We start from the raw sequence: 115343 nt of genomic DNA on the forward strand, positions 1-115343 counted from the left end.
TGATTTATAACGATGTAAAAGCAGTAAATAACGGTTTTTTATCACAATATTACGAGCCTTCAATGTAGCAAACCGATATGGCTAACACAAGCGTTAGATGTAGGCTTGGTCATTAGCCTTTGATAGATTGGTTCTACACTTTTGCTATGATTTTGCGGCGCTTGCGCGTATTTGGTATAAATGCTTTAATGGAAAAATGGCCCAGATTTGTGTGGCGGCTGCTTTTTCTATACCTATGATTTTATATCTATGTCGTACCTGATTTTGTTAAACTACACACTCTCTCTAACACGGTGACAACTTGCCTTATGCCTACTGACTATCTTACGAACCCGCCGCTCGGCGATGATGAAATGATGGCAGCCATTGATATTGGTTCCAACAGTTTTCACTTAGCCATTGCCCGTCTTGACCACGGGGAAGTGCGCAAAGTAGTCTCTATGTCTGAAAAGGTACAGCTCGCTGCTGGACTGGATGAGCATAAAATCTTGAGCGAGACAGCTGAACAGCGTGGTCTGGAGTGTTTAAGTCGGTTTGTGGCGCGTTTGGATTCTGTACCGCCAGAGCGTATTCGTGTGGTTGCAACCAACGCCTTGCGCCAAGCCAAAAATGCCAATGATTTTATTTCTCGCGCCAATAAGATTTTGCCCAAACCCATTGAAATTATTGCTGGTCGCGAAGAGGCACGATTGATTTATTTGGGCGTCTCGCATACCAATGAGAGTAGCGACAAGCGCTTGGTCATTGATATCGGTGGTGGTTCGACGGAATTTATCATCGGTCAAGAGTTTGATCCGCTATTGACTGAAAGCTTACAAATGGGCTGCGTTGCGTTTACACAGAAGTACTTTGCGGACGGCCTCATTACCAAAGAGGCTTTTAACAATGCGATTTCAGGCGCACGCAAAGAAGTACTGGCAATCAATGGTCGTTACCAAAAGACCGGTTGGAGCAGTGTGGTCGGCTCAAGTGGCACAATCAAAGCGGTGCGCAACGTCCTTGTGTCCAAAGGCTGGGCCGATGAGCAAGAACGCATTACTTATAAAGGTGTCAAAAAACTAGAGCGATTGCTGCTTAAGATTGGCAATATTGATGACATCGAGCTAGAAGGCGTCAAAGACCACCGTAAAGCCGTATTTCCGGCAGGTGTGGCAGTGTTGCGTGCGGTGATGAAGGTACTAGGCGTTGAAACTATTACCTACTCAGATGGGGCATTACGTGAAGGCGTGATGTATGACATGCTCGGGCGTTTTGCGAGCGAAGATGTGCGTGACCGCAGTGTGCTTGCGCTCATCAAGCGTTATTCAGGCGACAAAAAGCAAGCCAAACAAGTGGTAAAAACTAGTCGTAACCTGTTTGAGCAAGTAAAAGATAAGCTTGCCTTAACAAGCGATGACTGTGATTTACTCAGACGTGCGGCGTTTTTGCATGAGATTGGCCTTGCAATCAGTCATAGCAGTTATCATAAGCACAGCGCTTATTTGCTTGAGTATTCTGATATTCCAGGGTTCTCGCAAGTGGATCAAAAGCGTATGGCGCAGTTGATGCTCAACCATCGCCGTAAGCTCAAAGCCGATATGTTCGAGCAGACCTGTCAGATTGGCGGCAACCAGCTCGTCTATCTGTGCTTGCTATTGCGTCTCGCTGTACTCGCGCATCATAGCCGTAGTGACTATAAACTACCAGAGCTGGAATTAAAGGTCATCAGTGATAGCGACTGGCAAATTACGGTTGCTGATAGCAGTGAGCATTATGCGTTTTTAGTTGCTGATTTACGCACAGAGATTGAGCAGTTTGCCAAATGGGGCGTACAGCTTAGCGTGATGGAGACGCAGGAGGCTGAGCCGTTACCATTGTCAGTATCGAGTTAAAGATTAACGTAACAAAAGCAGTGTTGTCGATAATGTCATGCCATATAAGATGTGCTACTATAGCTTCTATTGAGTTTACAACTGTACTTTCATTATCTGAACACCGATAACGATATTATTCTTAAACATAAATACATTAAGTATAATGATTAAAGGGAAGCGTCTATGAGCACTGTCTGGGATAGTGTGCAGCTTGCACGACATGCCAAGCGTCCATTATTTATGGACTATGTTAATCAGCTTTTTACTGAATTTGATGAGTTGCACGGCGATCGTGCTTTTGCCGATGACAAAGCCATTTTGGGCGGTCTGGCGCGGTTCAACGATCAGCCTGTAATGGTCATCGGTCAGCATCGTGGTCGCAGTACTCGTGAGCGTATCGAGCATAATTTTGGTATGGCCAACCCTGAAGGCTATCGCAAGGTGATTCGCTTGGTCAAAATGGCCGAGCGCTTCAATATTCCTGTGATGACCTTTGTTGATACTCAAGGTGCCTATCCTGGTGTTGGCGCAGAAGAGCGCGGACAAGCGCAAGCGATTGCAGAAAGCATCGCGGTATTCTCTAGTCTAAAAGTACCTATCATCGTGACCATTATCGGTGAAGGTGGTTCAGGTGGTGCATTGGCAATTGGCGTTGGTGACAAAGTCAACATGCTACAAAACAGCATCTATTCGGTCATTTCTCCTGAAGGCTGTGCTTCTATCTTATGGAAAACGGCTGAAAAAGCACCAGATGCCAGTGAAGCATTGAAGTTAAATGCCATTAATCTATATCAAATGGGTTTGATCGATGCTGTTATTGATGAGGGTGAGGGCGCACATTTGCAGCCACAACCCGTCATGGAAGCTCTAAAATCACTGATTACTGAGCAGCTTGATGAAATTAAAGATTTGGATGCTCAAGCGCGTTGTGAGCTCCGCTACGAAAAACTAAAGACGTTTAACTCAGAAGTGATGCTGCCTGCTTAATGCTAAGCTTTTCATATTAGAGACTGAGTCTTAATGCTAAAATAAAACGTGTCATTCAATGGCGCGTTTTTTTATGTCCATTAGTTTGCTCATGAATTTATCTATCTAAAACTAAGGCTGATTATGACTAGCAGTGCTATCCTCACGCATCCTATTAGACCAGTCAACGATTTGCCGATTGATGAGACATTGGCAGATGCATTATTGGATAGCATGTCGGACTATAGTGAGCAGCTGCATGGTCGTCGTCTGTGGCTGGCTTGCAGTGGTGGGCGTGATTCATTGGCGCTTGCAGCGTTATGTGTGCAGCTCTATCGGCAAGGCAGATTGCCCTGCTTACCGCAGCTTTTACATGTTGATCATGGTTTGCAAGCCGACAGTCAGCATTGGGCAACGCATGTCGCTGATTGGGCTAAGATACAGCAGATACCTTGTCGTATCCTAAGAGCACAAGTGACAGGTCATGACGAGCAAGCAGCGCGTCAAGCCCGCTATAACGTCATGCGTGCGCATATCAATCAAGACGATGTATTGCTATTAGGGCATCACGCCGATGACCAAGCCGAAACGGTGTTAATGCGCTTGATCCAAGGCGCTGGGGTTAATGGTCTGTCAGGCATGCAGCCATGGCGAATACAAACGCAGGGCAGGCGACGCAATGTATTATGGCGGCCTTGGCTTACGGTAAGGCGCGCCACGATTAGTACTTATGCCAAGCGCTTAGCATTGCCTTATATCGATGATCCGACTAATGATAGCGGCGACAACGTACGTAGCGGACTGCGCCGCGATATCATGCCAGTACTGGCGGCTTATAATCCCAATGTCATCGATAATATTGCTCGCAGTGCGCAGCTATTAGGCGATGCGCAAGCCACTGTCAATGCTCAAGCTGAGCAAGATATGCAGCAGACAGCTGATGAAAATCTACAGCTACCAGCAGCACAGCGCGTGCTCAATATCGATGCATTGCAAGCATTACCTCTGTATCGCCAGCGGCAACTACTTCATCATTGGCTGGGACAAGATGAGCCATTACCGCCTGCTAAGCAGCTCGTCGATGACGTATGCAACCTCACTCAGCGTAGCGACCATGATCACCAAACTGAGCTGTTTTGGCAAGGTCGCACGTACTCTTATACCGTTCGCCGCTATCGTCAGCAGATTTATCGTTTTAGCAGCGAATGGTTGTCTTGGTTAGATAGACCAATGATAGAGCAGAAGCAGCCATTATCGCGTTTGGATTTGACAACAAGTGACTCAGCAGACGGTGATTTTGTATTACTGACTGTTCGTCGTAGTGAAGGCCATATCTGGCAGCTGCAATTTGAGCCAGAAAGGCTGGTACAACTGCTAGAAAGTCATATAGGCGTACTCAATGCAGTATTAAAAATAAAGCCATTAGATCGCAAACAGCGTGTGCAGACGGCACTGGCGACGCGTGCACAATCAGGCAAAAAACTGTATCAAACGCTTGGTATTCCATTATGGCTGCGAGAAAGCTTGGTTGTGGTCAGCGTCGTATACACAGATAAAGAGCACGCTGAAAGTGAGATTTCTGTTTTATTATTATCGCCTTTTGATACTTGGATATTGGAAAGTCATTTATCGACTATTATAAAAAGTCTTGGTAGTGATATCGATGATGTATTTCACAATAGGCTGAGCGCAGTTGAGTAGGGGCATCAAAACTATTTAGGTAGTTAGAGGATCGGTATTTTTTATCATTTTAATATCTATTATTTTGGTGTTTTCATATATCTTCTCGTGACGCTCTGCACTCTGCTCAAAGTCATGTTTTTTATGAAAATTAATGGCGTTGGTATTGGTGTCCAAAACCCATAGATGAAAACGAGCTGCGGCATTAGCGGCTGTTATATCTTGCAATGATGCTTTCATAAGCGCGCTGCCTATACCTTAATATTGATAAGTAGGTAAAATATATAGCGTGGTGATTTCATAGCGCTCATTTTGAGCATGGTAACTGATGAAACCTACGATGGTATTACCGTCTTGTGCTATCCAAACCTCTACTTCGGGTTGACGCAATATCTGTTCCCACATGGCTGTTTTTTTAGCCAGATTATTCATCTCATCGATATAAGGCATCGGTAAAAGGTCTAGGTAAGTATCATGCCAACTGTGGACGTGTACCTTTGCAATATTTGAGAAGTCTTTTTGAACGGCTTTGTGAATAAAAAACATAGTTAACACCTCAAAATATTTTATAAGCATGCATTGGTAATCTAACAGCTAAACGATGTCTCAGAGTCGACGTCAGTTACGTGTTTTAACTAGGTTTACTACCGTTGTAGACGGCAGGAATTTATCAAACGATACTAGGAGCAGTATGATAAACTGAGTGTCGTTTTATATATCAGTATGTTACGTTGAATACTTTTAAATTTTGTGACTAGGAGACAAGTATGTCGGTATTAGATAATAAGAAAATCAGTTTTATTGGTGGCGGAAACATGGCACAAGCGCTTATTAGCGGGCTTGTGGGCTGCGGCATCGAACCAAACCTTATCACGGTCGCCGATCCTAGCAGCGATATTCGTGAGCAACTGGCGGCTCAAGAGCTAAACACCGTTGACCCAATGGCGGATGCCAAATCTGCTGTGGTCGGTGCTGATATCGTGGTACTGGCAGTAAAACCACAAATGATGAAAGTGGTGGTTGGTGCTTTTGCTGATGCATTGGACAATCAGTTGGTCATCTCGGTTGCCGCAGGTCTGTCAACTGACCTATTGTCTAACATGTTGGGCGGCTATAGTAATATCGTGCGCGCCATGCCAAACACGCCTTCGATGATTCAGATGGGTGCAACTGGCCTCTACGGTACAGATAATATCTCAGCTGAACAAAAAGAGTTGGCAACTGCGGTGATGGAAGCGTCAGGATTGGTCATGTGGGTCGATGATGAAGAGCATATGCATGCCGTCACTGCCGTGTCAGGCTCAGCGCCAGCCTATATGTTTTATTTTATCGAATCGATGGTCGATAAAGGCATTGCGCTAGGACTAGATACCGAGCAGGCGTCGGCACTGGCATTACAAACTATGATAGGTGCGGCAAAAATGGCGATGAATAGTGAAGATGCGCCTGCTGAATTGCGCCGCAAAGTGACGTCTCCAAACGGTACCACCCAAGCAGCCGTTGAATCCATGCAAGCCAATGAGATTGGTCGCCAAATCGGTGAAGCCATGCAAGCTTGCTATGATCGTAGCCAAGCGCTTAGTGAAGAGATGAGTAAGTAAACACTGACAAGGTGTGCTGTGAGTCACCACTGACGTCACACCTCATGTAATCATCAGCATCTGATAATGACAGTTGTCATCCTAAAATCTGTCAATAATGTCCCATTGAGTAGCCCTTCATGAACAACATGTTATTTCAAGTTTTTGATCTGGTCACCACATTCGCTATGATGCTGGTGTTTATTCGTTTTATGCTGCAATTTGCAGGGATGGATGCGCGCAATCCGATGATTGCACCTGCCTATAAAGCGACCCATATCGTCGATGTGTTTGGGCGTATCTTCCCAACGGTCGGACAGGGACGTATTAGCATTGCGGCTATCGTCCTGATGTTTTTGATTCGTCTGATTGACATCTCTGGAAAAGCAGCATTGACGCATCAAGGGATTGCCCCTGTGCCGCTATTTTTCACGGGTACGATCAGCTTGGTATTAGACTTTTTACGCATGTGTCGCTACTTGGTGATTGGGTCTATTATCGTCAGCTGGATCGTGGTGTTTACCCAATCACAGCATCCCATTATTGGTATTATTATGAGCTTAGCGGAGCCGATACTAGAACCGTTTCGTCGTATTACGCCAAACTTAGGGATGCTTGATTTGTCACCGATGGTTGCTTTCTTTGTGTTTTATTTACTTGAGATATTCATCGGTGGGTTGGCCGCGAATTTCATGCCTATGTTGGGTTAAGCGATACTTTGCAACAGTGAATAAACCATGCACATTGTCAGATCTTTGACTAAAAAGGCGCACTATAAAATATAGAGCGCCTTTTTACTGTCTACTATTTAAACGTTAGGATTTTATATTATTGCTTGATAAAGGTATTAATGACGCACAAAGCGATTGGGTATCAATTGAGCTTGAGCATCTTCAGGGTGCGGCACGTCAGCTGCGCGCAGTGTCTGGGTAATCCAACTATCTGCAGATTTTACCGCATCAATCAAATCATCACCCATTGCCAAACGCCCAGCGATAAAGCTGGCAAGTGAACATCCTGAGCCGTGAAATTCACCCTCTAGGCGCGGTAAGGTGCTCTTGTGTACCATCTCTCCTTCTATATATAAATACTGCTCGATATCACCGCTGTCAAAATCATGAGAGGTTTTTACCAACACCGCATAAGCGCCTTGCGCGCATAGTTTTTTTGCACCAACATGCAAGTCTTGCTCACCGCTCAGCGCGCGCAATTCATGCGTATTGGGTGTAATCAAGGTGGCATAGGGTAGCAGCTGCCTAAACGCGCGCACCAGCGTCTTCTCATCGCCCAAGCTGCCACCGCTATTGGCGACCAATACAGGGTCCAATACAAACGGGGTATCAGTGCTTATTATTTGCTCAGCAAACAACTGGGTCAGCATTGTAATATTGTCCGTGGTACCGAGCATACCGGATTTAATGGCTTTGACAGGTAAGTCATCCAGTACGGCAGTGGCTTGAGCTTTCACTAGCGCTGCCGTACATGATTCAAAACCGAATACTTGCTGTGAGCTTTGGATCGTGACTGCTGTACAAGCAATGGCAGCATGCGCCTCAGATTGACCGATGGCTTCGATATCCGCTTGTAATCCAGCGCCGCCTGAAGGATCCAATCCTGAAAAACACAGTACGACAGGTCGCATAACCACTCCTTTGAGGTATTTTATAATAAGTGATAAATACTATAGCCACCTACTACCAAAAAATCTATCTCAGTCTAGTACCTATAGATTAAGTATAAAATATCAAAACACATGAGACTGTTCTGAGTCATCAATTTAGCAGAGGCATTTTTCTGCAATATGGTGTAATTTTAAGTATTAAAAGGCGAGAAAAGCATTTATATCGATAATTATGAGAAAAGCTGGATTAAATCGGTAGACAAGGCTTGCAATTCGTTTTGGCTTTGCTATAATACTCGCCCACGGCATAAGACGTATTGTTAGCATCAATACTATGTTTATAGATTTTTTATAGATGTCTTAAATCGTTAGGTGAAGTGGGTGAGTGGCTGAAACCAGTTCCCTGCTAAGGAACCATACGTGTAAGCGTATCGAGGGTTCGAATCCCTCCTTCACCGCCATTTATTCAGTTATTATTAGAGTAGTAACGCAGTATATTGCGTTAAACATTCTTAATAATTAAATCAAAAAATATTTTGTTTTTAATTAAAAAAGATGTTGACACAAGCGATATTATCTATATAATAGCCAACCTAATTTACTGAAATTGTTTTTAACAACTCGGTAAATGATTTGCAAAGTACGCGCTTGTAGCTCAGTTGGATAGAGCACTTGGCTACGAACTAAGGGGTCGGGAGTTCGAATCTCTCCAAGCGCACCATTTGCATAATCAACTAAATCAATCGCCTGTCTTATGACAATCGGCGATTTTTTTATGTCTGCAGTTTTTGTGTTTTAGCATTGTCTTTTACTTAGTGACTTTAAGTCTTTTGGTTCCGTGATTTTATATTGACCGCATCATAGCTATCCTATGTGATTAGGATAATTAGACAGTCATCTAGGATAATGTACGATAGGTCAGTCATTTACGGTACAATAGCGTTACTATTCACTGCTTGCTACGAGCTTGTACCATGTCAAAAAGTTTACCTAAACGCCCGTCAAAATCTACTGGCAAATCAAAGCCGCAACCCAGCGCTTTTGCGCAGCAAGATCCTAATGAAGAACCCACCATTGCCAAACCTATGGTTCGTGTCGTGGCCATTCTTTATGATGGTATGTTGATTCTGGCTTTGTTATTTTTGGTCGGTACAATATTGACCGTGGTGGGTACGCTGCTGACGATGCAGACGGGTACGGAGTCGTCACAGGCCCAGTCACTGCCAGTTTGGTATCAAAACGCCATTATGACGCCGTCGTTTGTTCTGACACTGGTGGCATTCTATGGGATATTTTGGCGCCGTGGTGGTCAGACATTGGGGATGCAAACGTGGCGATTGAAAACCATCAATGATGCTGGTCAGTGGCTCACGTGGGGACAGTCGTTCAAACGCATCTTGGCGGCTTGTCTGATGCCGTTACTCTTTGGCATTATCGGTAGTCTTATTGATGGATCACGCGCCGCCTTGTTGGCCAGCGCGTTTCTTGGATTGGTATTCAACTATGTTTTTTGTCTGTTTAACCCTCGCGGTCTCGCAGTACAGGATATGCTATCCAACACCATCACCCTAAAAATGCCAAAAGTAGCACATGAAGGGTTATGGCGTGGTTTTAAAAATCGTAAGAAAAAGTCTTAGGATTATAAAATAGCCAGTAATGCTCAAAACATACAAAGGTGAAAATTATATACTAACGCTTTGAATCAGCCATGCAGTATAACCGACAAAGAAAAGTACCAACGTAGCGCCCGACGTACGACCGAACTGGCGCTTTGTTGTAAAGGCAAACACACATAGAGCCACGAGTAATATCGTCAGTAGCCCCATTGCCATCACATCGCGCGATAAAATCACCGGATCAGCAGAAATAGGGGCAATGACCGTTGCTAGGCCTACGACCGCTAAAGTATTAAAAACATTCGAACCAATGATATTACCCAGTGCCATATCGTGTTCGCCTTTACGTGCTGCTGACAAGCTCGATACCAGCTCAGGCAGTGATGTACCAACCGCCACAATCGTAAGACCAATGATAAGCTCGCTGAGCCCCCATAGCGTTGCCAATTCAACAGCGCCCCAGACGATCGCACGCGAGCTGATGACCAGCATCAGCATACCAAGTAGCAAGCTACCAAGTCCACGCGCTATGCTTAGCTCTGTCTCATCAGAATCCGCACCATCAGCAATATCATCTTCGTGCTCATGATAGCCTTCACGGATGCTTAGTACGATCTGTAGCCCCAATACGGCAAACAATAACACCAGTAATACGAGGCCATCCGCTTGGCTCAACATGCCATCACGTAGCTGCCATGCGGCGATGGCGGTGATTAGCAGTAGTAGCGGCAGGTCACGCTTTACGATGCCCTTACGGATGATAATAGGGCTGATCAATACGGTTGCGCCGAGTACTAAAGCAATATTAATAATATTAGAGCCATAAGCATTGCCCAAAGCTAGCTCAGGGCTACCTTCTAGCGCTGCTAATACTGACACGACCATTTCAGGCGCTGATGTGCCGATACCTAATATCAAAACACCGATTAAGAAACTCGGTACACTAAACTTTTTTGCCAGTGCTGTCGCCCCATCAATAAAGACATCGGCACTCCAAACCAAAATTGCTAACCCAATCAGTATTGCAATCACTGCCAACCACATCGGTATGTTTCCTTGTATATGATGAAAAATATGAGTTTAATAGAGAAAAATCGCATAAAAAAAGCCGAATCTTGATTTAGATTCAGCTTTCCCTTTAGCATCGAGATTTTTAGTAATAATAGCAGTTAATTCAAAGATGTAACTTTGTGTTTATCTTAAATTTACCAAAACCTCACCATCCTGTCATATTAAGCAACTTGTACAGGAATTATATTTGCTGTGTCTTTAACCGTGTTGTCTTCGTTGCAATAGACCAGTTTTGGCTGATACGTCGATGCTTCAACTTCATCAAAATGCGCGTAAGCACAAATAATGACGATATCGCCCAAATCTGCCATATGAGCCGCAGCACCATTCAATGAGATAATACCAGAGCCCGCCTCAGCACGGATAGCATAGGTGCGAAAGCGCTTGCCATTGGTCACATTATAGATATCGATAGATTCGTTTTCACGTAGACCAGCTAGGTCCAGTAGATCACCATCAATACCGCATGAGCCTTCATAGTGAAGCTCAGCATGGGTAACGCGAGCACGGTGTAATTTGCATTTAAGCATATTAAGTAGCATAGGTTGCTTCCTTAGCGTAACTGATATTAAATAACTAAATCAAAAGGTTAATGGGGACAAACCTGCCAAAATAAAAGGCTATTACCATAGAGGCAATATTTTATTCAGGTAATTTAAAGCCATTGATTTGTGAACGTGCTTTTTCGATATCACCATCTAGCAATAGTGGGAGCGCGTCAAAAGCCGCACTCAACGCGCTATCAATGGCGATTTGCTCATCGGGAGACGCTTTTGAGAGGACATGTCCACTGACTTTAGATTTGTGACCAGGATGGCCAATACCCACACGCAGACGATGAAAGTCATTACCGATATGCGGCGTAATATCACGCAGGCCATTGTGACCACCGTGACCGCCGTCGGTTTTGAGCTTAATGCTACCGGCGGGAATATCGAGCTCATCATGAGCAATCAATAATTCGTCGTTTTTGATGCCATAAAAATTTACCATAGGCACGACTGACTGACCAGATTTATTCATAAACGTCAGAGGCATAAGTAAACGCACATCAGAGCCATGAATGTGCCCACGTCCTGTCACCCCATGAAATTTTTTGTCAGGGGAGAGCGTAATGTTGAACTGCTGAGCCAAATGATGGACAAACCAAAATCCGGCATTATGACGCGTAAACATATACTGCTGACCAGGATTACCAAGACCGACAATAAGCTTTATGGCCATAAAAACACCCTGCTTAAATTTGATAAATAAGGATAAGGTTTGAAATATTGATAGACAGTATATTCTCAAACCTTACTTACAAAAACAGCAGGAGATTTCAAATCACCTGCTGTCTTCTTAACTAAACGAGTCTGTTACTAAGTAGCACAAAATAAAGTGCTACCTAGACATAGTATATTACTCGTCGTCTTTGCTTTCTTCAGCATCAGCGTCGTCGTTTTGCTCAGTTGCTGGTACTTCATCAGCATCAACGTCGTCAGCATCTTCGTCAACTTCTTCAACCGTTGGTGGCTGCATGTTAACGATAGTACGGTCATGGCCGTCTTCTAGCTCAAGCTCATGAATCACAACGCCTTCAGGAAGTTTGATGTCTGATAGACGGAACAAATCACCGATTTCCATACCAGATACATCTACTTCTAGATATTCAGGTAACTGTGATGGTAAGCAGATAACTTCGATATCAGATACTAGGGTAGATAGTACACCAGCAGCAGCAGTACCTGGCGCTTCTTCACGACCAACAAAATGCACAGGAACGTTCATGTGGATTTTTTGACCTTTTACAACGCGCTGGAAGTCAGCATGCATTGGGAAGCCTTTAGCAGGATGACGCTGCAAGTCTTTGATAACGGCTTGATGCTCAGTACCGTCAACATTGATGGTCAAGATGTGTGAGAAAAATGCTTCAAACTCAAGTGCTTTTACTAGCTCGTTGATTTTGATAGAGATCGCTGTTGGCTCTTCATTACCACCATAGATGATAGCAGGAACTAGGTTCTGCTTACGTAGGCGGCGGCTCGCACCTTTACCTTGGGTTTCAGCAGAACGATCAGTTGCGTTTAGTTCAAAATGATTATTGCTCATGGATGTAATCCTATAAAAAGAATGATGAAGTGTCTGGTCATAAAAAAGTGGATTTGCGACCAATCCACTAATACGTGATGAGAGCTAATATCTATCGTTGCGTATAAATGACACAACTATCGATGTTAGCCATTTGCTTATAACAATGATTTTTATAGTAAAAATTACCACAACAGCCATTATTATTCAGCATGATCAGCACTTTTGATAATGCCAACCTGATTGAATAAAACAAAAGGTCAGCACAGGCGCGCATTATACGGGATTTTGTAGTAATAATAAAGACCTACGCAAAGTACCTACATAAAAATAGCGCCAAGTACTGATACTTGACGCTATTATTTTTATTACTAAATTTTTATTGTCACCACAATGCTATTAAAATTTATAGCAATGACTGTCTCATATTAGGCATCAAACATGGCGCTAATAGATTCTTCATTATTAATACGGCGTAAGCTTTCAGCAAGCATTGGCGCGATACTGACCTGACGGATTTTGCTACAGGCTTTTGCTTCAGCTGATAATGGAATCGTATCGGTCACGACAACTTCGTCTAACGCAGATTCGCTGATGTTTTTGAGTGCATTACCCGATAGGACAGGGTGAGTGATGTAAGCTAAGACGCGGCGTGCACCATTTTCTTTCAATGCTTCGGCTGCTTTACACAAGGTACCTGCCGTATCGACCATATCATCAACGATAACGCAATCACGGTCACGAACATCACCGATGATGTGCATGACTTGTGACTCATTGGCACGAGCACGGCGCTTGTCGATAATCGCCATGTCGGTATCACCCAACTGCTTAGCCATTGCACGGGCACGAACCACACCGCCAACATCAGGTGAAACCACCATGATATTGTCATAATCTTGTTTTTGTAGGTCGTTTAGAAGTACTGGCGTACCGTAGATATTGTCTACAGGGATGTCAAAGAACCCCTGAATCTGATCTGAGTGCAAATCAACCGTCATCACGCGATCGATACTAACGATGTTAAGCATATCAGCGACGACTTTAGCTGAGATAGGCACACGAGCTGAACGCGGGCGACGATCCTGACGAGCATAACCAAAATATGGCATGACAGCCGTGATACGGCCAGCACTAGAGCGACGCAAAGCGTCAGCCATCATCATGATTTCCATCAAATTGTCGTTGGTCGGTGCACAAGTAGGCTGCATGATAAACACATCTTTACCACGTACGTGTTCTTTGATTTCCACGGCAATTTCGCCATCAGAAAAACGCGTGATGTCAGCTTTACCAAGAGGTATATGAAGGTGATCGGCTACGGTTTTTGCTAATTCTGGGTGGGCATTGCCCGTAAAAATCGCCAAATAAGGCATGACAGAAGTCCTATTGATTGACTCAAGCAGCGACCGCTAAGCAGTGACAAACTGCTCAAATTAAGAAAAGAGTGGTGAAAAAGATTGAAGACTACTATTACAGTAAAAAATGGCAGGGGTAGCTGGACTCGAACCAACGGATGTCAGGATCAAAACCTGATGCCTTACCAACTTGGCTATACCCCTGTAATGTCTAGGCTATGAACAACCGAAAGCTAATAGCGACTAATAGTCATTCTTAGAATGGTGTCATGACCTGTCAGTTATCTTATAAACGATTGAGCCATCTAAAACATAACTTTTCCCTAGCGGTGTTCATTGCGAACTATACCGAAACTGGGATAACGTTGTCAATGATAATAGCATAAGAGGTTGTCTATAAACCGCTTATACTAAATATATCTCTAACGCTTCGTACTAAAAAATGGCAGGGGTAGCTGGACTCGAACCAACGGATGTCAGGATCAAAACCTGATGCCTTACCAACTTGGCTATACCCCTATTGTGGCGACCTATTATAAGTAAATTTTCAGATTTTGCAAGTCATTTGCGCCTTTTTCTGCTATTTATTCTTAATTCATCAAGGGTGGTATGATTTCGAAAGGTATATGGTGAAACTCGGTAACAAGGATTGATGCCTTACTTGTATTCTCTTGTAGGGCTATATGAGTGAGCTTGAGACTAGTGTATCTGGTACAGGATTTCCAAAGTAGTCTTATATGTTCCGAGGAGCAGTGTAAGATTCAACTGTATGCAGCAGATTTATCAATGTAGCTAAGAACTCACTTTTCTTTATTCTTGAAGTGATAGTATTATTGCTATCAAAAAATTTCCCAAAAAATATCAGACATTCATCTTCTTGGTAAATGTAAAATAGAGATTTGTTAGTAGATAAGTCATAGAACAAAAAGTTATCTCTCTCACTACTGCTATCGTAAACTTCAGTCTCAGTTTCATAAAAAATATCGTGTAGCTTGCTTAGTGGTGTATTGATCAAGCTTTTGTTTAGGTGAAATTCGCCATCAGTAATAAGTTCTATTTCTTTCTTAATATTGTTAACAAGTGGAAACGCATAATAACTATTATCGTGATAACTGATGTTTACTGAGTTCACAATAATATCCATCACTATGAATGGCTTTTCCATTTTGTGTATTTTAAAAGCAATAGTTTCTGTATTTCCGAGAGTGATCATATTTTGCTCTTAAATGTTTTAGGCTTGATAGTATTTGCGGCGCTTACCTTTTCACCTATCTATAAAAACTTACGCAGTTATAAACTCCTCACCAAATATCCTTTACAAGGCGCACCTTCAACCCACTCCGCCAATAGCTTTTTATCAGTGGCAATACTCGCATCCAATGGCAAAAATACTGCACTACCTGAGCCAGTCATGCGTGCTGTGTTCAGTGCTTGCGATTCTAACCCTTGCAAATAATCTAAAGCCTCTGCAACAGCAGGAGCGAGGCTTGTCACTACTGGCGTAAAGACATTGTGATAAGGCGTATTCAAATTTTGAACATAATCATTGGATTGATTTTTAATCGTATCAGTTGACAGGGGAGCGATATCTCGCTGTAGTTTGGGGTGGGCGAATAGTTTGGCAGTATTGACATGAGCCTCAGGCGTTAAGACTAAATACTGCTGGTCAGGTAAATTGATGGCAGTTAGTTCTTCACCAATTCCCATAGCAATAGCATCTTGACCGAAGATAAAGATTGGCACATCTGCACCGACCTTTGCACCAATTTTTATAAGCGCATCGCGAGTAAAGTTGAGCTGCCAAAGCTCATTGAGCGCCAGCATAGTCGTTGCGGCATTGGACGAACCACCACCCAATCCTGCGCCCATTGGCAAATGCTTGTCTAACGTGACATGAACTGGCACTAATTGACTTGGCAATTTATTTGACTCTATGGCAAACGCTAGCAATGCGCGCGCTGCTTTAAAGATTAAGTTGTCTTCTATATCGGTAGTTATCGCCTCGGCACCAGCTAATACCAATAGCTGATGGCAGAGGGTGTTGGCATCTGCTTTATTAGCAGCCGTTTGTATCACAGCATTATCCATGAGTGAAAAATGCAAATAATCGCCCCAATCGAGCAAGCGAAATACCGTTTGCAAATTATGATAGCCGTCAGCACGCTTGCCAGTAATATGCAAAAATAGATTAATTTTTGCAGGGGACAAACGCGTGATAGTAGAGTCAGATGCTTCGGCTATGTTTTTAATCATGTTTTTTCATCATAAGGTACGGTCATAAACGGCTATGGTAATGAGCAATACTGGCTGATTTTGCAGTGGTGATACACTAGTAATGACGGACTAATGATTGATCGTCATCACAACTTTATTGCCCTGTGGCTGCACCGCACTGATTTTACTAGGGAGCTTGTCATTCCCTTTATAAGTAAAGCTGGCGCTCCAGTCGCCATTGACTGAGCTGATCAATCGGTTTTGAGCATCAAGCTGCGGGGCACTATCTGAAGGCGCTGGGCGACCAGAGATCCAATAAGGCATTTGCGAGATAGGCGCTTGCCAGCCAGTGGCTTTTTTGAGCAAGGTTTCAGGGTCATTAGCAGTCAACGTGCCCGTTTTTTCGCTGACTAGCGTCGCCGTTTGACCGTTGTACTCGATGTTGGTTTTGCCAATGCCGAGCGCGCCGATGAGTTCAATAGCAAAGCGATCGTTTTCTTGTCCCCATGCATAAAACGCACTACCGCCTTGGGTGCCTGAGGTGTCATTAGCAGGTGTGGTCACCCCAATTTTACCCGTGATGTTAAAGCTCTCTAACTTTTTGGGCTGATCAGCGTTTTGACCTTGCATCGTGGTTGGTTGATTGGTCGCATTGGCTGTTTTTAGTGACTGACAGCCAGAGGTAATCACCATTGTAGTCGCTATCGCAGTAAGCAAAGCCAGTTTGTTTGGTTTATAAGACATCGTTGATGCTGACATAATGTGCTCTCAAAATGGGAAAACGGACAGGTTAACAAAGATATTAGCTTAAGGGCTATTTGTTGCTCGGTTATGCACGGCTGTTAGCTTCTTATACGTCCCTTGTAATTGATAAGTGCTTTGTAACGTATCAAGCCTAATGGCATCACGCCGCAACAGTTATTTTGAAAAACCAATATCAATATAGCTGTATGCTGTCATTGATATTATGTTGTCCAAAGGAGAATCGCTGTTGCAAGTCTGCGAGTAGTGCTTCAACTTTTTCGTTATTGCCGAGACCCTGATAAGCACGCAGTAATAGAGTGCCTGAGCGCAGGGTTGGGAGCACATCGTAAGGCGTTTGTAGATAGTCAATGACTTGCTTATAGTTTTCTTTGGCCAGTGCATTACCCGCTAGTACATTGAGAGCTTGCAGATGAAGGTCATTATCATAGCGCGGATCGTCATAGCGAATCTGGATAATTGCTGTGGCAAGCGCCAGACCTTGCTCAGAGCTACGCTCGTTGGCCAATAGCAACTGTGCATAACTGAGCTGATAGGATAAATTGGTAGGATCGAGCGCCTGCAAATGATTAAGGAGTGTACGTTTGACGACATAGTCGCTTTTGTCATCTAACAGTTGGACACGGGCAAAGAGTAACATCTCATTATCAGGATATTTACGAGCGGCTCGCGTCAATAGACGTAAGGCTTCTTCTGATTCATTTTGCTGCCACAAAATATCGGCTTGCATCACAAAGGTGTCAGGGGCGAATACCGTAAAGTCTTTGCGTAGCTTTTCTAAAGTAGCAATGGCGGCGTCGACGTCGTCGTTGAGCAATTCAAATGCGACCACTTTTCGACGTGCTTCTAATACTAAGTCTTCTTGCATCACGCCATTGAGATAGTATTTGGCTTTATCAAACTGCTGCTGACGCTCAGCACTGATACCAAGATAGTAATAAGCTTGGTCAAGGTAAGCGGGGTTTTTGGCAAGCATATTGAGTAGATCATCCGCGCTCGCATATTCTTCGATATCCAAGCTCACTAGTGCTGCTAGCAAGGTAATCTCAGCATCGTCGTTAAAGCGGCTGTGGGCCTCAAGCAATAGTTTCCAAGCTTGCTCGCTCTGTTTTAAGTCTAACAAGTAGCGAATCTCGTACAGGTACAAACTTTTGCTATCAGGATTGCGCAAGCGTGCTTGGCTTATATAGTTGACCACGGTTTCTGCTGTAACGATTTTGCGCAAGATGTCAGCCTTTAGGGTGATAAAAGGCACATAATCAGGCTGACGCTCTAGCGCACGGTTAATATGCACGATAGCGATTTCGGGCTCATTAAATTGGTAAAGTAAACCGGCTTTTAAGACAGATAATGAGGCGTTTTGCTCACTATCTAGTGGCTGCAAAGCGGCGAGCAGCTCGCGTTTGTCATCGTCATTATTGGGATAAATACCGATAAGGATTTCGCTCAAATCTGCACGCGGATCGTAACGCAAGATGCGGTTTAAGGTCTCGCCAGCTAAGATATAGTCGTGTGCCCGTAGTGCCAAGTGTGCTACATAAAACCAAGCAGGTACATGATCCGGATTCTGGTCTTGCCATGATTTCGCAAATGCTAATGAATCCTCAACCTTTTCATTACGCAATGATAGAGTCAGTGCCCTCTCAAATACCGCTGTGGCGTCTTCTTTAAAAGATTGTTGCTTATAGATCGTAATCGCACGTTGTTTGTCATCACGATCCGCAGCAAACTCTGCATCTAATAGAGCATATAAACTGGGTTCGTTGAGTTCAGGCTGCCATAGGCTGGCTGGCGCTAGACCATCGATGTTGGCCACGCTATCTGTTATTTGGCTGTTTTTATGAACAGTCGTGCTGATAGAGGTGCTAGAAATAGCGTTGTTATTTGCCTCGTTATCGCTAGTAATGACTGCTGATCGTGGCGTTTTTGCGGCCAATTCTGTATCAGCATGGCTGGCATGCGCAGGTACGGCAAGGCATAAACAGACGGCCAATGACAACGCTAGCTTATAACGCTGGCACAAACGATCGATAACGACCTGCAATAAAGCGCGGAGGCTAGATTGCTCGTTATAAAGAGGTTGTGATCTAGATAATGATCCAAAAAACATCATAGATAGCCGTGTTCGCCCATGGTTTACCTACATAGCTGAGGCAATTTCATTTTAATCATTTCAAATCAAATAGTGGTAATGAGTACCCATGACAAACATTATAAGAGCAGATGAACAGTATAAACAATAGCATCCGTGTTACTCATATCTGAGCAACCATTATTCTATTGATACGCTATGACTGATACTTGTTTTAAGCATGAGTTATTTTGCTAGGACTTTTATACAAATAGGTATATTGACCAGAATACTGTGGAAATATAACAAGTTAGGAGAGACTAAGCGAATGATTTATGGTGGTCTTAGCGACCATTTGCCAAAACACATCCATTGATTTTATCAATCATATCGGTAGTTGATTTGTTACATTTGCGACCAGATACAGAGATATAGCTATCATAGATGGGTGAGTGTTAATTAACGCCAGCAATAATGATATAATAAGCGGTTTTTAGGGTCTTCCTTTCAGCGCTGTCGTCAAAAACTGTCTTTTAAAAATAATGAGATAGCGTGAGTGAGCAGCTGAGCGGCATGTTTATGGTCTATCAATAATGAGATTAGTGGTCATTGGGGTCAATCACAAAACTGCACCAGTCGCTCTGCGAGAGCGCTTGGCGCTGGTGGGTGACGATGTGAATGTTGCGCTTGAGCAAATAGAATCCTTCACTGATGGCAGCGTGATTGTCTCTACTTGCAACCGTACTGAGATTTATGCGCTTGTACCGCATACGTTGACCCCGCACCATTCCCACTCGTCTAGCTTGCCAGTCAATGAGCAGACAGACCACGCCATCTCTCATAATGATTTTAGTAGCAGTGCGCATGTCACATCAAGCATGATCAGCGCTCATATTCTCAAGATTAAGACGTGGCTTGCTGAATTCAAACAGCTCCCACTCGCAGATATCGATCCTTATCTCTATGTGCACCGCGACACACACGCATTGACCCACTGGCTAAGAGTCGCAGCGGGGCTGGATTCTATGATACTAGGTGAGCCGCAGATACTTGGTCAGATCAAGCGCTCTGTGCATTTGGCACAAGAGCAAAAAGTATTGAGCAATCAGCTCGGTTGGATCGTTGATCAAGTGTTCGCCGCTGCCAAACGAGTACGTAATGAGACGCAAGTGGGTGCACAAGCGGTATCGCTGAGTTTTGCAGCGGCCAAATTGGTCACGCAGATATTTGATGACTTGCCCAGTCGTACGCTATTGGTCGTCGCAGCAGGTGAGATGAATCGCTTGGTTGCCACCCATATCGCCGGTCTTGGCGTCGGGCGAGTAATTATTTGCAATCGTAATCCTGAGCGTGCTGAGGCATTGGCGGCTGAGTTACGCAGTCCCAATCGCCGTATAGACGTAAGACCATTGCAGGAATTGCCACAAGTATTGGCAGAAGCCGATATTGTCAGCAGCTGTAGTGGCAGTATGGATTTATTGATTGATAAAACCATGACCATGCAAGCGCTCAAGCGTCGTCGTTATCAGCCGATGCTTATGATAGATTTGGCCGTGCCGCGCGATATCGATTCGACCATTAGCCGCATTGATGATGTTTATCTGTATTCTGTTGATGATCTGCAGCATGTGATTGCCGGTAATATCGAGCAGCGTCGGCAAGCTGCTGTCGATGCTGAGCTACTGGTGAGTCAGTTGGTCGTTGAGATCGATCGTCGCTTTCAAGTTCGTCAAGTGGGTAAAGACATCCAGCAGTATCGTACCTGTACTCAAAATCAAGTAGATAAGCTACTGCATGAGTCCATTGCCAAGCTGCAACAAGACGATGTCAGTCCAGAAGACATTCTTATTGAACTGTCACGGCGCCTGACCCAAACACTGACACATGCACCATCCAAGCTCATGCGTAAAGCGGCCCGTGAAGGCGACAGTGATTTGCTAGATTTTGTGGTCTCTGGACTACAGGATGCCCATCGCGGGCGTTAAGATTCTCACAGTGTCGTTCAAAGAATACTTACCAATAAAACTCTAATCGCGCAAGCCATATCAGTGCCTGAGCGTATCGTTGTCAACCTCTAGTATCAGTGCTACTATCAAATCTTATGGATGATTTGGGTCAAGACAGTTTGGCTTAACATAGGGTGCTGAAACTCGCTCATATTGTGACTATAAATGCATTACACCGATGCTTATAGCCCTCATCATCAAAGACAATAGTAGTGCTCTAACCTGCTATCTCGTCAAACTTATATTATCTTCATCATTTTTCGCTATCAGTACTCGTTGATACCAATCATCTATGGTACTTAACGATATTAGTATCTATATTATTTCTTATCCCAATATTGCGGTACGAAGAATTAAGAGATAGTCATCATCTAATCATATACTAGGAGTGTTCAATGCCTGCATTACGTCAAGATATCGATCCAAACGGCTTATTAGAGTATTCAGTGGTTTACACCGATCGCGCGCTGAACCATATGTCAAAGGCCTTTCAGCAAGTAATGAATGACTTATCTAGTGATCTAAAATCTGTCTACAACGCGGATGCCGTGGCGATTGTACCGGGTTCTGGTACTTATGGTATGGAAGCGGTCGCTCGCCAACTGGCAAATGACGAAGATTGCCTGATTATTCGTAATGGTTGGTTCAGCTATCGTTGGACGCAAATCTTAGAAAAAGGCAAAATCGCTAAATCCTCAACCGTGCTTACGGCCAATCGTGCGGATGATAGCGAGTCACCAAAGCCGTTTGCACCAGTCGATATCGACACGGCGGTCGCTAAAATCAAAGAAGAGCAGCCAGCAGTGGTATTCGCGCCGCACGTTGAGACCTCATCAGGTATGATTTTGTCAGATGACTATATCAAAGCGTTGAGCGCGGCTGTGCATAGTGTTGGTGGATTACTGGTTATCGACTGTATCGCCTCAGGCTGTGTCTGGTTAGACATGAAAGACTTGGGTATCGATGTGCTTATCAGCGCCCCGCAAAAAGGTTGGAGCAGTACCCCAGGCGCTGGTCTGGTCATGCTAAGCGATGCCGCTGTCAAAAAGGTAGACAGTACAGAGTCTGATAGCTTCAGTATTGATCTAAAGCAATGGCTAAACATCATGCGTGCCTACGAAAATGGTGGTCATGCCTACCATGCGACGATGCCGACAGATAGCTTACGCCAGTTCCGTGATGCGGTTAATGAAGCCAAAGCCATTGGTTTTGATAAACTATGTGAGGCGCAGTGGACACTCGGCAAACGTATCCGTGACGTACTAGAAGCTAAAGGTATCGAGAGCGTTGCGGCTGAAGGCTTTCAAGCGCCTGGCGTTGTCGTATCTTATACCGATCGTGATGATATGCATAAAGGCAGCGCTTTTGCGGCAGCGGGTGTACAAATCGCTGCTGGCGTACCCTTAAAAGTAGGTGAGCCTGACAGCTTCAAGACGTTCCGTTTAGGTCTGTTTGGTTTGGATAAACTAACCGATATCGATGGTACCGTAGCGCGTTTTGAGTCCGCACTGGATGAAGTACTAAGCCAGTAGAAATAGTAATTAAGAAACCTTACAAACTTGTACTTCTATCCCTATAAGCGTTTCCCAAAACGTTTTTATAGTGATAAAAATACTGAGCCGTTATTATAATCATACGTGCTCAGTATTTTTTTACCCTTTTATTATATTTTATAATATAATGTATTTATATAAATCGAAATTAAGCAAATACTTAATAAACCTAAATGGGTAGTCCGTTATGAGTATACAAATAGACTGGCAAGCATTTACGCCAATATCTCTAGTAGGTGGTCTGATGCTAGGGGTGGCGACAGTTATCTTACTGCTCGGCATTGGGCGTATAGCTGGTATCAGTGGTATTTTTTCAAGCTTACTAAAACCCAAGCGTGTAGAGATGTGGCAGGTACTGTTTATACTGGGTTTGGTCATATCGCCCGTGCTGTACGGGCTAGCAAGACCACTACCTGATGTACAGATCAGTACTTCTTTGCCGCTATTGATTGTCGCAGGGCTATTGGTTGGCTTTGGCACGCGTCTTGGCTCAGGTTGTACCAGTGGGCATGGTATCTGCGGTAATGCACGCCTGTCTCCACGCTCATTGGCAGCGACCGTCACCTTTATGCTGTTTGGTATTGTGACCGTGTATATCGGTCGTCATGTACTAGGGCTACTATAAATGCTCAATGGCAGATTGTTATGAGGTTGCTAGTAGTAGCACTAAAGCGCGCACGACATATGATAGTTAATAGAAGATAATAATAGCGAGATACGACGATGCTAAAAAATATAATCGGATTGCTGGCAGGGTTACTTTTTGGATTCGGGTTACTGGTGTCAGGTATGACCGATCCTGTGAAAGTACAAGGGTTTTTAGATGTGTTTGGCGCATGGGATATTTCCCTTGCGCTGGTGATGGGTGGTGGGTTGTTCGTTGCATTTTTTGGTGTGCTGTTGGCCAAGCGTCAAGAAAATAGCTGGATTGGCACGCCCATTGACATGCCAAGCAAAACCGTCATCACCAAACAACTGATTATCGGTGCTATATTGTTTGGTATCGGCTGGGGACTGGTGGGTATTTGCCCGGGGCCAGGCATTGTCTTACTCGGTACGGGGCAGTGGCAAGCGTATGTGTTTATCCCTGCGATGATTATAGGGATGCTGGTCTATCAGTGGCTTGAGCCAAAAATTGGCTAATTAAATAATGTGAGCATTAAAAAAGGTCAGCCACGTATATGTGATTGACCTTTTTTATGAGTGTTAGTTGATGACATGACTTAATATATTTTTAGATCACTTAACTCTGGCAGTGACTTTGGGCGTTTCATGTGCCAATGATTTGGCCGCTTGGCGTAGCTCAAACTTTTGAACCTTACCCGTACTGGTTTTTGGGATTTCAGCAAAGACAATATATTTCGGTACTTTAAAACCTGCTAAGTGCTGACTACAGTGCGCCATTACCGTATCACGTTGTAAAGTACTGCCTTCATGAATTTCGATAAAGGCAACAGGTACTTCGCCCCATTTATCATGTGGCGCAGCGACGACAGCACAACTCTCAATCGCAGGGAGTTTGTATAAGACGTTTTCTACCTCAATGCTAGAGATATTCTCACCGCCTGAGATGATGATGTCTTTGAGCCTGTCCATAATTTTGATATAGCCATCAGGGTACTTGACGCCCAAGTCCCCCGTGCGGAACCAGCCATCAGCGAACGCCTCTTCAGTGGCTTTGCGGCTTTTTAGATAGCCTTTCATCACCATATTGCCACGTAGTGCCAGCTCACCCATCTCTTCGCTATCAGCGGCAACTGGCTCAGTCGTGCCTTGTTTAAATACCTCAAACCCTGCCATCAAGTGAGAAGTCATGCCTTGGCGTGATTTCTTTTGGGCGCGTGTGGCGACATCAAGATCATTCCATTCTTCCTGCTCTGCGCAAACGGTCACTGGCCCATAGACTTCAGTGAGACCGTAGACGTGAGAGATATCAAAGCCCATCGCTTCCATTGCTGCTAGCATGGTTTCAGAGGGTGGTGCACCAGCGACCCAGCCTTTGACCGTATGCGTAATGGCTTCTTTGTATTCAGGTTTGCCACCTGCAATCATATTGTGCACGACGGGCGCAGAGCAATAATGGGTCACTTGATGCTTGGCAATCAGCTGCAATATCAAATCCGCATCAATTTTACGCAAGCACACGTTGACCCCAGCGCGCTCGGCGATGGTCCACGGAAAGCACCAACCGTTACAATGAAAGAGTGGCAGTGTCCATAAGTACATGGGGTGCTTGGGCATGTCCCAATCCAAAATATTCGACACTGCATTGAGCGTAGCACCGCGGTGATGATAAACGACGCCTTTTGGTTTGCCTGTTGTGCCAGAGGTGTAGTTCAGGGCAATGGCATCCCATTCGTCTGCTGGCATTTCCCAATTATCCAGACTGTCTGAGCTGGCGACTAGCGCCTCATAATCCATCTGCCCAAACGGCTCGACATCGATAGCATTATCGGTCGCGTGAATGACAATTAAGTTTGGGAAAGTCTCATCGATGATTTCGGCGTGCTCAGCAAACTCACTGTCCAAGATCAGCACCTTTGCCTCTGAATGCTGTAAACAAAAGGTAAGTGCATTGATATCGAGGCGCGTGTTCAGGGTGCAGAGTACGCCGCCTGACATGGGCACGCCAAAGGCACATTCGACCATCGCTGGCGTGTTCGGTAGCATGACGGCGACCGTGTCATTTTTATCGATACCCAATTTACGTAAGCCATCTGCTAGTTGGCGGCAGCGCGTATAAGTCTGTTGCCATGTCTGAGTGAGGTTGTTGTGCGCAAGGTCATCATAAATGATCGCAGTCTTATCAGGATAAACCTGAGCGCTACGAATGATAAAATCAATAGGGGTGAGCGGCTGATAATTGGCGGCGTTTTTGCCAAGACCAGTATGAAAATCTGTCATGATGATAATCCTTTATCGTATTTTTATATTGCGTCAATATAGTAACGCAGCACAGTAATTTAACACAGAAAGTATTGAGAATAGTCGATGTTTATCGATTAATCTATTATTCTGTGAGAAGTAATTTATAAAATATCCGTCTGATTATAAAAAGCCATTATAGACAGTCGTTTTAGAAATTTAGAGCGGTTTAATGATACTCACCTAACCATACGCCACAAGTCAACGTTATAGCCAGCGCCTTTCATTATAATTATTCATATAGTGCTCACTCATCAGTCGTTTGTCTGCATAGCTGGCGATAATAGCGGTGTGTTACGATACCAGTAACGCTAAATCCCGTAGCACCACTATTTCTACAAAGCCATTTTTAAGAAGCCGTCTCAAAAACCATTCATAAGGAAAATGATATGACCGCCAGCCGTTCTGCCAATACGATCGAAACCGCCAGCACTAACGAATATTATCCGCATTTATTTGAGCCATTAGATTTGGGGTTTACGACGTTAAAAAACCGCATGGTCATGGGCTCTATGCACACAGGACTTGAAGACCGTTTTTACAATTACGGTAAGCTGGCGGCTTATTTTGCAGAGCGTGCCCGTGGCGGTGTGGCAATGATGATCACTGGCGGCATCTCACCGAACCGCGAAGGTTGGTTGTTGCCTGCTGGCGGCACGATGAATACCAAAGCTGACGTCATTAATCACCAGCGCGTCACTCGTGCTGTGCATAAGCACGACAGCAAAATCATCATGCAGATATTGCACAGTGGTCGTTATGGCTATCACCCTTTTGCGGTATCCTCCAGCCCGATCAAATCACCAATCTCACCGTTTAAGCCGCGCAAGATGAGCATCAAAAATATCGAGCAGACGGTCAAAGACTATGCTCGCTCAGCGCGTCTTGCCAAGCAAGCGGGCTATGATGGCGTTGAGATCATGGGCTCTGAGGGTTATCTACTCAATCAGTTCTTATCCAGCCATGTGAACAAGCGTAAAGACAGTTACGGTGGTGATATTCAAGGTCGTATGAAGTTTGCCGTTGATGTGGTCAAAGCCGTTCGCGAAGCCGTTGGTGAAGACTTTATTATCCTATTCCGCCTGTCAGTGATTGACTTGGTCAAAGATGGCAACGTTATGGATGAAGTCATCACCGTGGCAAAAGCGCTAGAAGCAGCGGGCGTGACTATCATGAATACGGGCATCGGCTGGCATGAGGCGCGTGTCCCGACGATCGTGACCAGCGTACCACGCGCGGCTTTCGTTGATTTCACCGCTGAGATCAAAAAACATATTAGCATTCCGATGATGGCGGCTAACCGTATTAATATGCCAGACACGGCAGAAGAAATCATCGCTGCGGGTCAAGCTGACATGATTCAAATGGCGCGTCCATTCTTGGCTGATGCACACTGGGTCAACAAAGCTAAAAACGGTCAGACAGATCGCATTAATACCTGTATCGCCTGTAACCAAGCCTGCCTCGACCATACCTTTGAAAACAAACGCTCGACTTGTTTGGTCAATCCGCAAGCGTGCTATGAGACAGAATTGGTCTACAAAAAAGCGAAAAAACCGAAAAAAGTCGCCGTCATCGGTGGCGGGGTCGCTGGTATGTCAGCCGCTCATGTCGCCGCCTTGCGCGGTCATGATGTGACTTTGTTTGAAGCCAAAGACGTATTGGGCGGGCAGTTTAACTACGCCAAAGTCATCCCTGGCAAAGAAGAATTCTTTGAGACCGTTCGCTACTATATCAATGAGCTTGAGCATTTAGGCGTTGAGATCAAACTCAATACCTTTGTGGATAAAGACATGCTGGAAAAAGCCAAGTTCCATCATGTTATCGTCGCCACTGGCGTCGTACCTAGAAGCCTAGCAGGTAAGCTTGAAGGGGCTGATCTGCCACAAGTGATCAGCTATGCAGAATTGCTCTCTGGCGAAAAAGCTGTGGGCAACACCGTGGCTGTCATCGGTGCTGGCGGTATTGGATTTGATGTCAGTGAATATCTGACCGCTAATCACGGTAAATCGCTTGATGAGATCGGCCCTGAAGGTCTAAAAGATCCAGATTATCGTCCTGAACCGCAGTCCATCAGCGAGTGGCGCGAAGAGTGGGGCGTGACCAATGATACGAACTATCAAAGTGATGGCGGACTGGTTAAGCCAAAGGCTATTAAGCCCATTCGCCAAGTGTATTTAATGCAGCGTAGCAAAGGTCGTCTAGGCAGTGGTCTGAATAAAACCTCAGGCTGGGTACATCGCGCGCATATCAAATCTCACGGCGTTATCCAAGTCGCTGGCGTGCAGTATGATAAAATCACTAATGAAGGTATTTGGGTCACTAACAGTCAAGGTCAAAGCCAGCTATTACGTGTCGATAGCGTCGTCGTCTGTGCCGGTCAAGAGTCAGTCGTTGAGCTGATGCCGAATGTGGGTGATGCACCAGACGCGCAATACCATCTAATCGGCGGTGCTAAGCTCGCAGCTGAGCTGGATGCCAAACGTGCGATTCGTGATGGGGCAGAGGTTGCGGCTCAGATCTAAACTTTTTAGTATGAGTGTTAAATAATAGACGGCGAGGGAGGTATCTTTTGCCGTCTATTTTATTTAGAATGAAAATTTGACTTATCAAATTAGATATTCAGTTCAGCTTATATTTATTATTGGAGAATCGAGATGTTTTGTTCATTTACTCTCGTTCTAATACAATCCCATCAAAATACCCTCTCATACCACAATGCAGTTCTCTATACTGGTTATCAAAGTCTCTCAATAACAACTGAGTCCTACCTTTATAAAATGCTGGATATAAACGTAGCTCAACATCGTTATTTGACTGTTCATCATTGATGATCCAATGGTTTTCTGACCATATGGCTTTACTCTCTCCCAAATCACAGGTATGAGCATTGGTAAAAATCAAAACGCCATCGATAATAGAAAGATAAGGCTTATTATCGATACTATGAATAGACACCGTGTTTTTTGCCTCTCCCGTATCTTCCCAGCGCTGAGTACCTGAATTATATATTGAGATTTGAGAGGTTTGAGAAAACTTACCAAAGGCACTTTTACTCGGTAAATCAGAAGGACTTAATTCATCTGAAAAATTCCGAGCCACACCGTAATTGGTTTGCTCTTCGATATACTCTTTATACTCACGTATCAGACACTCTTCACTTTTACAAGTATTACGTTGAAAATTCAGCCATGTGTGTTGATTAGCAATGAACCTATCTTTAAAAGCTTTGCTGTCTTCATAGTCAGGAGCAGCGTCAAGATTGCTTTTATATTTTTTTGCCATTGTGTCATCAAGCTTAGAGAGCTCAGAGCTTTCGCAAACTGTTTTTTCTACCCACGTAGCAGCCTTGTTGCAATCAAAACTTGTTGAATTTGCATAAGTGGAAAATAAGCAAGTGCCTAAAATACCGATTGTAGTGATGCATAACTTTTTCATATTGTCCTCAATTTTTAGAGCTTGGTTATATTTTAAGAAAGATATAACTGTGATATACGTGTCATCATCACTTTCTGCAAAAAAAATCAGCCTCGTTAGCCTCACTCACCTACCAACTGCCAATATTTTCCATCGAAATCCAGGGCTCAATAGGTTCTAAGTCTTCACCATTTTGTAGCAGCTCAATTGAGATATTATTAGGGTCTTTAACAAAAGCCATATGGCCATCTCTAGGCGGTCTTAATATCTCGATCCCTGCCTGTATAAAGGTGTCGCACAGTGCGTATAGGTTGTCGACTCTAAAGGCAAAGTGCCCAAAATTATCGCCATTGGTATACTCCTTTTCATCCCAGTTGTGCGTCACCTCAATCTCTGGCGCACCCTCATGCGTTGCTAAAAAATATAAGCTGAATCTGCCTGATTCGGAGTCTCTCTTTCTTAGCAGTTGTAAGCCCATAAGGTCACAATAGAAAAACAACGTTTCTTCTAGTTTGTTGGTTCTAATCATTGCATGTAAGTACTTCATAAAAATACCTTAATATTGATTATTCATAAAAAATCGAGTAATGGCAGGGTGCTTGTTATGCATCATTAATATACAAAATCTCAAAGGGCGTATGTATGATATCCATACCATTAAATATATAAAGCGCATTTGTGTCAGTAACTTTTTATCAAGCAGTGCAAGTGGCATACCCTGCAGTACTTGCTAGATTAAATCTGACGTCGCAAAATCTAACCTTCCATTTCACCAACCAACCATTTTTCAAAATCACTAACCTGCGCCGCCAACTCAGGTTGCGAGTTTGCTAACTCAGCAAGTGCATTTTTAATCTCATATTTATTATATTTCACACCCGTCAATGTCTCTTTGAGCAAATCAATCAGCTCAATATTTAACGCGTCAGAGAAAATAACAACCTCTGCAATCACGGCTTGCTTCACATCCATATGCACATCTATCATGCCCCAATCAAAGCGTGTCTCGATATGATGGCTAAACTCAGGCGTCTTGCCAAAGCGCCAATCCCAGTCAGCCATCTGCTGATAGTAAGTGTTTAGCGTTGGCTGCTTGGCAAGGCTGGCTTCATCCAACTGCTCAACTGGCGCAGTCTCTCCATAGTATTCACAAAACGCCTCGATAATCGCCTCAGACAACGTCTCATGATTGATGGCACCATTGAACTCGACCAAGTTTGCTACGCGTGCGCGCACAGATTTGATGCCTTTGGCTTTGAGCTTTAGTGGATGCGGATTGAGATAGTCGCCGAGCTTTTGCATGTTGGCATTGACTAGTAGTGTCCCGTGATGAAAGCTGCGATCGGCGGCATGTTTAAAGGCGCTGCCTGATATTTTTCGGTCGCCTACTTGCATGTCATTACGACCAGATAGCGTGGCGTCTATGCCCAGTTTTTTTAGCGCATTGATGATAATGGTAAAATTAGCCGTTTGGTCATACGCGTGTTTTGGGGACAAAAAAGTAAAATTGGTATTGCCCAAATCATGAAATACCGCGCCGCCGCCACTCTGACGCCGCGCCAAAAACACATCGTCTGCCGCCATCTTATCCGTCTTGCACTCGACCCATGGGTTTTGTGAGCGACCAATGACCACGGTTTCAGAATTGCGCCATAAGAATAGTGTATGCGTGTCTGGTGCTTCTTGTTCTGTCCCTAGTGCTTGGAATATCCAATCTTCAGTAGCAAGATTAAACCAAGGGTTGGTCACCGCAGACTTTAAAATGCGAAGTTTCATGATTAATCCTTTTTTAAATAGTTTTTATAGATTGAAGATTATAAACAGATACTGACATTCTTATTGATGATAAGTTGGAATTCAATGGATGTCTGGTAGGAAGAATCGTTCTGGATTTTAGCGCGGTAGAGTGTTTTGATGCAGGGCTTGAATAAGATTGATAAAAACGGCTTATTAGGTTTTGACAACGTTTACTAAAAAGCTGAGTAAAATACTCAGCTTTATTACCTCTAAAATTTCAGAAGTATTTCGCTTTATTCAGCACAGATTTCCCACTGCGATTTGGTACTAAGATAGCACTGCATAACCGCTTTGCCAGACTGCGCATAGGCATCACTGACGATACGCTGATTGGTTGGCAGACGATATCTAATGATCGCGGGCTCGTCATTGACGGTGGTTGTCCATCCAGTCACCTCATTACGGTCATTATAGTTTGCACTGGTAGAGGTTGCCATTTTGCCAAATCCTGGCAGGTTATAAGAGACCTGTCTAAAACTATAACTCATCGCTGCACCCTCAGCGCCCTCATACTGACAGTTTAGCTTTTTTTGCAGTTTATCTTGTTTATAAACATAGCAGGTGGTCGCATCTGAGAACTGACCAACCCCGCAAAAACCTGCTATCGCAACGGACATACTGCCTATCAACAAAGCGATTTTCTTCATAATGATTCCTCAATAAATAGTAATGACTGCTCATCCTGTTTGCCAGTTATTTTCTGACATAGTTCACATTGACTAGCATTATAAATACTAGACAATTAGCAAACAAATATCAACTTTTTTATTTTTAATATGGATTTGGATATATTAGATAAAGTCTGTCCTAATATTGATATTATTAGGATTATCTTCTATAGCACCTTGTTATGATGAGCGTTTGATATCAAAGTGAGTTTGATTTTTATATCTACTAACATAACAGGTTACTCAAGGGTGACTTTGTAGTTTGCGAGTATATGAATAGAGAGTCGCTAAAATAAGCTAAAGTAGGAAAGCTAAAGAATAAGAGCTTCTGACGGTATAGGGCTCAACGAAATGCTATGCTTAATTTATGTGTATATAGAGTAGCTAGAAACCTGAAAACAGCTTTAAATAAATGAAAAAATAAGAAGAAAACTTACCATAATTTTTATAAAAATCACTCACCAAACCATCAAAAATTTATCATGATATATTTTGATAGTATAATAATTTACACCATATATCAGACACTTATGACCGACACGAGTTGGCAAATGCAGTCTACACGCTTAATAGGATTATCCGATGACCAACCGTGACCTCATCATCTTTGTGACCCTCTCTTTTATGTGGTCACTCTCTTTTGTGTTTTATCGGATTGGCGTGCCTGAGTTCGGCTCATTAGCGTTTGCCAGTCTGCGAGTGATATTTGCTGGATTGGTCATGCTCGTTTTTGTACTGTTAAAAAAGAAAAACAGAGTCGGTATCAAACAGCACTGGAAAATGCTCGCGCTTGTTGGTTTGTTCTCCGCCGCATTGCCATTTGTGTTGTTTTCTTTTTCTGCGCAGTCAGTGAATGCAGGTGTACTCGCCGTACTAAACGCTTCTGTACCGATGATGAGTGGCTTTATCGCTCGTGTATTTTTTAAAGACAGACTGTCCAAAAAACAAGCGCTTGGCTTGGTGATTGGGGTAGTTGGGGTGATTATATTGATGAGCGAAAGCTTATTTGGTAGTGGCGAGCAGGGTAAAGGCTTGGTGGAGGGTTTATTACCAATGGGCTATGCCTTGTTTGCTTGTGTGGGTTATGCGCTTGGCGCGAACATCACCAAAAACTACTTATACAACGTCTCACCCGTTGCCATTACAGCAGGCTCACTCATCATCGGTAGCATCATCATGTTGCCAGTGGCCTTTACTGAGTTTCCTTATGGCAAAGAGATCAGTATAAAAGCATGGGTATCGGTCATTTGTATCGGCGTGTTTTCAACAGCCATTGCTCTTATTTTTATGAATCAGTTGATCAAAAACATTGGGCCGACGCGCGCCACGAGTATTACGTTAGTCATCCCAATTTTTGCGATTATTTTGGGTTATTTATTGCTTGGCGAGGCGCTAAATATACAGGCCATCATTGGTTCAGTCGTGATTTTGTTTGGCACATATCTGTCATTAGAGCTGTCTATTAAGAAGATGCTAAAGCCAAAAAGCAAGACTCAGACGAACAGTATTTAAGGCTTAGTAAACAGTCTTCGTAGTAACCAAACACAAAGATTTGTATAGGTGAATATTGCTGTATCTGTTTGTAAATATTGCTTGGAATAATCAGATCTATCCCCTATAAAGATAGGCGTTAAACGTAGATTTTCTAATAACACTATAAGTATTTCTAAACAGAGTTTGATAGTTCTTACTACCGCTCAATACAATAACGAACAGGATATATCATGGCACACGATAACTTATTTGAACCCGTTAAAATGGGCACCCAAACCCTAAAAAACCGCATCATTATGGCACCGCTCACGCGTCTGCGTTCAGTTGAGCCAGGTGACGTACCGACCGCATTGGCAAGTGAATACTATTCACAGCGTGCAGGTTCTGGTTTGGTCATTACTGAGGCGACACAAATCTCATTTCAGGCAAAAGGCTACGCTGGCGCGCCTGGTGTGCACACTCAAGACCAAACCACTGCATGGAAAACGATTGTAGACAATGTCCACGCTAAAGGCGGTAAGATCGTCGTACAGTTATGGCATACCGGTCTTGTCTCGCATGAGAGCGTACAGCCTGAACGTCGCGCACCGATTTCAGCATCAGATGTTGATGTTGGTATCCGCACCTCACTACGTGATAGCGACAACCAAGCGATTCGCGTGGATGCCACGCCGCCACGTCCAGCCACGCTTGATGAAATCAAACAAGTTATTGCTGATTTTGCGCAAGCGACCAAGAACGCCAAAGAAGTCGGCTTTGATGGGGTAGAGATTCATGGTGCTCACGGTTATCTGTTACATCAGTTCTGGGTTGAGCAAACCAACCAGCGTGATGATGAATATGGCGGCAGTCGCGAAAATCGTGCGCGTTTGACGTTAGATGTTATCGATGCGTGTGTGGATGCTTGGGATGCAGACCATGTCGGTATCCGTATCTCACCACTTGGTACATTCAACAACGTCGAAGCGGGCTATAATGAAGACGAAAACATTTGGATGATTGAGCAAATCAATAAACGTGGTCTGATGTATTTGCATCTGTCTGAGCCAGATTGGGCAGGTGGTACACCTTATAGCGATGAGTTCCGTCAGCGTGTCCGTGATGCGTTCGATCAGACCATCATTGCAGCGGGTGGATACGATGCCGATAAAGCAGAAAAAAATATCAAGGCAGGTTATATCGACGCGGTAGCCTTTGGCCGCGATTATATCGCCAACCCTGATTTGGCTGAGCGTATCCAAAAAGGTGCACCGCTTAATGAGCAGCACCCAGAGTCTTTCTATGGTGGTAGTTCTGAAGGCTATACTGACTATCCGTTTATGGATCAGGCGCAATAGTTCGTTTATTAGTCGGTTTGACTGATTAAATCGCTAAATTATGCTTCATAAAAGCCTTCTGACTATTGATAGTTAGAGGGTTTTTTTACGCAGTCATTTTGATTAATAACCAAACTTCCCTGTTTGGTAATCACGAAAAGTTTGTCGTAGCTCATCTTGGGTATTCATAACGAAAGGGCCATGTCCTGCGACTGGTTCACCAATAGGCTCTCCACTTAGCAGCAGTAGCTTGGCCGGAGTGTGTTCATCCTCATCGGTAGAATAGGTGAGCTCAATAGTATCGGTAGCAGCATCAGATAGAGGTACAGGTTGAGAGTCTATAGATGGTTTAATCGGTGCTGCAAATTGAATCAGATTACCTGCATCAACAGAGGTGCCATTGACCAGTATTTGACCTTCTTGTACAAGCAATAAAGTATTGTGCGTGCATGGTACTTGTAGCGTTGTCGTACCTGCGGTATGTAGCGCGATATCCCATAGGTTGACTGGCGTAAAGGTCACCGCACTACCTGTGACGCCATGCCAGTCACCTGCAATGATGGCAACTTGACCGATGACCGTTTGTTTGTCAGTATTTTGAGCAACAGTATTTTGAGCAACAGTGTCTTGAGAGTCGTCACCGCGATTGTCCATCAATTCTATGATAGGCATCTCACCACGTTTGATAAATTGATATTTAGGATCAGTCAGCTTATGAGCACGCGGCAGATTGACCCACATTTGCACCATACTAAACACACCACCGCGCTGCCCAAAGCTTTCTGAATGAAACTCTTCGTGTAGAATGCCGCTCCCAGCGGTCATCCATTGTACATCGCCTTCCAAAATATCCCCACGCCCACCGATTGAGTCAGCATGACTGATCTCACCTGAGTACGCGAGGGTGACGGTCTCAAAACCTTTATGAGGGTGTTTGCCAATGCCATGTGGCTGCGTCTGATAATCAGGATTTGGTGCAAACGTCGTCGGCTCACCATAATCAAATAATAAAAATGGATCGGTATGACTGTAATTGAAGTCTGGTTGGTCATCGACATAATTGATCAGTGTTTTCACAAAAAATCCGTCACCGACCCAATGTGGTGCTTTATCACCATGAATCTGTTTGATTGGGCGCATCGAGTACCTCGCAATTCTATCTAGCATAAATAACAGTAAGTGAATATTATACTATAATTCTATAGTAAAATGAACTTATGTCGTGTTTATTTTATGCTATCAAATGCGCCTGCTTCTTAAACGACCTCGCCACTAACAAAACCACTGGCCCATGCCCACTGAAAATTATAGCCGCCAAGCCAGCCTGTCACATCAAGTACCTCGCCGATGAAGTACAAGCCCTCTTGCAAATTGCTTTGCATGGTTTTTGAGGATACTTCGTCAGTTTTTACTCCGCCGCGTGTGACCTCCGCCGTACGGTAGCCTTCAGTACCAGAGGGCTTAAGCTGCCAGCCGTTGAGGGTAGCGCCAAGCTCTGTGAGTCGCTCATCTTTGATATTAGCAAGCTCGGTATCTTTGATATCGTCCCACAGCTGGGTTTGTAGTGCTGCCAATAGTTTTTTGGGTAGTGCATTGTCTGTGTTTTCTGCCAATACAGTACGGATCAGTTGGCGTGGGTGTGACTTTTTGCGGGCGAGCAAAATCTCGGTGACATCTACGTCGGGCAGTAGGTTAATGCTGATCGTCTCACCACTTTGCCAATAGTTCGATAGCTGTAGCATGGCAGGGCCAGAGAGCCCGCGATGGGTAAACAGTACAGGCAGTTTAAAAGAGATACGCTCGTTACTGGCAATGACTGGCAGGCTGATACCCGCTAAATTACGAATCAGCTCGCCTATTTTGTCCGTGAAGGTAAATGGTACGAGACTGGCATCGGTTGGTATCAGTGTATGCCCAAACTGCTGCGCTAGCTCATAGCCGATGCCGCTTGCGCCCATCGTTGGAATAGACAGACCACCAGTTGCCACGACTAGCGACTCACAGCTATAGCGCGTCTGTGAAGATTGACTCTCGCTGGCGAACTCTTTTTTGCCAAGTTTTTTGCTGGTCATTAGCTCAAACCGTTTGGCTTTATCATGGTCGGTCGTCTGTACATGATTGATCTGGGTGTTGAGCTTGACTTGCACACCGACAGCCGTACATTCATCAAGCAGCATAGTGAGGATATCTTGGGCAGAATCATCACAAAATAGCTGACCGTGTTCACGCTCATGGTAGGGAATCTGATGCGCCTCTACCATGCCGATAAATTCCCAGCTTGGGTAACGACTCAGTGCCGACTTACAAAAGTGAGGATTGGCACCGATGAAATGCTCAGGCTCGACGAAGTAATTGGTAAAATTACAACGACCACCACCGGACATCAAAATCTTTTTGCCCGCTTTATTGGCGTGGTCGATGACCAAAACGCGACGACCACGGCGACCTGCGGTAAGCGCACAATACAATCCTGAAGCGCCAGCGCCGACGATGATGACGTCATAGTGAGTAGAGGGTTGTGCATTGCGGTGATTAGTCATTGCGGTCTCGTAAAACAATAATTTTAAAAAAGGTGATAACAAAACCAATCGTATGTGTTAATAATACAGATCGGCGGTGTTGTCTAAAGCAGTATCGGTAGGGTAGCTATTGTCCATATTTCATTTGAGGTTACAAGGATTAAATGTGATATCCGATGAGCTGTGATGTGACATCTGCATATCAACAGCACTCTTGATTGCGATGTTGCAATAATTCTTGCCAATAACCGCTCCTATCAATCACCAAGTATACAGATGTACAGCGAAATTGTTATGATTGGCTGTTGATGCCTTGCAACCGACACGCTTATTTGTCAAACTATCGCTGAGTGTCACGCATTATGGAAGATGACTCTTATTGCCTACATAGGTAGTCGTTATAGACGATTATCTGTATAGGTCATAATAATTAAAAAGGACCAATACTATGACCCAGAAATCATTTCCAATCTCAGCCGAGTTTATGGCTGCTGCCAATACCACCCCTGAAAAGTATCTCGAAGACTACAACCAATCTATCGAATCAACCGAAGCAAATGATGCGTTTTGGGCGAAGCGTGCTGAGCTGATCGATTGGATAAAGAAACCGACTAAAGTCAGTAATGTCAATTATGACTTAGACAATTTTAATATTAAATGGTTTGAAGATGGTGAGCTGAATATCTCAGTAAACTGTCTAGATCGCCATCTTGAAGACAATCCCTATAAGCCTGCCATTATCTGGGAAGGGGATCACCCTTCATTACACAAGATTATTTCTTTTAAAGAATTACATGAAGCCGTTTGTCGTCTGGGCAATTCGCTACGCAAGCTTGGCGTTGGCAAAGGCGATCGTGTCACGTTATATATGCCGATGATACCAGAAGCCATGGTGTCGATGCTGGCCTGTGCACGTATTGGCGCGGTGCATTCTGTGGTATTTGGTGGATTTTCTGCCGAGAGTCTAGGCAACCGCTTGATAGACAGCCGCTCAAAAGTCGTTATTACGGCTGATGAAGGTTTACGTGGTGGCAAACATACACCGCTCAAAGCCAATGTCGATCATGCACTAGAGATGGATGGAACTGACAGTGTCGAAAAAGTCATCGTCGTTCACCGCACAGGTAACTCTATCCCAATGAGTGGTCGCCGCGATGTCTGGTATCACAATCTCGTTGATGGGCAATCAGAGATCTGTGAGCCTGAAGTGATGAATGCCGAAGATCCATTATTCTTACTATATACCTCTGGCTCAACAGGCAAACCCAAAGGCGTCGTGCATACAACAGGGGGTTATATTACTTATGCCTTGTCTACCTTCCGTGACGTTTTTGATGTCAAAGAAGATGACGTCTATTGGTGTACAGCAGATGTCGGCTGGATCACCGGTCATACCTACTCAACGTATGCACCGCTTGCGAATGGTACAACCACGGTTATGTTTGAAGGCGTACCAGAGCATCCAACATGGGCACGTATCGGACACATCATCGACAAGCATGACGTGACTATTTTATATACCGCCCCGACCGCCATTCGAGCGATGATGAAAGAGGGTGATGCCTTTGTACGCGAGTCGGATCGCTCAAGCCTACGCTTGCTTGGTTCGGTCGGTGAGCCGATCAATCCAGAAGCATGGGACTGGTACTATCACGTCGTTGGTGATGGCAAGTGTCCTATTGTTGATACGTGGTGGCAGACCGAGACAGGCGGTATTTTGATGGCACCTATCCCAGGTACTGTCGATCTTAAGCCGGGCGCCGCGATGACGCCACTATATGGTATTAAACCTGAAGTCATAAATGCCGAAGGCGCAATCATAGAAGGCGCTGCTGAAGGCAACTTGGTCATCAGTAGTGGTTGGCCTGGGCAAATGCGTACGATCTACAATGACCATCCGCGCTTTTTGAAAACCTATTTTAGCGATTATCCCGGTCATTATTTCACAGGTGATGGGGCGCAGCGTGATGAAGATGGACATTATTGGATCACAGGACGTGTGGATGACGTATTGAACGTCTCAGGGCATCGCTTAGGAACTGCAGAGATTGAGAGCGCCTTGGTTGCTCATCCGGCTACTGCCGAGGCCGCAATTGTCGGTATGCCGCATGAGATTCGCGGAACTGGCATCTGTGCCTTCATCATTCTAAAGTCTGGCGAAGAAAAAACAGACGATCTAAAAGCGGAGCTAAAACGTCACGTGCGTGCTGAGATTGGTCCGATTGCGACCTTAGATGCCATTTATATGGTTGAAGCGTTACCAAAGACGCGCTCAGGAAAGATTATGCGCCGTATCTTGCGTAAGCTGGCAGAAGGTCAGTATGTCGGACTGGGCGACTTATCCACGTTGGCGGACAGCTCAGTGATTAATGATCTGGTCGAACAGGTTAAAGCTAGTCGCGGAGAGTAGGTTGATGAATGGATATGCATTGTTGAAGAAGTAATTTAAACCTAACCTTTAACACTTGCCTAACATTAGTGCCTACCGATCGAAATAGAACAAAAGCCATGTTATCGTGAATAGCATGGCTTTTTTACGTAGACGATATTGATATTGCGGCGTTTTAACGGTTCAATATCAATAACAAATTTACATAGCTATCGATATATTAAATGCCCGCCGTATAACAGATCGTTTTGCCATTTATAAATGGTAGCGACTCATCAATACTCGATAAGGTTTACTGTCATTATGACTGATCATACTTTGCTCTCAACGGATAAATCCTCGCCAAAAATCGCTATCATTGGTGGTGGTCTGACAGGACTGCTAACCGCGACACTACTAGAGCGCGCCTCAAATCAGACACATGGACTACCCAATACACCGCAAATCACTATCTTTGAAAAGTCACGTAGTGTTGGCCGGTTAGCGACGCGCTATCGTACCGACAGTGATACAGGTAAAAACTGGCAATGGGCATTTGGCGCACAGTTCTTTACGGCAAAGACTGCTAGTTTCCAGCAGTTTATTGCCCCGTGGTTAGATACTGGGCTGCTACAGCCATGGTGTGCCAACGTGGTCGAGTTAACGCCAGCGAATGATAATGGCCACGCGCCCGATATTCAAAGCAAAGAGCAATGGGATACCGTACATGCGCGCTATATCAGCACACCAAAAATGTCCAGTTGGGGACGTGAGTTAGCCGCTGGGCTTGAGCACACAAATATAGTGTTTAAAACGCGTGTGGCTCCGCTTGATGAGCATGCCACTCACTCAAATGATAAAAAAACTGAGCTATTTGATGAGACAGGGGAGAGCCTCGGATGGTTTGACTGGGTCATTTGTACTGCACCAAACGGTCAGGCAGTAGAGCTGATGGCAGACAGTGGGTTTAGTCAGCAAGATAACATCACCCAGCCGCAGATGCAGGCCTGCTATACGCTGATGCTAGGTTGGGACAATGCCCAAGAATTACCTGAAACATTGAACTCTCAAACAGCACCGCAGTGGGATGTTGCTTATTTGAATAGTGAGGTACTCGATAGAATATTTATTGAACATCATAAACCTGCTCATGATGAGCTATTACCAAGCATCACCATTCATGCGCGTAATGACTGGTCACAAGCTCACGTCGATGATGATCTGGAGACAGTCAAAGCCGCGTTATTAATGGCAGCGCAGCAAGCCTTAAACTGGAATGACGACAGCGCCCCTAGCCAAACAGATTGTCATCGTTGGCGTTATGCGGCTACTATAATAGATACAGATACTAAAGAGCTAGGTATCTTAGTCGATGAAACCAGACAGTGGATTGTCAGTGGCGACTGGTGCGCACGCGGCAATATCGAAAGCTGCTATCAGGTGGCGCAGCAAACCGTTGAGGCGATCTATAAGACAAGATAACGGTGCTGCGATGGTCTGTCAGCATCGCTGATTTATAACTGAGATGTAAAGATAATTTTTATCCCATGTGAGAGGCTATCGTATCAGTAAAAAGGCAAAAAAAGGCCCACAGAGGAGGTGCTGTGGGCTGAGGAAAACGGGCTGTGCAGATTGGTCACAAGTTCCGTGGTCGTGATTTATTATAGTTATTGGCTTTCTATACACTTATTTATTAGGGCAATAATAACCAATACAATAGGTACATATATTTGCTTACATATTTAAGTGTACAAGTGTTTTGTGACAGTTGCTATCATAACCCGACTGACTGCTATTTGGCTGTTTTGGTTACAGTATATTACGTTATAAAAATACTAAACCGTATAATCAATGCATCAAGCTTTTATTTGGCTAGTAATCTATTTAAGTAGTAAGTAATACGCCATTAAATCAATGGTAACGTCTTAGCGTTTTTTACTATTAATCTCGATAAAAGCACTCAATGTTTTCAAGAAATTATATCGATATGACAAGAGACATCTGATATTGATACCTTTGGTGACTCAATCGCTGCAGAGATGGCATGACGGCTTGCCGGAAAAATGCTAAGCTATCTGCCATTATTATGTCTATATTAAACTGGGTTTGCCATGACTGAGAGCACGCATTTGCATACGCAGGAGCCGTCAAGTTCGCAAAATACCAAAAGTATTTTCAACTTGCCCAATAATCTTACGATTGCTCGTATCTTGATGATTCCGTTGTTTGTTGCAATTGCTTACTGGCCGCCTGCTATGGGTATAGGCTTGCCTGCAATCTCAGACAATGTCATTGCGCGAGTGGGGATGAGTGAGTTTAGCGATAGCCTATTGCGCCATTTATTATTAACCAGTGTTTTTATCATTGCGGCGATTACCGATTGGCTTGATGGGTACTTCGCTCGTAAATTAAATGTCATGTCAGCGTTTGGGCGTTTTTTGGATCCTGTCGCTGACAAATTAATGGTAGCCGTTGCACTGATCGTTCTTGTGCAGTGGCATCCCAATATTATCATGGCAATCGCTGCGATCGTCATCATCTCACGTGAGATCGCTGTATCCGCATTGCGCGAGTGGATGGCAGAGCTGGGCAAAAGCACCAGCGTCGCCGTGTCCTATGTCGGTAAGCTAAAAACGACGTTTCAAATGGTGGCTATTACGGTGCTCTTATTGAACTGGGAGTCGCTTGAGACGATCGGTTATGCGCTGATGGTCGCTGCTGTTATATTGACACTTTGGTCAATGATGATTTATCTCAAAGCAGCTTGGCCGTACCTAAAGCAAAGTGGCTAATAGTGAGACAAACAATCATAACCTGCACAAAAAAACGCCAGTGGCTCATGCGACTGGCGTTTTTTATTTGTCTATTCTTACTGTTTTAACGACTAAATCATTACAGCTCTATCGAAAAATTCTCACCCAAGCTTTTTTCAATGGCAGTATCGGTGACTGCCGCCGCCGCCATTTTGACAGCGCTGGTGATGGCATTACCATTCGCCCAGTACTCAGCGCCATGCGGGGTAACTTTGATTAGCTGAACGCGTGGGTCCTCTTTGCCTTTTTCAAAATACGCATTGTACATAGGCGACCACAACTCATTGAGTTTTTCTTCGTCTTCAACCAGCTCGGCTGTACCAGCGATAGAGAGATATTTTTTGCCATCTTCACTGACGTAGGCCAAGTTCACTTCTGGGTTCTTTTCAATACTGCTCACGGTTTCGCAAGGGCTGTGACCAATAAACCAAATTTCTTTTGCGCCGATACTGGTTTCAGTGGTATTCATCGGGCAAGAGTGTAGATGGTTTTCATCATTACGAGTGGTCATCATGGTGTATTTGATGTCTTTTACCATTTCTTGGATGGTGTCCATTTGTTGTTGCTTGCTCATCATAGTTATCCTTTACTATTTAAAATTTGGAGTAAAAATTATTATTCGGTAAGTGTGACCTAGAGTACTAATAAGGTGGTCAATGATGCCTATTAACAGTTATCAATATAGCGATATCACCTAATAGAACGATACAGCTGGTCTGTAATACCCTGTGAAAGTTTGTAATTGTCTGCGTGATTTTATTCAGTAGATGATTTATCAATCAAAAAATACTGTTTAAAAATAGCCTTACCAAAAATAAGGCAATAAAAAACGCCAATAAACCGAGGTATATTGACGTTTTGGGCGACTCATTGACCGTAGGCTTATCTGAGCTAAATCGAGTTATATGTTACTTCTAAACTATAGCGATACTTCAAACTGCTCGCCGATGTCTTCAGCTGTTTTGCCATCTTGTAGCGCGGCGGCTGCCGTTTTGAACATGTTGATGGTAGAGCTACCGCCTAACCAGCACTCAACGCCATGCGGGACGACTTTGATTAGCTGTACGTTTGGATCTTCTTTACCATGCTCAAAAAACGCATTGTAGACTGGTGACCACAGTTCTTCTAATTTGTTTTTATCCGTTGGTAACTCAGCGTTAGCGCTTACAGAGACATAATCTTTCTCGTCTTTAGAAGCATAAGACAAGCCAATTTTTTGATTGTTCTGGATGTCTTTGACGACGTCTGATGTTTTGTCACCGATGAACCAAATCTCTTTACCACCGATACTCGCTTCGCTGGTTGTCATTGGCCAGGCATGTACGTCACCTTTACTATTGACCGTGCTTAACATCGCAAATTTTACGTCTTTGATAACGTCTTGGATTTTGTCGATTTGTTCTTGCTTATTCATAGAAGATTTCCTTTTCTTTATAGTGATTAGGTGGTTAATTATTTGTAGTAATCATTTTTATTCAAGGTAGATGTAATTCGTCTCTTAAAAAACATCGCCTCAACAACTGGAATTAGAATACCGAGTTATGCCTCTACATTTATATAGGTGCCCAGTAATGCGATGTGAGTGTTTGTAAGGAGTATGAGGGTTAGGTAAAAATTGTGATATCAGGCATCAAAATAATGAGGTCTGAAATGAGGTCTAGGAAGTATCGAAGCAAAACTATAGTGAACAATAGGTCGACTAGACTTGGCATTTAGCACATATGTGATGCTGACAGAAGACAACTTGTCGGCAATTTATCTTGGTTTAGACCTGCTTATTACAGGTCTTCTTGTTATAATACCCAGACCATTTACTTAGCATTGCAGAGATGCCTTGATCTTACGGATTATGCCTTTATGATGACCATCGCCGGACAACCGTTTCTTACCGATTTTCAGACGCAGCAACTCATCAGTCAGTTCCAGCAAAAAACCGAGCTAAATGTTAGTCAAATAAGTACTCAGCAAGTCTATGTGTTATCACGAGAGCTATCTGGTGATGAGCATAAAAAAGCGCTAGATCTACTGGCGGTTGACCCATCAACAACGTTAGCGGCGCCGCAAGACAATCAACGTCAAGTCATCGTTGGGCCACGTTTCGGCACCATCTCACCATGGGCAAGTAAAGCAATCGATATCTTTAATAACTGTGAGGTCGAGATTAACCGCGTTGAGCGTGTCGTTGTTTATACACTAACAATCGATGGTGAAGCGGGCGAAAAACTACCAGTAGACGCTGAGCAGTTGTTGTTTGACCGTATGACTCAGAGCTTGGTTTATGACTTGAGCGATGTGAATAAATTGTTTGACGATCAAGCGCCAGCCTCACTCAATCATATCGATGTGATTGGGCAAGGTCAGTCAGCGCTAGAGTCGGCCAATACAGAATTCGGTTTTGCATTATCCAGCGAAGATATCGATTATCTGATGAATGCGTACGTCAATGAATTAGGTCGCAATCCAACTGACGTTGAGCTGATGATGTTTGCACAGGCCAACTCAGAGCATTGCCGTCATAAGATCTTTAATGCTCAGTGGACCGTTGATGGGGAAGTGCAGCCAAAATCACTGTTCCAAATGATCAAAAACACTTACCAGTCGAACCCACAAGGTATCTTGTCAGCCTATAAAGACAACGCTGCTGTGATGGCTGGGTCTGATGGTATGCGTTTTTACCCTATCCCAACGGACGCGATGGATGCTGATTCAATCCATCCTTACGGATTCCATCAAGAAGACATCGATATCTTGATGAAAGTTGAGACACACAATCACCCAACGGCAATTGCCCCGTATTCAGGCGCGGCGACTGGTTCTGGCGGTGAGATTCGTGACGAAGGTGCAACAGGTCGCGGCGGTAAGCCAAAAGCGGGTCTAGCAGGCTTCCACGTGTCGCATCTGCATATTCCAGAGCTGGCTGAGAAATGGGAGCAGTCAGGTCAGCTGAGCACGCAAGCGTATGGTACGCCAGATCGTATGGCAACCAGCCTTGAGATTATGACCGAAGCGCCATTAGGCAGTGCCAACTTCTCAAACGAGTTTGGTCGTCCTAACTTATGCGGTTACTTCCGCAGCTTTCAGCTAGATACCTCTGCGGCAAAAGACGGTAGCGAGATGCGCGGCTATCACAAGCCAATTATGCTGGCAGGTGGTTACGGCAATATCAAACGCAACTTGATTGAAAAAAATACGATTAAAAAAGGCGATTTGCTCATCGTCCTTGGTGGCCCTGCGATGCAAATCGGTCTGGGCGGCGGTGCAGCCTCATCGGTCGATAGTGGCGAGCTTGATGAAGGCTTGGACTTTGCTTCAGTCCAGCGCGACAATGCTGAGATGGAGCGTCGTTGCCAAGAAGTCATCGATCGCTGCTGGGCGCTAGCTGGTGATGATGTAGACGCCAGTAATAACAGTAAAGACGGCAACCCAATTGTCTCACTACATGATGTAGGAGCTGGTGGTCTGTCTAATGCGATGCCAGAATTGGTCAATGACCATGAAATGGGCGCGCATCTGAACTTGCGTAAGATTCCATCGTTAGAAGCTGGCATGTCGCCAATGGCGATCTGGTCAAACGAAGCGCAAGAGCGTTATGTGCTGGCGATTCGTCCAGAGAGCAAAGATCAGTTTGACGCCATCTGTGCCCGTGAGCGTTGCCCGTATGCTATCTTGGGCGAGGCGACGGATATCCGTCAGCTAATCGTTGATGATGAGCTATTGGACGAGCAACCAGTCGATATGCCGATGCAAGTACTGCTCGGCGGTACACCAAAAATGCAGCGTAGCTTTGATCGTCAAGAGAGTACATTGCCAGCATTAGAGCTTGGCGAAGTTAATTTAGCCGAATCAATTACGGATGTATTGCGTCACCCAACCGTCGCTAGCAAATCATTCTTGATTAGTATTGGCGATCGCTCTATCACGGGTATGGTCGTGCGTGATCAGTATGTGGGTCGCTATCAAGTGCCTGTATCAGATTGCGCGGTGACGGCGTCAGGCTTAGTGGCGTTAGATGGTCAGCCAATGACTGGTGAAGCCATGAGTGTCGGCGAACGTACACCTGTTGCGCTGATCAATCCAAAAGCCTCTGCCCGTCTGGCAGTGGGTGAAGCAATTACTAATATCGCGGGCGCGCGTATCGCTCAGTTGTCTGATATCACCATGTCAGCGAACTGGATGGCCGCCTGTGGTGATGATGCAGAAGATGCGGCACTATTCGATGCGGTACATGCAATCGGCGAAGAGCTATGTCCAGCACTCGGTATCGCTATCCCAGTCGGTAAAGACTCGCTATCGATGCGTGCTAACTGGAGTGATGAAGAGGGCGCTGATAAATCAGTCGTATCGCCAATGAGTTTGGTCGTCACTGCGTTTGCCCCTGTCGTTGACGTGGCAAAAACGCTAACCCCTGAGCTAATCAATGGCGACAGCGCGTTCTACCGTATTGACTTGTCAAAAGGCAAATTGCGTCTAGGCGGCTCAATCCTTGCGCAAACGCTAAGCCAGCTCGGTAACGACTGCCCAGATCTTGCGCAGCCAAGCGACTTGATCGACTTCTTTAACTTTGTGCAAGCGGGTAACGAGCAAGGCGTCATTAGTGCCTATCATGATATCGGTGATGGCGGTCTGCTAGCGACTATTGCTGAGATGCAGTTCACCAGCCGTCAAGGTATCAAGCTGTCATTGAATGATGACAACTTACTCGGTCAGCTGTTCAGTGAAGAGCTGGGTGCGGTCATCCAAGTATTGCCAGAGAACGTCGCGGCTCTAATGCAGTTGGCAGAAGAGTTTAACGTTGCTGATATGCTGAGCCTCGTTGGTCAAAGCTCTGAAGAAGACAGCCTGCTGATTCAAACGCCAACGCTCATGGGCGATGATACTTTACGCTTTAGCCGTACTGAATTACAGCAGGCGTGGACTCAGGTCAGCTATCAAATCGCTCGCCGCCGTGATAACCCAGCGTGCGTACAGCAAGAGTATGACTTGATTAGCGACGCGAGCCATAAAGGCCTCATCGCTGCGCCAAACTTTGATCTGAATCAAAAAGTGGAAGCGCCTTATGTAAATAGCCGCGCTGATGCTAATAACAGCCAACCAAGAGTCGCTATCCTGCGCGAGCAAGGTGTCAACGGTCAGACAGAAATGGCAGCAGGCTTTACCCAAGCTGGCTTTGAAGCGGTAGACGTCCACATGAGTGATCTACTCAGTGGTCGCATCAACCTACGTGACTTCGATGGTCTGGTCGCTTGTGGTGGCTTTAGTTATGGTGATGTACTCGGCGCAGGCTCTGGCTGGGCGAACTCTATCTTGTTCCATGACGAGCTACGCATGCAGTTTGTCCGCTTCTTCGCTCGTCCTGATACCTTTAGCTTGGGTGTCTGTAACGGCTGTCAGATGATGGCACAGCTCAAAGACCTGATCCCAGGGGCGGAAAACTTCCCACGCTTCGTCGCTAACAAATCAGCACGTTTTGAAGCGCGTACCGTCAACGTGAAAGTTGAGCGTACCAAGTCGATCCTGTTCAAAGGTATGCAAGACAGTATCTTGCCAATCGCGGTGGCGCATGGTGAAGGCTATGCCACGCTGGACAATACCGAGATCGACGGTATGGCAAACCACGGTCAGCTCGCCATGCGTTATGTCGATAGCCAAGGTCATCCAACTGAGACCTATCCGCTCAATCCAAACGGTTCGCTCGGCGGTGTCACGGGTCTGTGTAGCACCGACGGTCGCGTCACTATCATGATGCCGCATCCTGAGCGTAATCTAAAAGCGTATAACCACAGCTGGAAATCAGAAGAATGGGACGAGGACGGCGCGTGGATGCGTATGTTCCGTAACGCGCGCGCTTGGTTGCGCTAGGAAAATTTGAATTAATCTTAGATAATAAAAAAGCTGGGCTTCGGCTCACCTTTTTTGTGTTTGGGGTTTGGATTTTTGAGAGGTAGGGGAGCTATTTCCCGCCTTCCACTTGTATCTACCAGTCTAGGCGCGGCGATGGCTACGGTTTGGGTCGTCGCTTGCTTCGCGTCGACACCCCAAAACCTAGCCATCGCAACTCGCCCAAACTATCAGGATACCGCTACAGTCGGGGCTAAACCGCACCTCCGAATAACCATCGTTTATTGATTAAGAATAACCTCTTCTTCAGTAAACCAGTTTTCAGAAACAACATAGTCTTTAACAGCTTGTGGATTTTCCGAATAGACAACAATAGCTAAGCTTTCTTTAGCCCGACTACAAATAACGTAGAATAGACGTCGTGTTCTGTCTAAGACTGACTCTTTACTTTGCTCTATATTACTTTTATCAGTGTCTGACAATAGTACTGCCCCAAGCATTTTTTCATATTTAAAAAGGAAACCACCAGACTCTGAATCATTTAAGATAGCTAGAACTCTAGGATATTCTAGTCCTTTTACACTTTGATGAGTAGAAAACCCTAGTTCATTACTATCGTATTTAAGATATTCTATTAATTCTAAATAGGGTGCTTCAATAGTTTCTTTCCACGCATTTAGTGAGTTAGAGGTGTTCTGTTCATTACTGTCTAAATCAAAGCACGCTAATAGTTTTTCTGGGACTTCAAGTAATTCACTCTGGTTTATTAAAACCAAAATATCTTTAATGGATTGTTGATTTAGATCTAGATTTAAAATGAACTCATCAAGACTATGGCTAACTTGTCTGATTATAGCTGAAGTAAGTAATTCACTATTTTGCATACGCGGACAGTAAGTCTCTAAGATGCGCATTATAGTAAAGTCATCTCTTTCAGAAATAGCGTCAATCAATGGTTTAAGTTGTTCTTTTAAAAAGCTAATAATTGATCCAGTTCCCTGCAATAGGCTATCTTTAGTATTAGAGTTTTTACTAAGAGGTTCAAAAAAAGCTAAAAATCCTGCCCTTTTTGCTAACATTTTGTGCTCAAGCACAAGAGTTCGAATGTCATCTTGCCATTTTTCATCATCGCAAATCTCATTCATTTGATTCTTAACTGATTGTTCAAACTGTGTTGCATCACTGCTTTCCCTATCTGTTATAAATAGTCTAACAATGCCATTACTCAGTTCTTTATCAGTGGGTGCAGTCTGCTGTAATTCATCTGTGAGCATTCTGACTTTATTAACGAGCTCTCTGACACGATTAGGGCAGCGATAGTTGTCAGTTTTTGAAGGTGTTTTCCAATTAACTGGCAAATTTTCAATAATATCAGTATAGCCATCGGAATATATACGTTGCATCAAGTCACCGAACAGGCCTATCGTAATTTGTTCGGGTAGTTGTTCTTGAGTTTTAATTATTGCTTGTAGTAAGTCTTTTTGAGTATCTTGGCACTCATCAATGAATATGATGGGGAATTGATTTGCTACAATCTTACGCATTAACTCATGTTGATTTAAAAAGTGCGCGCATATTTGGATAACATCAGTATGATTTAACGTACCTTTTCCAAATAGCTGTTGGGTTGCACTATAAATAAAATCATTTATCGAATTTAATTCATCTAATTCTGTTTGCTTTTTCTGTCTATTAGCTTCATGTTTAGCTCGAGTAGTATCATTTCGTGCATTGTTTACTTGATCTTCAAGTTTAGTTACTTGCTCTATTAATTTAATTGTCTTCCAACTTCTTATATCTTCTGTAAAAGGCTTTATTAGCTCCCAAGCGAAACTATGAATCGTTGAAATAGTGAACAAAGAGTCATGCTTGAGCCTATGCTGTATTTCATCACATGCTGTATTTGTATAAGTAATAACTGCTACTTTTTGACCTCTTATCAACATTTCATCTTTTTTCATCTTTTTAATTTGTTGCAATAAGTTGACCAGTGTTCGAGTTTTACCAGAACCTGCACCAGCAAATAATAAAAAACTGTTTTTAGACTCAATGTATTCATAAATCTGGCTGTCAACGCCAGTTAATTCAAAGTTCATTGAGTTCTCCAATAGGTATATTAGCCAACTCATTAGCCAACCAATTTAATCCTTCATCAATGTAGTTCGGTACAATTAGCTTTTCTATTTCAACCTCATATAATATATTTAATGCCATAACAGCCTTTGTACCTGACAGAGCATTAAACATTGCTTCGCAGGCGTTATCAAGAGTGTCCGCATGTGTAGCATCACACATTTTTTTGAGCATACCAATAAAATCTTCGCTCTTAGATTTGAATAAATTAAAGTTTGATAAAACTAGTGCGTCTTCAAAGGTGTATGGAATGGCTTTTTGTGGTGAACCTTCATCAAATTCGACATCAATTTCTATTTGATAGGCAATTCTTGACTTTCTAACCACCTTATTTTCTTTATCTAAGTCTAAAACACTATCTAAATCTCGATTATCTAATTCGAGCCAATGCGTTAACTCATCACAGTTTGAGGTATAATTTTTCCCTCTTTTAGGCCTATCTTTCTCATTGTTTGTGTCCTTTGAATCTAAGTCAGTAATCACTAAGGTTGGTAAACCTAAGGCATCAATCAGAGGTTTGAATTTATGAGCATATGCACCACCGACTTCTAAAATAGAAAGGTATTTTGACGTTAACTCAGGGTATTTCTCAATAATGAAATGGGGTATTAGCATCCTTTCCGCTGAGCCTTCGACCATTATTATTGCATCTGCAAAAAATAAATCACAATGCATGACTCTAAGATAACGTGAAACGAATTTTTTAGTCTTTTTAGCGTCTTGGTCTCCCTCTGAAAATACTTTTGATAAACCAATAGTTTCTGAACAAGGGTAGTTGTCATCAGTCTTTTTTCTTTTGAAGTATGTTAGGGTATCAAAACCTGATTCATGAGCAATATAGCTAGAATGGGTGCTAATTATTAAATGCGTAGTAAAGCCATCTGGTGCACCACTATCTAAAATTGTGTACGAATTCCTAATAAATATTTGCTGAGCCTGAGAATGTAAGTGTGCTTCTGGTTCTTCTATCAAAACTAAATGTATAGGTTCAACGATATTATTTTCATTTATTGGATCTTTAGCTTTGTTCTTTTTCAACCATTCGTCTCTAAACTTTAGTAATTGAAAGAATATAAAGATGAGATTTCTATATCCCAGTCCATTGTGTCTTTCTGGCAACTCATGACCTGTCTGCAAAGCATTTTGGGTACTAAACAATAGAGTAGTATTCTGTTTAAGAATTGATGATGTATCTATTTCGCTTTTTAGAGTAATGCTAGGATCGCCATGACTACTTGGATAGCCTAACTTGCTCAGCTCCGTCATCAAATCTGCAAAGTCTTCATTAAGTTGAGTACTGAATTTGCATTGAAGTTCTTCTACTTGTCTTAGAGCTGTTATGTCATCAGGAGTCGGAGAAGTTTTAGGATTTATATGCTTATCGTAGTAAGAGCCTAAATGTTGCGATAAACTTGTCGCGGTTGAACTTTGATCATCAGAATCATCGAAGCCTCTTTGAGCAGGTACAATACTAACTTTAAATATTCCATTAAAAGGATATTTAGATAGTTTTTTGAAGTTTCCGGTTGCTGTATTTGAGTCCAAAAGATATGCTTGAATACTAAAAAAAGTATTTAAATTATTACCAATTTTGAGGAATCCCCACAGATTCCTAGGGAAAAGTAAGTCGTCAGCATCAGTTAATAAGGAGTTGATAGAGTCAACGTATTCATTGAACTTCTGTTTCAATATATCAACGTCGTTAGGTTCAAAAATTAATCTTATTGAAATCTCTTCATTATTCCAGCTCAATGACGGTATTATATGTTTGATTTTGGGTAGATCACTATCTTGAATGTCGTCCAAAGATATCTCTAATGTTGGACAGAAATTTTGAATTTCATCTATAGACCAAGCAACAGAAAAATTATCTATAAGATTGATTTTATTTAAGGGAAAGTCAGTAACTTTAAACCTTTTTTCATTATTACCCAAAAAAGCCATTAGACAATACATGGCTGATGTTTTACCGCTGTTGTTGGCTCCAACGAATAGAGTAGTCTTATCAAAAATTGATATAGTACAGTCTTCCAATTTTCGAAAGTTTTTGATATTTATTTTACTTATTTGCATTTTTTAAGCTTCCTTTCCATAGATAAGCGTTTTGATATTACTAATTCTAACTTCCTTATTCCCTGCAAGGATCATACAAAAAAAATCTTCTTATACAACTATAACTATATTTAAAAAAATGGTCTATTTTTATCCAACTATTTATATTTCAAACGCTATTTACTATTTTTCTAAGCTTCAGCAATCAACTCATGAATCTTAGCACTTTTTCTTAACACGCAAGCATCAAATGCAGACAGAGTTTCAGATTTCTATTTTCCTGCGCTTCACTATCTTTTTCTTCTAGATATCTTTGCAGATGATCTTGTTCGGAATTACTCATCGTTTATCTCTCTTATTATTTTCTAATATCCAAAAAAAACGGCACTGAAATCAGCGCCGTTTTAAAAGTCGCGACAATGTAAAAGCTAACTACGACTCGTCAAATACTGAATCGCTAAAATCAATCCCAGCTTAAAATCACCTTACCGCATTGCCCACTTTCCATGATATCAAAGCCTTTTTGAAACTCATCAATGTGCATGCGATGGGTAATGATTGGTGTCAAATCAATACCGCTGATCAGCATTTGCTCCATCTGATACCACGTCTCCCACATCTCACGGCCATAAATACCTTTTAGGGTTAGCGCCTTAAAAATAATCTTGCTCCAATCCACCGTGGTGGTGTTAGGCAAAATACCCAAGAGCGCAATTTTGGAGCCGTTATACATGTTACTAATCATCGAATCAAAAGCTTGAGGCGAGCCTGACATCTCAAGCCCAATATCAAAACCGTGCATTTTTAGCTCAGCAATGGCGCCTTCGATGGTTTCACCTTTGGCTGGGTTGATGGTCATCGTCGCGCCCATTTTTTTGGCAAGCTCTAAGCGATAATCGCTGATATCGCTGACCACAATATTACGTGCTCCTGCGAAGCGGCAAATCGCCGTTGCCATTGACCCAATCAGTCCTGCACCCGTGATTAGCACATCTTCACCAAGGACAGGGAATGAAAGGGCGGTATGAGTGGCGTTGCCAAAGGGGTCCATAATGGCGGCCATCTCATCGCTGATACGCTCATCGAGTTTGATGACATTATCGGCAGGTATCACCAAGTATTCGGCAAACGCGCCATCACGGTCAACGCCCACGCCTATAGTGTTTTCGCACACATGCAGCTTACCTCGGCGGCAGTTACGGCAATGTCCACAAGCGATATGGCCTTCGCCTGTGACGCGGTCGCCCACTTCAAGATGCTTGACACCATCGCCCATTTCACTAATGACACCGACGTATTCATGTCCGATAATCATCGGCGTCTTGATGGTGTTTTGTGACCACTCATCCCACTTATAAATGTGCAAATCTGTCCCACAAATGGCAGTTTTTTTAATTTTAATTTTAACGTCATTGATGCCGACGGTCGGCTCTGGCACGTCTTGCATCCAGATGCCTTTTTTATCATGGGCTTTAACCAGTGCTTTCATACTTTTCTCTTATTTAACGGTGTTGCATTTTATTGTTGAATCTAGATAAATACCGAACGACGCTTAATCAATCACTTTCATTTGCTTGGCGACTTTGGTAAAGGCGGCGATACACTGGTCTAGCTGCTCGCGAGTATGAGCGGCAGAGAGCTGGACACGAATGCGAGCCTCGTCTTTGGGGACAACAGGGTAGAAGAAGCCAATCACATAAATGCCCTCTTCAAGCAGTGCCTCTGCCATTTGTTGCGAGACATTAGCGTCATACAGCATCACCGCGCAAATTGCCGATTCGGTGGGCTTGATATCGAAGCCTGCATCTTGCATTTGCTTGACAAAATAAGCGGTATTTTCATGCAGTTTGTCTTGTAGGGTATTGTCCTCTGCTAGCATCTCAAACGCTTTCAACCCAGCGGCTGCGATCATGGGCGGAATGGAGTTGGAAAACAAATATGGGCGTGAGCGTTGACGCAACATCTCAATCATTTCTTTTTTACCCGTGGTAAAGCCGCCAATCGCACCGCCAAATGCCTTGCCTAATGTACCAGTGATCAGCTCAATATCACCGCGTAGATCAAACAATTCAGTCACGCCGCCACCCGTGCGACCGACGACGCCTGCTGAGTGACACTCGTCAATCATGATCATAGCATCGTATTTTTGTGCCAACGCATAAATCTCATCCATCGGCGCCACATTGCCATCCATTGAAAACACGGCATCGGTGACAATTAAACGAAAACGTTGTGCTTGCGCTGCTTGCAATTGTGTCTCTAAATCTTGCATATCTGCATTGGCATAGCGATAACGCGCCGCTTTACACAGGCGCACACCATCGATGATTGAGGCATGGTTTAACGAGTCAGAAATAATGGCATCCTCAGCGGTCAGCAATGGCTCAAAGACACCGCCATTGGCATCGAAACAGGCCGCATAAAGAATCGTGTCTTCGGTATTAAAAAACTTAGAAATCGCCGCCTCTAATTGCTTATGTAAATCTTGCGTACCACAAATAAAACGTACCGATGACATGCCATAACCTGAGTCTTCAATAGCCTCGGTAGCCGCCTTTTTAATCTCAGGATGGTCAGACAATCCAAGGTAATTATTGGCACAGAAATTCAGCATTTCACGGCCGTCGGCGATTGTGATGAGCGCATCTTGCGGAGAGGTGATAACGCGCTCGTTTTTATACAGACCTGCGTCGCGGATATCGCTTATTTCTTGTTGTAGATGTTTCTGAAAGGCTTGGTACATAATGATTCCTTTTTTACTATTATTGGCGTTTGCTTAGGAGTTTTTGATAGGACCAAATTATTTGCTTATTGATGCGAGTTAAGCACAGATGTCTAAATACTGACGCACCACATTATCCATGCCTTGCTCTAGTGATTCAATCGTAAACGCATGACCGATAGACACCTCAGCGATATTACCAAGACTGAGTAACTCGGCTAAATTCTCTAAATTCAAATCATGACCGGCGTTGACGCGAATGCCGTTGTCACTGGCGAGATTGATACAGTCGCTAAAGCGTTGCTTGACCTCATCGAAATCAATATTGTCATCGCGCTTACCATTACTGTAGGCGCGCGCCCATTCTTCGGTATACATCTCGATCGTTTGCACGTCGCTGTCGATGACGGCTTTGATTTGCTCGATATCAGGATCGATAAATACCGCGCAGCGTGTGCCAAACCCTTGCAGCTCATGACTCAGCGCTGAGAGCATGTCTTTATGTTTGATGATATCGAAACCATGATCGGAGGTCAGTTGGTCTTCGCTGTCGGGCACGAGGGTACATTGATGCGGTTTGACCTCGCGAATCAGAGATAAAAACTGCTCGTTCGGGTTGCCCTCGATATTGAACTCGATGTCTTTATAATCTTTTAAAAACGCACTGATATCATAGACATCTTGGTATCTGATATGACGCTCATCAGGTCGCGGGTGCACGGTAAAGCCTTTGACACCCAGATCAATCAGCTTCTTCACGAAGTACAGTAGGTTGGGATAATCTGTGCCGCGAGAGTTTCTGATTAAAGCGAGTTTATTCAAATTGACGCTAAATAGAGTGCTCATAATATGTCCTTTTTCATTGTTGTTATGGATGGATTATTGGTTATTAATGGCTAATACCTAATTTTAGTAGAAGTCATCGCGACTAGCATACTTCATATTGAGCGCCTGCAATATCGCATAGGTTTCGCTATCCATATTACCCGTTGGCTGCTGCGGTCTGAAATGCAATTGAAACGCATAGATCACATCACGGCTGGGCTTGTCCCACTCGTCGCTATTATTGATTTGATAGCCGTATTTTCGAAAGGCTTGCTTGATCTCCTGCACGCTTGGCGCGACCAAGGTACGCCGACTCATAATTTCTTGCTTGTCCGCTTCATTATACCAAGCGCCGATACCGTACTCTTTGTACAGTTGCTCCCATGGGAATTTTGCACCCGGGTCGATCTTGCGCGAGGGTGCCATATCTGCATGACCGATGATGTTTTTTGGTGAGATGTCATAGCGTCTAGCGATATCTTGCACCAGCTCCGCAACTTTTTTAATCTGCAATTCATCAAACGCCACATAATGCTCATAAGGATGGTAATCCATATTGCCATTCTTTAGCGCGTCTCGATATTCAGGCTTGATCCCTGCGTTGACGATTTCGATACCGATAGACGTATCATTGAGGATGGTTCTACCTGAAAAGCCACCGTCGCCTGCATGCCACGCGCGCTCAGACTCTGGAACGAGGTTATAGATTTTATCATCGTCGTTGTCCAAGACCAGATAGTGCGCGCTGACATTGCCCGTAGTCAGTGTTTTAATTGAACGTTCATTATCTGAGACCGTATAGTGTAGGACGATGGTTTTTATGCGCTGGCTTTTGCCAGTCGATTGATAAGTGTCGCTGTCGACGCTGTAGTTTTTGGTTGTTGCCACTGGTGAGGTCGTGGTTACGCAGCCAATCAAAGGCAGAGTTAAGCCAAGTGCTAAGAAGATGTTTTTTACCATGAAATGCTCTATATAGGAAGAGTTGTGGTTATAGCTTCGTTTGCGTTTGATGCTATTGGTGTCTATTTCGTTCGACAGGTAAATGCTACTTTCCGTTAACTAACGACAGACTTAACGTTAGGATTGACTGCGATTTTTTTATAACCAATTGCCCCGAGCAGAATAAAGAATCCCAATAAGACATAAGCATTAAATGATAGCGCCGCTGGTGAAAATGGTAGTAGCAATAGCGATATAAAGACCACACTGATCAATACAGAGAGATAATTTAGTAAGCCTGCCTGTTTCTTTTTTCGCTCATTGATAAGGTCAGCGGTCGTGACATAAGCGAAGCCAACCGTAATGCCCAAGGACGCCATCGTCACGATATCGAGTAGGTAGTTTCTACCTAGCCAAGGAGAGAGTAGACATACCAAGCATATCAATATAACGGTTTTTTGCTTACTAAATTGGTTGCGTTTATCTGTAAATACGCTAGGCAATAACGACGTGTCGCCCATAGATTCTAAGAGCTTAACTGATGACAATATAAAGCCGTTGATACCGCTCATTATCGAGCCAATCATAGCGATCGATAGCAGCCAGATACCGATGCTACCAATCCGATTGTCTATGCCTTCACCTGTCGCCCAGTGGCTGTCTTTGATTGCTTGATAGTCAAAGTTCATGTTTAGCGCGGTAAAGTAATTGATTAAAAAGTAAAACAACACACCTGCGATGAGTGAAATTAGGATAATACTTTTGGTCTTGGTTTTTGAATCGCTAATGGCTTTTGAAATCTGAGGTGTGGTCTCAAAACCAACATACGCCCACGGCATAACGGCCAAGATAGGTAACCATGCCAGACTGGTGATAGAGCTGCTAGACATATCAGCTGGCAAAAACGCTTGGCTCGTTGGTGTCATCCAAAGCGATGCAAAAAACAGCGCGGTGACTGATAGAATCATAAAGAGGGCAATATAGAGTTGGATTTTTGCGCCGACTCGTATGCCTTTTAAATTGATATAACTGAACAAAATAATAGCCGCGCTGCATAAGAACACTTCACTGGCGTAGACTTCCCAACCAGCAATCGTATACAGATAGCCTAATTGTAAGTCGCTAGGTAACAGATAGCGCAATAGCAAAGCGACAGCTGATATATTAAGCGCGATAATAGAGATATAGCCTATCGTGACGCCCCAACCATAAATATAGGCATGCTTGCGATTGATGTATTTTTCAATCCAATAGATACCGCCTGATTCATTCTCTGGCGTTTGGGTCAGCAAATTAATATAGGCACGCGCAACCATATAGATGGCTAAAGTACCGATAATAATAGCAATAGAAGAGCCTAGTAGCTGTGACTGTGGCAAAAATAAATCGCCTGGCATGACATAAGCACCCCAACCGATAATCGCACCAACGCTAATCGCTATCGCTTGTAGGTAGCTGATACTTTCTGTCTTTTCACTCATGGGGTGCTCCTTCACAATTAAAGATAGAGAAGGAGAGAGTGTTTATTATGGAGCTGACATAGAACATGAAAAACCTTGTGACGCCATTACGCAGGGTAGTGGCTATCTTTTATAAATAGAAAGTCATATTAAAGGTTTTTGTTGAGTGTTACCTTTTTAATCCTGTTGGATTTTCTTAGCCAGAACCTTTTTCCAACTTTCTTCCAAACATTCAATCTCGAGCCACGGCTCAATCACCTCAGCGTCAAACTTCTCTTTTGAGTTAGACAACTGCCAAAGTGTCTCAAGCGTAGCAAACGGATAAGGACGTTCGACTAAGTAGACCGGCAAATCAGCGTTAATCATGCCATCACGCACCACTTGAAAATACCAGCCTGAGATACCTTGTTTGCTAACCCATGCCGCGATATTAGGCACCTTGGTAAATTGGCCAATCTGATCGTTGATTTTGTAGCACGGGCGGCGCGGTTGAACGATACGCAGTTGTACGCTATCTTCACCGTTTATTTTGTCGTCGCCATACTGATAAACATCGCCAATACAGACGTTAGACTCATCCATCTCAGGCAAGCCATCAACGGCTTCAGTGGTAAGGTTTTCTCCAAGCGTACCGACACGTACTTTTAGGTCAAACTCTGTGTTGATTTTTTCATAAGTGGCCGTTGGCAGTTGATGTACGGCCTTGAGTGGGCCGCCATGATGTTTGCGGTCGGCTTGCTCGTCAGTGGTCAATCCCATAAAGTTGACGGCGACGGGTGCTGTAATGGGCGCTTTATCGATGGCGCTCATTTCTTCACGAGTGAACGGCATGGCTTTGCCTGCGCGGACACATACCAAATTTGCCACATGCAAGGGTAGGTCAATCTCAGAATTTGAGCGGTGAGTAGCAGACATGGGCAATCCTTAATGATACGTGAGAGCAGGACAAAATTTGCGCGGCAATAGTGGTAAGGATGATAGCAATCTATCCGACAATTATCCATTTTAATGGCTGTTTATCATGACAGATATGTCTAAATATCGGCACAAAAAAGACCAGAATAACAATTCTGGTCTTTTTGATTTCATGCTTTTAGTATGACAAGATTATTGTACTCAATAATCTTATTTGTTCTTGTTGCGACGACCTGCGGTTTTCTTTTCACGCGGTGTGGCAACCAGCTCAGCCAACTGATCCGGTGATGACCATAGGCCCTCTAAGTCATAGAACTCACGCGCTTGCGGGGTCATGATATGGACAACAACCGCGCCCAAGTCAATCAAAGTCCAGTCAGAGTCGATACCGCCTTCACGGCCAAGCGGCATAAAGCCTGCTTGTTTGGCTTCAGCGCCGACGCTATCCGCCATCGCGCGTACATGACGTTTTGAGGTACCATCAGCGATGACGATACGTTCGGTGACGTCAGTTAAGTCTTCTACATTCATTACAGTGATGTTCTTTGCTTTCATATCATCTAGCGCGCTTTGTACAAGGTTCAAGCACACGGTTAAGCGTTCTTCGGTCATGGTGTTGATCATAAATTTTAATCTCTTCAATCGTAACTATTAAAAATAAAGGGGTAAAACGTCAATTTGTCTGATTCGACTGATCATATGTCGTCAGTCACGTATAGAGACAGGATAAGCAAAATGACATAGATAAGGCGATTTTAACGGAATTGAGCAGCAGAATATAGCTGATGGGCGATAATATAGTGATAAACGGCAGGATTGAGCCATTTAGCTAATGAATTGGGGTGAGTATTGCTCATAATATCATTTATTGGTGCGATAGATGCGATTTGCCTGTTAGTGACGGGCATTTTATTTGTTTCAGTCGCCAATATTTGTAGTTGTTCGCGTATTTGTGTACTTGATACGGCAGTGATCGGTCGCGTATCTATATAAATGCGTCCTTTCATAGCGCTTTTCAAGTCAGTGCTATCTGTTTCTAAGCTATCTACCAAGCATCGAGTAATTGGGGTTAATAATTCAATCGGTGAGTCGGTTACATGTGATTGTAAAGGTAGAGGCAGTTGCGATTGTAAGGTTGCTAGATATTGCGAGGCCGCTATAGGGTTTTCAAATGATGTCGCACTGTTAGAAATTCCACCATTGATATGATCGCTATCCTCACGATTAAACACCCACAGATTGACATAGTCGGTAAGTTGTAAGCCGTCTTTCCATTTATCCAAACTGCGCGCGCTGTCCATACCCATGATAAATATCAAACAATCATTAGGATACTGCTGTCTGAGTGCGCGCACACTATCAATCGTATAGACGGGCGGCGCTTGCCACAGCTCCAGCTCGTTGATTTGTATCGGTGTGTCTTGCGTTGCGAGTTGCAACATGGCCAAGCGATGAGCGGGATCTGTGCTTTGCGTTTTGAATGGCGAGCGCGCATTGGGTAATAAAGATACATGTAAGGGGCGGTTTTGCTGCGTTGCGATTGGCAACAAGTCCTGATAAATGTGTAGAGCCACTTCTAAATGACCACTATGTACCGGATCAAATGAGCCGCCAAGATAAGCACGGATAGCAGGGGCAGTTGTTTTTTTTTGAGGATTGATGCTCGTATTTGACATAAATAAATGCGTAAAAAGAGATGAAGTATCTGTTGGTATCAAAGCACCTTACTTTTTTATTCGCTAACCTTTTTATATTAACTGAATCATAGCGCTATTGTAGAGGGCAGGCGAGTATCTGTCACCACTATCTATCACCACCTATAGTCAGTGAAAATTAATACCGCTACATTATGCACTGTTAAATCAATTTTTTTGCTTGCTGTGCCTGCGCAGACAGAGGCTGCAAAAATTGATATTAGCAGTACCGTATCTTTTTTGAGATACTTTGACTATACCACCACAGCACCAATAAAAAACCGACCATCATGATGATAGTCGGCGGTATAACGGACTTTGATTGGCAAATCGTATAGCGATTAAATCAGATCGCTATACGCTTGGATGGCGGTTAGCGCGATGGTATAGACGATATCATCAACGAGCGCGCCACGCGATAGATCATTGACTGGCTTATTCAAACCTTGCAGCATCGGTCCAACGCTGATGACATTGGCGCTACGCTGCACTGCTTTATAAGTGGTGTTACCAGTATTAAGATCAGGGAAAATAAAGACGTTGGCTTGACCTGCGACAGGAGAATCAGGCGCTTTTTGTTTACCCACACTCATGACCGAGGCGGCATCATACTGTAGTGGGCCGTCGACTTTGAGGTTTGGCGCACGCTCACGGACGATTTGAGTGGCACGAGCGACTTTTTCGACATCAGCACCTGCGCCTGATGAGCCCGTAGAATAGCTGATCATCGCGACTTTTGGATCGATACCAAAGGCAGCAGCAGACTGTGCCGATTGGATGGCAATTTCAGCCAACTCTTCAGCATTCGGATCAGGATTAATCGCACAGTCACCATAGACAACCACTTGCTCAGGCAACAGCATAAAGAACACTGATGATACGAGCGAGTACTGCGGCGCGGTTTTTATTAATTGAAACGCTGGGCGTACGGTATTGGCAGTGGTATGAATCGCACCTGAGACCAGACCATCGACCTCATCTAGCTGCAGCATGATAGTGCCAAGATACACCGTATCTTTTAGATATTCAGCGGCGACGTCTGCGCCAGTTTTACCTTTGCGGCGCTCCACGACAGCAGCGATATATTTGCTCATATCAAGGGTATCGGGGTCAATGATTTCTAGACCTTCTGGCAACGTCAAATCGCGATTTTTGGCGACTTGCTCGACATCGCTACGCTTGGCCAGTAGTACGCAGTTGGCAATACCGCGGCTTTGACAGATACAGGCCGCTTCGACGGTACGTGGCTCAGAACCTTCTGGCAATACGATACGTTTTTTGGCGTGCTGTGATTTTTTGACCAACTGATGGCGAAACGCAGATGGGGACAAGCGCGGTTCATGATTACGGCTAAAGTATTCTTTAATCCAGCTCAAATCCAAATGAGCAGCGACATAACGCGCTACTTCTTCTGCACGCTCAGTGTCATCGCTTGGAATCTCAGAACTCATATGCATCAAGCTCTGTACCGTTTGATAGCTGTCGCTCTCTACGCTCATGACAGGGATGCCGGTTTTGAGCGCTGATTGCCAAAGCTCAGCGACCGTTTTGCTTGGGGTGATACCGCCAGTGAGTACCAAACCTGCCAATGGAATCCCATTAATACAGGCCAACCCAGCAGCCAGCAATAAATCATCACGGTCACCAGGCACCACCATTAACGTACCGCGCTTAAAGACTTCGTTGACGCGTGCTACCGAGCGCGCCGTTAGACTAATGCGATTGATACGACGTGTTTTTGCTTCACCGATATTGAGCCAAGTAGCATCCAGCTCTGTGGCAATATCCCATGTGCGCGGCACTGATAACGAATCACTAAAGGGAACGACACCGATAAGGCGAAACGCATCAGTATTGAACGAAGGCGATAGGCGCTGCACTTCTTGCAAAAAGGTTGGATCTAAGCTGACGACTGCCTCACCCGGAGCGACTGGTTGATTTTCAAAGGTATTGGGTACGTCTTGTACACGCATCAATATCACGCCTAATGTACGTGCATCCATGACACCGCCGAACTCGCGAGCATGCACATCCAATTTGTCTGCTAAATAGGCAGGTTTGCTGATATCCGCCGTACTGACAAATATAATCTTGGCATCTAAAGCATGGGCAAGCGCACGGTTGATTTGTGAGGCGTAAGAGGTCTCAGTGGTCGGCACCAGACCTTCACAGATGATGACCTCAGGGCCATCATCAATTGTATGATAATTGGCAATCACTTCTTCCATCAAATCATCAAGATTGCCATCGCCCAGCATCCGCTCGACGTGCTGACGGCTGATCGATTTGGGCGGCTTTAGACCAAAGGCATGCATGGTCAATGCACTTGAGCTGTCTAAGCTGTGCTGCTTATCCAGCGTATCGTCTTGCAAAAACGGCTTCATAAAGCCCGCTTTGATACCGTTGTAATCAAACGCGCGAATCAGTCCAAGCGCGGCTGATGTCACACCGATACCGCGGCTAATGGGAACAAGTAAAATGGTCTGCATAGTGTATCCTACGGTTTATTTTATTATTAAGTTCAATTCACCCTTGGCAGAATGAGCAATGTGTTGAGTATTTACGCCATAGCTTTATAGCAAATGCTAAGTATATAGGTATGGCGTATCAAACACTTTCACGCTTATATTAAATTCAATGCCTGACGCGTCTCTTGAGCAATACGGTACTCTTCGTCAGTTGGGACGACCCATAGCTCGATACTGCTGTCATCTGCGTGGAAGCTGCCTTCTTTACCACGAACCAAACTGGCATTTTTGTCAGCATCTATTTGGATACCGAAATGACGCATCACTGCCAGGATTTTGGTACGTGTAATGTCGGAGTTTTCACCGATACCGCCAGTAAAGACAATACCAGTAAATTCTGGTAGCGCACAGCTAAGACTGGCCAGATATTTACCAGCACGATAGCAGAACATCTCGATAGCGAGCTGCGCATCTTCGTGACCTTCACTAGCTGCTTGCTCAATGGTACGTAAGTCGTTAGACAGTCCTGAGATGCCGAGTAGACCGCTTTCATTATTGAGCATTTTGTCGGTCTCTTCTAAGCTCATATCGAGCTGACGCTTCAGATGCATGTGCAAGCTAGGATCTACATCGCCACTACGCGTGCCCATCATGAGGCCCTCAAGCGGGGTCAAACCCATGCTAGTATCGAGACTTTTGCTATCGTATACTGCCGCTATTGAGCAACCATTACCCAAATGCGCGGTCAACCAACCATGTGGGCCTTTTGCCTCGGTGATTTGGCTAGTGCGTTCTGAGACATAGGCGTGAGACGTACCATGAAAACCATAGCGACGGATTTTATGTTCTTCGTATAGATACTTTGGTAGCGCATAGCGAAAAGCAACGGGCGGCATGGTCTGGTGAAAAGCGGTGTCAAACACCACTACTTGTGGCATATCAGGATAGATCGCCTGAACCGCTTCGATACCTAGGGCGTTTGCAGGGTTGTGTAGCGGAGCTAGTATCTTGAGGCGCTTCACTTCTGCCAATGCATGCTCGTCAACGCGAACAGCTTTAGAATATTCGCGACCACCATGTACCACGCGGTGCCCGACGGCGATGAAATGATACTGCTCTAGTAGCTCAAGGATTTTTTGTAGTGCCAGCTTATGGCGACCACCAGGGATAGAGATTTCAAGCTTTTCACCGTTTAGGGTCGTGTGTTTAATACGGGCAGTATCGAGACCTAGGTTTTCGGCAAGACCAGTGATACGAGTAGAGTTGTCATCGCTAATCAACGCGTATTTGATGGAAGACGAGCCGCAGTTTAAAACCAAAGTTGGACTGGTCAGGGTTGATGTTTCAGAGTTCTTATCATCAAAAGTGGTCGTTAGGCTGGCGCTCATACTCTATCCTTAGATTGGTTTTTATAGGTGGGTTTTTGTAGGTCGAAAATCATCATATCGTCAGATTACTATGATAAAAATGACACTTATATCGCATCGTGTTCATATTACGGTGATGATAGATTGATCGGTGTTTAACACAAAATTAGCCATATCCATGCTGATCTATCAAACAAGTATATGATAGATCTTAGTCATACTGAGGCTGATGGTTGTATCTTATTACTATATAGCAGTACCGCCGAATCGTAGGCCTGCGCCTCATCATAGCCGTAAGGTCGCGGTATAATGTAACATATTTTTGTAGCTATACCGCGATAACGGTAAGGTTTAAAATTGGTGTCTATCAAGCGTTCAAAATATTGGTACATCTGTTATAGCTAGTGGCTCCTAGGCACTTTAGTCATTGACTATGGGCTGTTGTAGAGCAACCTTATAAATATCAAAAATTGTAAGAAATATTGTCTAAATACCTATCAGACATGTTTTTATGCGCAAATTATCAAGCGATATCGTCAGTAAATTATGATGAAAGCATCAAACCAATCCCCGCTATGAGCCAAATTTATTAGCCAATGCTGTTCAGTATGCGTACAGCTTTGTGTCATAATGCTATGATTAAAACTTTGATATTGGCTATGCTTTGGCTGCCTTTTTCGCTCTTTATTTATTACGATTTTTAATCGCACTTACACCGCTACACGCTCACAGGTTATCCACTCTATGTCTACTATACTTCGCTCATCAGAAACTGGGCATATCGCCTTATGGAGGCTTGCCAGTCGCCGCGCCATTACTGCTTTAGTCATTGGCAGTGCGATGATGGTAGGGTTGTCAGGCTGCGGGCAAAAAGGCGCTTTGTACTTACCAGAGTCCAGTAGCCAAACGGTAGAGGGTAGCCCATCTGTACTAAATAGTACGAGCCACCCACAAGATGCTGCTTTTGCAGGTATTGATGATGATACCTATCAAAAAAATGACTATCTAGATGAACAGCAAATACTGCCTGAGCCGAGTACGGATCCTAACGATTATTAATTTTTATTCTTACCCTTGATACCCTGATTATATTAGAGATGTTTATATGAGTCATTCTGAACTACCTGCTGACGTAACCGATTCTGCCACTGGCGAATCTGTCACTATTCAAACTGAGCACGGTCTATATGTTGATCCTAAAGCGTTAAGCGCTCATTTGCCCGCGCTAAGCTATCGCGACGATGCACTATATATGGAGCAGGTCAGTGTTGATGAGTTGGCAAAACAATATGGTACGCCATGCTATGTTTACTCAAAGCAGGCGATACTGGATGTTTATAAAGCCTATACCGATAGCTTCGCCAGTCTCAATCATCAGGTATGCTATGCGGTAAAAGCAAACTCGAATCTTGCAGTGCTTGGGGTGCTTGCGCAGGCAGGCGCTGGGTTTGATATTGTCTCTCGTGGTGAGCTAATGCGTGTATTGGCTGCAGGGGGCGAGGCAGCGCGCGTTGTTTTCTCAGGTGTTGGCAAAACATATAGCGATATCGAGTATGCACTGACACAAGGTATTGGCTGCTTTAACGTCGAGTCAGTCAGTGAGTTGAACTTAATCAACGAAGTAGCGGCAGCACTTGATAAGCGTGCACCAATCTCATTACGCGTCAATCCAAATGTCGATGCCAAGACGCATCCGTATATTTCAACAGGTCTTAAAGACAACAAGTTCGGTATTACCCACGAAGACGCTCTAGCGGTCTATCAGCAAGCGGCAGATTTATCGCATATCGATATCGTTGGTATTGATTGTCACATTGGCTCGCAGCTGACTGAAGTTGCGCCGTTTGTCGCCGCACTAGATAAAGTTATTGAACTGATACATAGCCTGCGTGATCATGGTATTGAGCTGCGTCACATTGATTTGGGTGGCGGTCTAGGCGTGCGCTATATCGATGAGACGCCCGTGTCTATCGATGAGTTTGCCGAGGCTTTATTGCCAAAATTGAGCGAGCTTGGTTTGACCGTACTCTTTGAGCCGGGTCGTAGTATCGTTGCCAATGCTGGCGTGCTGTTGACACAAGTCGATGTACTCAAGCCGACTGAGCACAAAAACTTTGCGATCGTCGATGCTGCGATGAATGACTTGATTCGTCCTGCTTTATATCAAGCTGAAATGGCCGTGATTCCAAGTACATTGCCGAGCGATGGCATTGATACAAATGGTACAAAGCCGTGGGACATCGTTGGCGCGATTTGTGAGACAGGGGATTTCTTAGCAAAAGAACGCTTACTATCACTATCTGAAGGCGATGTGCTGGCTATGACAGGCGCGGGTGCTTATGGTTTTACCATGAGTAGTAATTACAACTCACGTCCGCGTGCCAGCGAAGTGATGGTATCAGGTAATAACCATCAGCTCATCCGCAAACGCGAAACGGTTGAAGCCTTATATGCTGACGAAATACTGTGGCAGGATAAATAAAGCCGCCAACACTGACACTGTTTTTGCATAATAAATAAAACCCACCGTGATGATAACGGTGGGTTTTTTATGGCAAACTCGAATGGCGTATATCGAGTTTGAGATATAACGATAAGTTGGTATTTGATGGCGGTGATAATTATGATTGTATCTGACAGCGTGCTAATATAAGCCATACATAAAAATAGGATAGGACATCAAAGATATGCTAATAGAATTTACTAAAATGCATGGGCTGGGCAATGATTTTATGGTTATCGATTTGGTGACCCAGCGCTTAGATTTGACCAAGGAGTTGGTAGAGTTATTGGGAGATCGTCACCTAGGTATTGGCTTTGATCAATTGCTTGTGGTCGAGCCACCGATGCGCCCCGATGTTGATTTTAGTTACCGTATTTTTAACACGGATGGTACAGAGGTGGAGCAATGCGGCAATGGTGCGCGTTGTTTCGCTCGTTTTGTCCAAGCCCGTAAACTGTCATTTAAGCAGCGTCTGCGTGTTGAGACGGCCAGTGGCATTATCTCTTTGACCACTGATCGGTTTGGCTGGGTAGAAGTCGACATGGGTAAGCCCAAGTTTGAGCCAAATGAGATACCCTTTAGTCCAAGAGCCACGACCAAAATCCAAAACACTTATCACCTAGATGTAAATGGCACACCTGTGCAGCTATATGTTGCCAATATGGGCAACCCACATGCTGTTATCAAAGTCGATGATGTGCTTGATGCTGAGGTTGAGACGTTGGGTAAAGCCATTGAATCCCATCCAGCATTTCCAGATCGTGTCAACGTGGGCTTCATGCAAGTGATGAACCAGCGTCATATTCGTCTGCGTGTGTATGAGCGCGGCGTGGGCGAGACGCAAGCCTGCGGCACGGGCGCCTGTGCCGCAGTTGCAGTTGGTATAAGAGAGGGCTGGCTCGATGAAGGTGAAGAAGTGCGCGCGCAGCTCTATGGTGGCAGCATGATCATCAAGTGGCAGCCAGGCTATTCAGTTATGATGACGGGTCCGACTGCTTTTGTTTATGAAGGAGTCTTTAGTCCAGATGGTTTGATGGCGCAAGCAGGTATTAAGCCAAGTTCTGAAGGCTGATATCTGTCGTTAGACAAATGATATCAATAACATGGGTGCTTCTGATATGGTTATGTCCACTCATCAAGACGGTCAGACAACGCAAACGGCACCTTGGCTATCAGCTGAGCTGGCGGCGAATATAGAGTCAGATGCCGCGCTACGAGCGTTATTAGCACCTGTCCATCGTTGGCTCAATACGCTGTCCGTGCGTAATCACTCGCCGCATACGCTGACCGCTTATTTTGCTGGCTTAAACCAACTTGCACTGTTCTTACGCGGTAAGCGTCTGACGTGGACGCGCTGTGATAAGCGCCAATTGGCTCAGCATATCAGTCAACGCCTCGATGAAGACAAGCTTGCGCTTGCTAGTGTTCAGCAAGAGCTGTCAGCGATTCGGCATTTTTATGGTTGGCTTATAGAGGAGGATTTGGCGCGTATCAATCCAACGACTGGCTATCAGCTCAAGCGTAGCCCTAGACCATTACCCTCTATCGCTGATGTGGATTTGTTGACACAGTTATTGGATCAACAAATCCCTGATTCACCAGAGCAGGCGCGCTTGTGGTTGCGTGATAAAGCCATGTTTGAGCTGCTCTATAGTAGTGGTCTACGTGTTGGCGAGTTGGTTGCACTCGATATGGCTGATGTGGACTTGTCTGATTTGCGGGTGCGAGTCACTGGTAAGGGGAATAAAATCCGCTTAGTACCATTAGGTGCAAAGGCAGCAGAGGCGATAACGCGCTATCTTCCGCATCGCAATCTATGGGTTGAGCAGATGGACAGCGCCTTGTTCATTAGCGAAAAGCTCGGCACCAGACTATCGACACGAGCAGTACAGCAGCGTTTAAAAGTTGCTGCTACTCGCGCAGGTATCGCGCAAAACATGTATCCACATCTACTGCGTCATTGCTTTGCCTCACACATGTTGTCAGGTAGTGGTGACTTGCGTGCTGTGCAGGAGATGTTAGGACATAGCGATATCAGTACCACGCAAATTTACACCCACGTTGATTTTGCCAAATTAACGCAAGTCTATGATCGCGCCCATCCACGAGCCACTCACATTCAAAATGATAAAAATCCTACCTAATTGAGTAATCTAAGGTTTAAGCAATCTATGTTACTTCCTAAACTACGCCAAACGATGGCAATCAAAAATAGGCAGTTTTTGTCGACCTTGCACTTGAGCTTGCTTGTCTAACGATGCCATGACGACGGCGTATCCTTTATCTATGTCAGATGTCGTAGACAGATTTAGCTCACTGCTATCATGGCTCGCAATAACACTACCGTCAAAAGCAGTAATAGCGGTATGTCCCCACGTCTGGCGAGTATTGCCGTCTTTATACGCATGATCGCCGCCCTGTGCTGCACCTATCACCATGCACTGACTGTCCAAAGCACGTGCCTGTAACAATAGCGACCAATGCGCTTGTCCAGTCAGATAAGTAAAAGCAGAAGGCGCGCTTAATATATCAGCACCTGCTTGACGTAAGCGCTGCGCTAGAGCAGGAAAGCGCAAATCAAAACAGACCATCATACCCAACTGATAGACAGCGTCGCCAGACTCAAGAGGCGCAACCACGGTCTGCGTGCCCGGCTCAAACGTCGCTGCTTCATTGTAGCTGCCTTGCTTGTCGGCCACGGTCGCGGTAAACAGATGGATCTTGTCGTAGCGTGCCACTCGCGTCCCATCTGGCGCAAACAACTGACTGACTTGGCGTAGCCGACCATCAGGAACGACCATGCCATCAGGCCGATAAGGGCAAGGCAGTGAGCCTGCTAGTAGATAGACACCATGAGTGCGGGCATACTCTGCCATCGTCGTTGATAGCGCGTCAAAACGCTCTGCAGTCGAAAACTGCTGGCCCATGCTACAGCAGTTTTCAGGTACGACAACGAGTTCAGCACCCTGCGATTTGGCATCAATGATCGCCGCTTTTATATTCGCTAAATTGCTATCAATGTCTTGCTGGCTGTTCATTTGAATGGCAGCTGTGGTAAATTGAGGGATATTTGTTTGGTCATGCATGACAATATTCTCCGTAAATGTTGAGTATTGATGGTCGCTCATTACGTTCTTTTTATAATAAAATTTTGATGATCGTGAACAGGCCATTCATATTTATTGGTTGGCTATTGAGATAAAAGTGATAGGTTTATATAAGAAACATACCAATCGTATCTGGGTAGAATATAAATTATCGTAGCAAAATTGTCACAAAAAATGCTATCGTCATGTCCTGATCAGGTTATGTCACGGCCTCAATTGGCAAAATAAATATAATATCACCAAAATTGGAGTGTAATAAGCCGCCCATGAGTATGTCATTCGGATTGGCGAGCACGCTAAGCACCTCACAAAAACTGACACCGCAAATGCAGCAAGCCATTAAATTGCTGCAGCTCTCTAGTCTTGAGCTCGCACAAGAGGTTCAAGCCAAACTGGATAGTAATCCGCTGCTTGAACGTATCGAAGAAGATGATGACGAGTACGAGAATAACCGTGACGATAGAGCAGATGAGCTAAGCGAGTCATTAACACTTGATAGCTGGAACCAAAGCAGCAGTAACACATCTAGTGCAGGATCTGATAACCATACAGACTATGGTGACGATAGCACTGACAGCTGGGAGAAACTGCAGCAATCTAGTATTGATGACGGAGCGATGGATAGTGACAGCAGTTTTGACACTGATAGCTTCGATACTACCAGCTTTGATAAAGAGAATTACGCTTCGACATCAACAGGTTCAGGCAATAATAGAGGCGATGAGGATTTTGATAGTTATCAGGGCGGTACTTCGTCGACTATCCAAGATCACGTACGCTGGCAGCTCAACTTTAAGCGCCTATCAGAAGCGGATACCCTGATTGCAGAGTATTTGATGGACTCTATGGATGACATGGGATTCATACGAATCGATATCGATGAGTTGCTACAGAGCTTTGATACCATGGCCAACTTTTATCAGTGGGATGAACGCGTTGAGTACGACGAGGTCATGGCCGTATTGCGTATGATCCAGTCTTGCGATCCGATTGGCGTTGGTGCACGTCATTTGAGTGAGTGTCTAGCGATTCAGTTATCCAAGCTAGACGCCAAAACTCAATACCTTAAAGAAGCGAAAGCGCTGCTAACAGCGGGCGAGCATTTAGTCAGTAACAATATTAAAGCGCTTACTGAACGGACAGGTCTTGCCCCTGAGAAAATCACTCCTGCGCTTACCTTACTGCGCACCTTAAATCCTTCACCCGGATTACTCTTTCAGATCAACCAGCCTGATTATACCCAGCAGCCCGACAGTTACGATATTCCAGATGTGTTAGTCACACCTATTAGGAGTCGTAAAGCCACTGCCAATGCTGAGGCACTAGAAGACGGTTGGCATGTACGCCTCAATCCTGATACCTTGCCGAAGCTACGGGTCAACCAAGAGTATGCCAATTTAGTCAAACGCGGTGATGACAGCCCGGACAACCAATATCTACGTGAAAACCTCACCGATGCGCGACTCTTTATCCGCAGTATCGAAGAGCGCAATCAAAACCTATTAAAAGTAGCAACCAGTATTGTGCGTTATCAGCAGGAGTTTTTGCAGCACGGTGCGACGGCCATGCAACCACTTATTCTAAAGGCAATCGCAGAAGAAGTGGATCTACACGAGTCCACCGTCTCACGTCTCACTACCAGTAAGACGATTTTGACACCGCAAGGACTATTTTCACTAAAGCACTTTTTTTCTTCACACGTCAGCAGTTCGGATGGCGATATCTCATCAACGGCCATTAGTGCCATGATTAAAAAGCTAATCGCTGATGAAGATCCCAAAAAACCGCTATCGGATAGCCGTATTCAAAAAGAATTATTGGCAGACGGTATCGATATTGCCAGAAGAACCGTTGCCAAATATCGTGAAGCCATGAATATAGGTTCATCCACTCAGCGCAAACAGAAGTATTAATCGTTTAAATACAGTATTCTGCAACAATTTTGAGTAATCATTGATATTTCTGTGTAAAGATATAAAAAATAAAATTTTTTGATTATATAGAAACATGATAGAAACAACAGGTATTGTTACACTTAATTACAATTTAACGTCTTGCTACTATCCGTCTTTCATGACAAATTAGAGTCATACCAACAACGAAATCTAAGTGCCAATCTATAGTATTTACTTATAATGAATAAAGGAGACGATAAAAGGATACGTCGAAATCTTACTAGAGGCATTAGATAGATTATTGGTAAGGCAGGATGATAAGAGCAGGAATGCGACTTCATCTGTTGAATGTAAGTTACAAATACAAGGACAATAATATGAATGTTTCTATCAGTGGTCACCATATCAGTGTTACCGAAGCTATGGACACAGCAGTTCGTGAAAAGCTTGAAAAAGTAGAGCGACACTTTGATCAGATACAGAGTATTAAAGTGATATTATCGCTAGACAATAGTGGCGCAAATGATGGCGGTAAAAAAAGCCATAAAGCTGAAGCAATTATGCGCGTCTCAGGTCAAGAAATGTTTGTCCAAGCATTAGAAGATGATATGTATAAAGCCATTAACGAGATGGCAGACAAACTTGATAGACAAGTACGCAAGTACAAAACCCGTCAAGAGCGCAAAAAGACTCAGGGTGCTGGGCGTGATGAGCGCTATCAAGACACCACTCCTGCTGAAGCAGTACCAGCAGCTTAATGATACGTTTGAATCACGTTGATTAAGTAGGCAATCAGATCATCAAGAGCGTCTGAACAAGCTAAAAAATAAGAAATTTGACAAACAGCTATTTCATTCATTGGTGATTTACAAAAGAAAAAAGACCTCGAACGTTTGACACGTTGAGGTCTTTTTTAGTACTTCTCTAATGATGCAGTTAAGACTTAATAATTAATAAAAACTAATGACAGACTGAAATATAAAAAATCAGCCTCCGCCCACAGCCTGTACGACTTCGATGTTCATACCTTCTGCAATACGCAATTGAGCCAGTTCACTCTTTGGTATCAGCTCGCCATCCACTTCGACGGCGTAGCGTCCTTGACTGAGTCCAAGTTCATTGATGACTAATTGCACTGTCTGATGAGTGGTTTGTAAGTTTTTACCATTAACACTAATGGTGCTCATATAAAATCCTCCTTAATAATTTGAAATTCCTTATATTAGCCGTCCTCTTGTATTAATCGCAATATAGGTGCTTTGAATATTATGGGCGACTATTTGTAACTATACTCATAATATCAATCAATTTTCGGAAGGCATGAGTAAAATGGATTAATCCATTGAGTTCTCAAGTCGAAATGTAGAGATAGCAAGCCATAACCAACCCGCAATCATAAGAACCCCGCCAATGGGCGTAATCGCACCAAACCAGCGCGGTGCCCCAAGCGTCATTGCATATAGACTACCGGCAAATATAATAATACCGATTTGCAATAACCAAGCCGTAGTTTGAGTGGTATATTTTAAGCGTATCAGTAAGCCCACGACTAATAGACCCAGCGCATGTATGAACAAATACAGCGTCGCGGTATGCCACCATTCAAGCTGTTGTGCGCTGACAATATTCTCTAAACCATGAGCACCAAATGCACCCAAAGCGACAGCAATAGCCATATTAATTGCGGCAATACCGATCCAATTTAGCATGGCAAAACTCGTATTTTTTTAGAGCTACTGAATGTCATCTGGCAAGATCACGCTATCAATGGTCATGGCATCGCGGATTTTGTCCATCGCGTTTTTTTCGATCTGACGGACACGTTCAGCGGAGATAGAGTAAACCGCGGCCAGCTCGTGCAAAGTAGATTTTTGCTCAGAGAGCCAACGCTGCTCAACGATATCGCGCGAACGGTCGTCTAATGTCCCCATAGCCGCGATCAACGCTAATGAGTTGTTTTCTTCCCAGTCTTCTTCTTCCAACTGCTCAGCAGGATCGATGCCATCTTCCAAAAACAGCTGCGGTGCATAACGACCATCATCATCGTCACTTGACTGTGCTTCAAATGAGGCATCATAAGAAGTCAGTCGTGACTCCATCTCTAGCACTTGCTTGCGCGTAACATTCAAGTCTTTAGCAATTGCGTCTGCTTCTTCTAGCGTGAGCTGATTATTAGTTTTCTTTAAACTACGTAAATTAAAGAATAACTTGCGATGTGCTTTGGTGGTCGCGACTTTTACGATACGCCAGTTACGGATGACAAATTCGTGAATTTCAGCTTTGATCCAATGTACGGCAAAAGACACCAAGCGCACACCTTTATTGGGATCAAAACGTTTGACCGCCTTCATCAATCCAAGATTACCTTCTTGGATTAAATCAGCTTGTGGCAGTCCATAACCTGAGTAGCTACGTGCAATATGAATGACAAAACGTAGATGCGACATCACTAGTAGACGTGCTGCTTCGACATCGCCTTCATCGTAATAACGATGGGCGAGTTCTTGCTCTTGTACAGTAGTCAAGATAGGGATTTGATGAACGGTATTGATATACGCACCCAGATTGACCCCTGGCGCTGACAAATGGGTTGGCATTGCTGGCACCAAATCACGCGTACTGGTATTGCCTAATGTACTGGCGTCATAAGGTGGGCGCTGTGCAGCTGCCTTTAGTGCAGCATCGCGCGCATCGTTTTTTATAGGAGCTGTGCTGTCTTTTTTATTCGCATTCGCAGCATCAGAAGTAGTAGTAGCCATATTCTTGACCTTGGTTAAATAGTTAAGCAAATAGTCAGATAAAAATCTCTATAGTTGTAATTGTAAAGGACAGCAGCGTTTAGTTGCTATCAGTTTTGGTAATGATGAAGTGATATATTGTAGCGAAACGCTGCAATGATGTGCTATTGCCTGACAAATCAGTAACTTCGTTGACGATTAACGCTAAGTAGTCGTTTGTCTGTGTTTGCTGACTCTGACGACAAAACGCTGTGATATCAGCTTGCGAATTAGGATCCGTCGCGACCACATATAATGAGTCACCAGCGGCTACATTACGTAACGCGACTTTGGTTTTCAACAGTGGCATTGGACATGCAAGCCCGCGACCATCGACGAAACGCTTGATATTTAGTAAAGGTTGCTCTTTATCTATTTTGGTCTCAGTGTCAACATCTGAGCCACCATTCTCTACTGGCAACAAGTCTAACAGATGATTGATCTCTTGCTGCTCTGGATCGGATAAGCTCGCTGATAAGAAAATAGAGTGTGATGCACATTTGATGGGTAATTGGCTATCAGCGGACATAATACAAACCTTACAAGTATCAATATTTTGGTTTCTTTATCAAAAAAGGCTCTAACAATTATTCTTGATTATCGTCAATATATTTACGACAACCATGAGCTTACTATTATTGTGTTTAACCATTATACCAAATAGCCGATGTATAATTGCATTTGAATATAATCAACGTCATGTTCGGTTCATTAGAATCACACAGTCATGTTGCACAATCGTGACGGGTGGCTGAGTGATTGGTAGTTAAGCACATAGTAGAATTGACCTTATACAAACAAGCTCGTATAGTCGAAAAGACGTCGTCAACAATCTGATAGGATACGAATTTGTACCACGCTAATAGACCGCCACGACTTGCTAAAGCCACCAGCCATTCGATGAATAAGCTGTCGGAAAGCTCGCTATCTAAACTATTTGGGCAAACAGATAGCCGCAACTCTGTGGTTTTATCTTTTTCAAATAGTATCAAAATTGGACTGTCAGTGACACTGCTGGTAATTGCTACAAGTGCTCATAGCAAGGATGGTGATGATAGCCAAGCTATGCCATTTGCCAATCATTCATGGCAAACAGTAGAGTCACAATCGTTAGAGCTACCCAATTTGCGTGGGCAAGGACTGAGCTTTGCTGAGCAGTATCAAAATAAAATGCTTGGTGAGTGGTCATTACAGAACATCAATGGTCGGGTCAAAATGGAGCACGACCCTTGGGTGCAAGAAACGGTAAAAGACATGACGTGGCGACTCAATGCGCAGGCGCGTCAGCAAGCACCACTTGGTGTCGTTATTCTTGATAATCCCAGCATCAATGCTTTTGCCGCACCTGGCGGAGTCATCGGGATCAATACAGGGACGATATTGGCCGCCAAAAGTATGGATGAGCTGGCAAGTGTCATCGCCCATGAAGTCGCGCACATCAGTCAACGTCACTATGAGCATAGCGCAGACGAGCGCAAAAAAGCCTTGCTGATGCAAGTAGGCGGTATGTTGGCTGCGATTGCCGCTTCAGCAGTCGATGGTGACGCAGCGGCGGCTGTAATGGCGGGTAGCCAGACAGCCTCTATGAATAGCAGCATGGCTTTTAGCCGTAACAACGAGCGCGAGGCCGACCGAGTAGGGATGCAAATCATGACTCAGGCAGGCTATGACCCTCGGGCAATGCCACGGTTTTTTGCCACGATGAATCAACAAAGCCAGCTCAATCAGGTTGAAAATCGCTTTTTACCAAGCTTTGTACGCTCGCATCCGCTTAGTGATGAGCGACTGAGTGAGTCGCAGAGCCGTGCTGGGCAGTATCCCACACTGTCATTGAGCCAGCAGCAGCGCCATCAAGCCTTGTTTGATTTGCTCTATTGGCGTGTACAAATTACTGGCAAACATGCTTCTGAAGTGACGCTCACAACCGCTGCTAAAAATAGTCTGGGTGCCAAACTTGCCTTAGTGAGCTGGTATGGAGAACAGCAGCGTATCAAAGAGGCTAATGAGGTATTGGCTGAGATAAATAAACTCCCAAATACGCAGCGTCAAAGCCTAGAACCTTTGCTATCGATTACTCATAGCCAGCTTTTAAGTGAACAAGGCAAATGGCAACAAGCTGCAGATATTTTGGAGAGTCAGCAGCGTCTGTATCCTGAGCGCCGTGATTTGCGTCTGTATTTGGCGGAAGCGCTCACCAGTAGCAATCAACCAACAAAGGCGCAAGCGTTACTGAAACCATTGACACAGCAACAACCAAGCGACCGTTATGCATGGCAAAGCTTGCAGATGGCCAATGAAAAAATCGCTAAAACCACAACATCGCCGCAATTGGCCAATATCGCGACGATTAATGCGCTACGTTATCGCAGTCATGACCAGCTCTGGAATGGTCGCTATGAGAGTGCGCTGACCTCATTAACACAAGCCGAGCAATTGACCGAAAACCTGCAAGCCACCGCTCAAGGGAGTAGTGCTCGTCCGTTACTAGCCGCTATCAATACAGAAATAAAAGCAGTAAAAACCGCCAAAGACTTTGAGCCTTAGGCGGTTATTTGTATAACCGTAGCCGAAGCTTATTTTTGTAGCGCGTCTTTAACCAGCTTAGAGATGAGCGCAGGGTCAGCACGACCAGCGGTTTTGTTTTTCAGGACACCCATGACGCTGCCCATGTCACGCATCGAGGTAGCACCTTGCGTCGCGATTTCGGCGTTGACCAGCTGAGCAAGTTCTTCATCAGACATCTGGCTTGGCATAAACTCATTGATAATATCGATCTCAAACTGCTCTTTGGCAGCCAAATCGTCACGACTATTTTCTATAAAAATAGCTAGGGATTCGTGGCGCTGCTTGAGCTGCTTTTGTAATACTTCCAAGACTTGTGCATCATCAAGTTCTGTCTGACGATCGATCTCGATTTGTTTGACGACCGACTGTACATTACGGAGCACTTTAACACGCTCAAGCTCACGTGCTTTCATAGAAGTTTTGATACTGTCTGACAACGTCTGTTTAAGTTGGCTCACTGCTATTATCCTTAGTGGTTTGTTAAATGCTATTTGTTGGGTACTGTTTAATGAGTTTTTTTGGGGTAAAACCTGCTGAGAGCGGGCTTTTATAAAAAATGGCGTCAGCAGTAATAACAAAAATTGTAGCATAAAAAACGCCACTGATATCGATGGATAACAGTGGCGTTAGTGTAGCACTTGTACTTAACTAATCAGATTGTTGATTAGTACATACGAGTAGTACGAATAGTTTCGCGTTGTAACTTCTTCTTATAACGCTTTACAGCAGCAGCTTTCTTACGCTTGCGTACTTGCGTTGGTTTTTCATAAAACTCACGCTTACGTACGTCTGATAATACACCAGCTTTTTCACAAGCGCGCTTGAAACGACGGATAGCGATATCAACTGGTTCGTTTTCTTTAACCTTAACTGCAGGCATGAAGACTCCTCGATTAGGATGAGATATAAGGGCATTAGTTTGGCTGTGTGTTAGTATTTAGCCGTAATATCTCAAGATTACTGGCATCAGCTCAAACTAGGACAATTCTCACGCATGGGCGTAAGGGCGGTTATTTTAATAAAAAATATCAACAAAGTCAATAATTTTAACGATTTATTGTTTATTTATCACTCGTTTAGAGCGGTATTTAAATTAAACAGTCTTATTTTGAGTGACGTCAAAACACAAATTTTACGGTCAATAAAAATTCCCTACGGTCTATAACGGTTTAGTGGGAGTTTATGCTATGATATTTCCCATATTATAGGGTCTGTTTGATATTCAAATATTAGGGCTGCTGATGGCTAAAATGGCACCAAACTAGGCGAAAACCGACGATAATGTCGCGACCTTAGCTAGGGTTTCAACAACGTTTGGGGTAATTTTAGCATCAGCCTTTTAGGGCAGTACTCTTTTTTGCCACTATATGGCGAACTTGTTTAGCCTAGAATGACTAGGCGTCAACCATTTCACTACATATTGTCTAAAAAATAGTGACTGCCAGCGCCATATTTGAATATCAAACAGACCCTAATAAGCATATAAACCGTTTTGTGCGTATTTTATTGAGGATGTTGGAATGAAAAAAACAGTATTGAACACGGTGTTGAGCACAGCTTTTATCGTGGCGTTGGGTGCGGGCGTGAGTGCTTGTAGCGGCGGCGAAGAGCATGAAGAAGTATTGGCGATCGATATGGTAGATGAAGCGGCTGAGCTAGCACGCGCAAATGCCCCTGAAGCAGAAGACATGGAGTTTCCGGAGACTTCTGCAACTGCAGTGGCAGACAATGCGACGGCAGCTGATGAAGCAGGTGCGACTGAATCTGAAGCGATGAGTGTTGAGCAAGAAATAACAGGCGATACCCAAGCGGATAGTGCTGATACCGCGGCTGCGCCTGCTGCCACTGACAGCGCCGATATGGCAACACCTGAAGATGCTGCTGCAACACCTGCTGAATAAGCCTTTAATTAGACTCGTAATATAATATTAAGAGTCTATGAACTGCTATAAAAAATTTGGCCACAGACGCATCAAATAAAGGTAAGGTCATGATTGATATACAGCGGCACATAAAGAGACTGAGCTTATCTGTCATCAGTCTGAGTGTGTTATTAGTATTGAGCGCTTGTAGTGATGATAACGCGACTACGGAAGAGTCTACCGCAACCAACGAACCTGCTGCTACGAATGTTGAAGAAACAGTTGCAACAGAATCTGAAGCTACGGTGCCTGAGCCTATGGTTGAACCTGAGTCTGCCGACATGGTGGTTGAAGAAGAGAGTGCCGCTGAGCCTGAAATGCTCGCTGCAGATACTGGTGCTAAACTTTACGAGTCAAACTGTAAAGTTTGCCATACGGCGGGTTTATTGAATGCACCGAAATATGGTGACACAGCCGCTTGGGCGACTCGTTTGACCAAAGATAAAGAAACGCTGTATATGCACTCTGCTAAGGGTTTCAATAAAATGCCAGCACAAGCGGTAGATGGTGTCAGTGAGGCACAAGTCAAAGCCGCTGTTGATTATATGCTCGCGTCAGTAAGCTGATACGGTATATATAGAGTATATCAGTTATTGAAATTTGTTAAACTGACCGTCATTGTGACTGACAATGGCGGTTTTTTATGCGCGTTTTTTATTACTATCGATTTTAACAATATGACTGGCTGTGCGAAGCTGATTTGATTCGCTACTCAAAATTTTAAAGTGATATACAATAAAAACGCGGTAAAAAATAGTCCGAAAACAAAAGCATAAAGGCAAAAGTATGAAGGTATTGGGTTTAGAGACGTCTTGTGATGAAACTGGGCTTGCGATCTTTGATAGCGAGCAGATCAATAATGATAACCAAGGGTTAGTTGGGCAAGTACTGTACTCACAGATTGAGCTGCATGCACTCTATGGCGGCGTTGTACCTGAGCTTGCCAGTCGCGATCATATTCGTAAGCTTGTGCCCTTACTCAACGAGCTGCTTGAGCAGTGTGACATGAAAAAAAGCGAGATCGATGCGATTGCCTACACTAAAGGGCCAGGGCTAATCGGTGCCTTGATGACCGGCGCATTATTTGGCCGCAGTCTGGCGTATGGTTTGGGTATTCCTGCGATTGGTATTCATCATATGGAAGGGCATTTGCTCGCGCCGCTTATGGGTGCCAATCCACCCGCCTTTCCATTTGTCTCGCTGTTAGTCTCTGGCGGTCATACCTTACTTATTGCCGCTCATGGTGTGGGACAGTATGAGATATTGGGTGAGTCGATCGATGATGCGGCGGGTGAGTGCTTTGATAAGGCTGCTAAGATGCTGGGCTTGCCTTATCCCGGTGGCCCTAATATTGCCAAACTGGCAGAAGCTGGCAATCCTGATGCTTACGCACTGCCAAGACCGATGCTTCATCGAGGTTTGGATTTTTCATTTAGTGGTATGAAAACAGCGGTACATAATCTGATCAAAGACACCGATGGCTCGGATAGTGATCCGCAAGTTCGTGCGGATATCGCCGCGAGCTTCCAACATGCAGTGGTCGATACACTAGTGAAAAAATGTGTTAAAGCACTCAAGCAAGCAGATATGAGCCGTCTGGTCATTGCAGGCGGCGTCAGTGCCAATACGCATCTGCGCGAAACCTTGGAGGCCGAGCTGGCTAAAATCAATGCAAGCGTTCATTACGCACCGCCTGCGCTGTGTACAGACAATGGTGCGATGATTGCTTATGCAGGGTTTGAGCGCTTGCAGGCAGGACAGTCTGATGACTTGGGCGTTAGCTGTATTCCGCGCTGGCCGATGACCGAGTTGCCACCTGTCACCAGCACCGCTAACGAAAACAACAACACTCAAGGTATCTAGGTGCAGTGGCTTGCTATTGGTCTGGGAGCAGCATTCGGTGCTTGCCTGCGCGCGTGGTTATCGCGCTTCAACGCTTTAAATAGTTGGGTACCACTTGGGACTCTGAGCGCTAACATACTGGGCGGGCTTCTAATTGGGCTTGCGCTAGTATGGTTTGAGCGTATGGGAAGCAATCTATCTGATCATGTGCGTGTCTTTGTGATTACTGGCTTTTTGGGTGGGTTAACTACCTTTAGTACGTTCAGTGCAGAAGTATTTGGTTTTATTCATGATGGGCGGTTGCTAGCAGGCTTAGCGCTCATCGGTTTGCATGTTGGGCTGACATTATTGGCAACCGCGCTTGGCTTTTATTTCTTTAAGTTGGTTTTGTAGGCGTTGATAGATATTAATCGTTTAAGAGTCTGTTATAAGTAGTCTATTAATACGTTTGAAGAGTGAAATAGCTAGTTCCCTTGGGGTATACCCTATAAAAACCCTATGCATAACGTTAATAAAGCTAATCTGTGCTAGTTTTGATATGTGTAAATCAGAATATCTGAAATTCATTTACAAAGATTGTCTCTCATATCTTTAGATATAAGGCCAACTAAATACATATCATGAAAAAGGTTATTTCTATCTTCATCTACAACTTGCCGAATAAAGCTCCCAAAGTCTTGAGAGTCGATGTGGGTCAACAGGTTTTTTTTCAGTGTTTTAGAGAGACTGCTTGTCACATCGAATTTACCGCATAAAACGTAAAGCACGAAACAGACTAAGAATGACTCAATCTCTGAGAAACTTTCTTCATAATGATAGTCTACATACCCTAAAACTTCGTCATAACTTATATCGACCTTTGGCTTGTCAACTAGACATAAGAAAAAGTCATCAAGTACGTCTAATCTAAAATCCATATAGCTAATTTTTTTCATAAATGCTTATTCTCTTCAAAAGGAGTAAGAGTTGTCTAGACTTAGAATAAAAGCAGTGTAGCGATAGATTAATATGGTCAACAGTTCGATGCCTGTATAGCGCACCGAACATATTCCAACAACCGACTTGATGACAAATGAAGTTGTATAGAGTAAGTCGATTTGCACTGGTTACATTGAATTATAGTATTACTGTGTCGAAGCAATTTTAGATCAATCGCTATCTATACCAAGTGAAGTAATAATTTCTAGTACATTGCGCATTTCTTCAGAATCACCAATAACTAACATTTCAATGAACTCATTCTCAAAACGCGTCAATTCTTTTTGATATTTTTCAATACCTGAAATATCTAGTACATCCTCTAGAAACAACGCTTGATTTACAATTTCTGAAAAATCATTCAAATGTTTGTTTTTTTCTAATGCATCCAAACCATTTGGACTAAATATTAATTGATGTGCTTGGTCGTTACTGATTCTGCCAAGATGAAGTAATCGGAAAACTCCAATCAATAGGATGTTTAGTATCAATTTATTAGGGTTGAATGTATCAATCATTATTAGTTACTCCAATAGATTTTTACTTTAACATCGCAATTTGTACTAGGCTTATTAGATACCCAAAAACGGTAATTTTTCCTAAAAGCTATCAAACAAGACTATTTTAGCTAATCACATCATGAACAAACTCTAGAATATGCATGGTAAGTACACCATGAAGTACACTGTGAGTATTTCATCGAGTTAGAACATTGATACCATGAGCCCACAGCTTAGCGTTCAAGTCCTCACTAGGGAACCATCAGTTTTCCTAACGCCTACCACAACGTAAGAAAGCGGACAGTATTTTATAACCAAAAAATGTAATAAGCAGTGGAGTATTAAACTGGCTTTACGATCCCTTCTAATAAACTGGCAAATCCCTGCATATAGGCTGTATCTTTGCTTGCAGTACGCGTTGCCGCGTACAGCTGACAATGTACGCCATCACCCAATGGTCGTGAGACGACCCAACCTTTTCTTTCATATTCAGCGACCACCCAGTCAGGCAACGCCGCTACGCCGCGCTCGCTTGCGACCAACTGAATCAGCATCGCGGTCAGCTCTGTGGTACGAACATTCTCAAAGCTCACTTGTGCTGGCGTCATAAAGTTTGCAATGATATCGAGACGTTTGGCCTCTACGGGATAAGCAATGAGCGTCTCATTCGTTAAGTCATTTGGTTCAATAAACTCTTGCGTCGCTAAATCATGCGTTGGTGACAGCACCAAGCGACTCTCATACTCAAATAATGGTTGATAGCTGATACCATCGATCGGTAAGTCGCTGGTGGTAATGAGCAGATCAATATCGCCTTCCATCAGCAGATGATGCGGCTCTGGCTCAAAGCCTGTCGCAAAGTCTAGCTCGACATCTGACCATTCACGGCGATAGTGATTGAGTATCGGCATAAGCCAATCAAAACAGCTATGACATTCAGAAGCTAGTCGTAACCTGCCCGCTTGACCGTGTGCCAAGCGCTTGAGGTTGGATTTGGTACGGATTACTTGCGGTAGGATGCTGTCTGCTAATGCTAAGACGGTTTTGCCCGCTGGCGTGAAGCTCAGCGGGCGAGTTCGGCGATTGACCAAGCTGATATCGTAGTAGTTTTCTAGCTCTTTCAGTTGATGTGAAACGGCAGAGGCGGTGACGTGTAGCTCGTCTGCCGCTGCCGCAAGCGAACCATGCGCACGTAGCGCGGTTAATGTATTAAGATGACGAAGCTCAAGCATAATATAGTCTAACCGCTACCGTGAGAAAAATTCATTATAGTCGATATGGCACTGATTTTCACTCATAGTATGCTATCAAGGAGCAATTGATAGCTAGCGCTTGCGTAATAATAGCTGTGAGATGACGACCAATATCAAAGAGGCCGCTAGTAATAATGTCCCTATCGCATTGACTTCTGGCTTGAGACCGACGCGCACCATAGAATAAATACGCAGCGGTAAAATCTCATAACTGGGCCCTGTCACAAAGGTCGATACCACCACATCATCGAGTGACAAGGTAAAAGCAAGTAACCAACCCGCCATGACCGCTGGCAAGATAACGGGAATTAATACCGTGCGTACCATCGTTGATTCACTGGCACCCAAATCACGCGCCGCTTCCATTAAACGCTCATCTAAGCTGCTCAAACGTGCAAAGACAGTAATCACTACAAAGGGCAAGCAAAAGGTAATGTGTGCCAATAGCAATGAGACAAACCCTAGCTGCAAACCAATTAATAGGAACAGCGCCAACAACGAGATTGCGAGTACAATCTCAGGCGACATCATCAGCACAAATAGCAGCCCGTTTAGTAAGCCTTTACCGCGAAAATTATAACGATGTAAGGCGAGGGCAGTGAGCGTCCCTATGAGAGTCGACACAGTAGCTGCGACCAACCCCAAGACAATAGAATGCCAAAACGCATCGAGCATCGCTTGGTTGTTAAATAATGACTCGTACCATTTTAAGCTAAAGCCGCCCCAGTTGTAGCCGATTTTCGACTTGTTAAATGACATCACCACCAAAACAATAATGGGTAGATATAACAAAGTATAAATAAGACCGAGATAGCCTTTGGCAGCGATACTACCAATCTTGAGCGTACGCGAATGAGACATTAGGCCACCTCGTTAAAGTCAGTCTTGCCAATGCGGCGACTACTGGCACGGTAGGCTAGTAACAATACCGCCATTGCCACTGTCAATAACACGCTAGCAGCCGCGCCAAACGGCCAGTCACGGGCGTCTAGAAATTGGTTTTTGATGATATTACCGACCAATAAGTTGCGAGAACCACCCAAAATATCCGCCACATAAAACATACCCATCGCCGGCAAGAGCACGAGCAGTACGCCAGAGATAATCCCCGGCGTCGTTAACGGTAAGACCACATGCCAAAAGGTCTGTGCTTTTGATGCACCCAAATCCTGCGAGGCGAGCAGCATGTCATTGCGTAAATCAGTAAATACGGCATATAGGGGTAATACCATAAAGGGGAATAGCAAATAAGTTAAGCCTGCAATCACCGCGCCTTGTGTATATAGAATATCGATAGGCGTATCAATCACACCGATGGCTAGCAGCGACTTGTTAATCAAGCCATTATTCGCAAAGAGCAGTTTGAGCGCATACGTTCGTACCAAAGAGTTGGTCCAAAAGGGCAGGATCAACAGCAGCATGAGTAACGGCTGCCATCGCACTTTTACCTTGGCCACGAGCCACGCAAAAGGGTAGCCCAGCAGTAGACAGATAACCGTTGTGATACCTGCCATCCATAATGAATGAACAAAGACCTCAAAATACAACGGATCAACCATGCGCACATAGCTGTCAATACTGACAGGCAAGCTAATAAAGGCGCTGCTATCACGGGTTAAAAAACTGACAGCGATGACCAATATGTTTGGTAATAGCGCAAATATCAGTAGCCAACCCCAGATCAGCCAGAGCGTTGCCGTACGAAACGGGCTTTTGCTGCCTAAGTGGTTGCGGGCCATCAGCTACCATCCTTCTGTGCGATCGCATTGTTTGTATCGTTAGTATCTTCTGGCAACACCCACTCCCAGCCATCGACCCATGAGACTTTGACGCCTTCGTTTAGTTTGTAATCAAAGCTTGGGTCATCTTCATCAAAAAATTCAGAAGCCTTGATGATATGGCCATTCGCCAATTCAATAATCGAGTCTAACGTACTGCCTTTATAATTACTCTCGATGACACGGCCCAATAGTCCGCTATGCTCGTTATCTTTTGGATCATATATTCGTAGATCTTCGGGACGAAGTAGTAAATTAACAATGTCGCCTACTTGAACATCATTGGCAAAATTTGGTCGGCGCAAATTACGTAGCGTTGTTGGTCCTTCTTGCGCTTGAGCCTCACAGACTTCGACTTCGATGCGTCCATTAGTCACTTTGCCATCACGATCGGGAAGGTCTGGATAGACACCCTTGACCTCAGCTCTAAACAGATTGGTCTCACCGATAAACTTGGCAGTAAACAAGTTGGCAGGGGTTTCGTAAATCTCGATAGGCGTACCGATTTGCTGGAATGTGCCGTCTTTCATTACCGCGATGCGGTCTGACATCGATAGCGCTTCTTCTTGGTCATGAGTGACAAACACAAAAGTAATGCCCAGCTCACGTTGCAAGCGTTTGAGCTCAGACTGCATTTGCAAGCGTAGTTTGTGATCGAGCGCGGATAATGGCTCATCGAGCAGGAGGAGCTTGGGGCGGTTGATCACTGCGCGAGCAATCGCCACACGCTGCTGCTGACCACCAGATAAATCCTGCGGTTTGCGATTGGCTAAATGCTCTAGCTGCACCATGGCAAGCATCTCGCTGACCCGCGTTTGGATCTCATCTTTTGGCACTTTTTTTATTTTTAGGCCATAAGCAACATTTTGCGCGACACTCATATGTGGAAACAATGCATATTGCTGAAAGACAGTGTTAATCGGACGTTTATCAGCGGACAAGCCTGCCATCTGCATACCATCTAAATGTATGGTCCCCGCATTTGGTTGCTCAAATCCTGCAATCAAGCGCAGCAATGTTGTTTTGCCACAGCCTGAAGGTCCAAGCAAGGTCAAAAATTCGCCATGCTTGATATCAAGGTTGATGTCTTTTAAGACTTCAGTTTGATCGTAGGTTTTTTTGACACCAGTCAGTTGTAGCAGCGTTTTGTCATTTTGAGGCGACGCAGAGGTTTTGTGCGTGTTTGGCGATGGGTCGGTCATAATATCTGTTCCTAAGCGTCCAATAGATCAGAGCAGTAAATCAGTGCAGCCATCAAGGTATCTCGCTGTCATCAAAAACTGGCAGGAGCGTAAGCACGATTTGATTACTGTCTGGTTGTTGCCTGATTGCTGCACATTATAGCAAACCCTTACTATAAATCAGTGCAAGTTCGTTATAAGTTACGCGAGTCGTACCGTCATGGCAGTGCCAGATATCGCTGTGTTTGTAGTGAGAAATGCTTGTGTATAATGACCTTTAAACAAAGTTTTTTGTCATTTTTTGGTCTTTATTCCTATACAATTACAGTATGGCTGACCCAGATAATAGGCCTGATAAGCCAGTCACTATTCGCACATTTAGATTTGAATATATATAAAGCCGTTTAACATTCTCATATTATTGATAATAAAGGATCTCTCATGTCTAACGATACACGTCCAACTACCGGTCAAGAAGCGCTTGAGCTGTTAAAACAAGGTAACGCCCGTTACGTGGATAGTCTCACCAGTACCGATGAATATATGCAGCGTCGTCCAGAGCTGGTCAAAGATCAAAATCCATTGGCTATTATTTTGGGCTGCTCGGACGCACGAGTACCCGTTGAGATTGTCTTTGATCAAGGCTTGGGGGATTTGTTTGTCATACGTGTAGCCGGCAATGTGGTGGCGCCATCACAGATTGGCTCAATTGAGTTTGCGGCCGAAGCCTTCGGTACGCAGTTGGTGGTTGTGCTTGGACATTCAAAATGCGGTGCTGTCACAGCTTGCGTCGAGACACTGATTAATCCTGAACAGAACTATTCACCTAATTTGCAATCGATCGTTGATCGTATTCGCCCAAGTGTTTATAACTTGCATGAACTGGCAACGGCCAATGGTCAAGACGTCGATGCCGATGAGCTGGTTGATCGCTCTATCCGTGCCAACGTGCGCATGTCAGTGAGTCAGCTCAGACATGGATCGCGTGCACTAGAGGACTTGACTAACAGTGGTCAATTGCTTGTTGTGGGTGCTGAGTATGACCTAGAGACAGGGAAGGTAAGGTTCTTAGACGGCTAATATATATCTAAATATGAACATACTTTGTTCATATTCTTACAAAACCCTATCAATTATTTTGCCAATTTTTATTATGATGAAAGAACCAAGCGAATTACGGCAATCGTGATTCGCTTATTTATAACTGCATTTTCTAAATCATATTAGGATAATTATGTCTACTCCATCTAATAATAACGCAACCATCGCACAGCCTGCTAGCAGTATCAGTGCAGATGGTGTGCAGTCGATTTCAGCACAAACGACAGGCTTTACTTTCAATCACACTATGCTACGCGTCAAAGATCCTGCCAAGTCATTGGCATTTTATACAGGCGTGTTGGGTATGACGTTGCTAGCGGTCAAAAAATTTCCTGATATGGAGTTTGATCTGTATTTCTTGGCAAAGTTGACCGAGAGCGAGCGTGAGAACCTGCCTGCTGGTGATGATTTAGAAATCTTTGCGTTCCGTCAACGCGGTATCTTAGAGCTGACCCATAATTACGGCACGGAGACAAAAGCGGACTTTAGCTATCATGACGGCAATCAAGAGCCACAAGGCTTTGGACATATTTGCTTTAGCGTACCGAACCTAGATGAAGCCATCGCTTGGTTTGATAAGAACGATGTCGAGTTCAAAAAACGCCCAGAAGAGGGTAGTATGAAAAACATTGCCTTTATCAAGGATGTCGATGGCTACTGGATCGAAATCGTTCAAGCTGATTTGATGGCGTAACTGATAACGCAGCAGTGACATATCCAGTTATTTATCCCTTTAAACACGCGCCAACACAGCAATAGGAGCAACCCTTTATGCCCACCCCCGATGTGAGTCGCATATCGAATACGCTAACCGATGGTGTAACCATCTATCAACAAGTGGTCTATACCACGCAAGACTTGGCAAGTGGCTTTATTGAGCGCATTCCATATTTTGTGGCGGCGCTCATTGTGTTGGGGATTTTTTGGCTGTTGTCGATTATTTTCAAAAAAGTCGTGCATAAAACCCTAGGCGCGCGCGTGCGTCATCAAAACTTGGTGAAAGTGTTTCAGCGGATAGGTGGGGCACTTATTCTGTTTATTGGCTTTATGATCGCCATGGTTGTTGCTATTCCAGGATTTACACCAGCCAAATTAATCGGCGCGCTAGGTATTGGTTCGGTTGCGATTGGTTTTGCCTTTAAAGATATTTTTCAAAACCTACTCTCTGGTATTTTATTGCTGATCTCAGAGCCGTTTCGTATTGGTGACCAAATCGTCTCGGGGGACTATGAAGGAACGGTAGAAGATATCAAAATCCGTGCAACGACCATCAAGACTTATGATGGTAGGCAAGTGGTTATTCCAAACTCGGAGCTGTATACCTCGGCATTGACAGTCAATACCGCCTACAAACAGCGCCGCTTACAAGTGGCGGTGGGCATTGGTTATGAGGATGATATAGAAACGGCAAAGGCTGAGATTTTACAAGCTTTGGATAAAGTTGAGAGCGTATCAAAAAAAGCGACGCCAAGCGTGATTGCCACAGGGTTTGGCGGCTCGTCCATAGATCTGATGGTTCGCTGGTTTATTGAAGATGGCACGCAGGCCAACAAGGTTACCTCGATTCATCAAGTGATTGTAGAGATCAAAAACGCCCTTGATGCAGCAGATATCAATATTCCATTCCCAATACGTACGATAGATCTAAGCGATCCTTCGGTAAAATCTATCGTTAAGCAGATAAATAAGCAGCAAGATGACGATGTTAATGATGATTCTAATAATGCCAACAAAATAGAGAAAGAGTAATTTACTCAGCACGTTATTTCAAAGAGCTGCCTTGAAGTGATATTTTTTAAGCAATAAAAAACCACCATATCATTGAATATGGCGGTTTTTTTGTCTTTCTACAAGCTACTAGGCCAGTACAAAGCGTTAGTCATTTTTTGCTCTAAATTCGGTATGGCACGATTTACAGCTTGCGCCTACTTCACCAAAGGCAGGCTGAACGTCTTCGACACTAGTGGCCGACTGTGCAGCAGCATTTAGCTCAGCAGTCACTTTTTGAAAGTTGTCCGCTTCAGCACTGAAACCGTCAGCATTTGACCAAACGGCCTCAGTGGCATTACCCATGGCTTCTTGGTTTTCAAAATGACTCCAAGGGCTTGAGGCGTCTTCTGCCAAGAATGCCGCCTGTTCTTTGAAAACCGCTGCATCAAAGGTATCTGGTGATTTGACCATATCACCCATGACGCCCATCGCATCGCCCCAGCTTTTCATGCTGTCTTGGCGCGCTTTGATATCAGGGTCGTCGCCTGCACCGCTACACGCTGTCAAACCCAGCGCCGCTGCCATTAAGGTGATGCTAAAAAAAGATTTCAAAGATTTTTTGGTATAAACCTGTGCCATATGACTTACTCCTTTAAACTTGGCTAATCGCAGGCGCCACTATAAACGCGCACTTTGCCTCAAATATTATTATAAAAATACTGCCGAAAATTCTTTTACGTACAGTAGCCGCCAAAGAACTTCTCTTATTGTAGCGGTTATCTACAAAATGATAATGAGATAGTTGTTATATCCTCGTAATCATTCAGGTGATTAAAAAGAGTTTATGGCGTTAATAACACGATTATTGTTCATTTTATTTAAATGTCATATCAGTAATGTCATATCAATGCAGTGAAATTCAGTATCAGTCATCATATGAATGCAAAAAGGCCAGCTATCGTAGCTGACCTTTTAAATCATTTATCAAAAACTTGAACGACAAGTTATCTGCAAAATCTATAATGCTAACCAATCGCGTGGTTTTAGATAATAATCAGTCAGCTCAAATTCAGGCGTGCCCTCAGTCGGCTCAAAACGATAATGCCAGCTAGCAAGTGGTGGCATACTGACTAGGATAGACTCGATACGTCCGTTACTTTGTAGTCCAAATAAAGTCCCACGATCGTAGACCAGATTGTACTCAACATAACGACCACGGCGATAGAGCTGAAACTCACGCTGTGCTTCGGTATAAGGCAGATCTTTACGCTGCTCAAAAATCGGCATGATACCGTCAAGGTAACCATTGCCAACGGCTTTCATAAAGTTAAAGCAAGTCTCAAAGTCCCAGCCGCGACTCTCTGTACTGACGTCGTCATAAAACAAACCGCCGATACCACGCTGCTCGTCGCGATGACGCAGATGAAAATACTCATCGCACCACTGTTTAAAGTCAGCGTAAATATTGTCCCCAAAAGGCGCGCATAGATCATGACAGACTTGATGCCAATGCACACAATCAGCGAGTACGGGATAAAAGGGCGTCAGATCAAAGCCACCACCAAACCACCAAATAGGTGCTTCGCCTTCCGCTTCTGCGATAAATAAACGTACATTGGCATGGCTGGTCGGCACATTAGGGTTTTTGGGATGCACAACTAGCGACACGCCCATGGCCTGAGCTTTGCGACCAGCGATATTTGGGTGACGGGCGGTGGCTGAGGCGGGGAGGTTATGGACATGGATATGGCTAAACATGACACCCGCTTTCTCAATGACCTCGCCATCTGCCAATACACATGACCGACCGCCGCCGCCTTCAGGACGTTCCCAGTCATCGGGAACGAAGGTTGCATGCTCGTTGTTATTAGTACTGCCATCGCGCTCTTGTGCTTCTAGCGATACACAGATGCGTGCCTGTAAATCAACTAGAAATTCGCGCACTCGCATGATGTCGTTATTGGTTGGCGTCGTCACGGACGCCACCGTTGACAAGTCTGTTTCGTTATTTGTATTTGTAATACTCATAAGATATCTATTTATTCAGGTGTATGGCGGTATTAAGGTCTGTATCGAGAGAAGCGTCTGTATCAATATTAATGTTTTTATCAAACAGGTGGCCCATGCGATCACGTTTGGTTGCTAGATATTCCGCGTTCATATCGTTCACACCAACGAGTATGGGTACCCGTTCGACAACGTCAATACCGTGCTCCGTCAAATAAGCAACTTTGTTTGGATTGTTGGTGATGAGTCTGACAGCATTAACACCGATATGGGCCAGCATCGGACCACACATATCATAGATACGCGCATCGGCAGGCAAGCCTAACATGAGATTGGCATCCAGCGTATCATGTCCCTGATCTTGGAGGGCATAAGCGCGAATCTTGTTAGTCAAACCGATACCGCGACCTTCTTGACGCAAGTATAAAATAGCACCGCAACCGGCCTCTTGTATTGCCTGCATGGCAGTATTGAGCTGTGGTCCGCAGTCACACTTCAATGAGCTAAACGCATCGCCTGTTAGGCACTCAGAATGAATCCGAACCAGTGGGACTGGTCTTTGCGGCAACGTGTCATCTGAGCTAGGTGCTGTCATTTGATCGACCACAGCTAGACCAACGGTCAGCATGACATGCTCTTGGCCTTCGTCGTTTTCAAAGATATGAATATCAAACTCGCCGTGACGAGTGGGTAATTTGGCACTAGTGATAAATTGATATGACATTACTGTCCTGCATAAGCCTAAAGTCGTGGCGGTGAAGGGTTTGTGATAATGTTATTAAACCCGCGATGACATCCTAGCCTGAATGGTAAGGCCAAGATGATAGCAGTATAACCCTTTCATAAAGAGCGCGTGCTTATTGTATTTATTATAAAAACACACAAAGTTCACAGACGACGCACGATGATTAAAGCGACAATTAAAAAAAAATGCTATTATGCCATACTATTTTGGTGGATACAGTGACAAGTCTTTATCCTTACATTACTATGTCGTCACTAACATCCGCTATTGATGCAAAATAATAGGGCATAATGTTAAGCCTCATTGTTGAAGCATGCAGTCATACAGTATTGAAACATAGTCTATTATAGTAGTGTGCCCACGTTATACATAGCAAAACTATAGAAATGCAAAAGTTGCATGAATAATTATATGGTCGATTACATCAATAATGATGTAGATATTATTGACGTCTCTCAGTTGTAGCTATTGCTATATTGGAGATACGTCTTGTCAGCAGATTGGTAGGTATCGTACGGTTTATGCAGCAGTCACTTCATTCCCCAAAGTCTCAGTCCTCATCTGCATCAGTATCTGATTCTGCCGCCCAGCTATCGAGCTTACAGCAGACTTATACTGTGATTCCTCGCGTGCGTCCGCATACGCCATTGCTTGATGCCATTGACACACCTTCTGATATGAATGTGCTTTCAACCACTCAGCTGATTACGCTGGCTGATGAACTGCGTCTTTTTTTGTTATATTCAGCCGGTCAAAGCGGTGGACATTTTGGCGCTAATTTAGGTGTGATTGAGCTGACGATCGTGTTGCATTATTTGCTTGATACGCCGCAAGATCAGATTGTATGGGATGTGGGTCATCAGGCCTATGCACACAAAGTCCTGACTGGTCGCCGTGAGCAGTTGGCAACGATCAGATCAAAAGATGGTCTAACTGCATTCCCAGAGCGTGCAGAGTCTATCTATGATACATTTGGCGTTGGGCATTCATCAACCTCTATCTCAGCCGGTTTGGGCATGAGCTTGGCGCTACGCTACCAAGGCCGCGCGCAAACGGTTGCTTGTATCATTGGTGATGGTGCGATGACTGGTGGTATGGCTTTTGAGGCCATGAACGATGCAGTCCAACAAGATGCCGATCTACTAGTCATTTTGAATGACAACGATATGTCGATTTCTTGTTCTATCGGTGGTTTTTCACGGCATTTAGCGATGCTTTGGGAGTCAGGTTATCAGGTTGATATCTCTGAGTCAGGCAAGCCTGTGCTTTGCCAGCGTCCTGATATGCAAGCATTTGATCGCCGTAAACGTCACAAAGAGATGCGCGATGTACCGCAGTTAGAGGACAACTTATTTAAAGCGATTGGCTTTACCTATTTTGGTCCGTTTGATGGGCATAATATTCCTGAGCTATTGCGTGTGCTGTCAATTGCCAAGCAAGTCAAAGGTCCTGTTTTAGTACATATCTATACCACTAAAGGTAAAGGCTTTGCACCAGCAGAACTAGATCCGGTCGGCTATCATGCGATTAGCAAGCTACCAGCAGAGATTCATAATGATTCTCATAGCAAATCTACAGAAGCACCAAAACAAAATACAAAACCTGCGCTAAAATACTCGCAAGTGTTCGGCAAATTCTTATGTGATAAAGCGGTCGAAGACGATAAGTTGCTCGCGATCACACCTGCTATGGAAGAAGGCTCGGGCATGATTGACTTTGCTCGTCATTTTCCAACACGCTTTTTTGATGTGGCTATTGCTGAACAACATGCGGTAACGCTAGCGGCCGGTATGGCGACGCAAGGTGTCAAACCTATTGTGGCGATTTACTCGACGTTCTTGCAGCGTGGGTATGATCAGCTGATTCATGACGTGGCGCTACAGAATCTCGATGTCATGTTTGCCATTGATCGAGCGGGTCTCGTTGGTGAAGATGGTGCCACGCATGCAGGCGTGTTTGATTTTAGCTTTTTACGTTGTATCCCGAATATAGTGATTGCAGCGCCGAAAGATGAGAATGAATGCTACCATTTGCTCAATACTTGCTATGAACATCAGGGATGTACGGCAGTTCGTTATCCGCGTGGCACCGGTACAGGTGCAGCTATCGAGCAGCCAGCACAAAACTATAAAATCGGTGAAGCCTTTATTGAGTCAGTATTGGGCAGCAATGATGCGCCTTATAAGTTAGCGATATTGGCTTTTGGTACGATGGTGGCGACCGCTCAGCAAGCCGCCGAGAGTCTAACCAGTGATGATACAGTGTTAGAGTGCCAGGTACATGTGGTCAATATGCGCTGGGTAAAACCGCTAGATACTGCAATGCTTGAGAGCTTACTGGCGCAAGGCGTGACGCATATCGCGACTCTAGAAGAGCATATGATCATGGGCGGTGCGGGTAGTGCGGTCAATGAGTACTTGCTCAATGAGTCGGCTGCTTTTAAACGTCAGCGTCCAGCTGTTAGCAACATAGGTATTGCTGATCGCTTTATCGCGCATGGCTCACAGGCAGAGCAGTGGGCTGATTGTGGTTTAGATGTTGCTGGTGTGATTAAGCAGCTTAAGCAACTGTTGTCTTAATTTTTATTTTTAGATTTACAATATTATTTAAGAATTATTGCTTTAAAAACATATTAATTAAAACCGATATAAGCTCTTGAATAGAGCAAACGCCTGCTAGCCGTAGGTGCTGACTTTTTTACAACTTGCGCAGTTTGTGTGACCACCAAAATATTGGCTTGGTCAGCGTGACGGTTTTTTCGTTTTTATCGAACAATTTTAGTATAATGCGGTTGTCGTTTATAAGTTTTCATTTATAAAAGACACGTTTTTAATCGCATAGATGTGGTGTGATGCGGCGGCTGTTTGGCATGTTGTGGGCACAGAGTTGGTCTTATTTTTTATATTCATTCATCAAGCAAATAGGTTATTTATGGAACCCATGGTCGTCATCGCAGCGCGTACTGCTGAGAAAGTTGGTAAAGAGATTTTATATGCGCATCAAAACCGTCACAAAATCGAGTTAGATATCGAGTCTAAAGGACTTGATGGTCTGGTTACACGCATCGATCGCTTTAGCGAAGAGCTCACGATTGAGACGCTAAAAGCCAGCTATCCGAATCATTCGTTTTTGGGTGAAGAGTTTGGTATGCAAGAAGGTCGCGGCGAAGACGCTGACTGGTGCTGGATTATCGATCCGCTAGATGGTACTAAAAACTTCGTTCATGGTGTACCGCAGTTCTGCGTATCTATCGCTGTACAGCACAAAGGCGTGACTCAGCACGGTGTCATTTATGACCCAGTCCGTGATGAGATGTTTTCTGCTAGCCGTGGTAAAGGCGCACGTTTGAACCAACGTCGTATCAACGTCAGCGAACGCAAAACCATCGATGGTGGGTTTTTTACCACAGGTCATCCGCTTGAGCGTAAGCGCAACGGTGAAGTGATCTCTTATGCCAAGCAGCACTTTGAGAGCTTACAAAAGATCTCTGAAGCTGGTGGTCAAGTACGTCGTCTGGGTTCAGCGGCGCTTGATTTGTGTTATGTTGCTGCTGGTCGCTTTGATGGTTATTTTGAGATGTCGATTAAGCCTTGGGATATCGCAGCAGGTGAGCTTATCGTCACCGAAGCGCGCGGCGTTGTGGTCGATCACACAGGCGCGCACAACTCTATGACCTCAGGTTCTATCTTTGCTTGTAACGTTAAACTGCTCAAGCCATTGATGCAAACCGTCGTACCAATTTGGGGCGATGTGATCTAATCACAAAATAAGCAGGCTTAAACGCCGAGCGATTCAAATATTAAAAAGCTGGTTCCGTTATGGAGCCAGCTTTTTTGTTTTCTTAACAGGTTTGTCTTCAACGGTGATACCTTTAAACGCCAACTCTTGACTGACAGTTTCTAGCAACTGTAGCTCTTCTTCTATCAGCATGAGCATGTCTTGGACACGCGGTAATGCTTTACTACAAGCAGTAATGCCAAATTCAATTCTATCCAAATAACTGGCCAAAGTGATATTCATTGCTTGACCGTTGAATACGATAGAAGCGGGATACAGTGATTGTAAGCGTGCACCATTCCAATACAGCGGCTTCTCAGAACCAGGAACGTGAGAAATAATAAGGTTAAAGGCCTGCTTTTTTGGAAATACACCAGTCGCCAAGTTGATACCTTGCCATGCATAGGCGATGACGCTGTAATTAATGACTTGCGCTTGATTCATGCGGCGAAAGCGACGTTTGCCATTATTCATACTGCGATGGATAAGCTCTATCCTGCGTAGTGGGTTGTCTAAATGTGTGCCCAAATTCGCCAGTACAAATGACAGCTGGTTGCCCGATATACTATCATCAGTACGCAGTGACATCGGTACAAACGCAATCAGCGGCTTGCTGGGGAGTGCATCCATCGAGATCAAATAACGACGAATGGCGCCAGCACAGACGGCTAATACCACATCGTTTCTACTGATTTTTAGTCTTTCGGCAATTTTATTAAAGCGCTGTATGTCGTAAGACTGCGCCGAGATACGACGTGATGCAGATATGCGCCTATTTAAAATACTCATCGGCGCGTCAAACGTACCAACATAGCCTTCATCACCATAGTTTTTCAGATTGTCTATCAGTTCTGTAAATACCGGTTTGATGGTAGATATCTGCTCTTTCATGATGCGCCTGATAGATCTTTCGGCAGGCAAAATAGCATTCACTTGATTACGATGACGCGCCATCAGTGACCAGACTGGTAGGGTGACGGGTTCGGTAGGGGATTGTGATAAGGATTTTTTTACCAAACGCATGGCAGCGATACCATCAACGAGCGAGTGATGAATCTTAAAATACCAAGCAAAACGTTCAGGCCCGCCTTCTACTTCTGGCTCAATCCCTTCTATGACGTGGCATTCCCAGAGAGGCATTGCACGATCTAACAGTCGCCCATGCTCTCTTGAGACATACATCAAAAGCTCACGGATGCGTCCAGGACTTGGTAGTGCCACATGGTGAAAATGATGCTCAACATCAAAATCTTTGTCTTTTTTCCAAAACACCAAATGCTCTAGCACCTGATTGAACGGAAAGCTTGGCGGTACATCGGATTCTTGCATTTGTTTTACCAGCTGATAGACAAAGTCACTATCAGCGCCTTCGGGTAATTCAAATAAAAACAATCCGCCAACGTGCATTGGCTGTTTACGCGACTCAAGAAGTAAGAACAACTGGTCGACTGCTGTGAGAAGTCGCATAATAAATCCTTTTATGACGATAATGAATAAAAATGATAGCTGACGGAGTGCTGACCCAACCAGATTTCTGTCTTATTATTTTATAATCGGTTTTTTGTTAGGGCTGACCCGAGCAAGCGCTTACTGGAAAAAGTATCCTGTTTGCGGTGAGCTGGCAGTTGCCATCTTACGCATCGGCATACGACCTGCCAAAAATGCGGCGCGGCCTGCCCATACGGCATGTTTCATGGCATGTGCCATCATCACAGGGTTTTGCGCATTAGCAATCGCTGAGTTCATCAGAACGCCATCACAGCCAAGCTCCATGGCAATCGCAGCATCAGATGCTGTACCAACACCCGCGTCAACCAATACGGGCACTTTGGCGTTTTCGATGATGAGGCTGAGGGTATGGCGATTGAGTAAGCCAAGCCCAGAACCAATCAAGCTCCCAAGTGGCATGATGGCGACACAGCCCATGCTTTCTAGCTCTTGGGCGACGATAGGATCATCTGAGCTATAGACCATGACTTCAAAGCCATCATCAACCAGTACTTGAGCCGCTTTTAAGGTCTCAGTGATATTAGGATAAAGGGTTTTTTCATCGCCCAATACCTCAAGCTTAACCAAATTATGCCCGTCCAATAACTCGCGCGCAAGCTTGCACGTACGAATGGCGGTTTCGGCATCGAAGCAGCCAGCCGTGTTCGGCAAAATCGTGTATTTGTCAGGAGAGATGACATCAAGCAAATTTGGCTCGTTGCTGTTTTGTCCAATATTGGTACGGCGAATAGCGACGGTCACGATTTCTGCTGCCGAAGCGGCAATCGCTTCTCCAGTCTCACTCATGTCTTTGTATTTGCCCGTACCGACCAGCAGGCGAGAGGAAAAGGTACGACTACCAACGGTAAAAGTATCTTGTAAAAGTGGTGTCGGGTGAGTAGCAGTGCTAACGTTCTCTGACATAACTAAAAATCCTAATAGCGAGCGGGCAAGGTGGACAGAAAAAATATAACGAGATTTCTAAGTAATATTAAAAAAGTGAAGTAGACAATAATAGCGCACTGTTAGCAAAATAAAAAATCGCATGATAAGTTGGCTATACATACCGTAAAAATAGGCGAGTGGCGATACGTAAAAAACGCCGACCACATAAAATAATACGCGTCTAAAACAAAATGTTATTATAACAAACTCATGCAATCTTACTTGCAATCTTTTTGGGCTTGATCAGTCAAGCTCAGTGTATTTACAGTGCTTTGGCGTGATTGTCTATTTGACACTATCTCTATTTATTAGGTTGTCTTTATGATGCAGTTGCCGTACAGCTTTGCGAAACGCCATCAGATTTTGGCCATACTTGCCATCGACCCTGAGTTGCCGCCAACTTTGGTATTGACGAAAGCCACACCATTATCCGCAATCAATGAAGCGGTGCGGTTTTTACAGCAGCAAGGTAGTCGCGGCGTACCAACTTACGAAAGTGTCAGCTCGGATGATTTTGAAAAGCGTATGAACGCGGCTTACGCTGGTAATACCGGAGAGTCGCAGCATATCGCTGCTGGGCTTGAAGATCATCCGGATCTTGATAGCTTAGCAGATAGCGTCCCTGAGACTGAAGACTTGATGGATCAGCAAGACGATGCGCCCATTATTCGTCTGATCAATGCGCTGTTGTCAGAAGCCATTCGCCTAAACGCCTCAGATATTCATATCGAAACTTTTGAAAAACGCTTGGTGGTTCGCTTTCGTGTCGACGGCGAGCTTAAAGAAATTATCACGCCAAAACGCCAGCTCGCGCCGTTATTAGTTTCGCGTATCAAAGTCATGGCCAAGCTGGATATCGCAGAAAAGCGTGTACCGCAAGATGGGCGTATTAGCTTACGACTGGCAGGGCGAGAAGTCGATGTGCGTGTATCGACACTGCCGTCGAGCTTTGGCGAGCGCGTGGTGATGCGTCTACTAGACAAGCAAGCGGGACGTCTTAACATGACGTATTTGGGGCTATCTGATAATGACTATACAGAGCTGAAGCGCTTGATTCATCGTCCGCATGGGATTATTTTGGTCACAGGGCCGACGGGTTCGGGTAAGACTACCACGCTATATTCGGCACTGACTGATTTGAATGATCAAACGCGCAATATTTTGACCGCCGAAGATCCCATTGAGTTTCAGCTTGACGGTATCGGACAGACACAGGTTAATAATAAGGTAGATATGACCTTTGCCAAAAGTTTGCGCGCGATGTTGCGTCAAGATCCAGATGTGGTGATGGTGGGTGAGATTCGCGATTTAGAGACGGCAGAGATCGCTGTACAGGCATCTTTGACAGGGCATTTGGTCTTATCAACGCTGCATACCAACACCGCGATTGGCGCAGTCACTCGCTTGCAAGATATGGGTGTTGAGCCGTTTTTATTATCGTCGTCACTGATCGGCGTGGTGGCACAGCGCTTAGTGCGTACTTTATGTCCACACTGTCACGACTGGCAGGTGGCAGACTCCGAACAAGCCAAACTTTTTACCGAAATTGGTATTGAGAAAGTATTGGACAGCGATATTGAAAATGCAGCAAGTAATGCGATTTGTCTACCCAAGCCAGTTGGCTGCGATAAATGCAATCAGTCAGGATTCAAAGGACGTACGGCGATATATGAAGTCGTACCAGTTGATGATACGCTGCGCCGCATGATTCATAGTAATACCGCTGAGTATGAGTTAGAAGCGTATGCTCGCCAGCAGACACCATCGATTCGCGCGGATGGTCTACGTAAAGTGATAGAAGGGCGAACGACGCTAGAAGAGGTACTGCGAGTGACGAAAGAAAGTGCCTTAACGGATGATACGATACTGGTATAAATGCTTAGCTATAAACGATGAGAAACAGTATTTGGAGAATAGTGTCTGGTGCGCAATGTCTGAAAAGTAGAAAAAGATAACTGAGCGAAATAGCCAGTTATCTGATCTTTTTTCTGAAATTAACAGGGTAACGTTTTCAACTGCCATTACTTGGCAGCGATGCACTCAATCTCAACGCTCGCTCCTGCAGCCAACTCCGATACGCCAAACGCTGAGCGTGCAGGATAAGGTCTAGACAGTTCTGCCTTATATACTTTGTTAAAATCATCAAAGTCATCCATATCAGTCAGCATGGCCATACATTTGACGATATCAGATTTTCGGTAGCCGTATTTTAGTAGCGTGCTATGGATATTATCTAGTGTTTGTTTGGTTTCAGTGTCGATACCACCTTTGACCAACTTGCCGTCTTTAATACCAATTTGTCCTGACATATATAATGTATTGCCAACACGTACGGCTTCTGAAAAAGGATAGGGATTGCTGTCACCCAAAAAAGTTGGGCTAGATTTAGCACTAGCGGCTGTCGGACTGGCGTTAGCACCAACAGCCAAGCCTAATGAGCACATAGCAACCAGTGGTACGATAGATAAATAGGTGCTAAGTTTGGACATCCTTGTCTCCTTACTGAGTTGATTGATCATAAATATGCTAGATGCGCCACAAAATGCAAATAGCATATGTTACGTCTGTTTAATCGATTATTTGTTATTAATAGTCTCATCGTCTGCAGAGAGCGCGTCGTCTTGCTCGTTGTCTGCGGTAGTATCCGTATTATCTTCTGAGACATTTTCGCTTGCTTTGCCTTGGCGGCGCGCCTCTAGTTCAGATTTTGGAATCCAAGCCCAAGTCATCTCCACTACAATCGGATCGCGGTCACTATCAGATTCACGGTCATCAATGACGCAAGGAATAACCATTTCACCTTTTGGCGTATTTAAAATCTGCAAGCGCTGCTCATCAGATAGACTGGCTACGGCCGCAATTTGACCTTTTTTGATCGGGCGATAAAAATTAACGGAATAGGATTTAATCAGTAGTACGCGATCAGAGGGTAAGTTTAACCCCAAAATGAAGCCAGTTGCCGTTTCAGCCAGTAGAGTAATGGCTACTGCATGGATCGAGCCAATATGATTCTGTACCCCTTTCACATTGTTTAGACTGACAACGACTTGATTGGGCTCAACCATTTCATAATACACGCCTGTTGTCCCTACGTAGGGTACGACTTTGCCAAAGGCCTTTGAGAGAATGCTTGAGCGCGCACTGGCAGGTAGATATTTGGTCACAGATAACAGTTTGGTGAATTGATTACTGATTGGTTTTAGCGTGCTGCTGGGTTTTTCGATGGATGATCTTGTGCTGTCAGAGACTTTGGCTGGTTTTTTATTGGTCAGCTTGACGGGCAGTTTTTTCAATAATCCTGACATACAAAATTCCTTAACGTAGATAAATCGAATGTTGTTTTTTGATAGTGGCAAACAGTAAGTGTTAGCAAAGCCATTACAAACACTATGGTACATTAACCGCTGCTTTCCTACTATTATTAGCATGAACTGCTGCGCTTATAAAACAGCAGTCATCTATATTGTGTTGCTAGAATATAGTCTTAAATAATTAAAATAGCTCAATGGTGATGCACGGATCTGCCTAGTAGACAATTTCTTACTATACCACCGCGCTATAATAGCGTGATGTTGGTACGTCTTATTTTATAAATTTTCAATACTGGATGATGCTATGTCTGATATGTCTACTCACGAGCCGACCAATATTATTTATACTGGCGTCGCGGGTACTGGCAAAACCTATCGATTGCTCCAAATCGCGAAGCAATATACCGATTACCTGCCTGAGACAAATAATGAAGCGCTACTTGGGCAGCTGTTGCAAAGCCTAAGCTGGCGTGAAGTACTATGTTTGATATTTTTAGACTTACGGGCTGGACAACAGGATTTGGTCAAAGTGCGAGAGCTTGTTGACCATCCTTTTTTTATCACTAAAGCGGCACAAAACTCACGTGATAAAAACCTAGAGAGCACTGCTTGGTTAGAGCTTCGCAGACATAGTCCTATAGATTCTAAAACCGTAAGTTTTGATAATCGTGCCAGCCAAGCGTATTTTGATAAAGATAATAGTGGCGCATGGTATTTACTGCCTGAGAGTGTGGTGCTGCTAACAGAGTTTTCACAGCAATTGGCGGAGTTTCAGCAGGCACAGCATGATAGTCAGTCCAATCAAAACCAAAATTCTGGTCAGCAGCGTTTTAGTATGGTGAGCTTTCATCAAGCTTATGGTTATGAAGAGTTTGTAGAAGGTATTCGTCCTGTTATGAGCGGCTCTATCCACGCAAATAACAGTCACTCGAGTAATACCCAAATGAGCTACGCCGTTCAAGATGGGGCCTTTTTAAAGCTATGTCAGCGTGCCGCGCGTGACCCTCAGCACCGTTACGCGATGTTGATTGATGAGATCAACCGTGCCAATGTGTCACGAGTCTTTGGCGAGCTACTCAGTTTGATCGAGCAAGACAAGCGCGCTGGCAAGCCAAATGCGATGATGGTTCATTTGGCGTATTCTGGGCGTGCGTTTAGTGTGCCTGCCAATGTTGATATCTATGCCACTATGAATACCCAAGATCATTCGCTTGCGCCGCTTGATATGGCATTACGTCGACGTTTCCGCTTTATTGATTGTCCACCGCAGCCTGAATTATTACCGATAGTTGGCTGTATGAGCGACACGACTAATCGTGCAGAAGCGGACACGGTAGATTTAAGCAAATTGCTAACAGGCTTAAACATGCGTATCACACAGACGCTAGGAGCCGAGGCGCAGTTGGGGCATGCGTTTTTGTTCGCAGTCGATGATTTAGAGCAATTACAAATGGTGTTGGTCGAACAGATCATCCCGCAGTTGGCGCAAGCTGCGGGCGGTCAAGTGGCTATCTTGCAGTATATTTTTAGAGATGAGCAGCAACCGCTAAGTACCCAGTTCATCCACGACAGCCAAACAATGATAAATAATGATTTGTATGATCCGATGAGTAAGAACCATACAACGACTCAACATCAAATGTTTGCAGGGCAGGGCGCCTTTCTTGGTCAATCGATGAACGTAGGTGGCTATATGATGAATCCCGACCTTATTGCTAAGATTGGTGAGTTTAGCAAGCCCGCTATCTATCAGCGTTTGTACGAGTAAGGTGGCTGTTTAGTGAGAACTCATAATCAATACTATGCGCAAGGAAACTATATTAATGCAGATAATATTAATGCAGATAGTTTTTATGCTCGTATACCTAACAGTAAGGCTCCCGCAGCGAAGGTTGTCACGGTATTTGAACACCAACGCCTCACAGCGCACGATTTTCCGCATGTCTCTGACTTTCATTGGCTAATGGCGCAAGAGTTTGCCGTCTTTACCATCAAGCGTAAACAAGGACAGTGGCAACTCAAGGTTGGGCATCATATAGGAATTATCCTCTTGCCTAGTGGTATGACACTTGAGCTATTGCCAAAGCTGGATCAATCCACTCAATATAATAATATCGCTCAAACTCGTCACTGGGTACAAGGCATGTTATCCGACTTGACTCGTCTTGATGCACGTCAAAGTCGTAAGCTGCCTAGTATGAAAAACCTTGGTCAATTTAGTGATCAGTCAATGCCATTATCTGTAGAGGCTCCGCCATTGTCAGACTGGCTATTAGAGCAGTTTTTGCAGCGCTTGGTTCGTTATCAGCCAACCCAGCACTATCAGGCGCAGATCAATAACCAATCATCGCTACAAGGGCGCCTGCTCATCAAAGAGCAGTTACGACATAACAGCATGCAGCCGCATAAGTTTTTCTGTGAGCGTAGTGTGTTGAGCCAAGATATGCTGGCCAATCGCTTGATTAAGAGCGCATTGGTATGGCTGATGCCGTTACTGCCTAGATCTATATGTACACCTCTCTTACAACCATGGCAGCCGTTGTTTGGGCTAAACCAGCGTGAACGACAGCGGTTAGCGTCAATATATGCTCAAGCAAAGCAGCAGTTAAGCGTCCTGCCATTACAAAAACAGCAACTGCAAGCCGCACAGCAGTTGGTAGACCTAGCTTATTGGCTGTTACAGCAGTCAAAGGCATCGACAGGTTATGGTATTGATCCCACTCGACCAAACTTATCTCAGCCAAAATTATGTCTATTGATCGATATGAATCAGGCGTTTGAAAAGTGGGCGAGTCAGCGCATCGCATCGATGTTTCAGCAATTGAGTAGCAATTATCATCCTTTTTACCAAATCCAAAGTGTTTGGCTCAATGATAGCGAGGGTCAAGCATGCGTATCGATACGACCAGATTTGCTGATATACAAAACGGCTGATAATGATAATAACCAAAATCAGAGTGACACCGCGGTTAGTAAAGAGACGGTAAACGGTTGCTATAGCCATGTCATCGATATCAAATGGAAATATCTGCCTCATGCTGGTGCCATTACTGCCAGTGACGCCTATCAGTTGACCAGCTATGCACAGGCCTATCAAGCAGGGCAAGGTTGGATGGTATATCCTGTATTGGGAGACAAGAGACGACCAGTTGCGCTTAAGCAGCAGATGTATCGTGACAGTGGCGATAGTAAAAGTGACATTATCGATGGTACTAAAAGTAACCACTCAAACCATGCGGATTTATGGTTGATACCGTTCGATGTGCTGACAGGTATGGTCAACGGTGATTTGCCTGCGAATTTGAATGAGGCATAATGATTCCATCAATCATAAGAATCATAATTAACAAAGGTTTTTGAAGAGACTATTTTTATAAAAATGCCTTTTTTGAAAGAATTTAGAGATTATTTAAAATTAATCGAAAATAGGTGTTGACACAATCGCCTTTACCCCTTAATATGTGCACCTCGATAGCGAGGAACATTAACAAGTTAGCGGCATTGCCAACAACGAGTTAATCAACAAACTATCGTGATAATAGAGAATTTCGGAGTGTGGCGCAGTTTGGTAGCGCATCTGGTTTGGGACCAGAGGGTCGTAGGTTCGAATCCTATCACTCCGACCATCTATTTTAAGAGCCTTACAGGCTTTTTTTTATGTATAATGATTTAGTTTCTGATATAGTAAAAATTATATTATAGACTAGGTTATAGTGTATAAAAGTCCTCTAAGAGCGCCTGTAGCTCAGCTGGATAGAGCATCTCCCTTCTAAGGAGGTGGCCGCAGGTTCGAATCCTGCCAGGCGCGCCATTTAGCCTGCAAATCTTGCCTATTCTTTTGGCAATAGTTATGGCGGTTGTAGCTCAGTTGGTAGAGCCCCGGGTTGTGATCTCGGTTGTCGTGGGTTCGAGTCCCATCAGTCGCCCCATTTTATTTTGCATTATCTGCATATAAATCCTATCTTTATACTAAATCTTATCTAATAAATAGCACTCGCCACTGTTGGCGTTTTTTTGTGTCTGCTTGATTTCTATTTCCCTGTATTATCCTATAATATTAAACGGTTAAAGCTTTCTGAACTTTTAATTGTTTAGTGATTTACTGATTTCTTATTCATATCAATTTTGCGATAGGTTTTTCTTCAAAAACCTAAACTGACTGTGTCTGCTCTACTATTTATTAGTACTGCTTATGAGTAAATAGACATCATGTTTTAAATCGGGCATTATGCTTATGTCTTGATGCATCCTGCTGATGAAAACATCGTATTGGCTACATAGAAAAAATTTAAAGCATTTTGGATACACCCCCGCCTTTTTAAGATTTGTTGTTATTGACCCTGTATTATTGAGGAACTGATTGATGGACGCATTGAGCGTATTGCTACAGAATGTGCACTTATTTGAGACCAAGTATTATCGTTTGAATGGTGCTGGCAATTGGTCTTATTCTATGAATAGAAAAGACACCATTTTATTTTACTTGGTGATGTCGGGTGGTTTTTGTATAGACGTTGGCAATGGCCTACGCGAAGCTCGTGCTGGTGATATGATTATGATCCCGAACGCGCATAAGCACGTGAGCTATGCACTCAACCATCATGGTGACGTGGCTGAACCCCTCGATGAGTTACTGACCAACTGTCAAGATCGCACGCTTGAGATCGATGGCAATGGCGATCCTAATTCCTCACTGATTTTGATCGAATGTAAATACGACAAAGAGATGATTAGCCCTCTACTATCTGTGCTACCACCGATATTGCCTGAGCTCAATGACGCTGCTGATGGTCGGTTTGAGGTGATTGATGTGGAGATCAAGCTTTTGACCTTGGAGTCTGAGCGCGAACGCATGGGCAAAACGGCTGTGATCAATCACTGGGCAAGCATCATGATGATTGAATGTTTGCGCGTTTATATTGAAAGCTTACCTGAGGCGACAGAGAATTGGCTAAAGGCCATGAAAGATCCGTTTTTGACCAAGGCGCTAGCAGCGATGCATGAGGCGCCAAGTCAAAGCTGGACCATTCATAAGCTTGCAGAGGTGGCAGGTATGTCGCGCTCGAGCTTTGCCCAGCGCTTTAAAGATACAGTAGGGATGCCGCCGCTGACTTATTTGATTGATTACCGCTTGCGTTTGGCAGCACGCTATTTGCGCTTACAGCAAAATAGTATCAGCCGTATCAGTGATATGGTGGGCTATGCGTCAGATTCAACTTTTAGTCAGGCGTTCAAACGCGTTTATGGTGTCTCACCAAAAGCGTACCGTCAACAGTATCAACAGCAAAAGCTTGCATAAGTTATTATTTTAACGTCCTCAGTGTTCATTTATTAAAAGCGTTAAGGCGACCAAGGTATCCTTAGCGCTTTTTTTGATTGATATAGATATAGCATTTGCATAGGTAAAATACTTGGCAGTCAACTGGCGCTATTTTGGCTAGGCAAGGCTGACAATACGCTTGTGTTCAGGTACTATGGAATAATGAGTCGTCGAGGTGTGAGTGTTTATATTTGACGCATAATATGTGACTGTATGCCAGTGATATAAGAGGATCGAGACGATGTTTATTTTTGCTGCTGATGGTATGTTATGACTGAACCGACCGCAAAGCCAAGTACAGAAGCCAATAGCCACCAAGGTACTACTGCAACTGCTAAAAAAGAACAGAAATCTGATAAAGCTAATGCGCAAGATAAGGTGCATACTGGCAAAATGGCGTCAGCTAATACGGCTGAGATGCCTGATAAAGCGGCATTATTAACGCTATTTACTTTGTCAGATACCAAAGAGAGCATTGATGAAGTAGGCGCTAGCGAGCAGCTTGGCACCGATACATCAACCACACAGTCTACTGCCAATGAGTCAAACGTAGCTGCGCAGCGTGTGGCTCTTTATCATACCCAGCACGAACGCACTCGACTGCTATATATGGCATCCGCCAATACGCGCCCCACGTATTTAGTACAAACCCTCAAATCACAATTTGCAGAATATCAGCAGTATTTGCTTGCTCAGCAGCTCGATAAGCGTGGTTTGATGGATACAGAAATGCTTGAACGACTTTGGCAGCAGCTGCACGTGGTCGATGATATTATTGCAGATATCGTGCATCATATGCCCGCTCAGCAGCCAGCAGGTTGGCAGCTTACCACGCAGGATGGGCGCAACCCGCTGTGTTTTGCCACTGTCGGTAAGCTAAAACATGGCAAGCCAATCCGCGATCAAGGCAGTCTCAACAGCTACGTGCTCGGTCACTTTGGCGTGAGCAGCTTTACCTATGATCGCGGTTATTATATCGGTCACGTGGTTGGGTATTTATTCAGCTGTTATTTCTGCGCGCACTTGTCTATCAGTTATGGTGTGGCAGCGCTCGGTCAGCAAGTCGTTGCTGATTATGACTATGCTAGTCTTGAGACGCCGCACATGGTCAGGCTGTTACAAGGTCTGGATGGGTATTGTAAAAAACGTGTATATCAATTGGCAGTGATTTGTGCGCGCTTGAGTGTGTTTGCGAGTGATAAACGCATTGAGAGAATGCTGATTGCTGAGGTCAATGATTTTGATAAAAAGTTACAGCAGCAGCATTTGGATGTCTTACTATTACAAGGCTTGATGCCTGACAGTAACGACTCAACGCCGCTTTGATAGATACTTTTTATAGACATTGCCCTTTTGGTTAAGCCATACATCCAAACCCCTACCTGTGACTTTTTTAGGATATCTGCTGCTATGCCCGCTTATCATTTTAAAGCGCTTGACGATCAAGGTAGTGTCCAAAAAGGCTTGCTAGAAGGGGATTCTGCCCGGCAAGTTCGGCAGCAGCTGCGTGATAAGCAGTGGACACCAGTCGAAGTCAGTGCGGTCAATGACAGACAAAGCCAAAACAAAAGCCGCTATAAAAAACCATCTGCTTATGAGCTTGCATTACTCACACGCCAGTTATCTGTGTTACTAGCGGCTGGTATTCCACTTGAAGAAACTTTGGCCGCTGTCGCTAAACAATCGCCAAAGACACATATCAAATCTCTGATGCTGGCGGTACGCTCACATGTCCTCGAAGGCTTAAGCTTAGCACGAGCACTGCAACAAGCCGCGAGCTTCCCACCCTTATATATTGCCACGATTGCCGCAGGCGAAAAATCTGGTCACTTAGATCTAATCCTTAATCAGCTAGCCGACTATACCGAAAACCGCTTTGCCCTCCAAAAGAAAATCCAAGGGGCGATGGTCTATCCGATTGTACTGATGGTTATGGCTATTGGCGTCATCATGGGGCTGATGAGTTTTGTGGTGCCCAAAATTGTCAAAGTCTTTGAGCAGTCTGAACAGGCCCTACCATTAATTACTCAAGTCGTTCTGACGTTATCAAATATCATTACGCAGTGGTGGTGGTTAATGCTGCTGGTATTGGCAGGTACTGCGTTTTTGTTTTACCGTTTTGCCCAAACGCAGACTGGGAAATTGGCAATAGATAGTATGGTGCTCAGGCTACCGATATTAGCCAGATTGTCTAAGGGATTGAATGCGGCACGTTTTGCCAGCACGCTTGCGATATTGGTGCGCTCAGGAGTGCCGTTGATTGAGGCGCTACATATTGGTGCGGCAGTGACGACCAATTTGCATATTAAGCAAACGATTGTGACTGCCGCTGATAGGGTCACAGAAGGCTCAAGTTTATCCAGCCAACTCGAAAAATCCACTTACTTTCCACCGATGATGGTACAAATGATTAAAAGCGGTGAGAATTCAGGCGAGCTTGAAAACATGCTCAGTCGTGCCGCTACGATGCAAGAAGCGGAGGCCACCAATTTTATTAGCACCTTACTGTCGCTACTTGAACCTTTGATGCTGGTCTTGATGGGCGTGGTGGTGATGATTATCGTGATGGCAGTGATGCTACCAATCGTTAATATGAATGACTTGGCAGGCTAGTCAATAGTTAACTGACTAGTTAACTAGCTGACAAACAGCCGATATATTTTTCTCAAACTATCAACTATCTGCTTTTTTATCCTCTCTTAATTACCTATCTTGCTAAACCCTACGTTAGCTTTCTTAAGATTTGCTTACTGTTGTATATTGTTGACCAAGCAAAATTTTTGCTATGGTAAACCTAAGTGCCACGTTATAGTGAAAGCGGGTTAAAACGATAGTGATAAATATCGATGATTATTTGGTAACGGCTACTTGCTGCTGATGATTATGATTACTTGGTATTGACTGTAATGACAATCTGAGCACAGCGCTGGATAAAAATAAAACCATGGTTTATAGTGATGATGATTTAGGATTTTATTGATAAGTCCCTAGATGCATGAGTGCTACTAGAACGCCACTTTTACTATTTACATAACTGTGATGACCAAAGCGATGACTATGACTGACACCCTTCAAGTAAATATTAGCCCAAAAAGTGCCAATACCAAAAATGACAATAATAATATTCAAGCCCATGGTGGCATTGTAAATGACCATCAGAGAGTCCATTCAATGACACATCGCAGCTCGGTAGGCAAGTCTGGACAATCGGGATTTACGCTGATTGAGATTATGGTGGTTATCGTCATCTTGGCTATTCTTGCAGGCTTGGTCGTCCCAAAAGTAGTCGGACAAAGTGACAAAGCGCGCGTCAAAACCACTGAAACCGCGCTCGCTACTGTCTCTAATGCGTTAGATATGTATAAAGTCGACAATTCACGCTATCCGACGACAGCGCAAGGTTTAGAAGCGCTTACCACACCGCCTGCGGATGCAAAAAACTATCCTGAAGGTGGCTATATTAAAGGTGGCTATCCAACAGATGGTTGGGAAAATGAGATGCAATATGTTGCGCCAGGTAGTGAAGGGCGACCTTATGACTTGTTTTCCTTAGGTGCAGATGGACAGCAAGGTGGTGAAGGTCAGGATGCGGATCTTTATGCTCAGCTATAAGATTTAGCCTTGTCGGCATTTAGAAAGCCTAGACCAATAAAATATCGTTAAATGCACTTGCTATCGTGCAATCAACGACCCATTAATATCAACCAATAACTTTTTATTGGTTGATATTTTTTATCGATACGTAAAATAAATACCATCTGATATGAACCTTGTATTGAGGGTAAGTAGTTTTATCAGTAAGTGTATATCCGTACTGCCAGTCACTGGAAGCTAACATCAAAGGTAATAACTTATGTCAATAAAAATACCAACACTACAGTCAGTCGCTATCAATAAACGCATGGCTAAGGTCTACGCGCTTGCGTTTACTGTTGCAACCACCTCGTTGATGACCGCTTTATCAATGACATCAATTAGCGCACAGGCGGCAGGATTGAACGACTTATTTAATAGTAGTAGCGCCGCGCAATCAAAGTTTTTACCAGTGGATGAAGCTTTCCAAGTGATCAGTAGCACCAAAGCGACATCTAAGGGCACGCGTTTATCCGTCACATTTGACATCACGCCAGGACATTATGTCTATAAAGACCAGCTCGCGTTAAGCTTTCCTAAAGGCATAAGCGCAACGCCGTTTACTTTTAATCAGACACCAGTGTCCATTAATGATCCAACCTTTGGTAAAGTTCCAGTATTTACGCAAAGGAGTGTTGTTGCCACTACGATGCTGACGACCAATAATGGTAAGGGCGCAAAAAATGCCCCGATTATCATTGGTTGGCAAGGCTGTGCAAAAGCTGGGCTATGCTACCCACCCGAAAAGATCAAAACTAAGGTAAATATTGCTGCGACACGTAGATAAATATTGAGAATGTTGATTCAAATATTGGTAATAACAGGTAGCTATTCATGCCCATGAAGACATCACAACAATCGCCATCATTGACTGCAAATACACATGCAAAAAAATCGTATGTCTTAGCATGTGCGATTGCTAGCGGCTCGCTATTGACAGGATTGTTAGCGACGTCAACGACGGCGCAAGCGGCAGGGTTGGGTGATCTATTTGGCAGCAGCCAAAATACAGCGCAATCGAAATTTTTGCCAGTAGATGAAGCCTTTCAGGTGAGTAGCAGTAGTGCCTCTACCAAGTCAGGTACGCGTCTATCTATTAATTTTGATATCACGCCTGAGCATTATGTCTATAAGAATCAAATCAAACTGACGCTACCTGCGGGCGTGACGGCGGCACCTTTTACCTTTAGCCAAAAGCCATATTCAATCGACGATCCGACATTTGGTAAAGTATTGGTGTTTGATCAAGCCAATATGGTCGCAACTACCACATTGACCAGTAACAACGGAAAAAGCATCGATGATGCAGCAGTTGTCATTGGTTGGCAAGGTTGCGCCAAAGCGGGATTATGCTATCCCCCTGAAAAAATCAAAACCACGGTCAATATCACAGCAGCATCGTCACAGAGCGCGACAAGTAATACCAATACCGAGGCAGAACGTGCGTCTATTAACGAGACGGCCGCGAGCGACAGTCTGACTGATACGACAATATCTGCTGGGAATACTGAGACGACATCCGCAACGACTGGTACCAGTAGCACCACGGCGCAAGCAGAACAAGCGCTGATGGATGATGAGGTTATTGATTATGATCTAATCGATGATAGTACTTTGGAGTATGACTCTTTAGATGGTAGCACTGCAACGACCACGATTTCTGGAGCAAATGCTAACGTATCAAATGACGCGATCAACAGTGAAAATGTAAATGCTAACAACCTTGTCGATGGTGATCCCTTTGGTTTGGCGTCTCATCCTTGGCTCGCATTGGTCTTACTGTTTTTAGCAGGTCTAGGTTTGGCCTTGACGCCTTGTGTCCTACCGATGCTGCCCATCGTTGCCAATATTGTGGCCCGCGAGCAAAACCCAACGGTCAAACGCGGTGTTATCCTAACCACCAGTTATGCGATTGGTGTGGCGACTGCCTATGGTATTTTGGGCGCTGTGATTGCAGTATTTGGCGAGTCATTAGGTATTATTGGCTGGTTACAAAATCCTATTATTTTGATTAGCTTTGCGGTCGTTTTCGTCTTGTTAGCGCTATATATGCTGGATGCTTTTACTATACGTTTACCGCAAACACTTAGCCGAAAAATGCAAGGGCTTAGCCAAGCAGGCGATAGCAAGCTTGGTAGCACAGGCGGTAGTTTGATCGCTGGATTTTTATCTGCATTAGTCGTATCTCCTTGCGTCTCTGCGCCATTATTCGGTGCGCTATTAGCAGTCTCTACCATTGGTAGTCCGCTCTTGGGTTTCGCCGCCTTATTTATGCTGGGTTTCGGTTTGTCAGCACCGCTTATTTTAATCGGTGCCACTCAGGGCAAAATCATGCCAAAGGCAGGAGAATGGATGAACTGGGTTAAACAAGGCTTTGCGCTGCTATTATTCGCGGTGGCATTGTTATTAGTTGAGCGTGTGTTTATATCGCCAGTGATGCTTATGGTCTGGGCATTATGGTTTATGGTGGTGGCGACATGGGCGTGGAGCTGGCTCGGCAGAAGACGCATGTTAACCCAAGCCATGAGTCTGATCGCTGGTATTTGGGCCGCTTGTTTGATCGTGGGTGCGGCATTAGGAAATGATGATAGCCTGCATCCATTAGCCTCGCTAAGCGCTGCGCCGACGATGGTGCAGTCAGCGACTGGTCAGCCGATGGGCAACGATAGTGCGGCGACAGATAAAACGATCACCACGCTTGCTGAGCTAGATACGATTGTTGCGGCAAATCCTAATGTCCTTGTCGATTTGACAGCAGATTGGTGTGTTGAGTGCCGTATCATGGATAAAAACTTATTTCATAATCGCCCAGCACAGATGCAAGACTGGCAGTTGGTGAGACTTGATATTACGGATACTACGGAAGACTCCAAAGCCATTTTGTCACGCTACAAGCTGTTTGGCCCGCCAGCATTACTCTATTATCAAGGTGGTCAACTGGTTAATCAGCAAGTGGGCGAAATCGGTCGCTTGAAGTTTGAGCAAACCTTAACGACGCTAAACAACTGATGGCTCACAACCCGTACTTAATAACCTGAGTAAATCTTTTGCTAAGGCTTAATAATGAAAAAAAGCCAGCGTACGCCAATAATGGTGTGCTGGCTTTTTTAATGCCATTAAATTATTTTTAAAATATCTTTTAAACGTTTGGTTTCACACACAATATGTCTCTTTAAGCAGATTTAATATATCGATAACGCTAGTATAGTGATTATATTTTCATTACAATAAAGTAACAATACTGAAGGGGTATGTCAATTTGTCATAACTGCCTCTGATGTTCTCATATTTTCTAGTTCTTTAGCGGCGACGCTAACAGTTATATTAATTAACTCACATACTCTGCTGGCGATAATGCTGGTTAGATAAAGGACATTTATGTTTGCCCACATCACCACTCAGCGTCAATTACAACGTACTCATGTAATCAGTCGTAACGCCAGTAGCCGCACATTAAATACTCATTTGAGTATCGCAGTCGCTATCGCGTTGAGTTGTACGGCGGTACAAGTACAAGCAGCTGATAATAGCCAAACTTATAACGAACTGCCAGTACCAGAAGCGGCGTTTGAATATGAAACCGTTGAGATGCCGCAGAGCGTAACCACACAGAGCGGTAAAGTAATCAGCAAAGAATTTATTGCTCAACAAGCAAAGCTATTTTCTGAATGTACGCAAGTGCAGAGTAGTGCCGCTCGTTTGGCTTGTTTTGATAAGGTAGCTGAACAAGGCAAAAAACCAAGCTATACCACGACCAAACAACCAGTTGATTTGGCAAAAACATTTAAGACGACTATTTCGGGTAATCCACAAGTTGTTTTTGTGGAAGAGAACTCGACCAATACTTTCAGTGATGAGAGCGCAACTTCTAACCAACAGTCTGATACTAATAGTTTTGATACGGTCACAGACAATCAGCAAGAAGCTCAAGTTCTAGAAAATGTGGGTGTCACTCAAGCAGATATTGAAAAATACACACCACTCAGTCTGGCATATGATCTCGATCAAAACAGTGAGCGCGGTACTTGGACGGTAAGACCATACCGTCCGACTTATCTGCTGCCATTGTTTTATACTTTTGATCCTAACTTAAATCCAAGCACCCCTTCTCAAGAAATTGAACCTTTTGACTCTAATGACATACGTGAGACGGAGCTAAAATTTCAGTTGTCTTTAAAGAGTAAAGTCGCAGAGGATTTATTCGATACCAGCGCTGATCTGTGGTTTGGTTATACTCAAGAGTCACATTGGCAGGTTTATAACGAAGACAATTCACGACCATTTCGTGCTACCGACTATCAACCTGAAATATTTTTAACTCAGCCTGTGACGGCAGATCTACCTTTTGGTGGACGTTTACGCATGTTAGGTGCGGGCGCTGTGCACCATTCTAATGGACAGGATGATCCATTATCACGTTCGTGGAACCGTGCTTATTTGATGGCAGGGGCCGAGTGGGGTAAGCTGTCAGTCATACCGCGTCTATGGGCTCGAGTGAATGGTGATAGCAGTAGTGACGATGACAACCCTGATATCGAAGATTACATGGGTTATGGCGATATCAAGTTCTTATATGATTTGCCTGCCGAGCAAAGCATTAGCGGTACCTTGCGCTACAATCCAAGGACCAATAAAGGCGCTGCCCAAATCGACTATATCTATCCATTGTCAGAAAACGTCAATGGTATGGTGCAGCTATTCCAAGGTTACGGCGAGTCCATTGTTGATTATAATCATGAAAATACCTCTATTGGTTTCGGTATCGTACTGAATGACTGGAAAGGCCTCTAATATAAGTGAGTCTCACCATGTCTTATGATAATCAATAGTCTATGCGTCGCTTAGTACCTTATC

Annotated in this window: 96 protein-coding genes, 7 tRNA genes and 1 pseudogene (1 of these 104 cut by a window edge); 49 read left to right on the forward strand and 55 right to left on the reverse strand. The window is 44.3% G+C overall.

Features of this window, described 5'->3' with window-relative positions:
- Nucleotides 1-308: 308 nt before the first annotated feature.
- From ppx to tilS, 3 genes are all read left to right on the forward strand, one after another.
- Entirely contained in the window at nucleotides 309-1871 is a 1563-nt protein-coding gene (gene ppx, locus ACHUET_RS01025; RefSeq protein WP_394209935.1) for an exopolyphosphatase, read from the forward strand.
- A 165-nt stretch (nucleotides 1872-2036) separates the two neighbouring features.
- Complete coding sequence (locus ACHUET_RS01030) at nucleotides 2037-2840, forward strand: acetyl-CoA carboxylase carboxyltransferase subunit alpha (protein ID WP_394209937.1); 804 nt, start codon at nucleotides 2037-2039, stop codon at nucleotides 2838-2840.
- A gap of 123 nt (nucleotides 2841-2963) precedes the next feature.
- Nucleotides 2964-4520 (forward strand): tRNA lysidine(34) synthetase TilS, encoded by a 1557-nt coding sequence (gene tilS / locus ACHUET_RS01035; RefSeq protein ID WP_394209939.1) that lies wholly within the window; start codon nucleotides 2964-2966, stop codon nucleotides 4518-4520.
- Nucleotides 4521-4535: 15 nt separating this feature from the next.
- Here tilS and ACHUET_RS01040 read toward each other — a convergent pair.
- Nucleotides 4536-5075: pseudogene (locus tag ACHUET_RS01040) on the reverse strand (GNAT family N-acetyltransferase).
- A gap of 191 nt (nucleotides 5076-5266) precedes the next feature.
- Here ACHUET_RS01040 and proC point away from each other — a divergent pair.
- Nucleotides 5267-6100 (forward strand): pyrroline-5-carboxylate reductase, encoded by an 834-nt coding sequence (proC, locus tag ACHUET_RS01045; RefSeq protein ID WP_394209940.1) that lies wholly within the window; start codon nucleotides 5267-5269, stop codon nucleotides 6098-6100.
- Between the two features lie 119 nt (nucleotides 6101-6219).
- On the forward strand, nucleotides 6220-6789 hold the full coding sequence (locus ACHUET_RS01050) for a YggT family protein (protein WP_075105771.1): 570 nt from the start codon (nucleotides 6220-6222) through the stop codon (nucleotides 6787-6789).
- Nucleotides 6790-6926: 137 nt separating this feature from the next.
- Here ACHUET_RS01050 and ACHUET_RS01055 read toward each other — a convergent pair whose 3' ends face one another.
- The gene (locus ACHUET_RS01055; protein ID WP_394209942.1) at nucleotides 6927-7721 is read right to left on the reverse strand and encodes a hydroxymethylpyrimidine/phosphomethylpyrimidine kinase; all 795 of its coding nucleotides are present in this window, start codon (nucleotides 7719-7721) and stop codon (nucleotides 6927-6929) included.
- A gap of 350 nt (nucleotides 7722-8071) precedes the next feature.
- On the opposite strand from ACHUET_RS01055, the gene ACHUET_RS01060 reads away from it, so the two are divergent.
- The 3 genes from ACHUET_RS01060 (at nucleotide 8072) to ACHUET_RS01070 (ending at nucleotide 9337) form a co-directional block, all read left to right on the forward strand.
- Nucleotides 8072-8161, forward strand: a tRNA-Ser gene (locus ACHUET_RS01060).
- Between the two features lie 183 nt (nucleotides 8162-8344).
- Nucleotides 8345-8421: transfer RNA gene (locus ACHUET_RS01065), tRNA-Arg, on the forward strand.
- Nucleotides 8422-8674: 253 nt separating this feature from the next.
- Nucleotides 8675-9337, forward strand: a complete 663-nt coding sequence (locus tag ACHUET_RS01070; RefSeq protein ID WP_394209944.1) for an RDD family protein — start codon at nucleotides 8675-8677, stop codon at nucleotides 9335-9337.
- A 45-nt stretch (nucleotides 9338-9382) separates the two neighbouring features.
- On the opposite strand, the gene ACHUET_RS01075 is transcribed toward ACHUET_RS01070, so the two are convergent.
- From ACHUET_RS01075 to ACHUET_RS01125, 11 genes are all read right to left on the reverse strand, one after another.
- A complete protein-coding gene (locus ACHUET_RS01075; RefSeq protein WP_394209946.1) occupies nucleotides 9383-10360 on the reverse strand; it encodes a calcium/sodium antiporter in 978 nt (325 codons plus the stop codon).
- Nucleotides 10361-10548: 188 nt separating this feature from the next.
- Entirely contained in the window at nucleotides 10549-10929 is a 381-nt protein-coding gene (gene panD / locus ACHUET_RS01080; protein ID WP_010196068.1) for an aspartate 1-decarboxylase, read from the reverse strand.
- A gap of 100 nt (nucleotides 10930-11029) precedes the next feature.
- Complete coding sequence (gene pth / locus ACHUET_RS01085) at nucleotides 11030-11611, reverse strand: aminoacyl-tRNA hydrolase (protein ID WP_238036140.1); 582 nt, start codon at nucleotides 11609-11611, stop codon at nucleotides 11030-11032.
- Between the two features lie 177 nt (nucleotides 11612-11788).
- Nucleotides 11789-12478, reverse strand: a complete 690-nt coding sequence (locus ACHUET_RS01090; protein WP_238036141.1) for a 50S ribosomal protein L25/general stress protein Ctc — start codon at nucleotides 12476-12478, stop codon at nucleotides 11789-11791.
- Nucleotides 12479-12885: 407 nt separating this feature from the next.
- Nucleotides 12886-13833 carry a ribose-phosphate pyrophosphokinase gene (locus ACHUET_RS01095; RefSeq protein WP_057758042.1) on the reverse strand — a complete coding sequence of 316 codons (948 nt, stop codon included), beginning with the start codon at nucleotides 13831-13833 and terminating at the stop codon, nucleotides 12886-12888.
- Nucleotides 13834-13943: 110 nt separating this feature from the next.
- Nucleotides 13944-14019 (reverse strand) — tRNA-Gln (locus ACHUET_RS01100).
- A gap of 239 nt (nucleotides 14020-14258) precedes the next feature.
- A tRNA-Gln gene (locus tag ACHUET_RS01105) sits at nucleotides 14259-14334 on the reverse strand.
- A gap of 214 nt (nucleotides 14335-14548) precedes the next feature.
- A complete protein-coding gene (locus tag ACHUET_RS01110; protein ID WP_394209947.1) occupies nucleotides 14549-15028 on the reverse strand; it encodes a hypothetical protein in 480 nt (159 codons plus the stop codon).
- Between the two features lie 77 nt (nucleotides 15029-15105).
- The gene (gene ispE / locus ACHUET_RS01115) at nucleotides 15106-16068 is read right to left on the reverse strand and encodes a 4-(cytidine 5'-diphospho)-2-C-methyl-D-erythritol kinase (protein ID WP_394209949.1); all 963 of its coding nucleotides are present in this window, start codon (nucleotides 16066-16068) and stop codon (nucleotides 15106-15108) included.
- A gap of 90 nt (nucleotides 16069-16158) precedes the next feature.
- Entirely contained in the window at nucleotides 16159-16788 is a 630-nt protein-coding gene (lolB, locus tag ACHUET_RS01120; protein WP_394209951.1) for a lipoprotein insertase outer membrane protein LolB, read from the reverse strand.
- Nucleotides 16789-16966: 178 nt separating this feature from the next.
- Complete coding sequence (locus ACHUET_RS01125; RefSeq protein WP_394209952.1) at nucleotides 16967-18904, reverse strand: tetratricopeptide repeat protein; 1938 nt, start codon at nucleotides 18902-18904, stop codon at nucleotides 16967-16969.
- A 551-nt stretch (nucleotides 18905-19455) separates the two neighbouring features.
- Between ACHUET_RS01125 and hemA the strand changes: the two genes are divergently transcribed.
- The 4 genes from hemA (at nucleotide 19456) to ACHUET_RS01145 (ending at nucleotide 23564) form a co-directional block, all read left to right on the forward strand.
- On the forward strand, nucleotides 19456-20847 hold the full coding sequence (gene hemA, locus ACHUET_RS01130; protein ID WP_394209954.1) for a glutamyl-tRNA reductase: 1392 nt from the start codon (nucleotides 19456-19458) through the stop codon (nucleotides 20845-20847).
- Between the two features lie 416 nt (nucleotides 20848-21263).
- Nucleotides 21264-22400, forward strand: coding sequence for an aminotransferase class V-fold PLP-dependent enzyme (locus ACHUET_RS01135; RefSeq protein ID WP_394209956.1), 1137 nt, complete (start codon nucleotides 21264-21266; stop codon nucleotides 22398-22400).
- A gap of 208 nt (nucleotides 22401-22608) precedes the next feature.
- On the forward strand, nucleotides 22609-23046 hold the full coding sequence (locus ACHUET_RS01140) for a YeeE/YedE family protein (RefSeq protein ID WP_394209958.1): 438 nt from the start codon (nucleotides 22609-22611) through the stop codon (nucleotides 23044-23046).
- 98 nt (nucleotides 23047-23144) lie between these two features.
- On the forward strand, nucleotides 23145-23564 hold the full coding sequence (locus ACHUET_RS01145) for a DUF6691 family protein (protein WP_394209960.1): 420 nt from the start codon (nucleotides 23145-23147) through the stop codon (nucleotides 23562-23564).
- Nucleotides 23565-23660: 96 nt separating this feature from the next.
- Here the strand turns inward: ACHUET_RS01145 and ACHUET_RS01150 are convergent, their stop codons facing one another.
- Nucleotides 23661-25325 carry an AMP-binding protein gene (locus ACHUET_RS01150; protein WP_394209962.1) on the reverse strand — a complete coding sequence of 555 codons (1665 nt, stop codon included), beginning with the start codon at nucleotides 25323-25325 and terminating at the stop codon, nucleotides 23661-23663.
- 410 nt (nucleotides 25326-25735) lie between these two features.
- On the opposite strand from ACHUET_RS01150, the gene ACHUET_RS01155 reads away from it, so the two are divergent.
- Nucleotides 25736-27871, forward strand: coding sequence for an FAD-dependent oxidoreductase (locus ACHUET_RS01155; RefSeq protein ID WP_394209964.1), 2136 nt, complete (start codon nucleotides 25736-25738; stop codon nucleotides 27869-27871).
- 145 nt (nucleotides 27872-28016) lie between these two features.
- On the opposite strand, the gene ACHUET_RS01160 is transcribed toward ACHUET_RS01155, so the two are convergent.
- The 4 genes from ACHUET_RS01160 to ACHUET_RS01175 form a co-directional block, all read right to left on the reverse strand.
- A complete protein-coding gene (locus ACHUET_RS01160) occupies nucleotides 28017-28784 on the reverse strand; it encodes a lysozyme inhibitor LprI family protein (RefSeq protein ID WP_394209965.1) in 768 nt (255 codons plus the stop codon).
- Nucleotides 28785-28893: 109 nt separating this feature from the next.
- Entirely contained in the window at nucleotides 28894-29310 is a 417-nt protein-coding gene (locus tag ACHUET_RS01165) for a VOC family protein (protein WP_394209966.1), read from the reverse strand.
- 209 nt (nucleotides 29311-29519) lie between these two features.
- A complete protein-coding gene (locus ACHUET_RS01170) occupies nucleotides 29520-30539 on the reverse strand; it encodes a lipoate--protein ligase (RefSeq protein WP_394209967.1) in 1020 nt (339 codons plus the stop codon).
- Between the two features lie 254 nt (nucleotides 30540-30793).
- Nucleotides 30794-31207 (reverse strand): hypothetical protein, encoded by a 414-nt coding sequence (locus ACHUET_RS01175; protein ID WP_394209969.1) that lies wholly within the window; start codon nucleotides 31205-31207, stop codon nucleotides 30794-30796.
- Between the two features lie 603 nt (nucleotides 31208-31810).
- Between ACHUET_RS01175 and ACHUET_RS01180 the strand changes: the two genes are divergently transcribed.
- Both ACHUET_RS01180 and nemA read left to right on the forward strand, forming a co-directional pair.
- Entirely contained in the window at nucleotides 31811-32740 is a 930-nt protein-coding gene (locus ACHUET_RS01180) for a DMT family transporter (protein ID WP_394209971.1), read from the forward strand.
- A gap of 212 nt (nucleotides 32741-32952) precedes the next feature.
- Complete coding sequence (nemA, locus tag ACHUET_RS01185) at nucleotides 32953-34059, forward strand: alkene reductase (RefSeq protein WP_394209973.1); 1107 nt, start codon at nucleotides 32953-32955, stop codon at nucleotides 34057-34059.
- 102 nt (nucleotides 34060-34161) lie between these two features.
- Here nemA and ACHUET_RS01190 read toward each other — a convergent pair whose 3' ends face one another.
- Nucleotides 34162-35178: a pirin family protein gene (locus ACHUET_RS01190; protein WP_394209975.1), complete on the reverse strand. Its 1017-nt coding sequence runs from the start codon at nucleotides 35176-35178 to the stop codon at nucleotides 34162-34164.
- Nucleotides 35179-35294: 116 nt separating this feature from the next.
- The gene (locus tag ACHUET_RS01195) at nucleotides 35295-36578 is read right to left on the reverse strand and encodes a BaiN/RdsA family NAD(P)/FAD-dependent oxidoreductase (protein ID WP_394209976.1); all 1284 of its coding nucleotides are present in this window, start codon (nucleotides 36576-36578) and stop codon (nucleotides 35295-35297) included.
- A 427-nt stretch (nucleotides 36579-37005) separates the two neighbouring features.
- Here ACHUET_RS01195 and acs point away from each other — a divergent pair, with 427 nt between their 5' ends.
- The 3 genes from acs to pgsA all read left to right on the forward strand — a co-directional run bounded on the left by acs (nucleotide 37006) and on the right by pgsA (nucleotide 41717).
- Complete coding sequence (gene acs / locus ACHUET_RS01200; RefSeq protein ID WP_394209978.1) at nucleotides 37006-38967, forward strand: acetate--CoA ligase; 1962 nt, start codon at nucleotides 37006-37008, stop codon at nucleotides 38965-38967.
- 282 nt (nucleotides 38968-39249) lie between these two features.
- Complete coding sequence (locus ACHUET_RS01205) at nucleotides 39250-40407, forward strand: NAD(P)/FAD-dependent oxidoreductase (RefSeq protein WP_394209979.1); 1158 nt, start codon at nucleotides 39250-39252, stop codon at nucleotides 40405-40407.
- Nucleotides 40408-41036: 629 nt separating this feature from the next.
- Nucleotides 41037-41717 (forward strand): CDP-diacylglycerol--glycerol-3-phosphate 3-phosphatidyltransferase, encoded by a 681-nt coding sequence (gene pgsA / locus ACHUET_RS01210; RefSeq protein ID WP_201601155.1) that lies wholly within the window; start codon nucleotides 41037-41039, stop codon nucleotides 41715-41717.
- A 100-nt stretch (nucleotides 41718-41817) separates the two neighbouring features.
- Here the strand turns inward: pgsA and ACHUET_RS01215 are convergent, their stop codons facing one another.
- Nucleotides 41818-42315 (reverse strand): pyridoxamine 5'-phosphate oxidase family protein, encoded by a 498-nt coding sequence (locus ACHUET_RS01215; protein WP_343828834.1) that lies wholly within the window; start codon nucleotides 42313-42315, stop codon nucleotides 41818-41820.
- Between the two features lie 342 nt (nucleotides 42316-42657).
- Complete coding sequence (locus ACHUET_RS01220) at nucleotides 42658-43152, reverse strand: pyridoxamine 5'-phosphate oxidase family protein (RefSeq protein WP_394209982.1); 495 nt, start codon at nucleotides 43150-43152, stop codon at nucleotides 42658-42660.
- A 443-nt stretch (nucleotides 43153-43595) separates the two neighbouring features.
- Between ACHUET_RS01220 and purL the strand changes: the two genes are divergently transcribed.
- Nucleotides 43596-47597: a phosphoribosylformylglycinamidine synthase gene (gene purL, locus ACHUET_RS01225; RefSeq protein WP_394209983.1), complete on the forward strand. Its 4002-nt coding sequence runs from the start codon at nucleotides 43596-43598 to the stop codon at nucleotides 47595-47597.
- Between the two features lie 17 nt (nucleotides 47598-47614).
- On the opposite strand, the gene ACHUET_RS01230 is transcribed toward purL, so the two are convergent.
- The 13 genes from ACHUET_RS01230 to ACHUET_RS01290 all read right to left on the reverse strand — a co-directional run bounded on the left by ACHUET_RS01230 (nucleotide 47615) and on the right by ACHUET_RS01290 (nucleotide 64172).
- Nucleotides 47615-47788, reverse strand: a complete 174-nt coding sequence (locus ACHUET_RS01230; RefSeq protein ID WP_394209985.1) for a hypothetical protein — start codon at nucleotides 47786-47788, stop codon at nucleotides 47615-47617.
- Nucleotides 47789-47857: 69 nt separating this feature from the next.
- Nucleotides 47858-49672 carry a UvrD-helicase domain-containing protein gene (locus ACHUET_RS01235; protein ID WP_394209987.1) on the reverse strand — a complete coding sequence of 605 codons (1815 nt, stop codon included), beginning with the start codon at nucleotides 49670-49672 and terminating at the stop codon, nucleotides 47858-47860.
- Nucleotides 49662-51782, reverse strand: a complete 2121-nt coding sequence (locus tag ACHUET_RS01240; protein WP_394209989.1) for an ATP-dependent nuclease — start codon at nucleotides 51780-51782, stop codon at nucleotides 49662-49664. Before ACHUET_RS01240 ends, ACHUET_RS01235 begins: the two co-directional genes overlap by 11 nt.
- 442 nt (nucleotides 51783-52224) lie before the next feature.
- A complete protein-coding gene (gene tdh, locus ACHUET_RS01245; RefSeq protein ID WP_394209991.1) occupies nucleotides 52225-53250 on the reverse strand; it encodes an L-threonine 3-dehydrogenase in 1026 nt (341 codons plus the stop codon).
- A gap of 63 nt (nucleotides 53251-53313) precedes the next feature.
- Nucleotides 53314-54504 carry a glycine C-acetyltransferase gene (gene kbl, locus ACHUET_RS01250; RefSeq protein WP_394209993.1) on the reverse strand — a complete coding sequence of 397 codons (1191 nt, stop codon included), beginning with the start codon at nucleotides 54502-54504 and terminating at the stop codon, nucleotides 53314-53316.
- Between the two features lie 78 nt (nucleotides 54505-54582).
- Nucleotides 54583-55329, reverse strand: a complete 747-nt coding sequence (locus ACHUET_RS01255; protein WP_394209995.1) for a pyridoxine 5'-phosphate synthase — start codon at nucleotides 55327-55329, stop codon at nucleotides 54583-54585.
- Nucleotides 55330-55392: 63 nt separating this feature from the next.
- Entirely contained in the window at nucleotides 55393-56268 is an 876-nt protein-coding gene (locus ACHUET_RS01260) for an N-acetylmuramoyl-L-alanine amidase (protein ID WP_394209996.1), read from the reverse strand.
- A 95-nt stretch (nucleotides 56269-56363) separates the two neighbouring features.
- Nucleotides 56364-57728: an APC family permease gene (locus tag ACHUET_RS01265; protein WP_394209998.1), complete on the reverse strand. Its 1365-nt coding sequence runs from the start codon at nucleotides 57726-57728 to the stop codon at nucleotides 56364-56366.
- A 156-nt stretch (nucleotides 57729-57884) separates the two neighbouring features.
- Nucleotides 57885-58622, reverse strand: coding sequence for an MOSC domain-containing protein (locus ACHUET_RS01270; RefSeq protein ID WP_394210000.1), 738 nt, complete (start codon nucleotides 58620-58622; stop codon nucleotides 57885-57887).
- 210 nt (nucleotides 58623-58832) lie between these two features.
- Nucleotides 58833-59246, reverse strand: a complete 414-nt coding sequence (gene rsfS, locus ACHUET_RS01275) for a ribosome silencing factor (RefSeq protein ID WP_201601366.1) — start codon at nucleotides 59244-59246, stop codon at nucleotides 58833-58835.
- Between the two features lie 131 nt (nucleotides 59247-59377).
- Nucleotides 59378-60298: a nicotinate-nicotinamide nucleotide adenylyltransferase gene (locus tag ACHUET_RS01280; RefSeq protein ID WP_394210003.1), complete on the reverse strand. Its 921-nt coding sequence runs from the start codon at nucleotides 60296-60298 to the stop codon at nucleotides 59378-59380.
- A 359-nt stretch (nucleotides 60299-60657) separates the two neighbouring features.
- Nucleotides 60658-62805, reverse strand: coding sequence for a phosphate acetyltransferase (gene pta / locus ACHUET_RS01285; RefSeq protein ID WP_394210005.1), 2148 nt, complete (start codon nucleotides 62803-62805; stop codon nucleotides 60658-60660).
- Nucleotides 62806-62939: 134 nt separating this feature from the next.
- Entirely contained in the window at nucleotides 62940-64172 is a 1233-nt protein-coding gene (locus tag ACHUET_RS01290; RefSeq protein WP_394210007.1) for an acetate/propionate family kinase, read from the reverse strand.
- Between the two features lie 723 nt (nucleotides 64173-64895).
- Between ACHUET_RS01290 and lptM the strand changes: the two genes are divergently transcribed.
- The 4 genes from lptM (at nucleotide 64896) to ACHUET_RS01310 (ending at nucleotide 68798) form a co-directional block, all read left to right on the forward strand.
- Nucleotides 64896-65210: an LPS translocon maturation chaperone LptM gene (lptM, locus tag ACHUET_RS01295; protein WP_394210009.1), complete on the forward strand. Its 315-nt coding sequence runs from the start codon at nucleotides 64896-64898 to the stop codon at nucleotides 65208-65210.
- A gap of 46 nt (nucleotides 65211-65256) precedes the next feature.
- Nucleotides 65257-66633, forward strand: a complete 1377-nt coding sequence (lysA, locus tag ACHUET_RS01300; RefSeq protein WP_394210011.1) for a diaminopimelate decarboxylase — start codon at nucleotides 65257-65259, stop codon at nucleotides 66631-66633.
- Nucleotides 66634-66838: 205 nt separating this feature from the next.
- On the forward strand, nucleotides 66839-67726 hold the full coding sequence (gene dapF / locus ACHUET_RS01305; RefSeq protein WP_058025622.1) for a diaminopimelate epimerase: 888 nt from the start codon (nucleotides 66839-66841) through the stop codon (nucleotides 67724-67726).
- Between the two features lie 46 nt (nucleotides 67727-67772).
- Entirely contained in the window at nucleotides 67773-68798 is a 1026-nt protein-coding gene (locus ACHUET_RS01310) for a tyrosine recombinase XerC (RefSeq protein ID WP_394210333.1), read from the forward strand.
- 42 nt (nucleotides 68799-68840) lie between these two features.
- Here ACHUET_RS01310 and ACHUET_RS01315 read toward each other — a convergent pair whose 3' ends face one another.
- A complete protein-coding gene (locus ACHUET_RS01315) occupies nucleotides 68841-69740 on the reverse strand; it encodes a nitrilase-related carbon-nitrogen hydrolase (protein ID WP_394210013.1) in 900 nt (299 codons plus the stop codon).
- Between the two features lie 287 nt (nucleotides 69741-70027).
- Here ACHUET_RS01315 and rpoN point away from each other — a divergent pair, with 287 nt between their 5' ends.
- Complete coding sequence (gene rpoN, locus ACHUET_RS01320) at nucleotides 70028-71674, forward strand: RNA polymerase factor sigma-54 (protein ID WP_394210015.1); 1647 nt, start codon at nucleotides 70028-70030, stop codon at nucleotides 71672-71674.
- Between the two features lie 359 nt (nucleotides 71675-72033).
- Nucleotides 72034-72414 (forward strand): ribosome hibernation-promoting factor, HPF/YfiA family, encoded by a 381-nt coding sequence (gene hpf, locus ACHUET_RS01325; protein ID WP_075105727.1) that lies wholly within the window; start codon nucleotides 72034-72036, stop codon nucleotides 72412-72414.
- A gap of 228 nt (nucleotides 72415-72642) precedes the next feature.
- Here hpf and thiS read toward each other — a convergent pair whose 3' ends face one another.
- The 4 genes from thiS to ACHUET_RS01345 all read right to left on the reverse strand — a co-directional run bounded on the left by thiS (nucleotide 72643) and on the right by ACHUET_RS01345 (nucleotide 74962).
- Nucleotides 72643-72843 (reverse strand): sulfur carrier protein ThiS, encoded by a 201-nt coding sequence (gene thiS, locus ACHUET_RS01330; protein WP_394210018.1) that lies wholly within the window; start codon nucleotides 72841-72843, stop codon nucleotides 72643-72645.
- Between the two features lie 147 nt (nucleotides 72844-72990).
- The gene (locus ACHUET_RS01335) at nucleotides 72991-73365 is read right to left on the reverse strand and encodes a DUF423 domain-containing protein (protein ID WP_394210020.1); all 375 of its coding nucleotides are present in this window, start codon (nucleotides 73363-73365) and stop codon (nucleotides 72991-72993) included.
- 24 nt (nucleotides 73366-73389) lie between these two features.
- Entirely contained in the window at nucleotides 73390-74253 is an 864-nt protein-coding gene (gene rpoH, locus ACHUET_RS01340; protein WP_394210335.1) for an RNA polymerase sigma factor RpoH, read from the reverse strand.
- Nucleotides 74254-74494: 241 nt separating this feature from the next.
- On the reverse strand, nucleotides 74495-74962 hold the full coding sequence (locus ACHUET_RS01345; RefSeq protein WP_394210022.1) for a sulfurtransferase TusA family protein: 468 nt from the start codon (nucleotides 74960-74962) through the stop codon (nucleotides 74495-74497).
- 320 nt (nucleotides 74963-75282) lie between these two features.
- Here ACHUET_RS01345 and ACHUET_RS01350 point away from each other — a divergent pair, with 320 nt between their 5' ends.
- Nucleotides 75283-76977: a M48 family metalloprotease gene (locus ACHUET_RS01350; protein ID WP_394210024.1), complete on the forward strand. Its 1695-nt coding sequence runs from the start codon at nucleotides 75283-75285 to the stop codon at nucleotides 76975-76977.
- 29 nt (nucleotides 76978-77006) lie between these two features.
- Here ACHUET_RS01350 and ACHUET_RS01355 read toward each other — a convergent pair whose 3' ends face one another.
- Together ACHUET_RS01355 and rpsU are read right to left on the reverse strand one after the other, a co-directional pair.
- Nucleotides 77007-77456 (reverse strand): GatB/YqeY domain-containing protein, encoded by a 450-nt coding sequence (locus tag ACHUET_RS01355; protein ID WP_394210026.1) that lies wholly within the window; start codon nucleotides 77454-77456, stop codon nucleotides 77007-77009.
- Between the two features lie 206 nt (nucleotides 77457-77662).
- The gene (rpsU, locus tag ACHUET_RS01360; RefSeq protein WP_010195908.1) at nucleotides 77663-77878 is read right to left on the reverse strand and encodes a 30S ribosomal protein S21; all 216 of its coding nucleotides are present in this window, start codon (nucleotides 77876-77878) and stop codon (nucleotides 77663-77665) included.
- Between the two features lie 640 nt (nucleotides 77879-78518).
- Here rpsU and ACHUET_RS01365 point away from each other — a divergent pair.
- The 4 genes from ACHUET_RS01365 to crcB all read left to right on the forward strand — a co-directional run bounded on the left by ACHUET_RS01365 (nucleotide 78519) and on the right by crcB (nucleotide 81155).
- Nucleotides 78519-78899 carry a hypothetical protein gene (locus ACHUET_RS01365; protein ID WP_394210027.1) on the forward strand — a complete coding sequence of 127 codons (381 nt, stop codon included), beginning with the start codon at nucleotides 78519-78521 and terminating at the stop codon, nucleotides 78897-78899.
- 89 nt (nucleotides 78900-78988) lie between these two features.
- Nucleotides 78989-79486: a c-type cytochrome gene (locus tag ACHUET_RS01370; protein ID WP_394210029.1), complete on the forward strand. Its 498-nt coding sequence runs from the start codon at nucleotides 78989-78991 to the stop codon at nucleotides 79484-79486.
- Nucleotides 79487-79706: 220 nt separating this feature from the next.
- On the forward strand, nucleotides 79707-80783 hold the full coding sequence (tsaD, locus tag ACHUET_RS01375; protein ID WP_394210031.1) for a tRNA (adenosine(37)-N6)-threonylcarbamoyltransferase complex transferase subunit TsaD: 1077 nt from the start codon (nucleotides 79707-79709) through the stop codon (nucleotides 80781-80783).
- Nucleotides 80784-81155 carry a fluoride efflux transporter CrcB gene (gene crcB / locus ACHUET_RS01380; protein ID WP_371531579.1) on the forward strand — a complete coding sequence of 124 codons (372 nt, stop codon included), beginning with the start codon at nucleotides 80784-80786 and terminating at the stop codon, nucleotides 81153-81155.
- A 170-nt stretch (nucleotides 81156-81325) separates the two neighbouring features.
- Here crcB and ACHUET_RS01385 read toward each other — a convergent pair whose 3' ends face one another.
- From ACHUET_RS01385 to potA, 6 genes are all read right to left on the reverse strand, one after another.
- Nucleotides 81326-81697, reverse strand: coding sequence for a hypothetical protein (locus tag ACHUET_RS01385; protein WP_394210032.1), 372 nt, complete (start codon nucleotides 81695-81697; stop codon nucleotides 81326-81328).
- A gap of 213 nt (nucleotides 81698-81910) precedes the next feature.
- Entirely contained in the window at nucleotides 81911-82258 is a 348-nt protein-coding gene (locus ACHUET_RS01390; protein ID WP_394210033.1) for a DUF3969 family protein, read from the reverse strand.
- Between the two features lie 323 nt (nucleotides 82259-82581).
- On the reverse strand, nucleotides 82582-83472 hold the full coding sequence (locus ACHUET_RS01395; RefSeq protein ID WP_394210034.1) for a LysR family transcriptional regulator: 891 nt from the start codon (nucleotides 83470-83472) through the stop codon (nucleotides 82582-82584).
- Between the two features lie 93 nt (nucleotides 83473-83565).
- Nucleotides 83566-84354 (reverse strand): spermidine/putrescine ABC transporter permease PotC, encoded by a 789-nt coding sequence (gene potC, locus ACHUET_RS01400; RefSeq protein WP_394210036.1) that lies wholly within the window; start codon nucleotides 84352-84354, stop codon nucleotides 83566-83568.
- Nucleotides 84354-85232: a spermidine/putrescine ABC transporter permease PotB gene (gene potB, locus ACHUET_RS01405; protein ID WP_394210038.1), complete on the reverse strand. Its 879-nt coding sequence runs from the start codon at nucleotides 85230-85232 to the stop codon at nucleotides 84354-84356. The genes potC and potB overlap by 1 nt, the downstream gene beginning before the upstream one ends.
- Nucleotides 85232-86473 (reverse strand): spermidine/putrescine ABC transporter ATP-binding protein PotA, encoded by a 1242-nt coding sequence (potA, locus tag ACHUET_RS01410; protein WP_394210039.1) that lies wholly within the window; start codon nucleotides 86471-86473, stop codon nucleotides 85232-85234. The genes potB and potA overlap by 1 nt, the downstream gene beginning before the upstream one ends.
- A 420-nt stretch (nucleotides 86474-86893) precedes the next feature.
- Between potA and ACHUET_RS01415 the strand changes: the two genes are divergently transcribed.
- From ACHUET_RS01415 to ACHUET_RS01425, 3 genes are all read left to right on the forward strand, one after another.
- Nucleotides 86894-87532 carry a carbonic anhydrase gene (locus tag ACHUET_RS01415; RefSeq protein ID WP_394210041.1) on the forward strand — a complete coding sequence of 213 codons (639 nt, stop codon included), beginning with the start codon at nucleotides 86894-86896 and terminating at the stop codon, nucleotides 87530-87532.
- A 154-nt stretch (nucleotides 87533-87686) separates the two neighbouring features.
- Nucleotides 87687-88247, forward strand: a complete 561-nt coding sequence (gloA, locus tag ACHUET_RS01420) for a lactoylglutathione lyase (RefSeq protein WP_394210043.1) — start codon at nucleotides 87687-87689, stop codon at nucleotides 88245-88247.
- A 77-nt stretch (nucleotides 88248-88324) separates the two neighbouring features.
- The gene (locus ACHUET_RS01425) at nucleotides 88325-89302 is read left to right on the forward strand and encodes a mechanosensitive ion channel family protein (RefSeq protein WP_394210045.1); all 978 of its coding nucleotides are present in this window, start codon (nucleotides 88325-88327) and stop codon (nucleotides 89300-89302) included.
- Between the two features lie 126 nt (nucleotides 89303-89428).
- On the opposite strand, the gene ACHUET_RS01430 is transcribed toward ACHUET_RS01425, so the two are convergent.
- The 3 genes from ACHUET_RS01430 to ribA form a co-directional block, all read right to left on the reverse strand.
- Entirely contained in the window at nucleotides 89429-89902 is a 474-nt protein-coding gene (locus ACHUET_RS01430; protein ID WP_394210047.1) for a c-type cytochrome, read from the reverse strand.
- Nucleotides 89903-90280: 378 nt separating this feature from the next.
- Nucleotides 90281-91291: an oxygen-dependent coproporphyrinogen oxidase gene (hemF, locus tag ACHUET_RS01435; protein ID WP_394210049.1), complete on the reverse strand. Its 1011-nt coding sequence runs from the start codon at nucleotides 91289-91291 to the stop codon at nucleotides 90281-90283.
- A gap of 7 nt (nucleotides 91292-91298) precedes the next feature.
- Nucleotides 91299-91994: a GTP cyclohydrolase II gene (ribA, locus tag ACHUET_RS01440; RefSeq protein ID WP_394210051.1), complete on the reverse strand. Its 696-nt coding sequence runs from the start codon at nucleotides 91992-91994 to the stop codon at nucleotides 91299-91301.
- Nucleotides 91995-92536: 542 nt separating this feature from the next.
- Here ribA and dxs point away from each other — a divergent pair.
- Entirely contained in the window at nucleotides 92537-94594 is a 2058-nt protein-coding gene (gene dxs, locus ACHUET_RS01445; protein WP_394210053.1) for a 1-deoxy-D-xylulose-5-phosphate synthase, read from the forward strand.
- Nucleotides 94595-94946: 352 nt separating this feature from the next.
- A complete protein-coding gene (locus ACHUET_RS01450) occupies nucleotides 94947-95774 on the forward strand; it encodes an inositol monophosphatase family protein (protein WP_075105898.1) in 828 nt (275 codons plus the stop codon).
- A gap of 57 nt (nucleotides 95775-95831) precedes the next feature.
- Here ACHUET_RS01450 and ACHUET_RS01455 read toward each other — a convergent pair whose 3' ends face one another.
- The gene (locus ACHUET_RS01455) at nucleotides 95832-97259 is read right to left on the reverse strand and encodes a WS/DGAT/MGAT family O-acyltransferase (protein ID WP_201601434.1); all 1428 of its coding nucleotides are present in this window, start codon (nucleotides 97257-97259) and stop codon (nucleotides 95832-95834) included.
- 120 nt (nucleotides 97260-97379) lie between these two features.
- Nucleotides 97380-98204 (reverse strand): thiazole synthase, encoded by an 825-nt coding sequence (locus tag ACHUET_RS01460; protein WP_227675816.1) that lies wholly within the window; start codon nucleotides 98202-98204, stop codon nucleotides 97380-97382.
- 342 nt (nucleotides 98205-98546) lie between these two features.
- On the opposite strand from ACHUET_RS01460, the gene gspE reads away from it, so the two are divergent.
- A complete protein-coding gene (gspE, locus tag ACHUET_RS01465) occupies nucleotides 98547-100100 on the forward strand; it encodes a type II secretion system ATPase GspE (RefSeq protein WP_394210055.1) in 1554 nt (517 codons plus the stop codon).
- A gap of 146 nt (nucleotides 100101-100246) precedes the next feature.
- Here the strand turns inward: gspE and ACHUET_RS01470 are convergent, their stop codons facing one another.
- Together ACHUET_RS01470 and ACHUET_RS01475 are read right to left on the reverse strand one after the other, a co-directional pair.
- Nucleotides 100247-100714, reverse strand: coding sequence for a RidA family protein (locus ACHUET_RS01470; RefSeq protein ID WP_394210057.1), 468 nt, complete (start codon nucleotides 100712-100714; stop codon nucleotides 100247-100249).
- Between the two features lie 87 nt (nucleotides 100715-100801).
- Nucleotides 100802-101530: a DUF4442 domain-containing protein gene (locus ACHUET_RS01475; protein WP_394210059.1), complete on the reverse strand. Its 729-nt coding sequence runs from the start codon at nucleotides 101528-101530 to the stop codon at nucleotides 100802-100804.
- Between the two features lie 310 nt (nucleotides 101531-101840).
- On the opposite strand from ACHUET_RS01475, the gene ACHUET_RS01480 reads away from it, so the two are divergent.
- The 13 genes from ACHUET_RS01480 to ACHUET_RS01540 all read left to right on the forward strand — a co-directional run.
- A complete protein-coding gene (locus ACHUET_RS01480) occupies nucleotides 101841-103304 on the forward strand; it encodes an McrB family protein (protein WP_394210061.1) in 1464 nt (487 codons plus the stop codon).
- Between the two features lie 12 nt (nucleotides 103305-103316).
- A complete protein-coding gene (locus ACHUET_RS01485; protein ID WP_394210062.1) occupies nucleotides 103317-104852 on the forward strand; it encodes an McrC family protein in 1536 nt (511 codons plus the stop codon).
- A gap of 233 nt (nucleotides 104853-105085) precedes the next feature.
- A tRNA-Pro gene (locus tag ACHUET_RS01490) sits at nucleotides 105086-105162 on the forward strand.
- 108 nt (nucleotides 105163-105270) lie between these two features.
- Nucleotides 105271-105347 (forward strand) — tRNA-Arg (locus ACHUET_RS01495).
- Nucleotides 105348-105389: 42 nt separating this feature from the next.
- A tRNA-His gene (locus ACHUET_RS01500) sits at nucleotides 105390-105465 on the forward strand.
- A 434-nt stretch (nucleotides 105466-105899) separates the two neighbouring features.
- Entirely contained in the window at nucleotides 105900-106835 is a 936-nt protein-coding gene (locus tag ACHUET_RS01505) for an AraC family transcriptional regulator (RefSeq protein WP_394210064.1), read from the forward strand.
- Nucleotides 106836-107126: 291 nt separating this feature from the next.
- The gene (locus ACHUET_RS01510; RefSeq protein WP_394210065.1) at nucleotides 107127-108182 is read left to right on the forward strand and encodes a hypothetical protein; all 1056 of its coding nucleotides are present in this window, start codon (nucleotides 107127-107129) and stop codon (nucleotides 108180-108182) included.
- Between the two features lie 84 nt (nucleotides 108183-108266).
- Nucleotides 108267-109469 (forward strand): type II secretion system inner membrane protein GspF, encoded by a 1203-nt coding sequence (gspF, locus tag ACHUET_RS01515; protein ID WP_394210067.1) that lies wholly within the window; start codon nucleotides 108267-108269, stop codon nucleotides 109467-109469.
- A 558-nt stretch (nucleotides 109470-110027) separates the two neighbouring features.
- The gene (gene gspG, locus ACHUET_RS01520; protein WP_201601482.1) at nucleotides 110028-110468 is read left to right on the forward strand and encodes a type II secretion system major pseudopilin GspG; all 441 of its coding nucleotides are present in this window, start codon (nucleotides 110028-110030) and stop codon (nucleotides 110466-110468) included.
- A gap of 241 nt (nucleotides 110469-110709) precedes the next feature.
- Nucleotides 110710-111276, forward strand: coding sequence for a protein-disulfide reductase DsbD domain-containing protein (locus ACHUET_RS01525; protein WP_394210069.1), 567 nt, complete (start codon nucleotides 110710-110712; stop codon nucleotides 111274-111276).
- A 47-nt stretch (nucleotides 111277-111323) separates the two neighbouring features.
- Nucleotides 111324-113498 (forward strand): cytochrome c biogenesis protein CcdA, encoded by a 2175-nt coding sequence (locus ACHUET_RS01530; protein ID WP_394210071.1) that lies wholly within the window; start codon nucleotides 111324-111326, stop codon nucleotides 113496-113498.
- Nucleotides 113499-113867: 369 nt separating this feature from the next.
- On the forward strand, nucleotides 113868-115280 hold the full coding sequence (locus ACHUET_RS01535) for a phospholipase A (protein ID WP_394210073.1): 1413 nt from the start codon (nucleotides 113868-113870) through the stop codon (nucleotides 115278-115280).
- A gap of 41 nt (nucleotides 115281-115321) precedes the next feature.
- Nucleotides 115322-115343 carry the start of a ComF family protein gene (locus tag ACHUET_RS01540; protein ID WP_394210075.1) on the forward strand. Its footprint extends 815 nt past the window's final position, so the window shows 22 of its 837 coding nt (coding positions 1-22); its start codon is at nucleotides 115322-115324; the stop codon falls past the right edge of the window.

Source organism: Psychrobacter piscatorii, assembly GCF_043641605.1.
In the GTDB taxonomy this organism is placed as follows: domain Bacteria; phylum Pseudomonadota; class Gammaproteobacteria; order Pseudomonadales; family Moraxellaceae; genus Psychrobacter; species Psychrobacter piscatorii_C.

What these genes read in the sequence shown, in the direction of transcription:
- ACHUET_RS01190 (WP_394209975.1), bottom strand. Translation starts at nt 35,178, where the DNA reads ATGCGCCCAATCAAACAGATTCATGGTGATAAAGCACCACATTGGGTC.
- lptM (WP_394210009.1), top strand. Translation starts at nt 64,896, where the DNA reads ATGTCTACTATACTTCGCTCATCAGAAACTGGGCATATCGCCTTATGG.
- ACHUET_RS01165 (WP_394209966.1), bottom strand. Translation starts at nt 29,310, where the DNA reads ATGAAGTACTTACATGCAATGATTAGAACCAACAAACTAGAAGAAACG.
- ACHUET_RS01155 (WP_394209964.1), top strand. Translation starts at nt 25,736, where the DNA reads ATGACCGCCAGCCGTTCTGCCAATACGATCGAAACCGCCAGCACTAAC.
- ACHUET_RS01215 (WP_343828834.1), bottom strand. Translation starts at nt 42,315, where the DNA reads ATGATGAGCAAGCAACAACAAATGGACACCATCCAAGAAATGGTAAAA.
- ACHUET_RS01235 (WP_394209987.1), bottom strand. Translation starts at nt 49,672, where the DNA reads ATGAACTTTGAATTAACTGGCGTTGACAGCCAGATTTATGAATACATT.
- ACHUET_RS01180 (WP_394209971.1), top strand. Translation starts at nt 31,811, where the DNA reads ATGACCAACCGTGACCTCATCATCTTTGTGACCCTCTCTTTTATGTGG.
- hemA (WP_394209954.1), top strand. Translation starts at nt 19,456, where the DNA reads ATGAGATTAGTGGTCATTGGGGTCAATCACAAAACTGCACCAGTCGCT.
- ACHUET_RS01095 (WP_057758042.1), bottom strand. Translation starts at nt 13,833, where the DNA reads ATGCCTTATTTGGCGATTTTTACGGGCAATGCCCACCCAGAATTAGCA.
- ACHUET_RS01425 (WP_394210045.1), top strand. Translation starts at nt 88,325, where the DNA reads ATGCCCACCCCCGATGTGAGTCGCATATCGAATACGCTAACCGATGGT.
- ACHUET_RS01265 (WP_394209998.1), bottom strand. Translation starts at nt 57,728, where the DNA reads ATGAGTGAAAAGACAGAAAGTATCAGCTACCTACAAGCGATAGCGATT.
- ACHUET_RS01530 (WP_394210071.1), top strand. Translation starts at nt 111,324, where the DNA reads ATGCCCATGAAGACATCACAACAATCGCCATCATTGACTGCAAATACA.
- ACHUET_RS01315 (WP_394210013.1), bottom strand. Translation starts at nt 69,740, where the DNA reads ATGCATGACCAAACAAATATCCCTCAATTTACCACAGCTGCCATTCAA.
- ACHUET_RS01090 (WP_238036141.1), bottom strand. Translation starts at nt 12,478, where the DNA reads ATGAGCAATAATCATTTTGAACTAAACGCAACTGATCGTTCTGCTGAA.
- ACHUET_RS01170 (WP_394209967.1), bottom strand. Translation starts at nt 30,539, where the DNA reads ATGAAACTTCGCATTTTAAAGTCTGCGGTGACCAACCCTTGGTTTAAT.
- ACHUET_RS01075 (WP_394209946.1), bottom strand. Translation starts at nt 10,360, where the DNA reads ATGTGGTTGGCAGTGATTGCAATACTGATTGGGTTAGCAATTTTGGTT.
- ACHUET_RS01395 (WP_394210034.1), bottom strand. Translation starts at nt 83,472, where the DNA reads ATGCTTGAGCTTCGTCATCTTAATACATTAACCGCGCTACGTGCGCAT.
- ACHUET_RS01260 (WP_394209996.1), bottom strand. Translation starts at nt 56,268, where the DNA reads ATGGTAAAAAACATCTTCTTAGCACTTGGCTTAACTCTGCCTTTGATT.
- potC (WP_394210036.1), bottom strand. Translation starts at nt 84,354, where the DNA reads ATGTCTCATTCGCGTACGCTCAAGATTGGTAGTATCGCTGCCAAAGGC.
- pta (WP_394210005.1), bottom strand. Translation starts at nt 62,805, where the DNA reads ATGCAGACCATTTTACTTGTTCCCATTAGCCGCGGTATCGGTGTGACA.
- ACHUET_RS01135 (WP_394209956.1), top strand. Translation starts at nt 21,264, where the DNA reads ATGCCTGCATTACGTCAAGATATCGATCCAAACGGCTTATTAGAGTAT.
- ACHUET_RS01310 (WP_394210333.1), top strand. Translation starts at nt 67,773, where the DNA reads ATGGTTATGTCCACTCATCAAGACGGTCAGACAACGCAAACGGCACCT.
- ACHUET_RS01470 (WP_394210057.1), bottom strand. Translation starts at nt 100,714, where the DNA reads ATGTCCAAACTTAGCACCTATTTATCTATCGTACCACTGGTTGCTATG.
- ACHUET_RS01070 (WP_394209944.1), top strand. Translation starts at nt 8,675, where the DNA reads ATGTCAAAAAGTTTACCTAAACGCCCGTCAAAATCTACTGGCAAATCA.
- gspE (WP_394210055.1), top strand. Translation starts at nt 98,547, where the DNA reads ATGATGCAGTTGCCGTACAGCTTTGCGAAACGCCATCAGATTTTGGCC.
- ACHUET_RS01475 (WP_394210059.1), bottom strand. Translation starts at nt 101,530, where the DNA reads ATGTCAGGATTATTGAAAAAACTGCCCGTCAAGCTGACCAATAAAAAA.
- ACHUET_RS01160 (WP_394209965.1), bottom strand. Translation starts at nt 28,784, where the DNA reads ATGAAAAAGTTATGCATCACTACAATCGGTATTTTAGGCACTTGCTTA.
- pth (WP_238036140.1), bottom strand. Translation starts at nt 11,611, where the DNA reads ATGGCCATAAAGCTTATTGTCGGTCTTGGTAATCCTGGTCAGCAGTAT.
- ACHUET_RS01270 (WP_394210000.1), bottom strand. Translation starts at nt 58,622, where the DNA reads ATGTCTGCTACTCACCGCTCAAATTCTGAGATTGACCTACCCTTGCAT.
- ACHUET_RS01390 (WP_394210033.1), bottom strand. Translation starts at nt 82,258, where the DNA reads ATGATTGATACATTCAACCCTAATAAATTGATACTAAACATCCTATTG.
- acs (WP_394209978.1), top strand. Translation starts at nt 37,006, where the DNA reads ATGACCCAGAAATCATTTCCAATCTCAGCCGAGTTTATGGCTGCTGCC.
- pgsA (WP_201601155.1), top strand. Translation starts at nt 41,037, where the DNA reads ATGACTGAGAGCACGCATTTGCATACGCAGGAGCCGTCAAGTTCGCAA.
- ACHUET_RS01230 (WP_394209985.1), bottom strand. Translation starts at nt 47,788, where the DNA reads ATGGCTAGGTTTTGGGGTGTCGACGCGAAGCAAGCGACGACCCAAACC.
- ACHUET_RS01480 (WP_394210061.1), top strand. Translation starts at nt 101,841, where the DNA reads ATGTCTGATATGTCTACTCACGAGCCGACCAATATTATTTATACTGGC.
- ispE (WP_394209949.1), bottom strand. Translation starts at nt 16,068, where the DNA reads ATGATTAAAAACATAGCCGAAGCATCTGACTCTACTATCACGCGTTTG.
- ACHUET_RS01510 (WP_394210065.1), top strand. Translation starts at nt 107,127, where the DNA reads ATGACTGAACCGACCGCAAAGCCAAGTACAGAAGCCAATAGCCACCAA.
- tilS (WP_394209939.1), top strand. Translation starts at nt 2,964, where the DNA reads ATGACTAGCAGTGCTATCCTCACGCATCCTATTAGACCAGTCAACGAT.
- rpsU (WP_010195908.1), bottom strand. Translation starts at nt 77,878, where the DNA reads ATGCCTGCAGTTAAGGTTAAAGAAAACGAACCAGTTGATATCGCTATC.
- rpoH (WP_394210335.1), bottom strand. Translation starts at nt 74,253, where the DNA reads ATGCCAACCCATTTGTCAGCGCCAGGGGTCAATCTGGGTGCGTATATC.
- gspG (WP_201601482.1), top strand. Translation starts at nt 110,028, where the DNA reads ATGACACATCGCAGCTCGGTAGGCAAGTCTGGACAATCGGGATTTACG.
- ACHUET_RS01535 (WP_394210073.1), top strand. Translation starts at nt 113,868, where the DNA reads ATGTTTGCCCACATCACCACTCAGCGTCAATTACAACGTACTCATGTA.
- ACHUET_RS01030 (WP_394209937.1), top strand. Translation starts at nt 2,037, where the DNA reads ATGAGCACTGTCTGGGATAGTGTGCAGCTTGCACGACATGCCAAGCGT.
- rsfS (WP_201601366.1), bottom strand. Translation starts at nt 59,246, where the DNA reads ATGATCAACACCATGACCGAAGAACGCTTAACCGTGTGCTTGAACCTT.
- kbl (WP_394209993.1), bottom strand. Translation starts at nt 54,504, where the DNA reads ATGTACCAAGCCTTTCAGAAACATCTACAACAAGAAATAAGCGATATC.
- panD (WP_010196068.1), bottom strand. Translation starts at nt 10,929, where the DNA reads ATGCTACTTAATATGCTTAAATGCAAATTACACCGTGCTCGCGTTACC.
- tdh (WP_394209991.1), bottom strand. Translation starts at nt 53,250, where the DNA reads ATGAAAGCACTGGTTAAAGCCCATGATAAAAAAGGCATCTGGATGCAA.
- proC (WP_394209940.1), top strand. Translation starts at nt 5,267, where the DNA reads ATGTCGGTATTAGATAATAAGAAAATCAGTTTTATTGGTGGCGGAAAC.
- ACHUET_RS01460 (WP_227675816.1), bottom strand. Translation starts at nt 98,204, where the DNA reads ATGTCAGAGAACGTTAGCACTGCTACTCACCCGACACCACTTTTACAA.
- ACHUET_RS01365 (WP_394210027.1), top strand. Translation starts at nt 78,519, where the DNA reads ATGAAAAAAACAGTATTGAACACGGTGTTGAGCACAGCTTTTATCGTG.
- hemF (WP_394210049.1), bottom strand. Translation starts at nt 91,291, where the DNA reads ATGAGTATTACAAATACAAATAACGAAACAGACTTGTCAACGGTGGCG.
- hpf (WP_075105727.1), top strand. Translation starts at nt 72,034, where the DNA reads ATGAATGTTTCTATCAGTGGTCACCATATCAGTGTTACCGAAGCTATG.
- ACHUET_RS01240 (WP_394209989.1), bottom strand. Translation starts at nt 51,782, where the DNA reads ATGCAAATAAGTAAAATAAATATCAAAAACTTTCGAAAATTGGAAGAC.
- ACHUET_RS01290 (WP_394210007.1), bottom strand. Translation starts at nt 64,172, where the DNA reads ATGAGCGCCAGCCTAACGACCACTTTTGATGATAAGAACTCTGAAACA.
- potA (WP_394210039.1), bottom strand. Translation starts at nt 86,473, where the DNA reads ATGACCGACCCATCGCCAAACACGCACAAAACCTCTGCGTCGCCTCAA.
- ACHUET_RS01335 (WP_394210020.1), bottom strand. Translation starts at nt 73,365, where the DNA reads ATGCTAAATTGGATCGGTATTGCCGCAATTAATATGGCTATTGCTGTC.
- gspF (WP_394210067.1), top strand. Translation starts at nt 108,267, where the DNA reads ATGCCCGCTTATCATTTTAAAGCGCTTGACGATCAAGGTAGTGTCCAA.
- ACHUET_RS01050 (WP_075105771.1), top strand. Translation starts at nt 6,220, where the DNA reads ATGAACAACATGTTATTTCAAGTTTTTGATCTGGTCACCACATTCGCT.
- thiS (WP_394210018.1), bottom strand. Translation starts at nt 72,843, where the DNA reads ATGAGCACCATTAGTGTTAATGGTAAAAACTTACAAACCACTCATCAG.
- purL (WP_394209983.1), top strand. Translation starts at nt 43,596, where the DNA reads ATGATGACCATCGCCGGACAACCGTTTCTTACCGATTTTCAGACGCAG.
- ACHUET_RS01205 (WP_394209979.1), top strand. Translation starts at nt 39,250, where the DNA reads ATGACTGATCATACTTTGCTCTCAACGGATAAATCCTCGCCAAAAATC.
- ACHUET_RS01450 (WP_075105898.1), top strand. Translation starts at nt 94,947, where the DNA reads ATGGAACCCATGGTCGTCATCGCAGCGCGTACTGCTGAGAAAGTTGGT.
- ACHUET_RS01175 (WP_394209969.1), bottom strand. Translation starts at nt 31,207, where the DNA reads ATGAAGAAAATCGCTTTGTTGATAGGCAGTATGTCCGTTGCGATAGCA.
- rpoN (WP_394210015.1), top strand. Translation starts at nt 70,028, where the DNA reads ATGAGTATGTCATTCGGATTGGCGAGCACGCTAAGCACCTCACAAAAA.
- ACHUET_RS01345 (WP_394210022.1), bottom strand. Translation starts at nt 74,962, where the DNA reads ATGTCCGCTGATAGCCAATTACCCATCAAATGTGCATCACACTCTATT.
- gloA (WP_394210043.1), top strand. Translation starts at nt 87,687, where the DNA reads ATGTCTACTCCATCTAATAATAACGCAACCATCGCACAGCCTGCTAGC.
- lolB (WP_394209951.1), bottom strand. Translation starts at nt 16,788, where the DNA reads ATGTCAGCATCAACGATGTCTTATAAACCAAACAAACTGGCTTTGCTT.
- ACHUET_RS01415 (WP_394210041.1), top strand. Translation starts at nt 86,894, where the DNA reads ATGTCTAACGATACACGTCCAACTACCGGTCAAGAAGCGCTTGAGCTG.
- ACHUET_RS01055 (WP_394209942.1), bottom strand. Translation starts at nt 7,721, where the DNA reads ATGCGACCTGTCGTACTGTGTTTTTCAGGATTGGATCCTTCAGGCGGC.
- ACHUET_RS01145 (WP_394209960.1), top strand. Translation starts at nt 23,145, where the DNA reads ATGCTAAAAAATATAATCGGATTGCTGGCAGGGTTACTTTTTGGATTC.
- ACHUET_RS01220 (WP_394209982.1), bottom strand. Translation starts at nt 43,152, where the DNA reads ATGAATAAGCAAGAACAAATCGACAAAATCCAAGACGTTATCAAAGAC.
- potB (WP_394210038.1), bottom strand. Translation starts at nt 85,232, where the DNA reads ATGGCCCGCAACCACTTAGGCAGCAAAAGCCCGTTTCGTACGGCAACG.
- lysA (WP_394210011.1), top strand. Translation starts at nt 65,257, where the DNA reads ATGAGTCATTCTGAACTACCTGCTGACGTAACCGATTCTGCCACTGGC.
- ACHUET_RS01150 (WP_394209962.1), bottom strand. Translation starts at nt 25,325, where the DNA reads ATGACAGATTTTCATACTGGTCTTGGCAAAAACGCCGCCAATTATCAG.
- ACHUET_RS01280 (WP_394210003.1), bottom strand. Translation starts at nt 60,298, where the DNA reads ATGTCAAATACGAGCATCAATCCTCAAAAAAAAACAACTGCCCCTGCT.
- tsaD (WP_394210031.1), top strand. Translation starts at nt 79,707, where the DNA reads ATGAAGGTATTGGGTTTAGAGACGTCTTGTGATGAAACTGGGCTTGCG.
- ACHUET_RS01430 (WP_394210047.1), bottom strand. Translation starts at nt 89,902, where the DNA reads ATGGCACAGGTTTATACCAAAAAATCTTTGAAATCTTTTTTTAGCATC.
- nemA (WP_394209973.1), top strand. Translation starts at nt 32,953, where the DNA reads ATGGCACACGATAACTTATTTGAACCCGTTAAAATGGGCACCCAAACC.
- dapF (WP_058025622.1), top strand. Translation starts at nt 66,839, where the DNA reads ATGCTAATAGAATTTACTAAAATGCATGGGCTGGGCAATGATTTTATG.
- ACHUET_RS01255 (WP_394209995.1), bottom strand. Translation starts at nt 55,329, where the DNA reads ATGAGCACTCTATTTAGCGTCAATTTGAATAAACTCGCTTTAATCAGA.
- ppx (WP_394209935.1), top strand. Translation starts at nt 309, where the DNA reads ATGCCTACTGACTATCTTACGAACCCGCCGCTCGGCGATGATGAAATG.
- ACHUET_RS01125 (WP_394209952.1), bottom strand. Translation starts at nt 18,904, where the DNA reads ATGATGTTTTTTGGATCATTATCTAGATCACAACCTCTTTATAACGAG.
- ACHUET_RS01195 (WP_394209976.1), bottom strand. Translation starts at nt 36,578, where the DNA reads ATGACTAATCACCGCAATGCACAACCCTCTACTCACTATGACGTCATC.
- ACHUET_RS01455 (WP_201601434.1), bottom strand. Translation starts at nt 97,259, where the DNA reads ATGCGACTTCTCACAGCAGTCGACCAGTTGTTCTTACTTCTTGAGTCG.
- ACHUET_RS01505 (WP_394210064.1), top strand. Translation starts at nt 105,900, where the DNA reads ATGGACGCATTGAGCGTATTGCTACAGAATGTGCACTTATTTGAGACC.
- ribA (WP_394210051.1), bottom strand. Translation starts at nt 91,994, where the DNA reads ATGTCATATCAATTTATCACTAGTGCCAAATTACCCACTCGTCACGGC.
- ACHUET_RS01370 (WP_394210029.1), top strand. Translation starts at nt 78,989, where the DNA reads ATGATTGATATACAGCGGCACATAAAGAGACTGAGCTTATCTGTCATC.
- dxs (WP_394210053.1), top strand. Translation starts at nt 92,537, where the DNA reads ATGCAGCAGTCACTTCATTCCCCAAAGTCTCAGTCCTCATCTGCATCA.
- ACHUET_RS01140 (WP_394209958.1), top strand. Translation starts at nt 22,609, where the DNA reads ATGAGTATACAAATAGACTGGCAAGCATTTACGCCAATATCTCTAGTA.
- ACHUET_RS01385 (WP_394210032.1), bottom strand. Translation starts at nt 81,697, where the DNA reads ATGAAAAAAATTAGCTATATGGATTTTAGATTAGACGTACTTGATGAC.
- ACHUET_RS01525 (WP_394210069.1), top strand. Translation starts at nt 110,710, where the DNA reads ATGTCAATAAAAATACCAACACTACAGTCAGTCGCTATCAATAAACGC.
- ACHUET_RS01110 (WP_394209947.1), bottom strand. Translation starts at nt 15,028, where the DNA reads ATGATCACTCTCGGAAATACAGAAACTATTGCTTTTAAAATACACAAA.